This window comes from Duganella alba (assembly GCF_009674495.1).
GTDB classification, from domain to species: domain Bacteria; phylum Pseudomonadota; class Gammaproteobacteria; order Burkholderiales; family Burkholderiaceae_D; genus Rugamonas; species Rugamonas alba.
Window position 1 is genome coordinate 1 of record NZ_WKJN01000021.1, and the last position, 109787, is coordinate 109787.

The window sequence follows — 109787 nt, forward strand, 5'->3', positions numbered from 1 at the left end:
TGCCGAAGCACCGGCGCCGGCCAGGCCGCGGGTGCAGGTCGCCACCGCCGCACCGCGTGCGCGGGCTTGCGTGGGCGTGATCGCGGGCGTGCAGCGCACGCAGGAATGCCTGTGAGCGCGCCATGGACTTTCGCCATCACGCCTGGGCGCTATCGCTGGCCGCCGCGCTTGCGCTGACGCCGGCCGCGCCGCTGCGAGCTGCGGCACCGGCACCGGCGCCAACGTCTGGCGAGGTTGCCGGCCTGCGCTGCACCGGCCAGGCGGCGCAGCCGGGCAGCCTGTCGCTGCAACTGGGGAAGTCCACGCTGGTGCGCATGCCGGAGGCGGTGCAGGCGCGCAGCGTCGGCAATCCCGCCGTGCTGCAGGCCATGCTGGTGGCGCCGGACACGCTGTACGTGGTGGGTGTCGACATCGGCAGCAGCAATATGATCGTGCAGGGCCGCAGCGGCTTGTGCAACGTGATCGAGGTGGTGGTCGGTATCGATCCCAGCGCCTTGCAGCAGGCGCTGGCCGCGCTGCTGCCGGACCAGAAGGAGATCCAGGTCAGCGCCGCCGGCGACACGCTGGTCCTCAGCGGCACCGTCGACGATGCGCCGACCGCCGCGCGCGTGCTGGAGCTGGCCACCGCCTTCGTGCGCCGTCCGGCCCAGGCGCTGGACGGCGCCCGGCGCGAAGACGCCGCAGCGATGCAGAACGCCGGCGCCGTCGCTGCGCAGGCCAGTACCCGCATCGTCAACTTCCTCAACATCGGCGCGCCGCAGCAGGTGATGCTGGAGGTGAAAATCGCCGAAGTCTCCAAGTCGCTGCTGGAAAGCCTGGAAGCGAATGTGGCGCTGAGCTTCGGCGGCGGCAGCTGGGCCGGCGCGCTGAACACCAGCTTTGTCAGCGGTACGCTGAAAGGCCTGCTCAATATCGGCAAGCCTGGCGGCCGCCAGGCCGGCATCGCCGCCGACAAGCAGGATGCGCTGGTGCGCATGCTGGCCGAGCCGACGGTGATGGCGATCAGCGGCCAGGAGGGCAGCTTCCTGGCCGGTGGCCGCATCTTCATCCCGGTCGCGCAGGACAACAACAAGATCACGCTGGAGGAAAAGGAGTTCGGCGTCGGCCTGCGCTTCACGCCCACCGTGCTGGCCGGCGGCCGCATCAACCTGCGCGTGGCGCCGGAAGTATCCGAAATTTCGCGCGAGGGCATCGGCATCTCCGCGTCCGGCATTTCCGGCACCTCGATCCTGCCGCTGTTCACCACGCGCCGCGCCGCCACCACGGTCGAACTGTTCGACGGCCAAAGCTTCGCCATCGGCGGGCTGATTAAAAACAGCGCCACCTCGAATATCCACGGCCTGCCCGTGCTGGGCGAAGTGCCGATCCTGGGCGCGCTGTTCCGCAGCACAGACTTCCAGCAGGACCGCACCGAGCTGCTGTTTGTCGTCACCCCGCACTTGGTGCGCCCGCTGCCGGCCGGCTACCGGCTGCCCACGGACGGCGTGACCTTGCCCAGCCGCGCAGGCCTGTTCCTCGGCGGCCGGCAGGAAGGTCCGCCGCCGGAGCCGGGTACGGAACGCAAATAACCAGGGAACCATCATGCGCCATCTTTTGATCCTGCTGGCGGCAGCCGCGCTGTGCGCCTGTGCCGACACCACGCCGAAATTCGACAGCCGCTTCGGCGTCGACACGCGCCTGACGCTGGCGCAGCAGATCCTGCATCCGGACGCCGGCGCCAACACCGATCCGGTGGACGGAATGGACGGCCGCAGCGCGCGCGCCGCCTACGAGCGCTATCACAAAGCCAGCGGCGAACAGCCGCAGGCGCCCATCATGAGCGGGAGCGCCAAATGAAAGCGCTCATGGTCAGTAAGGATAGCCTGCTGCACGCGGAGATCGCCGCGCAAGGCTCGGCGCGCATGCCTGCGGTGCAGCTGGTGGCGTCGCGCAACGGCCTGCGCGACGCCGTCGAACGCCAGTTGCCGGAGATGCCGGAGCTGGTGGTGCTGGACGCCAGCGACATCGCGGCCGAGGAGGGCGAGCTGGTTGAACGCCTGAGCAAACAGTATCCGGGTGCTTCCTTCATGCTGCTGACGCGCGATCCGCAGCAGGATCTGCTGATACGCGCCATGCGCGCCGGCATGCGCGAGGTGCTGCAACTGCCGCTGGTGCACCGCGCCTTCCACGAGGCCATGGACCGCATCGAAGTGGCGGCGGGCCTGAGTCCCGTCCGCGAAGGCAAGGTGCTGGCCTTCATCTCCTGCAAGGGCGGCAGCGGCGCGACCTTTTTGTCGACCAATTTCGGTTTCGCGCTGGCGGCGCTGGCCGACAAGAAGGTGCTGCTGATCGACCTGCATGGCCAGTTCGGCGACGCCACGCTGTACGTCTCCGACCAGAAGCCGGCGATGACGCTGTCCGATATCTGCGCCCAGATCAGCCGCATGGACGGCGCCTTCCTCGACTCCTGCCTGGTGCACGTGGCCTCCAACTTCGGCGTGCTGGCGGCGGCGGATGATCCTAACCGCACGGTCGACATGAAGCCCGAGCACATGGACAGCATTCTGCGCGTGGCGCGCCAGCATTACGACTTCGTGATCCTCGACGTGGGCCGGCAGATCGACGCCATCTCGCTGCGCGCGCTGGACCAGGCGGACACCATCTACCCGGTGCTGCAACTGGCGCTGCCGGACATCCGCGACGGCCGCCGCCTGCTCGATATTTTCCGCTCGCTCGGCTATCCGAGCGAGCGCACCCGCTTGATCGTCAACCGCTACGAGAAGGGCGGCAAGCTGCGCCTGATGGATCTGGAGCAGGCGCTGGGCGCGGACGTGGTGCACACGGTGCCCAATGATTACCTGTCGGCGACGGACTCGGTCAACCAGGGCATACCGGTGCTGCAACTCTCGCGCAGCAGCGCGGTGGCGCGCAGCCTGGCGGAACTGGTGGAACTGGTGGCGGCGCGCCGCGTCGCCGAGAGCAAGGGCCTGTTCGACCGTATCTTCGGCCGCAACGATGGAGGATGAGATGAGCTTACGCGAACGCCTGTCCAACGCAGACGAGGGCCGCAACAGCGCCAACGGCCCGCCGGGCCTGGCCGCTGCGGCCTACCAGGAGCTGAAGAAGAGCATGCACCAGACCATCCTCGACCGCATCGACCTGGAACGCCTGAAACGCCTGACGCCGGAGCAGTTCAAGCACGAGCTGGCGCTGCTGGTCCAGCGCATCATCGAGGAAGAGCGCATCGTGCTCAATCAGCACGAGCGGCACAATCTGGTGCTCGACATCCAGCACGAGATGCTGGGCTTCGGCCCGCTGGAACCGCTGCTGGCCGATCCCGGCGTGTCGGACATCCTGGTGAATACGGCGGCCAGGGTGTACGTCGAACGCGCCGGCAAGCTGGAACTGACCGAAGTCGCCTTCAACGACAACGCGCACCTGATGAAGATCATCGAGAAGATCGTCTCGCGCGTGGGGCGGCGCGTGGATGAATCCAGTCCGATGGTGGATGCGCGGCTGCCGGACGGTTCGCGCGTCAACGCCATCATCCCGCCGTTGGCGATCGATGGGCCGATCCTGTCGATCCGCCGCTTCGCCGTCAACCCGCTCAGCATCGAGAACCTGCTGGAGTATCGCAGCCTGACGCCGCCGATGGTGCAGGTGCTGCAGGCGCTGGCGCAGGCCAAGATCAACATCCTGGTCTCCGGCGGCACCGGCTCCGGCAAGACCACCTTGCTGAACGTGCTGTCCGGCTTCATTCCCGCGCACGAGCGCATCGTCACCATCGAGGATGCGGCGGAGCTGGCGCTGCGCCAGCCGCACGTGGTGCGGTTGGAGACGCGGCCGCCCAACATCGAGGGCAAGGGCGAGGTGAATCAGCGCTCACTGGTGCGCAATGCGCTGCGCATGCGGCCGGACCGCATCATCCTCGGCGAGGTGCGCGGACCGGAGGCGCTCGACATGCTGCAGGCGATGAACACCGGCCACGAAGGTTCACTCGCCACCATCCACTCCAACACGCCGCGCGACGCCTTGTCGCGGCTGGAGAACATGGTCGGCATGGCCGGCGTGAACCTGACGCCGCGCGCCACGCGCCAGCAGATCTGCTCCGCCGTCACGGTGGTGATGCAGGTGTCGCGCCTGACGGACGGCGCGCGCAAGCTGGTCAGCCTGCAGGAAGTCACCGGCATGGAGGGCGAGGTGATCGCCATGCACGAGATTTTCCGCTTCGAGCAAAAAGGTGTCGATGCGCGCGGCGCGGTGCAGGGCAGCTTCTACGCCACCGGCGTGCGGCCGCGCTTTGCCGACCGTTTGCGCATGTTCGGGGTGGCGGTGCCGGACAGCGTGTTCGATCCCGACAAGATCTACGAGTGACGCCATGGACAGCATCTTCACCGCTTTCGCCGTGCTGCTGTTTGCGGCCGTGATCCTGATGCTGGAGGGCGCCTGGCTGTGGTGGTCCGGTGCGCACGGCCGCGCCGCGCGCCGCATCGCCAAGCGCCTGCGGCTGATGGCCGGCGCCGGCGATGGCGGCATCGAACGTATCGACATACTCAAGCGCCGCAGCTACAGCAGCAATCCGACGCTGGAAAAGCTGCTGCGCCGCGTTGCCAGGCTGGCGTCTCTGGACCGCCTGTTGATGCAGGCCGGCGTGCGCTGGTCGGTGGCGCAGTTCCTCGGCGCAGCGCTGGCGATGGTGATCGCCGGGCTGCTGCTGCCGCGGATGATCGGCATGCCGTTCCTGCCGGCCGCCGGCATGCTGGCGCTGGTCGCCAGCCTGCCATGGCTGCTGTTGTTGCGCATACGCGGCGCGCGCCTGCGCAAGCTGGAAGAACAGTTGCCGGAAGCGGCCGATTTCCTTGCGCGCGCGCTGCGCGCCGGCCACTCCTTCGCCAACGTGATGCAAATGGTCGGCGAAGAGCTGCCCGATCCCATCGCCGCCGAATTCAAGTTCGCCTACGAGGAAATCAACTACGGCGTGCCGATGAACGAAGCCCTGCACAACCTGGCGCTGCGCGTGCCGCTGACCGACCTGCGCTACCTGGTGATCGCGGTGCTGATACAGCGCGAATCGGGCGGCAACCTGGCCGAGGTGTTCGGCAGTATCAGCCGCTTGATCCGTTCGCGCCTGAAGCTGCTGGCGCAGGTGCGCGTGATGTCAGCCGAAGGCCGCATGTCGGCCTGGATACTGGGTCTGCTGCCGCTGGGCGTGACGCTGCTGATGACGCTGTCCAATCCGGCGTATGTGAGCGTGCTGTGGACCGATCCTGTCGGCGTCAAGTTGATGTGGTACGCGTTTGCGGTCGCGATGTTGGGCGTGCTGTGGATGCGCAAGCTGATACGCATCCGCGTGTGAAGGAGAACGGCATGGATGGCGCGCAGATTCTGTTCCTGGCGATTGTGTTTCTGGTGGCTGCCGGCATAGCGGTGGCGGCATTGATGATGTTCTCGCCGATCGCACTGCGCGAGCGCCTGAGCGACGTGGTGGAGCCCACCGAGGCGGCGCCCGATCCGGTGGGCGGCGGCTGGGTGGAGAAGGTGGCGCAAGCGGCGCAACCGTTTTCGCGCCTGTCGCTGCCGGAGCAGGGCTGGGAAAGGTCGCCGCTGCGCGCCCGCTTCATGAATGCCGGCTGGCGCAGCGCTGCGGCGCCGTCGCTGTATTTCGCCGCCAAGACGCTGTTGGCCCTGGGCTTGCCTTCGGCCCTGGCGCTATGCGGCCTGCTGACGCTGGAGTCGGCGCACAAGCTGTTCCTGTACCTGTTGCTGCTGGTGGCGGGTATCGGCTATTACCTGCCGAATGCGGTGCTGTCGCATATGGCGGCAGTGCGCTGCCGTGAGATCTTCGAGAATTTCCCCGATGCGCTGGATCTGCTGACAGTGTGCGTGGAGGCGGGCCTGAGCCTGGAGCGCGCGCTGGCCAAGGTGGCGGGCGAGATTCACATCAAGAGCATGGCGCTGGCGCAGGAGCTGCAACTGGTGCTGATGGAGATGCGCGCCGGCTTCACCAAGGAACGCGCCTTGCGCAACCTGGCCTTGCGCAGCGGCGTGGAGGATGTGGATACGCTGGTGGCGATGCTGATCCAGTCGGAGCGCTTCGGCACCAGCATGGGCGATTCGCTGCGCATCCATTCCGACAACCTGCGCAGCAAGCGCAGCGTGCTGGCCGAGGAAGCCGCCGCCAAGATCGCGCTGAAGCTGCTGTTTCCGCTGATCTTCTGCATTTTTCCGACGCTGATGCTGGTGCTGATCGGGCCCGCAGGCATCCAGGTCTTCCGCATGATACAGGCGCATTAGGAGCTCACGATGAAGAAACTACTTCTCGCGGCGGGCGTTCTGCTGGCGGCATGCAGCGGCGCACGCGTGGAACAGGCGATGGACGATCCGCTCACGCCGCTGGAGCGGGCGTGCCTGCGCGAGCCGCTCGATCCGGCGCCGTGGGAACAACTGGCCGCCGCGCTGTCGGCGGCAGGGCAGCGGGAACGCGCCGCCGCCATGTATCTGCAGGCAGCCTCGCTGCGCCGGCACGATGTGCGGCAGGACTACGCCATCATGAAGCAGGCGCGCGACGCAGCCCTTGCCGATGTGCCGCGCACGCAGGTCAGACGCCTCGGCCCGGCGCTGGTGGAGGTGCAGCGGATCTCGGCCGGCGGCAGCGGGACGCCACCGGCGCCGATGCCGGTGCGGCTTGAGATCAGCAACGGCAACGGCGTCGTCGGCGCCGCCGCGCGGCTGGCGCGCGTGCTGGAGGCGGACGGCGTGAAGACCGTGCGCCTGTCGAACCTGCGGCCGTTCGTGGTGCCGCTCAGCCGCATCGAATATCCACGCGCGCAGCAGGCGACGGCGCAGGCGCTCGGCAAGCGGCTTGGCCTGCCGTTGCAGCAGCGTCGCGCCGCACCGGCCTACGCCGACCTGCGCATCGTGCTTGGCCACGACATCGGCGCGCTGAAATAAAAAAACCGTCCAGGAGGGATCGCCTCCCGGACGGTAAAAAACACACCCATGTGTTTCCTGCTGTGCCGGTGCTCACACCGGCGCATTCCTTACTGCCAGCTCACGCTGCCCATGCCGCGGGCGCTGGCGTTACGACTGGCCGGGTTGCCATACACCTTGGCCGAACCCATGCCGGTTAATTTCAGATTGGCGCTGGTCTTCGCATACACCGTGGCGCTGCCGAGGCCCGTCATGTTGACGTCGATGGCGTCGGCGCGCAGCTGTTCCGCGTCCAGGCTGCCCACGCCGCCAAGGCTGGCGTGCAGTTGTTTGGCCTGGCCGATGATCTCGATCCGTCCAGCGCCGTTCAGTTGCAGCTCGACGTTGTCGCTGCTGCCGCCGTTGACGGTCATGCCGCCCACGCCACCCAGCCGCACGTCGAGATTGCGATACTGTGCGTCGACCTTCACCGAGCCCGCACCTTCCAGTGCCAGGCGCAGACTGTCGCCGTTAAAACCGCTCACTTCGGTGGCGCCCACGCCGCCGGACGTCAACGCGCGCAGTGTCGGCAGCGTCAGTTCGGCGCGCAGTTCGCGCTTGTTGCCAAAGTTAATCGTGTTCATTTTCCTGGTGCCGATGTGCAGCGTGTCACCGCTTTGTTCGACCACCACTTTCCTGATCGCTTCCGGTTCACCGTAGATCGTCAGCCCCGCGACCGGACCTTGCCTGACCTTGATGCTGATCACGCCGTCCAGTTCCACCTTGACGGTGCGCGCATCGACGCTGCGGCTCTCGCTGATGCTGTCGTCGGCCAGGGCGGCGTGTGCGCCGCTGCTCAGTGCCGCCGCCAGCATCGCGGCCTTCAGGTAGGTTTTCATCATGCGCTCCGTCGTGGTTGGCATTACAGGGCTGCTTTTTCTTCGGCGGTCAGGCGCTTGGCGGTGACGGTCACGGTAGGCATCGTGGTCGCTTCCGCTTTGACGGCGATGACTGCCGGCGCCTCGACGGCGGCGGTGGCGAAGGAAGTCGCGCTGGCGATGACGATGGCGGCGACGAAGATGGCTTCCATGTTTTTTGCGATGTTCATTTTGAGCTCCTTGTGGGGGGTTGGTTCGTTGCGTTGAGTGAACTATAGACAAGGGCTAACCGTCCATCCACCGGGATGTGACGAACTGCAAAAAACGGGGGACAGGATGCGTTTTAAGGGTGCGAATCCGCGCCGCACAGCAGGTGTCCGCTGGCGGCGTACACGCCGGACAGCCAGGCGGACACGGTTTTGAAGCGGGCGATGCTGCCGGCGTCGCGATGGCTGAGCAGCCAGATGTCGCGCAGCACCTCGACCTTGGCGCCGATGCGCTGCAGTCCTTCCTGTTGGCCCATGCTGCAGGGCAGCAGCGCCATGCCGACGCCGGCGCGGCAGGCGCGCACCATCGTGCTCAGGCTGTTGACCTTGAGGACTTTGCGCGGCTGCGGACTCATGCCGGCCAGCCATTGCATCTCGGCGGTGCCGGCCAGCGCGTCGTCATAGGCGATCCACGGCTGCGTGCCCCAGCAGGCGCGCGGCGTGTCGGCGAACTTCGGGTGGCCGTAGACGGCAAAGCCGAGTTCGCCCAGTTTGCGCATCACCAGCGCCGCATCCTCGCCGGGCTTGCCCAGGCGCAGGGCGAAGTCGGCTTCGCGGCGGGTGAAGGAGAGATTCTGGTTTTCCGCCTGCAGCGTCAGTTGCAGGTGCGGATGCTGGGCGTGCAGGGCGGGCACGTGTTCCAGCAGCCAGTAGTCGAACAGGAAATCGATGGAGGTGAGGTTGACCGGCCCGGCGGTGGCGTCGGCCTCCTGCGACGAGGCTTGCAGCATGCTCTGGACATTGCCGTACACCGCTTCGCCGTGCTCGACGAAGACCTGGCCGGCGTCGGTCAGCTGGTAGCCGGTGTTGTCGCGGATGAACAGGCGCAGCTTCAGCGCCTTTTCGGCGGCGGCGATGCGGCGGCTGATGGTCGAGGCGTCCACGCCCAGTTGGCGGCCGGTGGCGCTCATGCTGCCGCTGCGGGCGAGCGCGAGGATCAGCGGGATGTCGTTCCAGTCGAAGTCGTTGCTAGTGGGCATATCGGGGGCTGCATTTTTGCAAAGTGGCCTTGCAGTGTTGTCTGTTCCGCAAAGTTTGGGCGAGGGCTAAGATGCATTCCATCGCAGCTGCAGAACGAAACGACTGTAGCACACCACTGGTTATTTATACATCGTCTATAAGGAAGAACATCATGAACACCGCCAACCTGTCCCGTCGCAACGCACTGTTCAACTCCGCTGGCGCTGTCGCCGCCGCCGTGGCCCTGCCGCTGGCCGCCCTGGGCACCGCCGACGCGCAAGCCGCGGTCGCCAAGGGCGGCCCGGTCAGCAAGACCGCCAGCACCATCACCACCCGCGACGGCGTCGAGATCTACTATAAAGACTGGGGCCCGCGTGGCGGCCAACCGGTCGTCCTGAGCCACGGTTGGCCGTTGAGCTCGGACAGCTGGGAATCGGCCGCGTTCTTCCTGGCCAATAACGGCTTCCGCGTCATCACCCACGACCGCCGCGGCCACGGCCGTTCGAGCCAGCCCTGGGACGGCAACGACATGGACCACTACGCCGACGACCTGGCGCAGGTCATCGAAGCGCTGAACCTGAACAACATCATCCTGGCCGGCTTCTCGACCGGCGGCGGCGAAGTGGCGCGCTATGTGGGCCGCTACGGCACCAAGCGCATCGCCAAGCTGGGCCTGATCTCGGCGGTGCCGCCGCTGATGCTGAAAACCGCCGACAACCCAGGCGGCCTGCCGATCGAAGTGTTTGACGGCATCCGCGCCGCCTCGGTCAAGGACCGCGGCCAGCTGTACCTGGATCTGGCGTCGGGCCCGTTCTACAACTACAACCGTGCGGGCGCCAAACCGTCGCAAGGCATCATCCAGGCCTGGTACGCCCAGGGCATGCAGGGCGGCTTCAAAAACACCTACGACTCGATCAAGGCGTTCTCGGAAACCGACTTCCGCGACGACCTGAAAAAGTTCGACAAGCCGACCCTGGTGATCCACGGTGAAGACGACCAGATCGTGCCGATCGACGCCGCCGGCCGCGCCTCGGCCCAGATCGTCAAGCACGCCAAGCTGATCACCTACCCGGGGGCGCCGCACGGCCTGACCGAGACCCACAAGGACAAGTTCCACGCCGACTTCCTGGCCTTCGCCAAGTCGTAATCCCCGCCAAGGCCCCATCCGGGGCCTTTTTTTACATAACCATGCATAGCGATACATTAATTTACGCATTGGTCCTTGTAACTGTTCGTAAAGTGTGGTTTGCAGCGCACAATTTCAAATTGCAAGATGTTTATTTTGCGGCCGCCCGGGCGCGCTGCCGGCGCGCCGTGGCGGCGTCGCCAATCGTTAAGTTAGATTCATATTGCCGGGAGATCGCCGTAAGAAGCTGAAAATTACCTTGTTGTGGTTTTGCAACATTGGCAGTGGCGATGGGCTTGTTGACCGAGGATGTGGAAGAAACCCGCATTGACGCAATTTTCGACGGGTGTTTCCATGATCCCGCTTGAGAAAAATTGCATTTCTCAACAATCACCATTCAAAACAAAAAGCCACTTCAGGGAGCAGTTCATGATGAAAGAAACAGTACTGGCGCGTTCGGTGCGCCAGATGTTTGCAGGCGGTCTCGCCATCGCCACGCTGGGCATGATGGCCCAGGTTCAAGCACAGGAAGCCCAGGCGCCAATCCAGCGCGTGGAGATCACCGGTTCCAGCATCAAGCGCGCAACCGCCGAGACCGCATCGCCGGTGCAGGTGATTTCCCGTGATGACCTGATGAAGTCGGGCAAGGCCACCGTGGCCGACTACCTGCAGACCCTGACCGCTGACGGCGCCGGCTCGCTGCCGACCGGTTTCGGTAACGGTTTCGCCGCTGGTTCGACCGCCATTTCGCTGCGCGGCCTGGGTGCGACCTCGACCCTGGTGCTGCTGAACGGCCGCCGCATGGCGCCATTCGCCCGTGCCGATGACGGCCAGAAGAGCTTCACCGACCTGTCGACCGTGCCGATGCAGATCGTCGAGCGCATCGAGATCCTGAAGGACGGCGCCTCGTCCACCTACGGCGCCGACGCGATCGCCGGCGTGGTCAACATCATCCTGCGCAAGGACTTCACCGGCCTGACCTTCAAGGCCGACACCGGCGCCTCGCGCTACAGCGACGCCCAGCAGCACAAGGCATCGGTCACCTACGGTAAAGGTTCCCTGGACGAAGACAAGTACAACTTCGTGGTCAACGCCGAGTACTTCAAATCCGACCCGCTGATGAACAGCGACCGCAAGGACCGCGCCTACATCGGCAAGGGCGACCTGCGTCCATACGGCTACCCGATCGGCACCCAGTTCGCCTCCGGCTACATCAGCGGCAACAACAACGCCGCCGCCAGCCCGGTCGGCGCGATCCGCAATCCGACCACGCTGGACTACGTGTCGCTGCCAGGCTGCTCCAAGCTGTCGACCGCGTCGCCGCAAGATCCAAAAGGCGGCTGCCTGTGGTATCAGGACCAGTTCCGCTCCATGCAGCCGAACATCGAAGGCGTGAACCTGTACAGCCGCGGCACCTGGCAGATCAACGAGAACACCCAGGCCTACGCGGAAGCCGGCTACTCGCAGCGCAACACCTCGTTCACGCTGACCCCGCCGTCGATCACCCCGACCGTGGCCTTCCCGCCGAACGCGGCCAACCCGACCGGCGTGATCAACTACGGCTCCGGCGCCGGCACCACCATCGTGCTGGCCCCAAGCCATCCGCAGAACCCGTTCGGCGCCGCCGCCCGTGTGCGCTACAGCGCGTTCGACGTCGGCCCAAGCACCCGCGCCGTGGACAACACCTTCACCCGTTTCGTGGTCGGCCTGAAAGGCTCGGCACTGGGCTGGGACTACGACACCGGCTTCACCCACTCCGAGTCCAAGCTGGACCTGGACTACAGCAATATGCTGAACATGTCGGTGGTCAAGGCGGCGCTGGGCGATCCGACCAGCAAGTACTTCCCGTACTACATCGGCGACCAGGCCTACAAAAACCCGGCCTCGCTGTACGCCGCCATGGTGACCCATGCTTATTCGCATTCGACCACCAAGCTGGACATCGTTGACTTCAAGGCCACCCGCTCGCTGATGACCTTGCCAGGCGGCGACCTCGGCCTGGCAGTCGGCGCGGAACACCGTCGTGACAAGCTGTCGAACCCATCGCTGTCTGGCACCGAAAACGGCACCATCAACGCCAGCTACGTGGCGGCCTTCGGCGACACCAAGGTGTCGGCGGTCTACGCCGAATTGCTGGCGCCGGTATTGCAAACCGTCGAGCTGTCGGCTGCCGTGCGTTACGACAAATACGACCACTTCTCGTCGACCACGCCGAAAGCCGGCGTGAAATGGACCCCGGTGAAGAGCTTCGCCCTGCGCGGCACCTACTCGGAAGGCTTCCGTGCGCCAGGCCCTGCGGAAAGCAGCGCCCTGTCGCAATCGACCGGCACCTCGACCGTGCGCGATCCGATCCGCTGCCCGAACGGCACCCCGCTGCCAGGCGCGACCTCGACCGACTGCGCGGCTTCCGTCGCGGCGGTGAAGATCGGCGATCCTAACCTGCGTCCGGAAACCTCGAAAGGCCTGACCCTGGGCCTGGTGTGGGATCCGCTGAACGACCTGTCGCTGTCGCTGGACGGCTGGAAGATCAAACGTTCCGACGAGATCAACCCGCTGCCGTACAACGAAGCAGCAGCGCTGCCGACCGCGATCCGCGCCGACAACAACCTGGTGGGTGCTGACGGCAAAGTCATCCCGAACAGCGGCACGCTGCTGATCACCAAGGCGCCTTACCGCAATTCCAGCTTCACCGAAGTCAAAGGTGTCGACCTGGATGTGAAACAGCGTCTGCGCCTGGGCGACTACGGCCGCGGCAGCGTTGGCCTGACCTGGACCCACGTGGCATCGTGGGTACGCGCCGAGTCCGCCACCGTGCGTTACCAGTTCGCTGGCACCCACGGCAACTGCGACACCTCGAACTGCGCCGGTACGCCGAAAGACAAGATCAGCGTCAACGCATCGTGGGATCCTAGCCAGGCCTGGAACTTCAGCGCCATCGCCAACTACCGTTCGGACATGAAAAACGTCCTGTTCGAAGGCGACCTGTGCGCATCGAAACTGGCCAGCGGTGCTGACGCACCGAACGGTTGCAAAATCGCTTCGTTCACCACGGTTGACCTGTCGACCCGTTGGAACGTGAACAAGCAGTTCCAACTGTTCGCTTCGATCAACAACGTGTTCGACAAGGTTGCCCCGCTGGATCCACTGACCTACGGCGGCATGAGCTACAACCCGATGGATGCGAGCGGCGCAATCGGCCGTTACTTCAAAATCGGCGCCAGCTACAAGTTCTTCTGATAGCTGCACATGCCGGGGTCTGGCCCCGGCATGTGATGGAAAGGGCGGTGAGCGATCACCGCCCTTTTTTTTATTTTAAAAATTGCTTGCTATTGAATAGCGTGCGATATATATTGAGCACATGGACAGCGCAACATTGTCCGGCAAGACCTTAAAACATAGTTCACTACTAAATCGCTAATTACTGAATGGAGTCCATCATGAGCAAAGAAAACCAAGACCAAGCTGTCAGCCTGTCGCGTCGTTCCGCAATGTTCAGTGGCGCCGGCGCCGCAGCCGCCGCTGTCGCCGTGCCGCTGGCCGCGCTGGCTGGCGGCAGCGCGCAAGCTGCTCCAGTGGTGAACGGCAAGGGTGCGGTCGCCAGGACCGCCAGCACCATCACCACCCGCGACGGCGTCGAGATCTACTATAAAGACTGGGGCCCGCGCGGCGGCCAACCGGTCGTCCTGAGCCACGGTTGGCCGTTGAGCTCGGACAGCTGGGAATCGGCAGCGTTCTTCCTGGCCAATAATGGCTTCCGCGTCATCACCCACGACCGCCGCGGCCACGGCCGTTCGAGCCAGCCCTGGGACGGCAACGACATGGACCACTACGCCGACGACCTGGCGCAGGTCATCGAAGCGCTGAACCTGAACAACATCATCCTGGCCGGCTTCTCGACCGGCGGCGGCGAAGTGGCGCGCTATGTGGGCCGTTACGGCACCAAGCGCATCGCCAAGCTGGGCCTGATCTCGGCGGTGCCGCCGCTGATGCTGAAAACGGCCGACAACCCAGGCGGCCTGCCGATCGAAGTGTTTGACGGCATCCGCGCCGCCTCGGTCAAGGACCGCGGCCAGCTGTACCTGGATCTGGCGTCGGGCCCGTTCTACAACTACAACCGTGCGGGCGCCAAACCGTCGCAAGGCATCATCCAGGCCTGGTACGCCCAGGGCATGCAGGGCGGCTTCAAAAACACCTACGACTCGATCAAGGCGTTCTCGGAAACCGACTTCCGCGACGACCTGAAAAAGTTCGACAAGCCGACCCTGGTGATCCACGGTGAAGACGACCAGATCGTGCCGATCGACGCCGCCGGCCGCGCCTCGGCCCAGATCGTCAAGCACGCCAAGCTGATCACCTACCCGGGTGCGCCGCACGGCCTGACCGAGACCCACAAGGACAAGTTCCACGCCGACTTCCTGGCCTTCGCCAAGTCGTAATGCAGTAATAAAAAAAACCCGCTGATTCAGCGGGTTTTTTTTGCCTCAAGCCAGTTGCTTGTGAAGGAAGTCGGTGGTGCGCTGCCACGCCAGTTTGGCGGCGGCCGCATCGTAGCGCGGCGTGGTGTCGTTGTTGAAGCCGTGCTCGACGCCAGGGTAGACGTGGTACTCGTAATGCACGCCGGCCTCTTTCAGGGCTTTCTCGTAGGCCGGCCAGCCGGCGCGGATGCGTTCGTCGTTGCCGGCGTCGTGAATCAGCAGTTGCGCCTTGATGCGCGTCGCATCGTCGGCCTTCGGCTGCGCACCGTAGAACGGCACCGCCGCCAGCAAATCCGGCAGCTGCGTCGCCAGGTAGTTGGCGATGCCGCCGCCGTAGCAGAAGCCCACCACGCCCAGCTTGCCATTACCTTCCGGCAGCTGCTGCAGCCAGCGCGCGGCGGTGACGAAGTCGACGCGGGTCTTCGGCTGGTCCAGCTTGCCGAACAGCTCGCGCGCCTTGTCCTCGTCGCCGGGATACCCGCCCAGCGTAAACAGCGCGTCCGGTGCGAAGGCGATGAAGCCGTCGACCGCCAGGCGGCGCGCGATGTCCTCGATGTGCGGATTCAGGCCGCGATTCTCATGCACCACCAGCACCGTCGGCAGCTTGCCCTTGGCGCCGGCAGGGGAGGCCAGGTAACCGCGCACCTTGCCATTGCCCTGCGGCGACGGCAGCTCGACGTAGCGCGTGACGATGCGCTTGTCTTCCGGCGTGACCAGCGGCGCGGCAAAGCTCGGGCTGAGGGCGCTGAGCAGACCGGCCGCCGTCGTGCCGCCCACCGCGTAACGCGTGGCCGACGACAGGAAATCACGGCGGTTGATGCCGCCGTGGACATACTGGTCAAACAGCTTCAGAACTTCCGGATCAAAATCAGCGGCGGTCTTGCGGGTCATCTGGTGTCTCCGTCAAAAGTAAGGATCAGGGACGTGTAGCCTAGCAGGTCTACTGGAGATCTGCGCGCGGCAAGGTTGTTAAAGCGGCAGAAGATTCCAGAAAAATCTCGTTTTTATTTAAAAAAATAGTCGTACAATCAAAGACTTGTAATGATCGTAAACCGGCAAAAAAAGCGGCAAACATGTACGATTCAGCACATCAATTTGAACTCCCTCTACAGCAATCGGATAGAAGGACAGAGCACACATCCGCGCAATATTGAGAGGGCGCTACAGAATGACTTTTCTCACAGGCCTGATATAGCCCGGTTACAGCGCATCGCGCTCGCACATATCGCAGCGGAAAAAGAACTGGAGGGATTGGATGACGCTGGTTCAGCGTTGCGATCGGTTTTTTTGATTGATGCGCATCGTGCGCTGTATGAAAGACTGGCGCTCGGTGACCGGCTGTCTGATGATGGCGACGTGATTATTCCTGGGCAGATCCGAACCCGGACGGCAAGAAGCGATTCTGCCACTCATTCATGTTTTCGGGCTTGGGCCAGTGACACGCGGGGAGTTTGCGCAGCTGACAGGCCTGGGCGAGCGCAACGTAAGATCGCTGCTGTCGAAGCTGTTGGCGGATGGCCTGCTGGTGAGTGACACGGTTTACGGTCCGGTGCGCATGGGACTTCCCTTGGACGCGCTGGGAATGCTGTTCCCTAACCTCTACCCCGAGGCAAGCCTTCCTCTCGACTAGGCGCAGGATAGAATGATGGGATGTCCAAAACTCCTAAATTCCCAGGCCCACTGACAGCGCGCGGCGCTGTCCTGGCGGTATTGTTATCAGATGCTGACCAAACCGGCGCTGAACCGCTGCAAGGGCGCACCTCACTTGCAGCCATCGTCAAGACATTGAAGCGCAAATACCATTGGCCAATCGAGTCCAGCAGCTTCCCCTCCAATTCCGGCGACGGGCGAGCGACCTGGGCTACGGTGTATAGCCTGCCGCCTGCAACGGTGACCAAAGCCTTGAACAATGGCGGGCGTGAGTGGCTGGAACGCCGAGTGGCGAAGGCCTGACTTCATGTAGTAACGCGCGGAAGAGGCGGTCGAAATAAGGCCCATGAAAAAAGGGTTACAAGCGTGAGCATGTAACCCTTCATTTTTCCTGCTTACTTCTGGTGCCGACTGCCGGTTTCGAACTGGCCACCTGATGATTACAAATTAGCAAAGAAGATCATATGTCTTTGATTATTAAGCGAATTGTACCGTAATTTAGCTAAAGTAAATGTACTTTAGTATCAGTAACTTAGCGTAATTTCACGAAGTCGACAAGAACTGGTTGATGTACTGAATTTGTACCTGCTGGCCGGCGGGAAGAGCGGAGCAACATGCACGGGTAGGTGGGTTAAGAGTTTGCCACTGAAACCATGTACGTAGGGAAAGTGAGGTAAAGTAAGCTCGGGTCACTGTCCATCTTAGCACGCGGTTGGAGATAAGATTCGTAAGTCTGCGTGCTCGACTAGGTTAGTCTAAGACGGTGTCGTCGTCCTTGCTGGATGCTCTTAGCACCGAACACATAGACCCTAGAGCAGGATTGGCCGATTGTAAAACAGTGTCATTATTGCAATTTTCTTGAGAACCCCCGAGTGCTTTGGGGCCATTTTCCGCTTGTGGACAAGCGAGAAAACATGAGACAATGGTGACTATGATACCCATTTTAACCACTAACGCGGGACAGCTTTTTCAAGCAGACTGCCTAAAAGTACTAGCGGAAGTTGAATCTTCGACCGTCGACCTCGCTTTCGCAGACCCGCCATTCAATCTCGGAAAAGAGTACACATCCAAGATCAATGATGCTTTAGCCGAAGAGCACTATCTCGCTTGGTGTGAGTCGTGGCTTGATGAAATGGTTCGCGTCTTGAAGCCTGGTGGAACGCTTATGCTTTGGAACTTGCCAAAGTGGAACATACCGCTGGGCGAATTTCTCCGGAAGCGTCTAACGTTTCGCAATTGGATTTCGGTGGATATTAAGTACAGCCTTCCAATCTCCGGCCGCCTATACCCGTCGCACTATTCTCTCTTATACTACGTCAAAGGGCCGAAACCAGCAATTTTCCATCCGGACCGATTGCCGATAGCTTGTTGCCGTCACTGCGGCGGTGAGCTTAAAGACTATGGCGGATATAAAAACAAGATGAATCCGGCCGGAGTCAACATCAGCGATGTGTGGACCGATATCCCGCCAGTTCGACACGCCAAATACAAAAAACGCGACGCGAATGCCTTGTCGTTGAAATTAATGGACCGGATCATTAGCATGACTACTGATCCGGGCTCGCTTGTGCTCGACCCTTTTGGCGGCTCAGGAACAACTTATGTAGCGGCCGAACTTGCAGGGCGGCGCTGGGTCGGCAGTGAATTGGAATGTTCGTCAATCATCGAACGTTTCGATGCATTGGGAGACGATCGTGAGCATCTCGATGAAATCTGGTCGCAAAAGAATAAGCTATTTACTGATGCCGATCTAAAACGTCGTGCGAAATCGGGCAAGCCGCTGTCACTAGATTACAGAATTGACGATCGTGTAGAAATTGAACAAGATAGCTGCAACTGCAAGCCCTCTACTAAGGGGCCAGCGCAGCATGCATTGTGAACTAGGAGCTTTCCTTTTTAGGTTTAGGATTCGGCGCATTCCTCTTAGTTTTCCCTTCCCCCGCACGACCATCTTTTCCAACCTTTAAATAAGGAAAAGTTTGGTCGTCAGTCAGTTCGTCATGCTCTACAACTGCAATTGCAAGCAGCCCATGCTCCACAGTCTCGCCCATGCGCTTCCACATTTCAAGATATGGCGAAAGCTCTCCGATGTTTCCAATTCGGTCGGTGAGGTGCTCGTAAAGATTTCTGCTTGGAAGTATCAGCACACCAACCTGAATCTTGTTCGCCGCCAGCACGATTGATAGCTTGTTCAAGCTCCGGTGCGAAGATGAAATATTTCCTGTTTCCCATTCGATAGCCACACGCAAGCCACCTTCGGTCGTCGTGACGAAGTCAAAAGCACCAAAGGATGAGGTAATGGGCTCAGCATATGGCTCCAGTGATGGATAGAGCTGGAGTTCAGGTTTTTCCTGAAGATTCTGGAGATCGACCTCACCTTCAGCCTTCCATCCTTCTTTCTGAACAATATGCTCAAGAAACCGGTTTCGTAGGAAGCCCACGCCATTTCGATTCCATTGCTTCGATTCTGGCACATATGTTTTTCGGCGCAAAACGAGTCGGCCGGATCCTGTTGGCGAGTCAATGCTTTCAATTGAACGCACGAACGCCTGATGAATGCTCTCCCAATCCTGGTTTGAAACGATGTTGCCTTGGTCAAAAATCACTAGAGTACGGAGCCATTTCATTGTGGCAACTCCAGAATTCCTACGGTGAGCTCCGCGACTTCGCAGTCGAGGGCAGTGCAGATCTGACATAGGACCGTAAACGTCAGATTCCGCTCGCCCCGTTCAACGCTCCCAATATATGAACGGTCGATCTGGGCGGTGCTTGCAAGGTCCTCTTGAGTCCATCCCAGAGTTTTGCGCTTCTCCCGGATGCGTGTCCCAAGCTTCTTGAGTAGGTCATTTTCCATCCCGACATGCTCACAAAATACGGACTATGAGTCCACGGACTAGAATGCTCATTTTGCATTTATGGACAGGAACCGTCTTAGCCCAAAAAAAAGTAGAGAAAAAATTGCTAAAATGTAACTTAAGCAATTTAAACTAATATGATTCGCGACTTCAAAAAAGACCGTAATTGCACGCAACTTGCTACAATTTACTTACCGAAGAACAACTGGTGCCGTAGTCATTTGCGTTCTAAAGCAGATTTACACTAAATCAATAACTACAACGAAAATTCCAAAAATGTCAATCGCCAACTCTGTAAAAAAGCCCCCCAACGCAAAATCTGCCAGTACTAAATCCCCAGCAGCAAAAACTATCGGCAAGGCGGCCCCGAAATCAGCCAAACCAAGTGCAAAACAGAAAGCACGTTCGACGCCGAAATTAACTAATATTTTTGTAGGTGCCGGATTCACTCACATCCCATCTGACAACATCCACTTTTACCTTGAGCAGAGGCAAGGTGAGATTGATCATATTTTTGCATGGGAAAATGTGATTGTATTGTGTGAAGAAACAGCCGGCAAAGAAGTTACAAAGCATTGCACTAACAAAATATTCTTCCATAAGTTGATTGCTCAAGATTGGCCAAAGTTTTTTGAAACGTATCGTAAACACAATCCTCAACTCGACGCTTACATTGGGACGAATTACACAGCACAAGAACTTGAAGTGCGCCACATTTACTATTCTGAGGAATATGATTTGGATGAGGGAGTGGCGCAGAATTCTGCACCATTTTCAATTTTGAGTCGTGCTAATGCCGCTTATTTCGACGCCTTAGTTAAGACGATTGCGAAATCCGCAAAATTTGAAATCCTTAAGTACCTAGGAATTACTTTGAATCGCGTTGGGCAGTCCCGTATCTCCGGTGGTGGCGTGACCTTGCAAAGTTTTCCTGGTTTTGCGCTGCCAGCGGCGCATACAAACTACCCCAAAGACTTTGCCATTGTATCCTTCTACGCTGACCCAATGGCCCTAATTCAGCGTGCATACATCCTCCGTCGAGACGGTTGGGAAAGTCCGGATTTGTCATATCAGCGTTTTGTGCGAGCGGAAAAGCTTTCGGAGATGAGAGATTACCTTGCGAACAATGGAAAGGTGTTCATAAACAATCTAATAGTCACCTTGCCATCGAAAGCTCTTATGCGAGAAACTAGCGGCCAACTCGTTGACCCTAAGACCCTTTCGCAAAGAACGCATGTGGAGCTGGAATTGCCGCTTGAACTGGGCACTGTAGGGGTCGTCGACGGACAGCATAGAATCTTGGCGTATTTTGAAGGCAGTGGGCCAGTCGAGGATAAAATTTCACCGCTACGTAAGAGACAGAATTTGCTTGTGACTGGAATTATTTTCCCAATGGACTATACGGCCGAAATGCGGGTCAAGTTTGAGGCTGAACTTTTTCTTTCGATCAACGACACTCAAACTGGAGTACATACCCAGTTACGGCAAGATCTTGAAACGATCATCAAGCCGGATACTCCGTTAGCTATCGGCCGCTCAGTAATTAACAGGTTGTCGCGCGACGGGTCCTTGGATGGGATGCTACAAGTCTCACAATTTGATCCCCCTGAAAAAATTGCAACCGGGTCGCTTGGTCCGTATGTGCTGAAACCTCTACTTCGAAAAGGCAGCCTGTTCTACAAGACTTGGGACCCTGCGGGGACTCAAGATCTTTCTGATTCTGCACAAAGGCAGAAATACGTTGACTACTCTGTTACCGAAATCAAGCGATTACTGGCGGGGTGCAAGCAAAACTTACAACATCGTTGGAACCCGGTTGCTCAAGGGGGAATTCTTTCCACAACGATAGTGGGCGGGCTGTTGCTATTACTGGAACGCTTAACAGTGGCAGGCGTGCCGCTTTCCCAAATGGATTATCCCAAACTGCTCGTGCCTCTCCAAACATTCGACTTCACACCTTACAAAAGCAGCGGTTGGAAGCAATTGTCAAAAGACATCATGAAATCACTTACGCTCTAGCGTATTCGTAGCGCATGGGATCGCAAAATTCATCAATTTAAATACGTAACGTGGATGGACTCACGATCTCCGTGCAATGCCTTCCGCTTACGCAACCAACAATGGCGAGGGCAGCCATAATCTTCGGTGGCGATGCACCAACCAAAGGTCTGCAGGCGCGGCACTGTCTCCAGGTGCGGTACTGTAAGCAATCGTTGAAGATCGATCTGGTTTGGCTAGATTTTAATTTAATCTTTGCAGCCGAGTATTTCCTCAATCGCTTCAGTATATTTCTCTACGGAGTCTTCATTAAGTACAAGTTCGATATTCTTCATTCCGCTCATGTTTGCAATTCCCCATGCAAATTCCTTCAGATCTTTCTTTATAAATTCTGTGTAGCTCAAGCCGAACCTTCCAGTCGCATGTTTTTGCCTTTGAAAGCGATAATTTGTATCGGAAAAAATGAATATCGACCTGACATCCCATTCAGAGTTCTCAATAGTCTCAATTTCTTCCATTCGTCTAGCACCACAAACTACTACCTTCGATTGATCCTGTATTGATACGAGCATATCACGTGCGATGGCATCCTCATTTCCTCCAATCCAAACTTCCTTTTCCATAAAATCCTGCATATTGCCACGGAAATTAGGTTGCTGATCAAGTCTTTTCCATGCAAAAGAACTCATCTCTGCATGAACGTACCCATGTCGATTAGCAAGATGTTGCCCAATCGTAGATTTCCCTGCATTTGTTGGGCCAACTATAAGAATCATTTCCCGTTTTTTTACAAGACTTGAATGAAGCTTTCCAGTAATTAAATCGTATTCAGCTTTTTCTATTGGAGCGACGGCCGTATATGGAGTTTGAGTAGACAGATTGTGCTGTTTGCAAATCGCTGCAACACTGTCTATTAATGGTCGTGCAAATGCAAGAGGAGTAAATGCAATGCTTTTATCATTCATTAGTGAACAAAATGAGTAAGTAAAAATCCCACTATCAAGCTGCTGCAATTCTTTCGCGGTTTGTTTGGGGCTACACGCGAAAAAAGTTACGACTCCGGATCTTCTTGCCAATTCTGCTGTTCTTTCACCGAAGATATCTGCAACCGAACGATCAACCTGTTGCCTACAAGCGTCCACGATGAGAACCAAATCCTTTACCCCGCTCTTTACTAATTCCGCGATTACCTCATCAGTACTGATCGCCGTATTGAGATTGGAAATATCTGTATCTGTACACGCCAAGTAATCCTTTCCCTCTTGAGAAAAACCATGGCCTGCAAAGAAAAAAATCAAACCATCGCAATTTTTACTTGCTTCAGAAGTCGATTTAATTAAATATCTAACGTCATCTATGGAGGCAGGTTGCGCCTCATCGTTATGCTCGTAAGAATTTATTTGCGTTCTGTTGCCAAATGCCTGCACAATTTTCTTGGAATCACTTGCACAAAATCCTAAGGATTGCAAATTATTGTATTTATTAATTCCGATAGAAATTATTCCGATGTCACGAGTCTTCATAAGTTCTCTTTGATTAAGAAGTAATAATAAAATGAAATGGGTCTGCGTAGAAATTTTCTACAATATATTTTATGAAATCCGGCCTATCAGTTAAACAATATAGAGTCGGCCCCATACTTGAAAGACATAAAGTGATATCAGGAACACATTTTTCCCAGTAGCTTCGGAATTCCTTTGTGACGCTACTTTGAAGATCCCATTCAATTTTTTTTAACCCAATACGTTGAAGAGATCGAAGAGGAGCTTGAATATTAACTATATCTTTCTCAAGAAGAGCAGGCAGAATACCGCCACCTACAATTGCGAGTGCCTCTATTGCTTCGTTTTCGGGTAGGGGGCAATTGTTGGTAAAAACGGATTGCTCAGAAATGCCGGATATACCTCTATCGGTAAACCTAAAGTGACAGATGGAAAATTCGCCTATACTTATGTTAGATATTAGCTTTGGAGCTTTTGCTATTGATGTTGACGAGGGAGAAAAGGTGGATTTTTGATTGGGATATTGCCTACCCGCATCCCATAAGAAACCACGTTTTGACCCAGCCCATATCCCTAAGCCGGACGTACCTCCGCGCTTGACTATCGCGGCTATTTCTGGTGGATGTAAATTTAAATTAAAGAGCTCACTTATTGCATTACCAACACCCATTAATAGGGATGTCTTTGAACCAAGTCCTGAATGAATAGGGATTTCTCCAGATATCGAAACCCCTATTTGTAATTTAAACTGGATTTCAAAGATTGCGACAGTTTCAAGTAACCGTGGTACTAATTCGCTATCTAAATGCGACAAGTTCATGCAACTTTTGTCGGCTGAAATTGTAATATCCCAATATGGTCTGTCAACTACAAATCCGATGCTCCCATCAATGCGATTTAAATAACCACTTTCGTTTAAAAGAGCGGTATGAATTCTCGCAGGAGCTCGGATAGAAAAATATTGATCTTTATTCATTTGATCAAATAATAATCCATGTTATCAGGAAAAAATGATGGACATGACCAACCATCCATCCGAAGGTGCGCTTTGCACGACTCATTGGGTTAAGCCATCTCATTGTTGAGTGATATCGTTAGAAGAAACCTTGGGCGGAAAGAAATCACGGACGTCAGCATGCAATTTTGACTTGCGCTCCATTATTGCGTTGTAAGCATCATGAAGAGGCTGAAGTCCATACATTGGCCGATGTTTTGTGTTCCAGTTTGGCTCTAAACAGAGCCAATTGTCAGCGTCTAAGTTGTGATAAATTCTGCAGGTGAAGGGGCGGCTTTTATAGACTGAACATGTTCCATCCGTGTCGAGAAGGTTGCATGGTGTCTCCATCGAAAACGAGTCGATGGGCCTGGGACCGTTGCTTCTAACCTTTCGCAAGCCCCTGCCGGTATGCCGGGCTATAAACTCAGCTTCAATATCACAGATCGGAACGCTGATATGGCAGCAATGTGAACACCCTTTGCGGCATGCCGCGTGCTTTCCAACCACTTCTTGAACCTCATCTGTGAGTTTATAAAGCATGCCTATTAGTTCGTCTGTAGATGCCTTATTTCTTGGCACAGACTGGGAAAAATTTTTGATACGGCGAACCAAATCCGATGGAAAAGAATCAATTATGCGTTTTTGATTTTCTCGCCCAATTATAATTATTCGCTGTTCTGAGCGCGGTGGCTTTCCCATCCAAACACGAATGTTTTTTACAAATTTTTGGATGATTGTCATTTTTACTCCCTAGCAGAAACGGCTTAAATTATGGAGCTTATGTTATAAATACCGGCGTAAGCCTATCCTGCACTAGTCTCAACAGCCGTCAATTTCTTGGAAATACCAAGGTTTTCACGCACAGAATCCTTGGTAATACCAAGACCTCCCAGCACGGCGTTAACGGTATGTTCCCAGAACAAATAGGCTCGTGGATTGCACAATCCAACGAGTTTGTCGAACTTGGGGCCGCGCCTCGCGGCCCGTTGGCCAGCAGGGCTGAGGCTTCAACTGTTGGCCCAGGTCGCGGCTTGCATGCCCGCTACTTTGTTTCGAGCTGCAAGCGCGCCCTGCGCGCCTCCTAATCTTTCCTGCGTAGTCGTTAGAACTGAACTGGCTCATTCGCGCAGGGTGCGACGGCGTGGCTACTTCCATCCTGCAATGCGTTTTGAATAGCTGCGCACCCTCGCGGCAACTAAGTCCGCAGGGCGGACGGCAGCTATGGTGAAGTTGGTTTGCCCGACGCGCGGGAATTTGCGAAGTCCAGCGCATACCTCAACATGTCGTCCAGGCCGACTTTTCCATCGATGTACATTTGTTGGTTTGCAAGGTCATCGGCGTCAGGCTCAAATCCCTCAAGGGCAAAGCTGGTCCTCATCCGCGAGACGTGTTGACGGCGCGAGTGCTGAGTTTGCGTGGGATAGCGGGGCGAGGTAGTCATGATTTCATCCGAATTTTCATAAAAGGGCGTTGCTCAATGCTCCCGATCTTCCAGGAGTAGGTTCCGACAAGTCCTAACAACGATGGCGCAGATGTGGCATTGTGCGACAAGACCTCCGCGTTCTTCGGGACCGTTATATCAAGCGTGCCATCGAGTTTGATGCCGAGCTGAGCCAGTTGCTTCTTTCCTTTTTCGTCCAGCTCGCCGGATGCGATGGTGATCACACCATCCTTCCCAGTCCGCACAGTGAAAATACTCAAAACGTCGAGGGCCTGCCCGCTTTTCCGTTTGCTTTCCAGTGCAAGGTCATAGCGGCCGTTACCCTTGTAGGTCGCGCGCCGAACATCGGGATTGCGCTTCAGTGCTGCAACTTCGCGTTCGAGGGATTCATCGTCCTTCGCAGTTAGCTTTCCTGCTTTTGCGAGCTGCATTGCCGCCATCGCATGAACGGCGGTGCCAGCGTACGTGAAGGAATAGCTGCCGTCCGGCTGGAATTCCGCTTTGGCGTTGAATCGCTCGGGAATAAGGCAACCTGTGAGCAGCATGGACACAGCGGCAAATGCAACGACCAATCGACGGCTCATCAAATATCCATTTTTAAAGAGTTGATATGGAGTTTAGCGCAATCAAGCGGAATCTTGCCAAGAGAAAATCATTTACTTTCTTCCAAGCTGATCCAGTGTTGCGCGCCGATATGCTGGGACTGGACGTTTTGGGCCATCAGCATTCCCACCATTGCTATTGCCTGTTGCGTTCTGGCCGCTGATTTCACCCCCTCCAGGCGCAGGCGCTGGACTGCTGTCCTGGCCGCCACCGCCTCGTCGTCCGGCCGCCAGCATGGCCGCCGCCCATCCGGTTGGGCTCGATACTGCGGAGCCGCCTGCAATTCCGGAGGCGATGCCTGGCATTTGCCAAGTGACCACGATGAGAGTAATCGACAGAAGTGCGAACCCGAACGCGTCGGAAAATGAATTTGACGAATCGTCCGCAGTTATCATTTGTGAAACGAAGCTCCCGGCGATTCTCATACTGAAGGTGGTCACCGCTGCCATGAAGACGGTCAGCAGAAGATAGTTGAGCACTTTGCCGAGCCACGCATCAAAAAATTTCTTCGTGGCCGGGAAAGCCAGCAACGAAATGAATAGCGGACCAAACGCCAATACGAACGTGAGGGCGACCTTGGCGAGGATTCCCCAAATTCCAATGAGGGCCATCAGCGCAAGATTGCTGACCATAATCACGATCCCTGCAATTAAGTCTAGCCAGCCGCCAATTGGCATCAGGGTCATTCCGTGCCCCAGGACGGTCATCGCGTACTCGCCACCTTGGGCATCCATTTGATCCAGAGCGATTGCAAGTGAAGTTGCACCGCTTGGCGACGCTGCCTGAACGAGCAGGCCAGTTGTCGCGTTGACGGTATCAACGGCCCATTCCTGGTACGCGGCGGCCGTAAGGGCAATGCTGAAGATCATGGAATGCTTCGCGAGATTCCAAGCTAGCTTGGGTAGCGAGGCATCTGCCTCGCCGCGCATAACGGCAAGCCCGAACAAGGTATAGTGAATCGAGAGGCCGGTGACAACGAGCGGCGCAAGGGTGGCGGCCAGGCTGGACGAGACGGACGTAACGTACGTTGACAGGGCGCTGTCAATCGACGCTGTCAAGAACGCAAAGACGCCGCTCATTGATGCCTCCTGGCGGGCGAATATAGTGTAGGCCCACGTCGCTTCGTCGTTTGCGATCTGGTTTCTGTCAAGGCGTCAAATCGAAGCCATGCCAATGCGTAGATGCAGAAAGGCAGGCATGCCAAGAGATTTTCGTCCCGAGCGGCCAGTCCGGCGTATTGGCGTGCGAGAATCATGACGGAGGTCGCGAACGAGACTAACATGAGGGCGCGTGTCCATGTGAAATTGCCCCCATGCTTATGCCGAACAACAGCGTTACAGCGCGCCTTGAGCGCCGCTCTGCGCTCGGTCAGATTCGGAATGGTGAGACGCTGGTGGTGGCGAAGCTGGACCGCCTGGGCCGCGACGCGCAGGACGTGGGCGCCACTGTCAAGCTGCTGGCCAGCCGCAAGATTGCCGTCATCGTACTGCAACTGGGCAAACTGGACCTGACCTCGCCGGCCGGCAAGATGATGCTGACCATGCTCGCTGCCGTGGCTGAGATGGAGCGTGATTTGCTGGTGGAGCGTACGCAAGCTGGTCTGGCTCGGGCCAAGAACGAGGGGAAGACGCTGGGGCGTCCCTCGAAAACCACCGCAGAGCAAAGGGTCGACATCATCGCCAAGTATGCTGCCGGCGAGAGTGTCAGCGCGTTGGCGCGGACCTATCAGGTATCGCGAGCCAATATTCTGAACGTTGTACGTCCAACTTGAATTTCGGCAGTCAAGGATTTGCTGCGCGAACTATCTGTTCTTGATGATGAGAAATGTCATTTGATGCGACCGCACAGGCCACAAGCGCCTCGGTGATATCGGCTGGCAGGTTCCCCAACTGCTTTACATCACCTGCGAAATGCAGAGCGATAAGGCTCGCGTCCGAGAACTCGTAATATTCATCGAGACACACCCAGGTGGCTTTGGGCAATAAGCAGCAATTTTGCACCAAGTGGAAATTGGGGAAGCGGTCTAAAGGTTGGCAACCGTAAGATGAACTAAACCGCCAGCTTCGGGAGGTTGTTTTCACCACAACAGTTACCTCAGCATGCGAGCCAAGGACTATTATTATTTTGTTTCCGACCTCACCGTCATGAAAGCGGAAATTCTGATGTTGGAGAACAGTCCCTGGTGTCATTACTTAGTGAGCGCAATTCGATAAGACTTCATCGCGCTCACGCACGACATGGCGTAACTCTTCCTGTTCCTGGGTTCGTAGAGCCAGGTCGAAAGGTATCTCATGTTGCTTCAGGCCCAGCTCATTGTAGATTTTGTGCCACGGCTGGTTTTCCAGGTGAGTGGCCTCAATCATGTCATCAGCCTTCGTCTTGTAAAAGTCGGCAGCTAAACGTTCCATCAACCGAAGTTCGCGTTTGGAAAAATGCGATGGGTCGAAGTCGACGAGAGGAGTAACCGTAAGCATGGCGTTGGTCCCTTTGACATCTTTGGAGCCAAAACGAATCTTCGCAGCCATGTCCTCGGCTGGCTCGCTGACCTCGTTATGTAGTGCTACTGGCACCGGACCCATCGGCCAAGCGCTATAGCTCATCCCAGTAACGGAACGGCCGGTCTCTTTGAAATGCTCAAAGTCTAAAAAATAGAGCAGCTTCCAAAGTTTTATTTTCCCGAGATAGCTCGTGTTCTTCGCGAAGAAAATAATCGCGTTGAGAAGCTTCTCGCGTTCGTGACTAATTAACATAGATTGGCACAGGGTTAGCGCTGCTGCACTAGATGTAGACCGTGGGATACAGGTTACATCATAAAAAGAGAAGTTGGCAAAAATATTACTAATTTCTGCCGAGAATGAGACAGTGTTCCTACACAGCCATCATATCTTTAATTTTCAAATCGCGTAGCGCGGGAAAAACCTACATGGTGCCTACACGAGACTTCGAAACAAAAAGCGCAGCCTAGGTAGGCTGCGCTAAGTGCTTGATTTTACTGGTGCCGACTGCCGGTTTCGAACTGGCCACCTGATGATTACAAATCAACTGCTCTACCAAATGAGCTAAGTCGGCGTAACTTTTACGCTGCGGATTATACGCTATTTAATACGCGTAAGGGTGGGGCGGCCGCCCTTTTTGGGGGGCTCGTTGTCGTCGTCCGGCGTGCCTGGGGCCTCGGTTTTGGCCTCGGATGCGGCGCTCGGCACGGCCGACAGCACCGGCGCGGCCGGAACGTCTTCCACCGCGTCCGGCGCCGGCGCGGCGGCCTGGCCCACTTGCGGTTCGAACGCCATGCCCTGGCCGTTTTCGTTGGCGTAGATCGCCATCACGTTGTTGACCGGGATGTAGATTTCACGCGAGACGCCGCCGAAGCGGGCGTGGAAACGGATGCTGTCGTTGTCCATCTTTAGGCCCGAGGTGGCGCCGAAGCTGATGTTGAGCACGATTTCGCCCTTCTTCACGTATTCCATCGGCACGGTGGTGCCGGCGTCGACTTTGACCGCGAGGTAGGGGGTGTAGCCGCTGTCCGTGCACCATTCATAGATGGCGCGCAGCAGGTAGGGCTTGGTTGAGATTTCAGACATGGGATTCCAGACTGCGGTAAAACACGGCGCGCCGCCGGCTGTCGCCGGCAAACGCGCCGCAGTACTTCAGACAAACGGCCTGCGTCCGATCAACGGCGCATGACCTTTTCCGACGGCGTCAGCGCTTCGATGTAGGCCGGGCGCGAGAAGATGCGCTCGGCGTATTTCATCAGCGGTGCGGCGGTCTTCGACAGTTCGATGCCGTAGTGATCCAGACGCCACAGCAGCGGCGCAACGGCCACGTCCAGCATCGAGAACTCGTCGCCCAGCATGTACTTGTTCTTCAGGAACAGCGGCGCCAGCGTGGTCAGACGGTCGCGGATTTCCGCGCGCGCCTTGTCGTGGCTCTTGTCGTTGCCCTTGGCGCGCTCGCTTTCCAGCGTGTGCACGTGGACGAACAGTTCTTTTTCGAAGTTGAACAGCATCAGGCGCGCGCGCGCGCGCATCAGCGGATCGGCCGGCATCAGTTGCGGATGCGGGAAGCGCTCGTCGATGTACTCGTTGATGATGTTCGATTCGTACAGGATCAGTTCACGCTCGACCAGGATCGGCACCTGACCATACGGATTCATGGTCGAGATGTCTTCCGGCTTGTTGAACAAGTCGACATCGCGCACTTCAAAGTCCATGCCTTTTTCAAACAGGACCAGGCGGCAGCGTTGCGAAAATGGGCAGGTCGTACCCGAGTAGAGAACCATCATGTGTGTAGTTCCTTAGAAGAACAAAAGGGGGTGGGCCGCGAACGGATCACCCCGGATCGATCGCCCGCCAAACGCGGGCTTCGCAAAACAAGCGCCGGCCAGCCGGCGCTCTCGTCTATTTCACTTCTTTCCAGAACGACGCATTCAAGCGCCATGCCAGGAAGGCGAACACGGCCATAAACAGCACGACCGCAGCGCCCAGTTTCTTGCGGGTCTGCGCAGCAGGCTCCGCCATCCACTCCATGTAGCCGACCAGGTCGGCCACGGCGGTGTCAAATTCCAACTTCGGCAGTTTACCCGGAGTGACCTGCTCAAATCCAGCAAACTCGTGAATCATTTTGCCGTGTTCGTGCGGATCGGGCACTTCCTTCATCACGACTTTCTGAATACCTTGCAATTCCCACAACACGTGCGGCATCGCCACATTGTTGACCACCAGGTTGTTCCAGCCGGTGGGGCGGGTATCGTCCTTGTAGAACGTCCGCAGGTACGTGTACAGATAGTCGCTGCCGCTGCCGGCGCCAGACGCTTTCGCGCGCTGGATCACCGACAGGTCCGGCGGCACCACGCCGAACCAGGCTTTGGCGTCGGCCGGCTTCATGGTGGTGGTCATCATTTCGCCGACCTTGTCGCCGGTAAACAGCAAATTGGCCTTGATCTGCTCCTCGCTCAAGCCCAGGTCTTTCAGGCGGTTGTAGCGCATGGAGGACGCATTATGACAGTTCAGGCAGTAATTTACGAACAATTTGGCGCCGTTCTGCAGTGCCGCCAGGTTATTCGAGCGGTCCGGCGCCTTGTCGAGCGCCACGCCGCCTTCGTTGGCCAGGGCCAGGCCCGGCAATAATGCCAGGATGGCAATCAATCGTTTCGGGAAGTTCATGTGTTGTCCTTTATATACTTTAGCGCTCAGTGAGCGTGGAAGACCACGCGGTCCGGAACCTTCTTGAACGTGCCCATGGCGCTCCACCATGGCATGAACAGGAAGAAACTAAAGTACAGCAGGGTGCACACTTGCGAAACGAGGGTGCGGCCGTCGGTCGGCGGCAGGGTGCCGAGGTAGCCCAGGGTCAGGAACGACAGGAAGAACACGGCGTACACATACTTGTGCCAGCTCGGGCGGTAGCGGATCGACTTGACCGGCGACTTGTCCAGCCATGGCAGGAAGGCCAGGATCACCACCGAGCCGCCGAAGAACACCACGCCCCAGAATTTCGCGTCGAGCACCTGCGGCAGCATGCCGACGATGGCCAGCAGCGCGATCACGGCGATGACGATCTTGGTGGTGCGCGCCAGGCGCGACTTGAGCCAGACGAACACCACGTAGGCGGCCACGAAGAACATCAGCACCCACATGAAGTCGGCGGTGGTGGCGCGCAGCACCGAGTAGAACGCGGTGAAGTACCAGGTCGGCGCGATGTGCAGCGGGGTCTTCAGCGAATCGCCCGGCAGGAAGTTGTTGTACTCCAGGAAGTAGCCGCCCATTTCCGGCGCGAAGAACACCACCGCGCTGAAGATCAGCAGGAACACCGACACGCCGAACAGGTCGTGCACCGTGTAGTACGGATGCGACGGGATCGAATCGACCGGGTGGCCGTCGGCGCCCAGGTTTTCCTTGACCTCGATGCCGTCCGGATTGCTGGAGCCGACTTCGTGCAGCGCGATCAGGTGCGCCGCCACCAGGCCCAGCAGCACCAGCGGGATGGCGATCACGTGGAAGGCGAAGAAGCGGTTCAGGGTGGCGTCGGACACCACGTAGTCGCCGCGGATCCACAGCGACAGGTCGGGGCCGATGAACGGGATGGCGCCGAACAGGTTGACGATCACCTGCGCGCCCCAGTACGACATCTGGCCCCATGGCAGCAGGTAGCCGAAGAAGGCCTCGGCCATCAGGCACAGGAAGATGGCGAAGCCGAACAGCCAGATCAGCTCACGGGGCTTGCGGTAGGAGCCGTACAGCAGGCCGCGCGTCATGTGCAGGTAGATGATGATGAAGAACGACGAGGCGCCGGTCGAGTGCATGTAACGCACCAGCCAGCCCCACGGCACTTCGCGCATGATGTATTCGACCGAGCCGAAGGCCAGGCCGGCGTCCGGCTTGTAGTGCATGGTCAGGAAGATGCCGGTGACGATCTGCAGCACCAGCACCAGCATCGCCAGCGAGCCGAAGATGTACCAGAAGTTGAAGTTTTTCGGGGCGTAGTACTTGCCCCACTGGTCGTTCCACAGCTTGGTCAGCGGGAAGCGGTCGTCGACCCAGCCCAGTGCTTTTTGTGCGGCCGGCGCATCGGCCGGGAATTTGGTTTCTTTAAACGCCCCCATCTTATGCCTCGCCTTTCTCGTCTTTACCGATGACCAGCTTGGTGTCGCTCAAAAACATATAGCGCGGAACCTGCAGATTGTCCGGCGCCGGCTTGTTCTTAAATACACGGCCAGCCATGTCGAAAGTCGAGCCATGGCAAGGACAAAGGAAGCCACCCTCCCAGTCGTCCGGCAGCGACGGCTGCGGACCGGGGGTGAACTTGGACGAGGGCGAGCAGCCCAGGTGGGTACAGATGCCGACCGCGACCATGAGCTCGGGCTTGCGCGAGCGCCATTCGTTGCGGGCGTATTCAGGGGTGAATTCGTCGGGGTTGCGCTTGGACTCGGCGTCGGCGACTTTGCCGTCGGTCTTTTTCAGCGACGCCACCATTTCCGGCGTGCGCTTGATGATCCAGACCGGCTTGCCGCGCCATTCGACGGTTTTCATTTCGCCGGGATTGAGAGTGGAAATATCCACTTCGACCGGTGCGCCGGCGGCTTTCGCGCGCTCCGACGGCTGGAAGGTGCTTACCAATGCTCCGGCGGTGGCCAGACCTACAACCCCGCCTGCCGCGCCGGTCGCGACCAGCAATCCGCGACGGCCCGAATCGACCTGCTTTTCGTTACTCATACAAACCCCAATCAGTCAAAGTGCGAACAAAATCTCGAGAACTGTGTACAAACCTGAAGCTGAAAACTGGATAGCACGAAACCTCGCAACCTTACAGGAGAAGGTATGCGTGATGCAACTCTTTACACCAACGTTGCTCGGTTCCCAAGTTTGGCCAGGTTTACACCGTTCCCGGTGCGATGATAGGGGCTCGGGGTGTGAGCGGAAATTGATGTAGGTCAATTTATATCGTAATTCGGGTTGCAAATGCGTAAACAGCAAGCGTGTTTGGAATCCAATTGAAAAAATAGTATGATCCAAGCGCAGTTTTGTTCACAATTGACCACACAGCGAGGATATCAACATGTCAATGATGCAGGAATTTAAAGAATTCGCGATGAAGGGCAATGTGGTCGATCTGGCGGTCGGCGTGATCATCGGCGGCGCCTTCGGCAAGATCGTCGATTCGCTGGTGGCCGACATCATCATGCCGCCGATCGGCAAGCTGTTCGGTGGTCTGGACTTCGCCAACTACTACATCCCGCTGAACGGCCAGGCCGCCTCCCTGAGCCTGGCGGAAGCCAAGAAACTGGGCGCCGTGTTCGCCTACGGGAATTTTGCTACTATCCTGCTGAACTTTATCATCCTGGCGTTCGTGATCTTCCAGATGGTGCGCATCATGAACAAGGCGCGCAACCTGGGCATCAAGCGCGACGAGGCCGCCGCGGCGGCCGTACCGCCGCCGCCACCGCCGGAAGATATCGTGCTGCTGCGCGAAATTCGCGACTCCCTGAAAAAATAATAAAGGACTGCCGTCCCCCGGGCGGCAAGCTGGACTGCGATGCGACGACTCTGGTTATTGTTTGCGCAAACGGTGACCGTCGTATTGGCACTGTATTTCGTCTACACGGCGGTGGGCCGCGAGCGCCCGGCGCCGGTGCGCGTGCAGCAGATGGGCAACACCGACCATCCGGCCGCGATGCTGGAGGCCGGGCCGTCCAGGCCGCCGGCGTCGGCGGCCGGCTCGTACCGGGCGGCGGCGGCGCGCGCCATGCCGGCGGTGGTCAACATCATCACCAGCAAGGCGCCCAAGCGCGGCAAGCATCCGCTGCTGCGCGACCCCTTCTTCAAGAAATTCTTCGACAACCGCGAGCGCGACGACGACGATGACGAGTCCAGCCTCGGCTCGGGCGTGATCGTATCCGGCCAGGGCTACATCCTGACCAACAACCACGTGGTCGAGGGCGCCGATGAAATCGAGGTGGTGCTGGCCGACGGCCGCAGGGCCGCCGCCAAGCTGGTCGGCACCGATCCGGAGACCGACCTGGCGGTCGTCAAGATCACGCTGGACAAGCTGCCGGTGATCGTTCTGGGGCAGGCCGAGCAGGCGCAGGTGGGCGACGTGGTGCTGGCCATCGGCAACCCCTTCGGCGTCGGCCAGACGGTCACCATGGGCATCATCTCTGCGCTGGGACGCAACAACCTGCACATCAACCATTTCGAGAACTTCATCCAGACCGACGCCGCGATCAACTTCGGCAACTCGGGCGGCGCGCTGGTCGACGCCGGCGGCAACCTGCTGGGCATCAACTCGGCGATTTATTCGCAGACCGGCGGTTCGGTCGGCATCGGCTTCGCGATTCCCGTGTCGACCGCCAAGTCGGTGATGGAAGCGATCATCAAGTCCGGCCACGTGGTGCGCGGCTGGATCGGCGTCGAGAGTCAGGAAATCACGCCTGAGCTGGCGGCCAGCTTCGGCCTGCAGCGCCAGAGCGGCGCCATCATCGCCGGCGTGGTGCGCAACGGCCCGGCCGACAAGGGCGGCATCAAGCCGGGCGACATCCTGCTGTCGGTGGACGGCAAGCCGGTGGCCGACACCAACAGCATGCTCAATCTCATCGCCCAACTCGTTCCTGGCGGAAAAGCTAAAATGACGGTCCTGCGGAAAAACAAAGAAACCACGCTGGACATCACGGTCGGCAAGCGGCCGCCCAACGCCAAATAAGGAATGAAATGCATCTGCGTGACCTGACCCAATACCTGCGCGAACTGGCGGACAACAACAACCGTCCCTGGTTCATCATGAACAAGCCGCGCTACGACATCCTGCGCGAAGAATTCCTGCAAGTGGTGACCGACATGATTGCCGAGCTGGGCAAGTTCGACCCGCAGGTCAAGTTCAGCAATCCGAAGAAGGCCATGTTCCGCATCAACCGCGACGTGCGCTTTGCGCATGACAAGAGCCCGTACAAGACGCGCTTTTCGGCCGCGGTGGCGCCGAACGACATGCGCCGTCCGAGCAAGGCGGGCGGGCCGACCTACTACATGCAGATCGACGGCAGCGGCAAGATGCTGTTCGGCGCCGGCGAATACATGCCGCCGCCGCACCGCCTGAAAGCGCTGCGCCAGCACATGGTCGACGACGCGGCCGGCTTCCGCAAGGTGTTGAAGAACAAGAAGCTGGTGGCGACGTTTGGCGACATCCAGAACGAAGGCAAGCTGATGCGACCGCCCAAGGGGTTTGACCCGGAGCATGAGCACATCGAGTACATCAAGCTGAAGAGTTTCTTCATCTGGACCGAGATCGCGCTGCCGCTGAACAAGCCGGAGCTGCTGGTGCCGACCCTGGCGGCCGGGCTGAAGGATGCTTATCCGCTGGTGCAGTGGATGCGCGGGGCGAAGGAGGAATTGGTCGAGGAGTAACCCCTCAAGCTCGAGGGGGTCTGACCCCGTGCGGGGTCAGACCCCATATTCGAGGTCGTGGCCGAACGCGGACGTCTCACGGGGTAGGGAAAAGCGCTTAGCCCCGCTTTATTCGTCCTTGGGATCGCGGGAAAGCAGGCGGGCGACCATGGTCTGGGGTTGGTCGCCATCGAACAGCACGCCAGCGACGGCATTGGTGATCGGCATTTCCACCCCGAGCCTGGCCGCCAGTTCGCGTACCGCCTTGGCGCACGGCACGCCTTCCGCCACGTGGCCCAGCTCCTGCACAATCACATCCAGCGCCTTGCCCTGCGCCAGCCCAAGGCCGACGCGGCGGTTGCGCGACAGATCGCCGGTGCAGGTCAGAATCAGATCGCCCATGCCGGTCAGGCCCATGAAGGTCTCGTTCTTGCCACCCAGCGCCACGCCCAGCCGCGTGATTTCCGCCAGCCCGCGCGTGATCAGCGCCGCGCGCGCGTTCAGGCCCAGGCCCAAACCATCGGCCGCGCCGGTGGCGATGGCCAGCACGTTCTTGACCGCGCCGCCCACTTCCACGCCGACCAGGTCTTCGCTCGAATACACGCGCATATTGCCGCCGTGCGCGGTTTCCACCACGCAGGCGCGCAGCGACGCCGACTCCGACGCGATGGTCAGCGCGCACGGCAGGCCCTTGGCCACTTCCTGCGCAAACGACGGGCCCGACAGCGCACCGCCGGCCACGGCGTCGCCCAGCACTTCGCGGACGATCTGGTGCGGCAGCAGGCCGGTGTCGTATTCAAAGCCCTTGCACAGCCACACCACGTTGGGAATCTGGCGGCCCTTCAGCGACTGCAGCAGCGGCCGCAGACCGGCCACCGGGCAGGCGGCGATCAGCAAACTGCCAGGTTCGGCCACATGAGCCAGCGCGGCGTCGAAACCGGCCGCCACCTGCAGCCGTTCAGGGAAGGTGTAGCCGGGCAGGTAGGGATTCTCGCGGGCCGCGCCCATGGCCTGCAGCGCGGCGGCGTTGCGGCCCCACAGCAGCACGTCGTGACGCTGTGCCAGCGCCATGGCCACGGCGGTGCCCCAGGCGCCTGCGCCGAGCACGCTCACCTTGCGGGCCGCGCCCGCATGTTTGCTAGTGTTTTCTTGCATGGGATCTCATTCGGCGCGTGGGAAGCGCCGCTACGGCAATTATATGCCCCAGACTTCGGATTGTTTGACGTATCCGACCAGGCCGTCGCGATGACGCACCTTGATCCAGCCGCCGGCCGCCGTTTCCGACAGTTCCAGCAGCACGCCCTTGTCGGCGGTGAACACCGCAGCGGCGGCGTCGTCCGGCGTGGCGCGGACTTTCAGGTTGGCCGTGCGCACGATGACGTTGCGCTTCGGACTCAGGCCCTTGGCCTCGGTCCAGGCCAGTTCGCCGTTGACATCACGGACCTTGAGCCATTCGCCATACGCCAGCACCACTTCCAGCGGTGCGCCGCGCGGCACGACGAACAGTTTTCCGCCCTTGGTGGACGGCGCGTCGTACAGGATGACGGGCGCGGCGCCGACCGTTTTGAAGTCGTAGGCCTGGCTGCCGGCAGCGGCCAGCATCATGGTCAGCGCAGCGATCAAACGGGGAAATGTCATGGCTTGCCTTGAGAGGGTGAAACTCCGCCGGACGAGCGCCCGGCGGCGGTATTGCTGAGTAATGCTTGCAGCTTAGTGGGTCGCGTCAGCGCTTGGGGCAGCAGCGGCTGCTTCAGCGATGGCTTGTTGACGCTGCTGGTAGAACACTTCGAAGTTGATCTCAGCCAGGTGCACTGGTGGGAAACCGGCACGGGTGATGGTGTCGGCGATGTTGGCGCGCAGGTATGGGTACACGATGTTCGGGCAACCGATGCCCAGCAGCGGGTCCAGCTGGTCGGCTGGAATGTTGCGTGCCTCGAAGATACCAGCTTGCTTGCCTTCCACCAGGAACGCGACTTTGTCTTTGACTTTGGCGGTCACGGTGATGGTCACGGTCGATTCGAAGATGCCGTCAGCCAGCGGCTCGGCGCCAACGTCCAGTGCGACTTCGATGGTCGGGGCTTCCTGTTCCAGGAAGATGCCTGGCGAATTCGGTTGTTCCAGCGACAGGTCTTTCAGGTAGACGCGTTGGATTTGGAATACTGGTTGCAGATTTTCTTCAGACATGGAACGCTTTCGTTGTAGTGAAAACGAGCGGCTTCATTCACGCAAGCCGCTCTGGATAATGTTTGCTTGCTATGGCTAAACACAGCTCAAATCAAACGCGAAGGCAATTGTATCAAAACCATTATGGTTTCAACGGATTTCCGGCCGCCGTTTGTCGTATTTGGGGTCTGTTAGCCATTCAACAAGGGTGACAAACCGCCAGCTTGATCCAGCGCATACAAATCGTCGAAACCGCCGACATGGGTGTCGCCGATATAGATTTGCGGCACGGTGCGGCGGCCGGTCTTTTGCATCATCGTCATGCGTTGCTCCGGGTCCAGATCGACGCGGATTTTCTTCAGGCCGGTCACGCCCTTGGCTTCCAGCAGCCGTTCGGCGCGGGTGCAGTAGGGGCAGACGGCGGTGGTGTACATAATCACTTCGGCAGTCATCTTGACCTCCTGTTTATTTGGCCAGTGGCAGGCCGGCTTTTTGCCATGCGGCAATGCCACCATCCAGGTTCACGACATCGGCAAAGCCAGCTTTGCCCAGTTTAGCAGCGGCGGCCGAAGCACGCGCGCCACTCTTGCAGACGACGATCACGCTGCGGCTCTTGAACTTGTCCAGTTCGCCGATGCGCTTGTCGAGGTCGGCCAGCGGGATATTCTTGGCGTCCGGCAAGTGTCCTTCGGCGAATTCCTTGGGATCGCGTACATCCACAATGGTGGTTTTGCCGCGATTTATCAACATCGTCACGTCTTGCGGGGTGCTGCGTTTGCCGCGCTGGGTCAGGGCCGGCCACAGCAGGCCGCCCGCCGAAACCAGCACCACGGCGATGAGGAAAATATTGTCAATGAAGAATTTCACAGGATTCCAATGGTTGAACTTAATCTGCGCATTATAAAATAGAAGCCGTTACAGTACTCATTGCACCGGTTTTCCAACTTTTCCTGAAAAGATAGTCCACATGTACAAAATCGTTTTCATGCGCCATGGCGAATCCACCTGGAACCTGTCGAACCGCTTCACCGGCTGGACCGACGTCGACCTGACCGAGAAAGGCATCAATGAAGCCAAGCAGGCCGGCAAGCTGCTCAAGGACGGCGGCTTCACCTTCGACCTGGCCTATACCTCGGTGCTGAAGCGCGCCGTGCGCACGCTGTGGCTGGCGCTGGACGAGATGGACATGATGTACCTGCCGATCAAGAACGACTGGCGCCTCAACGAGCGCCACTACGGCGCCCTGCAGGGCCTGGACAAGGGCGAAACCGCCGCCAAGTACGGCGACGAGCAGGTGCTGGTCTGGCGCCGCAGCTACGACACGCCGCCGCCGGCGCTGGAAGCCAGCGACGACCGCGCCTCGTTCAACGACCCGCGCTACGCCGGCCTGGCGAAAGCGCAGATCCCGCTGACCGAATGCCTGAAGGACACCGTGGCCCGCGTGGTGCCGGTGTGGGACGAGGAAATCGCCCCGGCCATCAAGGCCGGCAAGAAAATCATCATCTCGGCCCACGGCAACAGCCTGCGCGCGCTGATCAAGATGCTCGACGGCATCAGCGACAGCGACATCGTCGGCCTCAACATCCCGAACGGCACGCCGCTGGTCTACGAGCTGGACGAGAACCTGAAACCGATCCGTCACTACTACCTGGGTGACGCCGACGCCATCGCCGCCGCGCAAGCCGCCGTGGCCAACCAGGGTAAGGCCAAGTAATTTGTCTTCTTCGTTCCGCCACACCGCAGCCTTGCTGCTGATGTTGTCGCTCGGGGCCAACGCGGCCCCGTTCGGCAAGACAACCGAGCGCAGCAAGCAGAAAGCGGTGGCCGAGGCCGAGCGCGCCGGCTTGCAGCAGAAGCTGTCCACCCTCAAGAAGGACATCAGCAAGACCGAAAGCGCCAAGGACGACGCGGCCGATACGCTGGCCGAGTCGGAAAAGGCGATTTCGGACGCCAACCGCGCGCTGCGCGACCTGCAGCAGGAGCAGGGCGACACCAACGTCAAGCTGCAGCAGCTGTCGGCCGAGCACGAGCGGCTGGCGGCCACGGTGGCCCAGCAGAAGCAGCAGCTGGCCAAGCTGCTGCGCGAGCAGTACGTGGCGGGCAACGAAGACCGCATCAAGCTGCTGCTGTCCGGCGACAACCCGAACCGCATCAACCGCGACCTGCAAATGCTGTCCTATGTGTCGCAGGCGCAGGCGCGGCTGCTGGAAGCGCTGCGCGCCAACCTGAAGGCCGTCGAGGTCAACCAGGAGGAGGCGCAGAACGCCAAGGACGAGCTGGAAGAAATCGCCCAGGAACAATTGCAGCAGAAAGCCAGGCTGGAGCAGGAAAAAGGCCGCCGCGCGGCCCTGCTGGCCAGCCTGTCGAACAAACTGGTGTCGCAGCGCAAGGAAGCGGGCAACCTGGAGCGCGACGAGCAGCGCATGGCCGGCCTGGTCGACAAGCTGAACAAGCTGATCGCCGAGCAGGCCGCCGCCGCGGCCGCCGAGAAGAAACGCCTGGAGCAGGTGGCCGCCGCCAAAGCCGCCGCCAAGGCCAAGGCGGAGGCCGACGCCCGCGCGCTGGCCAGGGCCAAGGCCGCCGAGGCCGAACGCCAGCGCCTGGCCAGGGCCAACACCACCAAGTCCGGCACCATCAAGCCGGCCGCGCCGAATCCGGCCGACGCCATCGATGCCGACGAGCCGCCGAAAGTGGCGGCCGTCAAGCCAGCGCCGGCGCCGGAACCGGTGAACGAAACCCCGGCCAGGGCGGCCGACATCGCGCTGGCGCCCGCCGCGCCGGCCGGCGCCTTCGCCAGCCTGAAAGGCCAGCTGCGTTCGCCGATGGCGGGCAAGGTCGCCGCCAAGTTCGGTTCGCGCCGCGGCGACGGCCCGAGCTGGAAGGGCGTGTTCATCCGCGCCACCGAAGGCACCGACGTGCACGCGGTGGCCGCCGGCCGGGTGGTGTTTGCCGACTGGCTGCGCGGCTTCGGCAACCTGATCATCGTCGATCACGGCGGCCAGTACATGAGCATTTATGGCAATAACCAGTCGCTGCTGAAACGCATCGGCGACGTGGTCAAGGCCGGCGATCCGATTGCCAGCGCAGGTAACAGCGGCGGCAACGAGGAATCGGGGCTATACTTTGAACTTCGCCATCAGGGCGCAGCATTCGATCCGGCTGGCTGGGTCAAGTTTTAAGGTTCGCGGAAACTATGGGCAACAAAGTCAAGAGCATCGGCCTGATCGGCCTCGGTATGGTGGCTGGTGTTGCCGCCTCCTTCCAGTTTTCCGCCATTGCGCAAAAAGCCGTCGGCACGCCGCTGCCGCTGGAAGAGCTGCGCCAGTTGTCCGATGTGTTCGGCCTGATCAAGACCGACTACGTCGAAACCGTCGACGACAAGAAGCTGCTGACGGAAGCCATTTCCGGCATGGTGTCGTCGCTCGATCCGCATTCGGTCTACCTGGATAAAAAAGCCTTCCGCGAAATGCGCGAGACGGTGGCCGGCAAATTCGTCGGCATCGGCGTTGAAGTGGGCCTGGAAGACGGCTACATCCGCGTCGTCTCGCCGATCGAGGACACGCCGGCGTTCAAGGCCGGCATCAAGGCCGGCGACCTGATCACCCGCATCGACGGCACCCTGATCAAGGGCATGTCGCTGGACGAGTCGGTCAAGAAGATGCGCGGCGAGCCGCACTCCAAGGTCAGCGTCACCATCAGCCGCAAGGACGAGGACAAGCCGCTGATCTTCAACGTCACGCGCGAGGAAATCCGCGTGCAGAGCGTCAAGGCCAAGATCATCGAGCCGGGCTACGCGTGGGTGCGCATCTCGCAATTCCAGGAACCGACCGTCGACGACATGGCCAGGAAGATCACCGCCCTGTACCAGCAGGACCCGCACATCAAAGGCCTGGTGCTGGACCTGCGCAACGATCCGGGCGGCGTGGTGCCGGGCGCCATCGGCGTCTCGGCCGCCTTCCTGCCCAAGGATGCGGTGATCGTCTCGACCAACGGCCAGCTGCTGAGTTCCAAGGAAACCTTCTACGGCCGCCAGGAATTCTATGCGCCGCGCGCCAAGAACGACCCGCTGGCCAAGCTGCCGGCCGGCCTGAAAGACGTGCCGATGGTGGTGCTGGTGAACGCCGGTTCCGCCTCGGCCTCGGAAATCGTCGCCGGCGCGCTGCAGGACTACAAGCGCGCCACCATCATCGGCACGCAGACCTTCGGCAAGGGCTCGGTGCAGACGCTGCGCCAGCTGACCGCCGATACCGCCGTCAAGCTGACCACCGCCCGCTACTACACGCCGAAGAACCGCGCCATCCAGGCGCGCGGCATCACGCCCGACCTGCTGGTCGACGAAAGCGCCGACGGCGATGGCATGAACCGCCTGCGCATCCGCGAAGCCGACCTGCAAAAACACCTCGGCAACGACAAGGACCCGGAAGAGACCAACAAGCGGGACGTGCTGGAAGACGAACAACGCCTGGCCGCGCTGGCGAAGAAAACCAAGCCGGTGGAATTCGGCTCCAGGGACGACTTCCAGCTGGCGCAGGCGCTGAACCATTTCAAGGGCCTGCCGGTCCAACTGTCGAAGGCGGACGCCAAGCCGGTCAGCGACGTCGGCGAAACCCAGTCCGATTCGCAGCCCAAGGAACAGCCGCTGCCGAAGGCGCCCGTCACCAAGTAACCGCTGGCGCCCACGCCGCCGCACAGAGAGATGAACGACTCACAACTGCTGCGCTACTCGCGCCACATCCTGCTCGACGAAATCGGCATCGAGGGCCAGCAACGGCTGCTCGACGCGCAGGCGCTGGTGATCGGCGCCGGCGGCCTCGGTTCGCCGGCCGCGATGTACCTGGCGTCGGCCGGCGTCGGCCACATCACGCTGGTCGACGACGACACGGTCGACCTGACCAACCTGCAGCGCCAGATCGCCCACACCACGGAACGCGTCGGCCAGGGCAAGGCCGCGTCGGCGCGCCAGACGCTGTTGCAGATCAATCCCGAAATCACCGTCACCGCGCTGAATGAACGCGTGGACGACGCGCGCCTGGCCGCGCTGGTGGCCGCCGCCGACGTGGTGCTGGACTGCACCGACAACTTCGCCACCCGCCACGCCGTCAACCGCGCCTGCGTGGCGGCGCGCAAGCCGCTGGTGTCCGGCGCCGTGATCCGCTTCGACGGCCAGATCAGCGTGTTCGATCCGCGCGGCGGCGAGCAGCCCTGCTATTCCTGCCTGTTCCCGCAGGACCAGAAGTTTGAGGATGTGGCCTGTTCCACCATGGGCGTGTTCGCGCCGCTGGTGGGCGTGGTCGGCGCCATGCAGGCGGCCGAGGCGCTCAAGCTGCTGATGGGCGTCGGCGCGTCGCTGGCCGGGCGCCTGATGATGCTCGACGGCCTGCACATGGAATGGACCAGCATCGGCGTCGCCCGCCATGGCGATTGCCCGGTCTGCGCCGCCAACAACCCGCCACCCGGAGCTTGACCTTGCTGATGAAACGCCTCGCCGTCCTGCCGCTCGCACTGGCCGCCGCCTTCGGCGCGCAGGCCGCCAGCACTACTCGCTACCTGATCATCGCGGAAAACCAGAAGCAGATCGGCGAGCAGGTGGTCGAGCGCCTGGACGACGGCCTGACCAGGGTGCGTTTCGCCTACAAGGACAACGGTCGTGGCCCGGATCTGACCGAGCAGTTCCGCCTGGGCGCCGACGGCGTCATGACGGAATATGCGGTCAAGGGCAATTCCACCTTCGGCGCCGTGGTCGACGAACGCTTCAGCCGCCAGGGCGACCAGGCCGAGTGGGCCTCCACCTCGGAGCAGGGGCAAAAAACCGTCAGCGGCCCGGCCGTCTACCTGCCGCTGAATGGCTCGTTTGAAGTGGAATCGATCGCCATCGCCGCGCTGGCGCACACCCCGGACGCCAAGCTGGCGCTGCTGCCCTCCGGTACGCTGTCGCAGCGTGAGCTGGACCAGGTGGAAGTCACCAGCGCCAACGGCCAGAAACAAACCGTGCGCCTGCTGGCGCAGACCGGCGTCGGCCTGTCGCCCTCGTTCTACTGGGCGACCTCCGGCGCGCAACCGCGCCTGTTCGGCGTGATCATGCCCGGCTTCGCCAACATGCTGGAAGAGGGCTGGCAGGCCGCCGCGCCGACGCTGGCCGCGCGCCAGAAAACCGCCGAGAACCAGATGCTGGCCGATGTCGCCGCCAGACTGCAGCATCCGCTGACCGGCCTGACGGTGGTGCGCAACGCCCGCATCTTCGACAGCGACCGCGCCACCGTCGGCCGGCCGTCCGACATCTACGTGCTGCGCGGCCGCATCACCGCCGTGCTGCCGGCCGGCGCGCCGGTGCGCGAGGCCGACAACACCATCGACGCCGCCGGCCGCATCGTGCTGCCTGGCCTGTTCGACCTGCACGCCCACGTCGACCGCTGGTCCGGCGCGCTGGACATGTCCACCGGCGTCACCAGCGTGCGCGACATGGGCAACGACAACGCCCAGCTGCAGGCCATGCTGGACGAAACCGCCGCCGGCAAGCTGCTGGCGCCGCAGGTGGTGCCGGCCGGCTTCCTCGAAGGCGAAAGCCCGTACAGCGCCAACAACGGCTTCGTCATCAAGGATCTGAAGGGCGCCAAGGAGGCCGTCGACTGGTACGCGGAACGCGGCTACCCGCAGCTGAAGATCTATAACTCCTTCCCGAAAGCCATCCTGAAGGAGACGGTGGCCTATGCGCACAGCCGCGGCATGCGCGTCTCCGGCCACATTCCGGTCGGCCTGCGCGCGCAGGAGGCGCTGGACGCCGGCTACGACGAAATCCAGCACATCAACCAGGTGCTGCTGAATTTCCTGGTCAAGCCGGACACCGAAACGCGCGACCTGAACCGCTTCGTGCTGCCGGCCGAAAAAGTGGCGGACCTGGACTTCAACTCCAGGCCGGTGAAGGACTTCGTGGCCTACCTGGCCAGGAAGCAGATTTCGATCGATCCGACCATGGCCACCTTCGCCTTCCTCAAGCAGCGCGACGGCGACATGAACGAACCATACGCCTCGGTGGCCGCGCACATGCCGCCGGACGTGGCGCGCGGCTTCAAGGTCGGCACCATGAAGATCGACGGCGACGCGCAGCTTAAGCGCTACGAGAAGTCCTACGCCAAGATGGTGCGGTTCGTCGGCATCATGTACAAGGCCGGCGTGCCGATCGTGGCCGGCACCGACGACATCGCTGGTTTTACGCTGCACTCCGAGCTGGCGCTGCTGGTCAAGGCCGGCCTGACGCCGGCGCAGGCGCTGCAGGTGGCCACCCGCAACGGCGCGCGCTACACCCGCACCAGCAACGAGCGCGGCAGCATCGCCCCCGGCAAGCTGGCCGATATCGTGCTGGTCGACGGCGATCCGACCCAAAACATCGAGGACGTGCGCAAGGTGGCGGCGGTGATCACGCGCGGCTTCCTGATCTACCCGCAGGAAATCGACGCCACGCTGGGCATCGCGCCGTTCGTCGGCGCGGCGCCGCAAGTGGTCAAAAGCACCACGCCGCTGGCGGCCGTCTACGGCGGCGGCAACGACGGCGCCCGCGCCCGCATCGAAGCCAGCGCCCGCAAGCGGGATTGAGTAAGACCTTGTAAAGAAACTGTCATATTAAGATTGATTTAAGCGCCAAAGCGGATAAATCGCTGCCAAATGTCGCCATGGCCCGGATTCCGCCTTATACTCTGCACTCATTTTTATCTGTTATCAAATTATGAAAAAGCTGAACCTTCGCCGCCGCATGCAACGCGGTTTTACGCTGATTGAAATCATGGTGGTCGTGGTGATCATGGGCGTGCTGGCCGCGCTGGTGGTGCCCAAGCTGCTGAACCGCGCCGGCGAGTCGAAAGTCGCCGCCGCCAAGGTCGATATCGCGACCATCATGCAGGCGCTCAAGCTGTACAAGCTGGATAACCAGCGCTACCCGACCACCGAACAGGGCCTGCAGGCGCTGCTCGAAAAACCGACGGCCGGTCCGGCGGCCAACGGCTGGAAAGCCGGCGGCTACGTCGAGAAAATGCCGAAAGACCCGTGGGGCAACCAGTACCAGTACCTGTCGCCCGGCATCAAGGGCGAGATCGATGTGTTCTCCTACGGCGCCGACGGCCAGCCGGGCGGCACCGGCGACGACGCCGACATCGGTTCCTGGGAAAACTGAGCACTGAAGGGACACGGTATCATGCGCACCGGCCAGCGTGGCTTCACGCTGATCGAACTGCTGGTGGTGATGGTCATCCTGGGCATCACGCTGGGGCTGGTGTCGCTTAACGCCATGCCGGGCCAGAAGCAGGCCATGCAGCAGGACGCCAAGCGCATCGCGCTGCTGCTGCAACTGGCGCGCGACGAGGCCATCGTGCGCAACCGCCAGATCGCCTTCGAGGCGGGCGGCGACAGTTACCGTTTCGTCATCCGCAACGACAACAAGCAATGGGAGCCGGTGGTGCAGGACGACCTGCTGCGCGAACGCGAATTCAAGCAGGCGCCGGTCACCCTGATGCTGGACCCGCCGCCGGCGCTGCCGGAAGCCACGCTGCGCATCGTCTTCGGCCGCGAGCCGGTCGACAAACCCTTTGTGCTGACCATGGCCGCCAGCGACGGCACCAGCGTCGCCATCCGCGCCGACGGCATCGGCCATTTCACGGTGGACTGACATGCGCCGCTCATCGTCCCGAGGTTTCACCATGCTGGAAGTGCTGGTCGCGCTGATGATCGTCGCCACCGCGCTGATCGCGTCGCTGCGCGCGGTCGGCAGCCTGACCGGCAACAGCGACAGCCTGCGCGCCAACATGATGGCCACCTGGTCGGCCGAGAACCGGCTGGTGCAGATGCGCCTGTCGCACGTATTCCCGCCGATCGGCAAGACCACCTACGAATGCCCGCAGGGCGACCTGCAGCTGATGTGCGAGGAAGAAGTCATCGCCAGCCCGAATCCGCGCTTCCGCCGGGTCGAGGTCAGCGTGTACGAGATCAGCCATCCGGAGCGCCGCATCATCAAGCTGGTCCAACTGGTGCTCAATTCATGACCGCCTCTCGCATGACCTCCCGCGCGCCCGGCTTCACGCTGATCGAACTGCTGCTGGCCATCTCCATCCTGGCCGTGATCGCGGTGCTGGGCTGGCGCGGCCTCGACAGCATCATCCGTTCGCGCGCCACGCTGACCGCCGACATGGAGCAGACGCGCGGCATGCAGCTGGCCTTCGCGCAGCTGCAGAGCGACTGCGAAAACCTGGCCATCGGCGCGCTGGTGCACAACCGCGCCTTCATCCAGGCCGAGGACGGCCGCATCACGCTGGTGCGCATGGTGATGGCGGAGAACCAGCCGACGCAATTGCAGGTGGTGTCCTACCGCGTCAACGCCGACGGCGTGCTGACGCGGCGCGAATCGGCCTACACGCGCGAGCTGACGCAGCTGGACAGCCTGTGGCAGGCGGCGCTCAGCGATACCGATCCCGCCGCCGCCGTGGCGCTGCAGGCCAGCGTGCAGGGCATGAGCATGCGCTTCTGGGTGCCCGGTGCCGGGACGATTCCCACCGCCGCCAACGCGGGCGGCTGGCAGGCGGCGGCCGGCGTGACCACCGCCGGCATCACCGGCCTGCCGACCGGCATGGAAGTGTCGCTGACGCTGCAAGGGCGCCAGGTCCCGATGGTGAAGTCCTTCCTGCTGGGGGCCCTGTGAAGATCCGGCGCCAACGCGGGGTGGCCGTGGTCACGGCGCTGCTGCTGACAACGCTGGCGGTGACCATCGTCGCCAGCCTGTTCTGGCAGCAGCAGGTGCAGGTGCGCTCGATGGAGAACCAGCGCCTGCAACTGCAAACGCGCTGGATCTTGCGCGGCGCGCTGGACCTGAGCCGCCTGATCCTGAACCAGGACGTGATCGACTCGCCCCTGTTCACGCAGCTGAACGGCGTGTGGGCCACGCCGCTGGAGGAAACGCGGCTGGACGATTATGTCGAGCGCGAGCGTCTGCAAGGTGAAAATTTCAACGCCACGCTGTCCGGCCGCATGACGGATGCGCAGGCGCGCTACAATCTTGCCAACCTGGCGGATAACGGCAAGGTGAATGCCGAGCAGGTCGCGGTGTTCCAGCGCTTGTTGAGCAACCTGCGGCTGGACTCGGGGCTGGCGCAGGGCGTGGCCGAGCTGGTGTTGAAATCCCAAAGCCTATCGGCCGCGCAGCAAGCCGGCGGCGGCCCGGGCGGCGGCACCGGCAGCGCCGGCGGCGCTACCGGCAGCGGCGGAACAACCGGCACTACCGGCACCGGCGGCACGACGGGCACGACCGCCACCACCGGCACCGCCAGCGGTGGCGGCAGCGAACCGCTGGGACTGGTGCGGGCCGAGGATCTGTTGGCGGTGAGCGGTTTCTCGCCGCCGGCCATCGACCAGTTGCGCGACTATGTGATCGTGCTGCCGGTCCGCGCGACGGCGGTCAATGTGAACACCGCGCCGGCCGAGCTGCTGTCGGCGCTGGTGCAGGGCCTGTCGCTGTCGGATGCGCAGGCGATGGTCAATACGCGCAAGACGGTGTATTACCGCCTGGTGACCGATTTTACGAGCGTGTCGCAATTGGCCGGCAAGCGGCCGGTGGTGCCGTATGACGTGCGCAGCGATTTCTTCCTGGCCTACAGCCGGGTAAAGCTGGACCGCGCTTCGCTTGAAACGCAGTCCCTGCTGCGGCGGCCGGGCAGGATGGCCGCCACCTCGGTGGAATGGATACGGGAATACTAAAGAACAGCGATGAACGAAAGCGAGATCCTTTGACTACACTATTTATCCGCTATCCGGCCAAGGCCAGCGTCGACAGCGGCGCGGCGCAGACCTGCCCGTTCGCGCTGGTGGGCGATGGCGGCAATCTGCTGCAGCAGGGCGTTTCCCCGCTGGGCAACCTGGCGGACATGGTGGCGTCCGCGCGCCGCGTGACGCTGCTGCTGGCCGCCGCCGACACCACGCTGCTGCGCGTGAAAGCGCCGCCGCTGTCGGCCAGCCGTCTGAAAGCGGCGCTGCCGGCGCTGGTGGAAGAACAGGTGCTGGGCGATCCGAACGATTGCGTGCTGGCCGCCACCGCCGCCGATGACGAAGGTCTGCGCACCGTCGCCGTGGTGCAGCGCGCCTGGCTGGAAGTGTTGGTCAAGGCGCTGCTGGCGCAGGGCGCGCAGGCGGTGTCGGTGGTGCCGTCGCAACTGTGCCTGCCGTTCCAGCCGGGCGCCGTGTCGGCCGCGCTGGTGGCCGGCGACGCCGGTTACGACCTGATGATGCGCCAGTCGCAGTTCGAAGGCCTGGGCATGACCCTGCCGGCGCAACCGCAGGCCGCGCTGCAAACGCTGCGCGCGCTGGCCGGCGAGCAGCCGGTGACGCTGTACCTGCCGGCGGCGCAGAAGGCGCAGTTCGCGTCGCTGGCCGCCGCAATTCCCCATTTGACGCTGGAAGAGGACCATTGGGCGCACTGGGTGGCGGGCGCGCGCGGCGCGGGGCTGGACCTGGCGCCTGCGCTCGGCAACAACGGCGCTTCGGCGCGTGCGTGGCAGCGCTGGCGCTGGCCGGTGCGCATCGCCGTGGTGGCGCTGCTGATCAATGTGGTCGGCGTGAATATCGAGTGGCTGCGCCTGCGCGGCGAAGCCAAGGTGGTGGGCCAGTCGATGGTGCAGACCTTCAAGTCGGTCTATCCGAAAGAACCGCTGGTGGCGGCGCCAATGGATCAGATGACGCGCAATATCCGCCTGGCGAAAGCCAACAGCGGCGAAGCCGGCGGCGATGAATTCGTCACCCTCAGCGCGGCCTTCGGCGAAGCGCTGAACGTCCTGCCGCGCAAGGACGTCATCGCCACGCTGGAATACAAGGAGCATGCCTTGCTGGTCAAGGTCAAACCGAATACCGTGGACGCGGCGGCGATGCAGCAGCTGCGCGCCGCGCTGGCCGGCCGCAAGCTCGATCTGCTGGAGCCGACGCCGGGCGCCTGGAAGATCCAGCCGCTGACCGCAGGAGGAAAAACATGAGCAAGCCGAATCCATGGACCACGCTGCGCGCGCGCGCCGACGCCTTCTGGCTGGCGCGCACCGAGCAGGAACGCAAGCTGCTGCGCATCGGCGGCATCGTCGTCGGCCTGGGGCTGTTCTACAGCATCGCCATCGATCCCGCCATGAGCGGCGCCGACAGGCTGCACAAGGAACTGCCGCAGCTGCACCAGCAGGCCGCCGAGATGCAGGGCATGGCGCGCGAGGCGCAGGCGCTGCAAGGCCAGAACACCATCGCGCCGACGCCGATGACCCGCGATAACCTGAACGCCGGCCTTGCCGCGCGCGGCCTCAATCCGCAGTCGCTCAACGTCACCGGCGAATACGCCAAGCTGCAGTTCACCGGCGCGCAGTATGCCGGCATCGTCGACTGGCTGAATGCGATCCGCACCGAAAGCCGCATCAACGTGGTGGACGCCAGCTTCACCGCGCAGGACACGGCGGGCGTGGTCAACGGCACGCTGACGCTGCGCCAGGGAGCCCGATGAAACGCGCCGTGCTATGGTTGCTGACCATCGCGCTGACGGTGGTCATCACACTGCTGGTATTCTTTCCGGCGGCGTGGCTCGGTTCCATCGTCGAACAGCGCACCGGCGGCCGTTTGACGCTGGGGGATGCGCAAGGTACGCTGTGGCGCGGTTCGGCCTTTGTCGGCGGCGCGGCGGGCAACAACGGCCCGGTCACGCCGCTGCTGCCGGGGCGCTTCAGCTGGAAGATTTCGCCGCTGTCGCTGATCGGCATGGTCGACCTGCAATTGGATAATCCGGAGGCGCTGGCGCAGGCGGTGACGTTCCGCGGCAGCTGGTCGCGCTGGCAACTGAGTCCGTCGGCGCTGCTGCTGCCGGCCGAAGGGCTGTCCGGCCTGGGCGCGCCATTGAATACGCTGGCGCCGAGCGGCACCATGCGCCTGTCGTGGACCGGGCTGGAGCTGGCGCTGGAAAACCGCCAGGCCAGCGTCGAGGGCCGCACCACGCTGGAGATGAGCGACATGGCCTCGCGCCTGTCGTCGATCCGGCCGCTGGGCAGCTACGCGCTGGCGCTGGACTGGCACGGCCAGCAGGCGCAGTTGGCGCTCAGCTCCGTCAAGGGGCCGCTGTTGTTGAGTGGCCGGGGCAGTTTGAACAACGGCCGCCTGCAGTTTTCCGGGCAGGCCGAGGCAGCACAAGGAAACGAAGAAGCACTGGCCAATCTGTTGAATTTGCTGGGCCAGCGCAAGCCAGGTAGTGACCGTAACGTCATCGCATTAGAGTTCCACTAAGATAAAGTCCGACTATGAAAAATCAGTCCATGAGCAAATCCCGTCTTCCTGCGCTGCGCCGCCTGAGCGCAGGTGCGATGCTGTGCTGTGCGATCAGCGCCGCGCCCACCGCGGCCATGCTGCTGTTGCCATTGCAGGCGCAAGCCGTCGCGGACGACGCTGCGCTGAACTTTGTCGGCGCCGATATCGAATCGGTGATCAAGGCGGTCGGCCACTACACCAACATCACCTTCGTCATCGATCCGCGCGTCAAAGGCACGCTGACGGTGGTGTCGGAAAAACCGGTGACCAAGTCGCAGGCCTTCAGCCTGCTGACCTCCGCGCTGCGCCTGCAAGGCTATGCGGTGGTCAGCGGCGACGGCTTCGCCAAGGTGGTGCCGGAAGCGGACGCCAAGCTGCAGGCCAGCCCGACGCAGGTCGGTGCGGCGCAGGCCACGGCCAAGGGCGACCAGATCGTCAGCCAGATCTTCCACCTGAATTACGAGTCGGCCGCCAACGTGGTGACGGTGCTGCGTCCCCTGATCTCGCCGAACAATACCGTCAACGCCAATCCGGGCAACAACAGCGTGGTGGTGACCGACTACGCCGACAACGTCAAGCGCCTGGCCAAGATCGTCGCCGCGCTGGACGCGCCGGCCGTCACCGACCTCGATGTGATCCCGGTGCGCTACGCCATCGCCAGCGACCTGGCGGCGATGATGAACAAGCTGATGGACGGTGCCGCCGCCGGCGCCGGCGGCGGCGATACCAGCAAGGTGTCGGTGCTGGCCGATCCGCGCACCAACTCCCTGATCCTGCGCGCGCCGTCGCTGGCGCGCGCCAACCTGGCCAAGTCGCTGATCGCCAAGCTCGATCAGCCGACCCAGGAACTGGGCAATGTGCACGTGGTCTACCTGAAGAACGCGGAGGCGACCAAGCTGGCGCAGACGCTGCGCTCGGTGGTGTCCGGCGACTCCTCGCAGACCAACAGCGGCAATAGCGGCAGCGGCGCCAATGCGCAAAACAGCGGCAACGCGAACAATAATTTCAGCAATACGTCGAGCAGCTCGAGCACCAGCGGTTCCGGCACCGGCAGTTCCGGCCCTACCAATCCGCTGCTGACCGGGAACAACAACCAGCAGCAGAACAGCGGCGGCGGCAGCGCCGGCTACATCCAGGCCGACGCCACCACCAACACCCTGATCATCACCGCGCCGGAATCGGTGTACCGCAACCTGCGCGCCGTGATCGACCAGCTGGACGTGCGCCGCGCGCAGGTCTATATCGAATCGCTGATCGTCGAGGTCACGTCCGACAAGGCCTCCGAGTTCGGCGTGCAGTGGGTCGGCGCGACCGGCAATTCGAACAGCACGACGCGGGTCGGCGTGCTGCAATCGTTCACCACCGGCGGCACCAACAACAACCTGACCTCGATCTACGCCGGCGGCGGCACCGTCCTGCCGAGCAACGGCGTGTCCTTCGGCCTGTTCAACAAGACCGGCCTGGGGCTGCTGGCGCACGCGCTGGAATCGGACGCCAACGCCAACATCCTGTCGACGCCGAACATGATCACGCTGGACAACGAGCTGGCCACCATCCGCGTCGGCCAGAACGTGCCGATCCTGACCGGCCAGTTCACCACCACCTCCGGCACCAACAGCAATCCGTTCCAGACCATCGACCGCAAGGACGTGGGCCTGACGCTGAAAGTGCGGCCGCAGATTTCCGAAGGCGGCACCATCAAGCTGGCGATCTACCACGAGACGTCGAGCGTGGATAAATCGACGCTGACCGCCGCTTCCGGCATCACGCTGAACAACCGCGTGATCGAGAACAACGTGATCGCCGACGACGGCCAGATCATCGTGCTCGGAGGCCTGATCGAGGACACCGAAGGCGACGGCACCGACAAGGTGCCGGGCCTGGGCAGCCTGCCGGTGATCGGCAACCTGTTCAAGTACCAGAGCCGTACCCGCAAGAAGACCAACCTGATGGTGTTCCTGCGCCCTGTGGTCATCCGCAGCAAGGAGCAGAGCATCAGTCTGGCCACCGACCGCTACGACTACATGCGCGGCCAGCAGGAGAACATCCAGCCGCCGGAAGGCGCGCTGGTGAAGGATCTGGGCCAGGCGGTGCTGCCGGCGCTGCAGAACGGTGCGCCGGTCGGCGGTGGCGGCATTGCCGCGCCGGTGCCGCCTGCGCCGCTGCCTTCGCGCCTGCCGGGCGGCGCTTCGAATATTCAGCCAGTACCTCAACCGGTGCCGCAACAGTAATATGAGCAATCTTCTCCCTTACGCCTTCGCCCGCGATTTCGTGGTGCTGGCCCGGCACAGCGACGATGCCGAGAACACCGTCGACGTGCTGGTGTGCGGCGCCACCGCGCCGGCCGCCATCGCCGAGGTGTCGCGCCGTTTCGGCCGCATCCAGTTGAAGAACATGACGCGCGCCGACCTGGAAACCGCGATCGCCGCGGCCTACGCCAGCTCGGGCGGCAACGCCTCGATGGTGGCGGAGGAATTCGACGCCGACCTCGATCTGACCAAGCTGCTGCAGGACGTGCCGGCCATCGAAGACCTGCTGGAATCGTCCGACGACGCGCCGGTGATCCGCATGATCAACGCGCTGCTGACGCAGGCGCTGCGCGACGGCGCCTCCGACATCCACATCGAGCCGTTCGAACAGACCTCGGTGGTGCGCTTCCGCGTCGACGGCACGCTGCGCGACATCGTCCGTCCGCGCAAGGCGATCCACGGTTCGCTGATCTCGCGTATCAAGATCATGGCGCAACTGGACATCGCCGAGAAACGCCTGCCGCAGGACGGCCGTATCACGCTGCGCATCGGCGGCAAGCCGGTGGACGTGCGCGTCTCGACGCTGCCGACCGGCCACGGCGAACGCGCCGTACTGCGTCTGCTGGACAAGGAAGCCAACCGCCTCGACCTGAACCACCTGGGCATGAGCGACACCATGCTGCCGAAGTTCGACGCGCTGATCAACCAGCCGCACGGCATCGTGCTGGTGACCGGTCCCACCGGCTCCGGCAAGACCACCACGCTGTACGCCGCGCTGGCGCTGCTCAACGCCTCCACCACCAACATCATGACGGTGGAAGACCCGATCGAGTACGACCTGGCCGGCGTCGGCCAGACCCAGGTCAACACGCGCATCGACATGACCTTCGCCAAGGCGCTGCGCGCGATCCTGCGCCAGGACCCGGACGTGATCATGATCGGCGAGATCCGCGACCTGGAAACCGCGCAGATCGCGGTGCAGGCATCGCTGACCGGTCACCTGGTGCTGGCCACGCTGCACACCAACGACGCCGCCGCCGCCGTCACGCGACTGCTGGACATGGGCATCGAGCCGTTCCTGCTGTCGTCCACCCTGCTGGGCGTGCTGGCGCAGCGCCTGGTGCGCAAGCTGTGCCCGAGCTGCAAGACCTTCGACGGCGCGCTGTGGCACGCGGTCGGCTGCGAGCATTGCGGCCACACGGGCTACCAGGGCCGGGTGGGAGTCTACGAGTTTTTGGAGACCACGGAGCAGATCCGCGCGCAGATCCACAACCGCGCCTCGGAGGCGGAAGTCAAGGCCGCCGCCGTGGCCGACGGCATGCAAACCATGCGCGAAGACGGCGAGCGTTGGCTGGCCTCCGGCATCACCACGCAAGCCGAAATGCTGCGCGTGACCAAGGACTAGGCGACCGACCATGCCCGCATTTCGTTATGAAGCCGTCGATGCCGGCGGCGCCACCAAAAAAGGCGTCCTCAATTCGGACAGCGCCCGTTCCGCGCGCGCCGAACTGCGCACGCAAGGACTGGTGCCGCTCAAGGTCGACGCCATCTCCGCCCAAGTGGACGCTTCCGGCGTGGCCAGGAGCCGCGGCTTCGGCGAGCGTCTCAGTTCGACCGAACTGGCGCTGTTCACGCGCCAGCTGGCCAGTTTGCTGGAAGCGGGCCTGCCGCTGGAGCAGGCCTTCACCGCCTTGCTGGAGCAGGCCGAACGCCCGTACCTGCGCGACCTGATCGCCTCCGTGCGCTCGGAAGTGATCGGCGGCGATTCGCTGTCGGCCGTGCTGGGCCGCCATCCGCGCGACTTCGCCGAGATCTACCGCGCGCTGGTGGCGTCCGGCGAGCAGATCGGCCAGCTGTCGCGCGTGCTGTCGCGCCTTGCCGACTACATCGAGCGCCGCAACGCGCTGGTGCAGAAGGTAAGGCTGGCGTTCACCTATCCGGCCATCGTGACGGTGGTGGCGTTCTCCATCGTGATCTTCCTGCTGACCTATGTGGTGCCGCAGATTGTCTCGGTGTTCGCCAACACCAAGCAGAAGCTGCCGTTCCTGACCATCGTCATGCTGGCGGTGTCGGACTTCGTGCGCCACTACGGCATCGTGGTGGCCATCGCGCTGGTCGGCGCGTGGACCATGTGGCGCCGCGCGCTGCAAAATCCCGCGCTGAAGCGGCGCTGGCACACCTGGCTGCTGACGGCGCCGCTGTACGGCAAGTTCGAGCGCAGCCTGAACACGGCGCGCTTCGCCAGCACGCTGGCGATCACCACCGGTTCCGGGGTGCCGATCCTGCGCGCGCTGGAGACCAGCCGCGATACGCTCAACAACGTCGCCATGCAGGAGCTGGTGGAAGAGGCCAGCGACGGCGTGCGCGAAGGCGTGAGCCTGGCGCGCGCGCTGTCGGCGCAGAAGCACTTCCCGCCGATGCTGATCCACATGATACGCGCCGGCGAAATCACCGGCGAGCTGCCGGCCATGCTGGACCGCGCCGCCGCCGCGCAGGAGGCCGACCTGGAACGCCGCACGCTCACCATCGCGGGCCTGCTGGAACCGGCGCTGATCCTGGCCATGGGCGTGGTGGTGCTGCTGATCGTGCTGGCGGTGCTGATGCCTATTATCGAAATCAATCAGCTGGTACGCTGATCGTCAGGAATACAACAAGGACACCATGAAGCGTTTGCCCTTAATCGTTACCGTTCTCGCCGTGGTGCTGCTGTCCGCATCGCTGGCTTACTGGGGACTGCAGTTATTCAAGCCGCAGCAGCGCGCGATCGCCGCGCCGCCGCCGGCGCCGCCGATCGGCGTCAACCTCGACGCGGCCAAGGGCCTGTTCGGCGGCCAGGTGATGGTGGCCGCGGTCAGCAACTACCAGCTCAAGGGAGTGGTGGCGGCGCGCGGTGAAGACAGCGCCGCCATCATCTCGGTCGACAACAAGCCGGCCGTGGCGCTGGCCGTCGGCAAGGAAGTGCTGCCGGGGGTGATCGTCAAGGAGGTGCACGCCAAGCATGTGATCCTGTCCGAGGGCGGCGTCAATAAACGCCTGGACCTGCCGAGCGACGCCGGCGTGTCCAGCGGTCCGGCCACCATGCCGGGCCAGCCGATACCGGCGCAGCCGGTGCAACCGGCGCCGGCCATGCCGCAGCCGACCACGGTGCAGTCGCCGCCGCAGAACGGCCAGCAGCGGCCCATCGCCCCGATGGGCATTCCGCCCATCCCCACCAACGATCGTCAGTAGGTCGAGCCCATGGCTTCTCTTCGTACACTGGCCGCAGCTTTATGCTGCGGCTTTTTCTTGTCTGCGGCGCTGGCGGCGCCTGCGCCGCAGCAGCCCAACGCCACCTCGGTGGCGCCGGATGCCGCCATCAAGCCGCGTCCCAAGATCGCGCTGGTGCTGTCGGGCGGCGGTGCGCGCGGCTTTGCCCACATCGGCGTGCTGCGCGCCTTGCAGGAGCTGCGCATTCCGGTCGACTTCGTGGTGGGCACCAGCATGGGCAGCGTGGTGGGTGGTGCTTACGCGGCCGGCAGCTCGGTCGACCAGCTGGAGCAGCTGGTGCGCCGCACCGACTGGAATGCTGTGGTGGCGGACCGTCCGCCGCGCGATGAGCTGATCTATCGCCGCCGCGAGGAAGACCTGCTGCTGCCGTCGCGGATCGAGTTCGGCCTGCATTCGGACGGCGTGTCCTTGCCGCCTGCCGCCGCCGGCAACGAGGCGCTGGAACTGGCGCTGACCAGCGTGCTGCCGGCCGGCGCGCGCGACAAGCCGGCCAACCTGCTGCAATTGCCGTTCCGCTCCGTGGCGTCGGACCTGGTGACCGGCGAACTGGTGGAACTGAGCGACGCGCCGCTGTTCCTGGCGATGCGCGCCTCGCTGGCGGTGCCGGGCGTGTTCGCGCCGGTGCGCGTCAACCAGCGCCTGCTGGTCGACGGTGGCCTGGTGCGCAACCTGCCGGTGGACGTGGCGCGCGAGATGGGCGCCGACATCATTATCGCCGTCAACGTCGGCACGCCGCTGGCGCCGGAGAAGGAACTGGTCAGCGCGGTCAGCGTGGCGCAGCAGATGCTGCAGATCCTGACCGAGCAGAATGTCCAGCGTTCGCTGAAGGAGCTGCGTCCCAACGACGTGCTGGTGCAGCCGGACCTGGGCGGCATCGGTTTCCTCGACTTCGGCCGTTACGACCGCGCGATGAAGGAAGGCGAGGCGGCGGTGCGCGCCATGAGCGACAAGCTGGTGAAACTGGCCTTGCCGGAAGCGCAGTATGCGGCGTATGAGGTCAAGCGTTTGTCGGCGCCGATCGCCATCGACCAGCCGGTGCGGCTGACCAAGCTGGAAGTGGCGCCGAGTGGCCGCATCAATCCCAAGGAGCTGGAAACGCAGTCCGGCCTGAAGCTCGGCCAGATGGTGACCGCCGAGCAGGCGACGGCGGCCGGCAACCAGCTGTTCGGGCGCGGCGACCTGGCGCGCGTGGAAACCGAAGTGCGCGACGACGACAGCGGCCGCAGCGTGCTGATCAAACCGACCGAGGCGGAATGGGCGCACAGCCGCCTGCGCGTGGGCCTGGAACTGAACAGCGATTTCAGCGAAAACAACGCGTTCGAGATCAAGGCCATGCACGTGCTGTCGTCGCTGAACGACTGGGGCGCCGAGCTGCGCACCGTGGCGCGGGTCGGCACGGCGCGCGTGCTGGGCACGCAGTTCTGGCAGCCGCTGGGCGCCGGCTCGCAGTGGTATCTGGCGCCGTCGCTGGAATACGGTTCGGGCGCCACCGATGTGTTCAATTCCACCGGTTTCCGCCAGTCGCGCTACGCCTACGACTACAGCGCCGCGACCATGTCCTTCGGCCGCCAGCTGGGCCGCTGGGGCGATCTGCGCTACACGGTCGAGCGCCAGGTCAGCAACAAGCACATGGCGATACCGGAAGACCTGACCAGGCAGCGCGAATTCCAGACCGTGCAGGCCTTGAGCTTCAACGTCGACACGCTGGACACGATCGCCTTCCCGACGCGCGGCACCTTATTCAGCCTGGATTGGCAGCGCGCGCTGCACAAGGCCGGCGCCATCGTGCCGGTGCCGGCCAAGCAGGAGGTGAAGGGCATGGAGGCATTCCACGTCGGCCGCTGGGCGGGCCACTTGTACGCCGAATGGGCGCGCAGCCAGGGTGGTGCGACGGATAACAATCTGGGCGGCTTCCTGCGTCTGTCCGGCACCACGCCGGAGTCGGTGGTGGGCAGCCGCACGGTGCTGGGCCGGATGGTGATGGCGCGCAGCATCGGCTCGATGCCGGCCGCGCTGGGCGGCGACGTGCGGCTCGGCTTCTCGCTGGAAGCCGGCGGCGCCTACAGTCCGGCCGATCCGCTGCACTGGGGTAAATTGAAGAATGCGGCCAGCGGCTTTATCGCCGTCGACACGCGCTTCGGTCCCCTGTACTTCGGCGCCGGCACCACCAAGGGCGGCAACAGCAGCGCCTATCTGTTCCTCGGTCCTATCTGGTGATTTTCCAGCGACGCGACGGATAGTCTATGGTGATGGTCTGGTCGGCAAAGCCGGCCAGGCCGATGACGCCGGCCAGCGGCACACCGATATCCACGCCGGCCTTGCAGTGACCAAGGACGCCGGTGTCCAGCGTGTATTGGCTGACGCGTATCGGTGTTGTCAGGCGGCTGGTTTCGCAGAGGATCTCGTGGCCCAGACTGGGCGCGCGCAGCGGCTGGCTGTCCGCGCCGCGCAGCGCTTCGTACAGCGACTGCTGCAGTGGCGTGAACGTGAACAGCGCCGCGCCGGTGTCGAATAGCGCATCCTGCGGCGGCTGGTCCGGCAGCGTGACCGGCACGACGATATGGCCGCCGTCCCATCCTTCGTGGTGCACGTACTTGAATGGCGCGGCGGCGCTGTCGTCGCGCAGTGCGGCTTGCTCGACGTAGGCAAAGCGCGCGTTTTTCAAATCGATCGTCAGCGTGCCGTGCTCGAAGAATGCGTTGCCCACCGTGCCTGCGCGCTCGCCGGCATGCACCGGCTGCGGCAGCAAGGCGCGTACCGTGTGCGATGCGACTTCGATGCTCACTTCGCGGCCGGGCGCGTCGGCGGTGGGATGGGAAGCGGGGATGAATCGTCCATTGGCGCCGGTGTCCAGTTGCACGAAGCTGTCCACGCCATCGATTTTCGCGGGCAGCAAAATCGCGGCGTGCTTGAACGTGCCGAAGCTGATCCAGCGGAAGTTGGTCCACTCCGTAGCGCCGGCCGCCGGCGCGGCAAGCAGCAGGGCGACGAGCAGTTTCTTCATGGTTGCCGCATGGCGTTCGAGATCTGCTGGAGCGAAATGTCGTAGCGGTACGGGATGTTGAGGTGGCCGTCGTCGAATTCTTCGTGGACGTGGCGGATGCCTTGCTGTTGCAGCTTTTCGCAGAAGATGCGCGCGCCGAATTGCAGGTTGAATTCGTCGCGGCGGCCGGCGTCCACGAACAGCAGCGTGAGCGAGCGCAGCGCTTCGGCGTGACGCTCGACCAGATGCACCGGATCCCATTCCAGCCAGCGCTGCCACACGGCTTCGATGATCTCGCCAGTGTCCACATCGAACGGCAGGTCGAAGCCGTAGGGCGAATCCGGATTGGGCGAGTAGCAGCTGGCCATGGCGATGGTGTTGAGCATCGTGCTGTACGCCGCATCGCGCGGGCGGATGGTGCGCAGGTCGCGCAGGAAAGCGGCAAGGCCGCCTTCGCGCCGATGCAGCTCGCGCACGCAGGCGATGAAGGCAGGCTTGTAGCACAGCTCAAAATACATATCGCCGCTGTGCGACGCCGCCAGGCCGAACACGTCCGGATGACGCATCGCCAGCATGACAGCGCCGTAGCCGCCGGAGCTTTTGCCGGCCACCGCGCGGTATGCGCGCTGCGCCCTGGTGCGGTAGCTGCGGTCGATGAAGGGCACCACTTCCTGCAGCAGGTGATCCTCATAGCGGCCGGTGGCGGTGGAGTTGATGTACTGGCTGCCGCCATAGCGCGTCAGGCAGTCCGGCATGACCAGTATCATCGGCTGCACAGCGCCACTGGCGATCAAACGGTCCATGCGCTGCGCGATGTTCTCGTCCCACGGTGATTCGTTCATCAGCATGGTGCCACGGCTGTTGAAGCCGACCAGCACATACACCACCGGATAACGCCGCGCGCCATCTTCCTCATAGCCCGGCGGCAGATACACGCCGATCGTGCGGCGCACCGGATCGCCCAGCGCATTGCCGGCCAAAACAGCGCTGTCGATGTCGGCGGTGACGAACATTTACTTGGCCACGACCTTGCGCAGGATTTCGTACAGCGCAAGCAGCAGCGCCACGACAGGGAAGGCGTCCACCACCACCGGCGGAATGGCGCCGATGTGGATCACGCGTTCCAGCAGCGTGTAGACGGTCAGGAAGATGAAGGCCGCGGCCAGCACCCATTGTTTTTGTACGGTGAAGACGCCGGAGCACGTGACGGTGCCGGCCAGACTGATAAGCGTTGCGATTTTCATGCGTTTATTTGGTAGGTGCTGTACGGCGCAGCGCGGTGAACGCTGCGAATTCCCAGGAGCGGAATCCTACCAGTAATGTAAAACCATCGCGTTCCGTTGACGCCAGACGGCGGTCGCCCTGGTGCAGGCGCGCCAGTTCGCCGGCCATCTGCTGGATGCGGCCCACCAGCTCCTGCGCGCTCGGCAGCGACAGCCGCGCCGGCAGGCACAGCAGCGTTTCGCCGGCGCCGTCAAAACTGCCGCCGAAATAATCGTCCACCACGTGTTCGCGGAAGAACTGCTGCACCGGGCCGTCCGGCAGCCAGCGGAAGGCGTTGGAGACGCGCAGGCGGTAGCGGTTCAGCGGCTTCAGTTCGATCAGGCCCAGGCGGTCCAGCTCGGCCAGCAGCACGATGCATTCGGGTTCGGTCAGGTCGTAGGTTTCCAGCACCTGCTCCAGGGTCCAGTGGCCCAGGCAGCAGATCGCCATCAGCAGCAGGTTGGGATTGGCCAGCAACGATTTTTCCTGCGTCAGCGTGAGGCGGTCGGCTTGCGGCGTGGCGTCGGCCGCGCCGCGCAGCACGTCCTCCATCGGAATGCTGGCGGCCTTGCAGATCTGCGCCAGCCGCGACAGTGACATGTCCTGCTGCCCGAACATGCGCTTGACGCTCGATTCGCTCATCGAAATCCGCTCGGCCAGCATTTTGTAGGTGACGCCGGCGGTCCGCATCTGGGTCCGCAGCACTTGCAACAGCAATTCCGGTGAACTCATATTTCTGCCTTACAAAAATAACAAGGTATCGTAACACGATACCCAGCGGTGTGAAAACCTGCGCTTGGAATAATCCATTGGTACATTGCCCTGCCGCGTAGCACACTGCAAGACGTCGCCCCTCGTAGAAGGGGCTGCATCAGGACTCACCTCAAAGTAAGGGAAATCATGGTTTCTACATTGAAACTCTCATGTGGCTTGCTGCTGCTGGCCGCCTTCAGCGCCGGCGCGCAGGAAAGCTCGCCGTATTACGTCGGCGCCGATGTCGGCTTCAGCAGCAAATACAAGGACCTGCGCTGCTGGACCGATAAGGACTGCGACTCGCATGGCGACTTCAGCGGACGCCTGTATGGCGGCTACACGCTGGGCAGCAACCAGCTGTTTGGCTTGCGTAATACGAATTCGCTGGAACTCAGCGCCTTTGGCTTTGGCCATGCGCGCAGCGTGATCCAGGCCGCCGATGACTTTTATCTGAACGGCAAAAGCAAGGTTTACGGCGGCTCGCTGAACTATGTGTCGGGACTGGAACTCACGCAAGGCCTGTCGTTGCAGAGCAAGGTCGGCCTGAGCCTGGCGCGCAGCAGCGTGCAGTACGCCACCATGACCGGCTTCGACAACTACGGCGCCAGCGGCAGCGTGCGGCACAACCGCGTCGGCGTGAATTACGGCCTGGGCCTGTCGTATGCGCTGGACAAAAACTGGTCGCTGCATGGCGACTGGCTGCACGTACCGGTCAAGCTGGGCGCCGGTGACAAGACCAGCGTCAACATGTATTCCGTGGGTGTAGGCTATGGTTTCTAACTTCGTGGAGGATGGGATGAAAACACTTGTTGCAGGACTGATCGCGTTGGGCGTCATGGGCTGCGCCAGCGCCGCCGATGATCAACCATGGTATGTCGGCGCCGATGCCGGCCTGGGCGGCAATTACCGGCAGGACGGCGGCAACGGTCGGGTCTACGTCGGCTATCAGCTGGGCACCGCGCAGCTGTTCGGCATGGAGTTCGTCAATGCGGCCGAGGCGCAGCTCTACAAGCTGAACTTCCGTGCCGATGTGGGGCGGGGCGGCTATACCGTCCGCCGCGAAGTGCGGGTGGATGGCAGCGCCCTGGCCTGGGCGCCGACGCTGAAGGTGAGCGACCGGGTCGCGGTGGCGGGACGCGTGGGTGTGGCCTACAACCACGCCAACGTGCGCGAGCAGGGCAGCGAATATGCCAGCACGTATACCAAGGTGGCGCCGCTGGCCAGCCTCGGCGCGTCCTATGCGCTGAGCGACAACGTCAGGCTGCGGGCGGATGTGGGCTACACGCAGGTCAAGATCGGCTCCAAGGAAAACGTCGATCACGCGATGCTGTCGACCGGCGTGTCGGTCGGCTTCTGACGATAACCCGAGAGCGGGCGCCACCACCGGCGCCCGCTGACGGTTTAATTAAAGCACATAGCGCGACAGGTCTTCGTTGACCGCCAGCGCATCCAGGCGCGCGTTCACATAGGCGGCATCGACCACGATGGTTTTGCCGCTGTCTTCGCTGGCCGTGAAGGACAGTTCTTCCAGCAGTTTTTCCATCACCGTGTACAGCCGGCGGGCGCCGATGTTTTCGGTGCGCTCATTGACCGAGTAGGCAATCTCCGCCAGGCGGGTGATGCCTTCCTGCGCGAACTCCAGCCTGACGTCTTCGGTCGCCAGCAGGGCCTCGTACTGCTTGGTCAGGCAGGCGTCGGTCGCGGTCAGGATGCGTTCGAAGTCGGCGATCGACAGCGACTCCAGTTCCACGCGGATCGGGAAGCGCCCCTGCAACTCGGGAATCAGGTCCGACGGCTTGGCCAGGTGGAACGCGCCCGAGGCGATGAACAGGATGTGGTCGGTCTTGATCATGCCGTACTTGGTGTTGACGGTCGTGCCCTCCACCAGCGGCAGCAGGTCGCGCTGCACGCCGGCGCGCGAGACATCGGCGCCGCCCACTTCCGAACGCGAGGCGATCTTGTCGATCTCGTCGAGGAACACGATGCCGTTCTGCTCGACGTTCTGGATGGCCTTCTGCTTCATCTCGTCTTCGTTGATGAGCTTGGCGGCTTCCTCGTCGATCAGGAACTTCATCGCTTCGGCGATCTTGACCTTGCGCGCCTTCTTGCGCTGCGCGCCGATGCCGGAGAACATCGACTTGATCTGCTCGGTCATTTCCTCCATGCCCGGCGGCGCCATGATTTCCATCTGCGGGCCGTTCTCGGCCAGCTCGATTTCGATTTCCTTGTCGTTCAGCTCGCCTTCGCGCAGGCGCTTGCGGAAGGTCTGACGCGTGGTGTCGTCCTTCGGCGCCTCGGCGCCCGACGGCGTGAAGCCGAAGTCGCGCGCCGGCGGCAGCAGGATGTCGAGCACGCGGTCTTCGGCGGCGTCTTCGGCGCGGGTGCGCACCTTGGCCATCTCGGACTGGCGGGTCTGCTTGACGCCGATGTCGATCAGGTCGCGGATGATGGTGTCGACGTCGCGGCCGACATAGCCCACTTCGGTGAACTTGGTGGCTTCGATCTTGATGAAGGGGGCGTCGGCCAGCTTGGCCAGGCGGCGCGCGATCTCGGTCTTGCCGACGCCGGTCGGGCCGATCATCAGGATATTTTTCGGCGTGATTTCATGGCGCAGCGGTTCTTCCACCTGCTGACGGCGCCAGCGGTTGCGCAGCGCGATGGCGACCGCCTTCTTGGCCTTGCCCTGGCCAACCACGTGTTTGTCGAGTTCGCCGACGATTTCCTGTGGAGTCATGTTCATGCTGGATCCAGTGTTTCGATGATGTGGTTCAGATTGGTGTAGATGCACAGCTCACCGGCGATGGTCAGTGACTTTTTGACGACTTCCGCCGGCGACAGTTCCGTGTTCTCGACCAGCGCCTTGGCGGCCGACTGGGCGTAGGTGCCGCCGGAGCCGATGGCGCCGACGCCGTCTTCCGGTTCCAGCACGTCGCCGTTGCCGGTGATGACCAGCGTCGATTCGCTGTCGGCCACCAGCAGCATGGCTTCCAGGCGGCGCAGCACGCGGTCGGTGCGCCAGTCCTTGGCCAGTTCGACCGAGGCGCGCAACAGATTGCCCTGGTGTTTTTCCAGCTTGCCTTCAAAGCGGTCAAGCAGGGTGAAGGCGTCGGCGGTGCCGCCGGCGAAGCCGACCAGGACTTTGCCCTGGTAGACCTTGCGCACTTTGCGGGCCGTGCCCTTCATGACGATATTGCCCAGCGTAACCTGGCCGTCGCCGCCCAGCGCTACTTCCTTGCCGCGGCGCACGCACAGGATGGTGGTGCCGTGAAATTGTTCCATAGTTACCTCAAAGTAATGATGCAGACTGCGTCAAGACTGAAAAGTGGGGCTGGAAAACGAAATTGCAAGTTAGTACTTGTGGGGATAAATTCTTGCCAAAGAAGCATAACCCAGCAGGCGCAGCAGCGCGGTGACCAGGTGGTTGACGTCACGGAAGGCGATCTTGCGGCCCGGCTCGGCGTCGGCCAGCGCCTGCAGCACGCCGTGCAGCTGGATCGCGCTCGGGTAGTCGATGCGCGTCAGGCGCGAGCAGTCGAACACCAGCGCCGGATACTGTTCAGCATACTGCCGGATGCCGGGCAGTAAAGGCCCAAGTTGATGTTCTATGATCGGCGGCAACATAAACCGGTCGGGCGAGGCCGGCACGTGTTGCGCCGGCGCCATCGCCACCTTGTGCGGCGGCGTGAACGACGGCGGCGACACCTCGAAGGTCACGCAGTAGTCCATGGCCGCGTGTTCGAATTCCTTTTCGCGGTTTTGCAGTTGCAGCAGTTCCAGCAGCAGCAGCCACGGCGCTTCGCCGTCGTCGCGGCGGCCGACCGCGATGCCGTCGCGCAGCCGCGCCGCCAGCGCCGGCGCGCCGACCAGGATCAGCTCGCGCTGGCCGGCCTGCAACTGGCGCAGCGTGGCCAGCAGCAACGTGCAGCCTTCGGCGTCCACCGCCGTCACCCGGCTGAATTCGAGCCGCAGCACCGGGCTGGCATCGGCCTGCTGGCGCAGGCGCTCCAGCTGCGCGGCGATGTGCGCGTCCAGCACGCCGGACAGCGCGGCGGTCGGCGTCAGGCCGGCCCAGCCCGGCGAGGCGGCGGCCAGCTGGGCTGGCGCCTGCCACGACGGCGGCGAGGTTTCAAAGGTGCTGGCGTAGTCGATCGACAGGTTGTCGAAGGCGTCGTGCTGGCCGCTGGCCTGGTACAGGTCGAACAGCATCCACCAGGCGCTGCGGTCGCTGTTGTGACCGCTGGTGGCGGCCACCGCCTCGGTCAGCATCTGCTGCGCCACGGCGGCCTGGCCGTTGGCGTACAGGATGGCGATCTCCTCGATCACCGGCGCGCTGTCGTCGGCGGCCGCCAGCGGCAATTCTTCGCTCAATAACAGGGTGGTGGGGAAGTCGTCCAGCACCTCATCAGCGCCGGCGATGGCGGCGGGGCGGGCCGGGCGCTGGCTGCCCCAGGCCGGTTCCGGCAGGTTGAAGATGTCGGCTTCCATCGCCGACTCGATGGCGTCGATCTTCATGGCGGTGGCGCGGGCGATCTCGCGCTGGCGCGCTTGCTGGTGCTGGCGTTCCAGTTCGCTGTTTGCGGCCAGCCGTGCCTGCTCGTCGTCGGTCAGCGGCGGCAGCGTGTCGGCTTTCTTGAAGAGAGAGAACAATCCCATCGCCATAGTGTAGCCGGAAGCGTGGCGTTTGCCGCACGATGTATCAAACGGGAAATGAAAATTTACGTAAAAAAAGCACGCGGTGTCAGGCGCGTGCTTTTTGTCGGGCGTGGACGGGATTAATCGCCGTACAGCTTCTGCTTCAGTTCGCGGCGTTGCTGGGCTTCCAGCGACAGCGTCGCGGTCGGACGGGCGATCAGGCGTGGAATGCCGATCGGTTCGCCGGTTTCTTCGCACCAGCCATAGTCGTTGGCGTCGATCGCCGCGATCGATTGCTGGACTTTCTTCAGCAGCTTGCGCTCGCGGTCGCGGGTGCGCAGTTCCAGCGCGTGTTCTTCTTCGATGGTGGCGCGGTCGGCCGGATCCGGCACCAGCACGGTTTCGCGCAGGTGTTCGGTGGTTTCGCCGGCGTTTTTCAGCAGCTCTTTTTCCAGCTGTTGCAGCTTGGCCTTGAAGAAAGCCATTTGCGCTGGGTTCATATAGTCCTTGTCATCCATCTTCAGAATTTCTTCTTCGGTCAGGATGCGCTCGGCGGCGGCGGGGGTCGATTTATTAGTTTTGGTCATAACTTCGCTTACCTTCGATACGACAGAGTTTTCAATCAAATTAATCAGCCCGAATTTTGTGGCTATTTAGCCATCCCCACAAAACCGGGATAGTTTATACCAGACATTGTTCTAAACCGCTAATAAAGATGTCTTTGGGCAGATTTTTACCTATAAATACCATTTTGCTGCCGCGAACGTCGTTTTCTCCCCATTTCGCGCCCAGGTCGCTGCCCATAATCTGGTGCACGCCCTGGAATACTACCTTGCGGTCGGCGTCCTGCATGAACAATACGCCTTTGTAGCGCAGCATGCGAGGACCGTAGACATTCACCAGGCCGCCGAGGAATTCGTCCAGCTTGGCAGTATCGAACGGACGGTTGCTCTTGAACACGAAGGCGGCGATGTCGTCGGTGTGGTGGCTGTGGTGGTGGTCGTGGTGATCATGATCGTGGCCATGGTGGTCGTGGCCGCAGTGTTCGTCGTGGACGTGGCCGTCTTCGTGGGTCTGCTCGGTCAGCAGGAAGTCCGGGTCCAGTTCCAGCTTGTCGTTCAGGTTGAAGCCTTTCAGGTCCATCACCTCGGCGATCGGCGCGCGGCCGAAGTCGGACTTGCTGATCGGCGCGCGCGGGTTGATGCGCGACAGGCGGGCGGTCAGCGCGGCCAGCTGTTCCTCGGTCACCAGGTCGGTCTTGGACAGCAGGATCTTGTCGGCGAAACCGACCTGGCGCTGGGCTTCCTCGTGCTGGTCCAGCTGGTCCATGGCATGGCGGGCGTCCACCACGGTGACCACGGCGTCGAGCATGTAGTTAGCGCCCACTTCCTCGTCAACGAAGAAGGTCTGCGCCACCGGGCCGGGATTGGCCAGGCCGGTGGTCTCGATGACCACGCGGTCGAACTGGATTTCGCCGGCTTCGCGCTTCTGCGCCAGGCTGCCGAGGGCGACGATCAGGTCGCCGCGCACGGTGCAGCAGATGCAGCCGTTGTTCATTTCCACGATCTGTTCGCCGGTGTCCTGCACCAGGATTTCGTTGTCGATGTTTTCCTGGCCGAATTCATTCTCGATGACGGCGATGCGCATGCCGTGCTCTTCCTGCAGGATGCGGTTGAGCAGCGTGGTTTTGCCGGCGCCGAGGAAGCCGGTCAGGATGGTGGTGGGAATCATGGCCATGGGTAGGTATCGTTTCAAAATGCGTTAATGCAATCGGCTGATTATGCCGGAATTTTTCGGGCGCTTGCAATTCGTCCAATTGAGCAATATCAGCACCGAGGTTCGGTAGCCCACCTTTACTTCACTTTGGCGCGCGGATGGGCTTTGTCGTAGACCTCGGCCAGGTGCTGGAAATCGAGCGCCGTGTAGACCTGGGTCGAGCTGATGCTGCTGTGGCCCAGCATTTCCTGCACCGCCCGCAGGTCGCCCGACGATTGCAGCACGTGCGAGGCGAAGGAATGGCGCAGCATGTGCGGATGCACGTGCACCGGCGCGCCGTTGGCCACGCCGTGGGCTTGCAGCCGCTGCTGGATCACGCGCGGCGTGACGCGGCTGCCGCGCGTGCTGAGGAACAGGGCGTCGCCGCCGTCGGCCGGCGCCGGCCGCACCGCCAGCCAGGCTTGCAGCGCGTCCATGGCGGCCGCGCCGACCGGCACCACGCGCCGCTTGTTGCCCTTGCCGGTGACGATCACCTCGCGGTTGCCGAGCTCCACCCAGCCGAGGCTGCTCTTGCCGGGCGTGACGTCCAGCCCGGCCAGTTCGGACACCCGCAGCCCGCTGGAATACAGCAGTTCGAACATGGCGCGGTTGCACAGCTCGATCGGTTCGGGCGCGGCGCCGGCCACCGGCCGCGACGGCGCCACCAGCTGCACGGCGTCGTCCACCGACAGCGCGCGCGGCAAGGTCTTGGCCTGTTTCGGCGCGCGCACGCCCTGCACCGGGTTGGCCGCCAGCGGCGTGTGTTCGCCGAGCCAGTTGAAAAAGCCGCGCCAGCTGGACAGCTTGCGGGCGATGGAACGGGGATCGAGTTGCTGCGCGTGCAGCCTGGCGGTCAGGCGGCGCACAGCGTGCTGGTCCAGCGCGGTCCAGTCCTGCTCGCCGGACAGCGCGGCCAGTTCCTGCAGATCGCGGGCGTAGGCGGCGGTGGTGTGCGGCGACAGCTGGCGCACGCCGCGCAGATGGGCGAGATAGGCGTCGATCCAGGCCAGCTTGCTGTCCGGCGCGGCGCCCATGATCTCAGGCTTCAGGCCAGCAGCCAGGCCAGCGCGGTGCTGGAGGTTTCGCCGATGTGGATCAGGAAATCGGTGGCCATCAGCGAGGTGAAGCGGTTGGCGTCCTGCGAACCCATGATCAGCAGGCCGAAGGCTTGCTTGTCGCCCGGCTTGCGCAGCGGGATGATGACGGTCGACACCACGGCGCTCGGGTCGTCCAGCCAGCGCACCGCCTCGAAGTCCTTGTTGGCGCCGCAGTACGGGGCCAGCAGGCTGTTGGCGAAGATGCGCGCGTCTTCCGACACGCCCTTGACGAACCATTCGTCGGCGTAGTCCGGGGCGGCGCCCCAGATCCGCAGCGTAACCTGCGGCACCTCGAAACTGTTTTTCAGGCCGCTGGCGACCGAGTGCGGCATCGAGCCGACATCTTCCGATTGCAGCAGCACCTGGGTCCAGCGGTGGAACTTGTTGGCGATGGCTTCGTTTTCCGACGCCAGGCGCATCAGGTTGCTCATGCGCAGTTCCAGCGTTTTGTATTTGTCGCGCAACACTTCCATCTGGCGTTCCTGCAGCGAGACGGCGCGGCCGGTCAGCGGACTGGCCAGTTTGATTTCACCCAGCAAGTCGGCGTGTTCTTCGAAGAATTGCGGGTGGTCGGTCAGGTACTGCGCGACGAGGGTGGAATCCAGTGGGGCGGTCATTGAGGTACTTTGTATGCGAGGTTGGTGTGCAATTCTAAACGAAAAAAAACGGACATGGTGACCCATGCCCGTCATTCCCCAACTCACGCTGGCAGTTTCTGTCGACTGCTCAGGCTTAGAAGTTGTGGTGGATACCGACGCTGTAGAAATTGAAGGTGGTGGTGGCGGTCGCTTTGCGGCGGGTGCCGTCCACGTACACATAGGTGCGCGGCGAGAAGTTGTAGTCGTAGCCCAGCGAGAATTGCTTGGTCTTGGCGATGGTCGCCACGTTGAGCACGTTGTCGGGCGTCTTGCGGCCGATACCGGCGCGTATCATGCCCGGGCCGATGTTGTAGTTGGCGCCGATCATCCAGGCCTTGGTGATCGGATTGATCGGCGCGCTGAAGTCCTGGTCCTGGCGCTGGTAGGTGGCCATCAGCTTGAGGTCGTTGATCGGCTTGTACGAGGCGCCGACCGACCACAGCTTGGTGGCCACGGCGTTGCGCTCGTAGGCGCCGTAGGCGGCAAACGGGCCCTGGGTGGCGGTGGCGCTGACCGAGTAAGGGTACTTGGCCGCCATGCTGTTGGCCGGGAACTGCGGCGCGGCGGCGGTGCCGCGGCCGATGATGATCGGGTTGTTGTTGGCCTCGCGGCTGGCCACGGTGACGTTCAGCTGGAAGATGTTGGCGATCACCGGCGTGTTGTAGAACACGGCGTTGGAGAAGCGGTTCAGCGAGTTGCCGGCCACGCTCATCGGATCGCTGGTGTAACCGGCCACCTGCAGGTCGGTCTGGTAGCCGGCCACGGCAGGCATGCCGGACCAGGGCTCGAAGGCGGTGCTGGTTTCCTGGAAGGCGGTCAGGCCGCGCCCCAGGCGCAGCGTGCCGAAGTCGCCCTGCAGGCCGACCCGGCTCTGGCCCTGGAACAGCGGACGCACGGTGTTTTCGATGACGCCGGTGTCCGGCTCGTAGCGGATTTCCAGTTGGAACAGCGCCTTCAGGCCGCTGCCCAGGTCTTCGACGCCGCGGAAGCCCAGCTTGTTGTTGTCGCGCTTGCCGACGGCGGTGATGTCGGTGTCGGTGCGGCGCGACACCCCGGCGTCCAGGGTGCCGTAAATGCTGACCGACGACTGCGCGTATGCGCCAGAGAAAACGCCCGTGAGTGCCAGAGCCACCAAAGTTTTCTTCATTTTTATTCCTTTTATAAGTGTATTTCTCATCCCCACCGCTGCCTGACCGGTTGCTAGAACCTTAATAGGTCGCTGGCGCGACGGCGCTGGAATGGTCGAGTGGAACGGCTTGTTTTGGTCGAAAGCCGCAGAACCAGGGCTTATTGTTGTATTTTCGAAACGTTTATCCGCCGTGTTATCGGGGCCGTCCGGGGCCTTGTTTGCTTTCGTCCGGGCATCAAAACAGCTCTAGCGTACAGGCGGGGGTGGGGGGCGTCGCTTGTGGCAGATCAATCCGGGCGCGCATATTGTTTAGCGTGTGGCGCGGATGGCACGCTACACTAGGATACAAATGGCGCCGCAGACCGCACAGCGGCGCCCCCCGCTTCGATGACTTGCACGCAGAGATAATGGCCAATCGAGAAGAGTTAGGGATCATCAGGGGCGCCCGCGCCGGAGACGCGGATTGCCAACTGGCGCTGGGCAAGCTGTACCTGTTCGGTGGCGCCAGCCTGCCGCGTAATGTGCCGACCGCGCTGCACTGGCTGGAGCGCGCCGCGCGCCAGGAGCGCGACGAGGCGTGGCGCCTGATCGGCAGCCATATTCCCGTTGAAGTGGCCCGCCACTGCGCCCCCGACGTGCTGCGCTGGTATCAGCGCGCCTGCGACGAGGGCATCGCGGCGGCCGGGCAGGTGCTGGCCGAGCTGGCGCGGCCGCCCGCGCCGGCGCCCTTGTGCCAGCACAGCGTGGCGCCGCCGCCATCACGCCCGTCCACGTTGCAGCGTTCGCCGTCATCGCCGTTGCATGGCGACCACGCGCTGACCGCGCAACAGCAGGCGCAGCTGGACCAGTTGTGGCAGCAAAGCCACGCGGCGTTTCTGCAACAGGCGCGTCCCTTGCTGCGGCCGCTGCTGGCCGCCGCGCCGGCCGACGCCGAAGCGGCGCGCATGGCCGACTGGCAGCCGGCGCCGCAACTGCTGGCATTGCTGGCGCGCTGCGCCGAACTGCTGGCGCCGGCCGACAGCGACGCCGCATTGCAGCAGTGCCGCGAACTGGCGGCCTACGGCGGCGAGCGCAACGCCCAGCTGGCGCTGGGCCTGTGGTTTGCGCGCATGGATGGCGAAGGCAAGCGCCAGAGCCAGGGCATTGCCGCCGTCAACTTCAAGCGCGCCATCCGCTGGCTGACGCTGGCCGGCGAGCAGGGGCTGGCGGAAGCGTGGTTCGCGCTGTCGCGCATCTATCTGAAACCGGAATTTTCGCAGCGCTGCGTGGCCGAGGCGCAAGGCTATCTGGAGCGGGCGGCCGAGATGGGCCATTGCGGCGCGCAGCTGGAGTGCGGCATCTACGCCTGGCGCAACCGCCGCACCGACGCGCACAGCGACGTGCGCGCCGCCTACTGGCTGCAGAAGGCCGCCGCGCAGGGCTGCCCGGGAGCGGAAGCCGCGCTGGAGCGGGTGGCGTGCGTGGCCAAGGAAGCGGACTGGATCACCAGCATCGTCACCTGCCTGACGCGGGAACTGCTGGAAAGCCAGCCTTTGCTGGCGGCGCGGCTGGAGCTGGCCGCGCTGTTCGGCCTGAGCCGGGCGGAAGCGTTATTGCTGGATGTGAAGGCTGCCGACCAGGGCCATTGCCTGGTGGTGGATATCCGTGCCAGCTATGGCCGCAGCAAGCGCCGCCTGGTGCTGCTGCGCACGGCGCGCGAGCGGCAGGCGCTGGACCGCATCGTGCGCCTGTTTGAAGCCATCGACAGCGGACCGGACGGCTGGGAAGGCAACTACCGCCAGCGCCTGTACCGGCTCAAGACCTGGCTGCCGGCGGGCGTGGCGGACGAGTTGCTGGCCGCTGCCTGAAGCACGGCTTAAATCTCGATTTCACCTTCGAACACCGTCACCGCGGGGCCGGTCAGCCAGACCGGCTGGCCTTCGCCCTCCCAGCTGATCGACAGCTGGCCGCCGCGCGCGTCGATGCGCACCGGGCTGTCCAGCAGGCCGCGGCGGATGCCGGCCACCGCCGCCGCGCAGGCGCCGGTGCCGCAGGCCAGCGTTTCGCCGACGCCGCGCTCGAACACGCGCAGCCTGACGTGCTGGCGGTCGATGATCTGCATGAATCCCGCGTTGACGCGGTTCGGGAAACGCACGTGGTGCTCGATCAGCGGGCCGGTCAGCTCCACCGGCGCGGCGTCGACATCATCGACCACCTGCACCGCGTGCGGATTGCCCATCGACACCGCCGAAATCAGCACGCTTTCACGGGCGCCGCCCAGTTCCAGCACCAGCGGCCACAGCGTGTCGCGGCCTTGCGGCTCGCCCTGCAGGCCGTCGGCGTCGAACGGCACGCGGCCCGGTTCCAGGATCGGCGCGCCCATGTCGACGGTGATGCTGCCGTCCGCCTCCAGGCGCGGCGCGATGACGCCGGCCTTGGTCTGCACGGTGATGCTGCGCTGGTCGGTCAGGCCCTTCTCCGAGACGAACTTGACGAAGGCGCGCGAGCCGTTGCCGCACTGCTCGACCTCGCCGCCGTCGGCGTTGAAGATGCGGTAGCGGAAATCGCAGCCGGCCTCGGTCGGCTTTTCCACCAGCAGGATCTGGTCGGCGCCGACGCCGAAGCGGCGGTCGCCCAGCAGCTTCCACTGCGCTGGCGTGAAGTCGATGTGCTGGTTGACGCCGTCGATGACGACGAAGTCATTGCCGGCGCCGTGCATTTTGGTGAATTTGAGTTTCATGGGCGGTTTATTTTTTGCTGTACAGCGAAGGCTCGCCGTTCGGGCGGGTCTTGAAACGTTTGTGGGTCCAGAAATATTCGGCCGGGGCTTCGCGCACGCGCTCCTCGATGAACTGGTTCATGCGGCGGGTGGCGGCCACCATGTCGTCGCCCGGGTAATTGTCCCACACCGGGTAGAATTTCACACGCCATCCCTGGTAATTCGGCAGGAAGGTGGCGATCACCGGCATCACCTGCGCGCCGGTGGTGGCGGCGATGCGGGCGGTGGCGGTCAGCGTGGCCGCCTCGACGCCGAAGAAGGGCACGAACTCGGCATCCTTTTCGCCGAAATCCATGTCCGGCAGCATGAAGTAGGGCAGCTTGTCGCGCAGCGCGCGCAGGATGGGCTTGATGCCATCCTGGCGCGTGAACAGCTTGACCGGCTTGAAGCGGGCGCGGCCGGCGCGCAGCACCTGGTCGAAGGCGGCGTTCTTCTGCGTCACGTACATCGACGAGGCGCTCGCTTCCATGGCGATCGAGGCGCCGGCCACGTCCAGGCAGACAAAGTGCGGACACAGCAGGATGGTCGGCTTGTCCGTCATCTCGGCGACGGGAATCACGCCGTTCGGGTCGATCCGGATCAGGCGTTTCAGGCGCGCTTCCGGCGCCCACCACAGCACCGCGCGTTCCCACACGCTGCGCGAGTAGGCCTGGAAGTGGCGGTGGGCGATGTCCACCCGTTCGGCTTCCGTCAGCTCCGGCAGGCACAGGCGCAGATTGGTCAGCGCGATGTGACGGCGCGAGCGCAGCGTCGCAAACAACAAGGTGCCGATGGCGTCGCCGAAGCGGCCCAGCAGCGGCAATGGCAGCCAGTGCAGCAGCCACATCAATCCCAACGTCAGTTTCATGCGTGTTCTCCCGCCACCGGTGCGGCTATGCCGTGCGGCACCTTGTAGCGGTTATAGCTCCAGTAATATTGCGACGGATTGCGGGCGATCAGGCGCTCCATGGCGCTGTTGATCGCTTGCGCCTGGGCGGCGTTGTCGCCGTCCAGCGTGCCGTCAAAGGGCACGAAGCGTACCACATAGCCGCGTCCGCCCGACAGCCGCTCGGCGTAGGTGATGATGACGGTGGCGTCGCCCAGCAGGGCCAGCTTGGCCGGCAAGGTCATCGAATAGGCATCGCGGCCGAAGAACTTGGCCCACACGCCTTCGCCTTCCTGCGGCACCTGGTCGGGCAGCACGCCGACCGGCTGGCCCTTCTTGAGGAACTTGGCCAGCATGCGCACGCCGGACATGGTGGCCGGCGCCAGCAGCAGGTTCTTGCGCGCGCGGGCGCCTTCGATCAGCGGCTTGAGCGCGGCTTTTTTCGGCGGCCGGTACATCACCATCAGTTCGGTGCGCAGGGCGATTTCCTGGGCGACGATTTCAAAGCAGCCCAGGTGTGGCGTCATGAACACAATGCCGCGGCCGGCGTCCAGCTCGGTCTGCACCAGTTCCCAGTTTTCCAGGGTGGCGTGGCGCGACACGCGGGCCGGATCGGCGCACCAGATGAAGGGCAGCTCGAACATGCTTTTGCCGGCTTCGGCCACGGCGGCCGACAGGTACTGGCTGTAGCCGGCCTGCGCCATGTTGTCGCGCATGCGGCGGCGGTAGGACGGCGAGGCCCAGTACACCAGCCAGCCCAGCGCGGCGCCGGCCGCGTGCAGGAAGGACAGGGGGAAAATCGAGAGAAAACGGAAGATGGGAACCAGCATGAGAAAATTCTGCCCTGTGTTAGAAGCAAGCTTTTTTAAAAAAGCGTAAAATACCACGTTAAGTAGTAACCGCTGAGTTAATGACAACTTGCGATGCGGGATATAAATATCGCTAAAGCGTCGCAAGCCGTGTTGGTATGCGACCGTTTCTCAAACCATATCAGGAGCTTGCGATGTCTAATGATTATCTTTTCACCTCGGAATCCGTTTCGGAAGGTCACCCAGACAAGGTTGCTGACCAGATTTCCGACGCCATCCTTGACGCGATTCTGGCCCAGGACCCAAAAGCCCGTGTAGCAGCCGAAACGCTGTGCAACACCGGCCTGGTCGTGCTGGCAGGTGAAATCACCACCCACGCCAATGTCGACTACATCGGTGTCGCCCGCGAAACCATCAAACGCATCGGCTACGACAACACCGACTACGGCATCGACTACCGCGGCTGCGCCGTGCTGGTGGCTTACGACAAGCAATCGCCGGACATCGCCCAGGGCGTGGACGAAGGCGCCGGCCTCGATCTGGACCAGGGCGCTGGCGACCAGGGCCTGATGTTCGGCTACGCCTGCGATGAAACCGCCGAGCTGATGCCCGCCGCGATCCACTACGCGCACCGCCTGGTCGAGCGCCAGTCGCAGCTGCGCAAGGACGGCCGCCTGCCATGGCTGCGTCCGGATGCCAAGTCGCAAGTCACGCTGCGTTACGTCAACGGCCGTCCGGTCGCGGTGGACACCGTGGTGCTGTCGACCCAGCATGCGCCGGAAATGCTGCACAAGCAAATTGAAGAAGCGGTGATCGAAGAGATCATCAAGCCGGTGCTGCCGAAAGAGTGGCTGCAAGACACCAAATACCTGGTCAACCCGACCGGCCGTTTCGTCATCGGCGGCCCGCAGGGCGACTGCGGCCTGACCGGCCGCAAGATCATCGTCGACACCTACGGCGGCGCATCGCCGCACGGCGGCGGCGCGTTCTCGGGCAAGGATCCGTCGAAGGTGGACCGTTCGGCGGCCTACGCGGCGCGTTATGTGGCCAAGAACGTGGTGGCGGCTGGTCTGGCGCGCCAGTGCCAGGTGCAGGTGTCGTACGCCATCGGCGTGGCGCGTCCGATCAACATCACCGTGTACACCGAAGGCACCGGCGTGATCCCGGACGACAAGATCGCCCAGCTGGTGATGGAGCACTTCGACCTGCGTCCGAAAGGCATCGTGCAGATGCTGGACCTGCTGCGTCCGATCTACGCCAAGACCGCCGCCTACGGCCACTTCGGCCGCGAAGAGCCGGAATTCAGCTGGGAGCGCACCGACAAGGCCGCCATCCTGCGCGACGCAGCCGGCCTGAAGTAATCGCCCCGCATGAAGCCAAGCGCCCCGGACTCCGGGGCGTTTTTATTTGGGCCGCGCAGGCGGCGGCGGCGGCGGTTTGGGCGGCAAATATCGACGGTGGAAATCGTCATCCATGATGGTTCCTTCTCAGCGTTATGCGATGGTTATTGATTTGTTGAGCTTGTCTTGCACATTGACGCGTATTTTTTCCGTCAATAGCAGGTCGTGCTGCAATTTGCTGTATTCGCTGCCGTATTTGTCGCGCAAGCCCAGTAATTTCTTCTCAAATTCGGTAATGGAAAATGAGGGATTGACCTTCATGCGAACAACCAGGCTTTCAACATTGACGGCTAACAACGTCAAACCGGTGGCGGCAGTTGCATGGCGGTTGACCTTTTCCGCGACCGATAATTGTCTGGATACGATAGCCAGCAATGCGCTGGCAGACGTAAATACAGGCCATAGAAAAGTATAGTCGCTGTTTTTCCAGAATACGAGGCCGGCCAGCGCACCACCGCCGGACGAGACGGCGACCGCAATCTTGGTGATGCTGTCCAGCCAGGTCCAGCGCGCCAGCAATGCTCTTTCTATCCCAGCGGTATAGCGGACGTTGTACAGCAAGTCATGCGCCTCGTCCCAGATGGCGTCGCGTGGATCGGTCTCCATGATGCGCTCATGTGCAAAAAATCCACTATAGGATGACGCCGGCGCCAGGCCTCTGCGCCAGCGCAAACGGCAGGATTGTTGTCGCCTTCCGGGCTTAACGATGCTAAAATGCACGTTCCGAGGAGCGCTGCGACGAACTAGCTTTCGCCAGGCTCGGAGATCCAAACCGCGCTCACGTTACTTTTTTCAACACATGAAAGGAGGGCGTGATGAACGCCGTACTCAAAACCGCTCAAGACTACCTGGTCGCCGACATCTCCCTGGCGCCATGGGGCAACAAAGAAATCAAGATCGCCGAAACCGAAATGCCTGGCCTGATGGCGATCCGCGAGGAATTCGCCGCCGCCCAGCCGCTCAAAGGCGCACGCATCACCGGTTCGCTGCACATGACCATCCAGACCGCCGTGCTGATCCAGACGCTGGAAGCGCTGGGCGCCGACGTCCGCTGGGCGTCGTGCAACATCTACTCGACCCAGGACCACGCCGCCGCCGCCATCGCCGCCGCCGGCACCCCGGTGTTCGCCATCAAGGGCGAAACCCTGGACGAATACTGGGACTACACCCACCGCATCTTCGAGTGGCCAGCCGACGCCTCGGGCAACCCGGTCTACTCGAACATGATCCTGGACGACGGCGGCGACGCCACCCTGCTGCTGCACCTGGGCGCCCGCGCTGAAAAAGACATCTCGGTGCTGGCCGCGCCTGGCTCGGAAGAAGAAATCTGCCTGTTCAACGCCATCAAGGCCCACCTGGCGATCGACCCGGCCTGGTACTCCAAGCGTCTGCCGCACATCCTGGGCGTGACCGAAGAGACCACCACCGGCGTGCACCGCCTGTACCAGATGCACAAGGAAGGCAAGCTGGCCTTCCCGGCCATCAACGTCAACGACTCCGTCACCAAGTCGAAATTCGACAACCTGTACGGCTGCCGCGAATCGCTGGTCGACGGCATCAAGCGCGCCACCGACGTGATGATCGCCGGCAAGGTCGCCGTCATCGCCGGTTACGGTGACGTCGGCAAGGGCTCGGCCCAGGCCATGCGCGCGCTGTCGGCGCAAGTGTGGGTGACCGAGATCGATCCGATCTGCGCACTGCAGGCCGCGATGGAAGGCTACCGCGTCGTGACCATGGACTACGCTGCCGAACACGGCGACATCTTCGTCACCTGCACCGGCAACTACCACATCCTGACCGAAGCGCACATGCTCAAGATGAAGGATCAGGCCATCGTCTGCAACATCGGCCACTTCGACAACGAGATCGACGTCGCCGCGCTGAAGAAATACACTTGGGAAAACATCAAGCCGCAGGTCGATCACGTGATCTTCCCATCGGGCAAGCGCATCATCCTGCTGGCCGAAGGCCGCCTGGTGAACCTGGGTTGCGGCACGGGTCACCCGTCGTACGTGATGTCGTCGTCGTTCGCCAACCAGACCATCGCCCAGATCGAGCTGTACGCCAACACCGCCAAGTACCCGGTCGGCGTGTACGTGCTGCCGAAGCATCTGGACGAAAAAGTGGCGCGCCTGCAGTTGAAAAAACTGAACGCGCAGCTGACCGTGCTGACCCAGGAGCAGGCCGACTACATCGGCGTGACGCAGGAAGGTCCGTACAAGCCAGATCACTACCGTTATTAATCGTTAAGGGCGGGGCCGCTGGCCCCGCTTTTTTTGCAGCGAGAACTTCTTATGCGTTTGGTCCTTACCTGGTTAATCAATGCAGTTGCCTTGCTGGCAGTGCCTTACCTGATGCATTCCGTCGATGTCACAAGCATAGGCGCAGCCCTCGTCGCGGCTCTTGTACTGGGCCTGGTCAATACGCTGATACGACCTGTGCTGCTGTTGCTGACGTTGCCCGTGACCTTGTTGTCGCTGGGCCTGTTCATCTTCATCGTCAACGGCTTCATGTTCTGGCTGGTGGCGCAATGGGTGGATGGTTTCCACGTTGACAGCTTCCTGTCCGCCGTCGGTGGCGCCGTGTTGTACAGCATTATTTCCTGGGCTCTGTCTACCTTACTTTTGAAGAACTCAGATGGATAATCCGAATTTCAGTATCGAATTTTTTCCGCCGAAAACGGCGGAAGGCGCGGAAAAGCTGCGCGTCACGCGCGCCAAGCTGTCCGAGCTGAAGCCTAAATATTTCTCCGTGACCTTCGGCGCTGGCGGCAGCACGCAGCGCGGCACGCTGGACACGGTGGTCGAGATCCTGGCCGCCGGCGAGCAGGCCGCGCCGCACCTGTCCTGCGTGGGCGGCACGCGCGAGTCGATCCGCGAGATCCTCAGCGAGTTCAAGTCGCACGGCATCAAGCGCATTGTGGCGCTGCGCGGCGATCTGCCGAGCGGCTATGGCGCGGCGGGCGAGTTCCGCTATGCGAACGAGCTGGTGGAGTTCATCCGCCAGGAGACGGGCGACTGGTTCCACATCGAAGTGGCGGCGTATCCGGAAGTGCACCCGCAGGCCAAGTCGCCGCAGGATGACTTGCTGGCGTTCGAGCGCAAGATCAAGGCCGGTGCGAATGCGGCGATCACGCAGTATTTTTATAATGCGGATGCGTATTTCCAGTTTGTCGAGCAGACCCGCAAGCTGGGGATTGATGTGCCGATCGTGGCGGGCATCATGCCGATTACGAATTACACGCAGCTGATGCGTTTTTCGGACATGTGCGGCGCCGAGATTCCGCGTTGGGTGCGGTTGAAGCTGGCCAGTTTTGGCGATGATTCGGTGTCGATCAAGGCCTTTGGGCTGGATGTGGTGACGGCGTTGTGCGAACGGTTGCTGCAGGGTGGGGCGCCGGGGTTGCACTTCTATAGCATGAACCAGGCGGCGGCGACGACAGCGTTGTGGCAACGCTTGGTCTAACCCCCGAACCTACCCCTGTCGCTCCTTCACAACTTGAGTGAGCCAACCCGCAAACCGGAGACGTGGGGTCTGACCCAGGGGCAGGTCAGGGGCTTCGCCCCGCCGGCCCAGTGGGCCGGCCCCCTGCTGGCCGCAGTGCGGGTTGAAGGCCGCTGATTTCGGTGAGCACGCAGTCCAGCGCCACATCGTGTGCGTCCGCGGCGAAAGCGATTTGCAAGCTGCTGTATGCGATGCCGAGTGCGCGCGGCCGGGGTTGCCGCGCCAACGTGCGATCATAGAATCCGCCGCCATATCCCAGCCGGTAGCCCTCCGGGTTAAATCCCAGACAAGGCACCAGCAACGCCGGCGGATACGCCGCCTGCAGCCGCAAATCAGCCGGCACCGCCACCCCCATGGCATCCTTGACCATGGCCTCGCCAATCCGCCACTCCGCGAACTCCAGCGCCGCATCCTTCCGCACCACCACCGGCAGCAGCAACCGCGCACCCAGACGCTCCAGCTCCGCATACGCCGCATGCAAATCCGGCTCGTCGCGCAACGGCCAATACACACCCAGCGCCGGCGGCCGCGCCGCCTTCCACCACGCCACCACCTGTTCGCCAATCGCCCGGTCCCAGGCCGCGCGCGCGGTGCCGTCAAGAGCGCGCCGCGCGGTCAGGAGCTGCCTGCGCAAATCCGCCTTCTGTACTGGTGAGACGGACGCGCTGCGTGGTATTCTAGGGTCGCTGGTCATATTTGGTTCAAGACTTTAGAGAGTTTCACAGTGATTTCTGCTTCGAAATGGATTGCCGGCGCCTTGGTCGTTGCCTTCACCACGTTTGCCCACGCCGACGACATCAGCGCAGACAGCCGCAGGGACGACGATTCCTTCCTGCTGCTGCGCGACGCTGTACGCCAGGACGACGCCAGCAAAGTGGATTTCTACGCCGCCCGCCTGACCAGCTATTCCATTCCGTCCTACGTCGATTATTATCGGCTGAAATCCCGCCTGAAGGATGTCACCGCGCCGGAAATCCGCGATTTTTTCCAGCGCTACCAAGGCCAGGCCATCGTCGACCGCCTGCGTAACGACTGGCTGCTGGAACTGGGCCGCAAGCGCGACTGGGCCACCTTTGACGAACAGTATCCGCTGTTCGTGCTGAACGACGACACCCAGGTCAAATGCTACGCGCTGATCTCGCGCGCGCTCAAGGGCCAGAAGGTCGCCGACGAAGCGCGCGCCTTGCTGACCGCGCCCAGCGTCTACGGCCAGCCGTGCGCCGATTTGATCGCCACCCTGTACCAGAACGGCCAGTTCACCACCGACGACCTGTATGCGCAATTGCGCCTCTCGGGCGAGCACAATGCCACCGGCCAGGCGCGCCGCATCGTCGCGCTGCTGGACGGCCCGGAAAAGAAAGCCGTGCAGGCGGTGGACCTGCCGACGCTGGCCGTCGCCAAGGGTATCGGCGCCGGCAAGGTCGAACACCAGATCTACATCGTCGCCATCGGCCGCCTGGCCAAGACCAGCACCAAGCTGGCGGTGCTGGCGTTGAACAAGGCTTCGCCGAAAATGACGCCGCAGGAACAGCAGCAGGGCTGGGCCGCGATCGCGCTGCAATCGTCGTACACGCTGGCGCCGGAAACCACCGACTACTGGAAGCGCGCCAACGGCGCCCCGCTGTCGATCGACCAGATTCAGTGGAAGACCCGCATCGCGCTGCGCAACGGCGACTGGCGCCAGGTGGAAAACAATATCCGCGCCATGCCGGCATCGCTGCGCAGCGAACAGACCTGGGTCTACTGGCTGGCCCGCGCGCTGATGGCGCGTGACGGCGTCACCAGCCAGCCCACCGGCGAAGCGCTGCAACTGTTCCGCAGCATCTCGGACCAGTCCAACTACTACGGCCAGCTGGCGCTGGAGGAATCCGGCAAGCTGATTACGATTCCTGCAGCCGGCGCGCCGATCACGCCGGCGGAAATCGCGCCGATCGCGGCCAACCCCAACTTCCAGCGCGCGCTGAAGTTCTTCAACATGCGCCTGCGTTTCGAAGGCACGCGTGAATGGAACTGGGGCCTGCGCGGCCTGAGCGAACGCGAACACCTGGCCGCCGCCGAATACGCACGCCAGAACAATATCCTCGACCGCATGGTCAATACCTCGGAGCGCACGCGCATCCAGGTCGACTACACGCAGCGCTTCCCGTCGCCGCACAACGATGTCATGCATCCGGCCACGCAGACGCTGGGCCTCGACAAGGCCTGGGTATATGGCCTGATCCGGCAAGAGTCGCGCTTCATCATGGATGCGCAGTCGCACGTTGGCGCTTCGGGCCTGATGCAGGTGATGCCATCCACCGGCCGCTGGGTGGCCAAGAAGATCGGCCTGACCGATTTCGCGCAGGAGATGCTGAGCGACGTCCGCTACAACATCATGCTGGGCACGAACTACCTGAACATGGTGCTGGGGAATATGGACGGCAACGAGGTGCTGGCCACCGCCGCCTACAACGCCGGGCCGGGCCGCCTGCGCACCTGGCGCGCCACGCTGACCAAGCCGATGGACAGCACCGTCTTCATCGAGTCGATTCCATATGTCGAGACGCGCACTTACGTCAAGAACGTGATGTCGAATTCCACCTACTACGCGGCGCTGTTTGAAGGGCGGCCGCAGTCGCTGAAGGCGCGCCTGGGCACCGTCGCACCGAAAGGCTACACAGAAGCGGAAGAGCAGGAAACCAGCTTCGTTCCGCGCTGATTGTTCACCATACAGGACGTACCACCATGCAGACTACCAAACTTGATCCCAGCCTGACGCAAACCCTGGAAGCGGCGCGTTCGCCTGGCCTGACGCTGGTCATCGGGAATAAAAATTATTCATCGTGGTCGATGCGGCCGTGGGTGGCGATGGTCGCCTTCGGCATTCCGTTCCAGGAAGTGCGCGTGCTGCTGGACCGCGAAGACACCGCCAACCGCATTTGCAGCTACTCGGCCTCCGGCCGCGTGCCGGTGCTGCTGGCCGGCGACGAGATGACCATCTGGGACAGCATGGCCATCTGCGAATATCTGGCCGAGCAGTTCCCCGAGCTGCATCTGTGGCCGCAGGACGTGGCGGCGCGCGCCATCGCGCGCTCGGTATGCGCCGAGATGCACGCCGGCTTCAGCGACCTGCGCAACTCGATGTCGATGAATATCCGCGGCAGCTATCCTGGCAAGGGCCGCACGCCGGGCACCCAGGCCGATATCGGCCGTATCAGCGAAATCTGGGAAGAGTGCCTGTCGCGCTTCGGCCATCACCAGTTCCTGTTCGGCGAGTTCTCGCTGGCCGACGCCTTCTACGCGCCGGTGGTGCTGCGCTTCCGCACCTATGGCGTAACGCTGGCGCCGGCGCTGGACGCCTACTGCCAGCGCGTGCTGGCCCATCCTGCGGTGGCGCGCTGGGTCAGCGAGGCGCTGGCCGAAACCGAAACGGCGCCCAAGCACGACGCCGACATGCCGGATTGAGATGATGCGTACTTATGTTGTCGGCGGCGCGGTGCGCGACGCGCTGCTTGGTTTGCCGGTCAAGGACCATGACCACGTAGTGGTCGGCGCCACGCCGGATGAAATGATCGCCAAGGGCTTCCGTCCGGTGGGCAAGGACTTCCCGGTGTTCCTGCATCCGAAAACGCAGGAGGAATACGCGCTGGCGCGCACCGAGCGCAAAACCGCGCCGGGCTACAAGGGTTTTGTGTTCCACACCTCGGCCGACGTCACGCTGGAAGAAGATCTGGTGCGGCGCGACCTGACCATCAACGCCATCGCCCGCGCCGACGACGGCACGCTGACCGATCCGTATGGCGGCCAGCGCGATATCGAACAGCGCGTCTTCCGCCATGTGTCAGATGCCTTCGCTGAAGATCCGGTACGCATCCTGCGCCTGGCGCGGTTCGCCGCGCGCTTCAGCGACTTTACCGTGGCGTCGGAAACCAATGCGCTGATGAAGCAGATGGTGGCACAGGGCGAAGTCGATGCGCTGGTGCCGGAACGCGTGTGGCAGGAACTGTCGCGCGGGCTGATGGAAGCCAAGCCGTCGCGCATGCTGGAAGTGCTGCGCGACTGTGGCGCGCTGGCGCGCATCCTGCCGGAGGTGGATGTGCTGTTCGGCGTGCCGCAGCCGGAGAAATGGCATCCCGAAATCGACACCGGCGTCCACGTGCTGCAAGTGATCGACTGCTCGGCCAGGTTGGAACGCGAACTGCCGGTGCGTTTCGCCTGCATGATGCACGACCTGGGCAAGGGCGTGACGCCGTCCGACAAATGGCCCTCGCACCACGGCCACGAAGACCTGGGCGTCAAGCTGGTGGAGAATGTATGCAAACGCCTGCGCGTACCGACCGAGTGCCGCGACCTGGCGGTGATGACGGCGCGCGAGCATGGCAACGTGGGACGTGGCTTGCAACTGCGCGCCAACACCATCGTCAAGCTGCTGGAGCGCTGCGACGCTTTCCGCAAGCCGGTGCGCTTCGTGCAGATGCTGCAAGCGACCGAGTGCGATGCGCGCGGCCGCATCGGCCCAAGCGGCAGTTATGCCGATGCGCCGTTCCCGCAGATGGCGGTTCTGGAAACCGCGTTGGCGGCGGCGCGCGGGGTCAATGCCGGCGAGATCGCACAAGCCTGCGCCGGGCAGCCGCAGCGCATTCCCGAGCGCGTCCACGCGGCACGCGTTTCCGCCGTCAAGCTGGCGCTCAAGCTGGTCGATGACGATCAGTCGCCTGAATGAATTCCTCCGACCTGTTCCAGAATCCGCTGCGCCGTTGGGGTAAGCACCGCAACGGCAAGCGGCCGACGGTACTGGTCAAGGAACTGCGCGAGCGCGACCGCCGCCGCATGCTGCGGCATTTCCTGGAGCTGGAGGACAGTGATCGCCTGCTGCGCTTCGGCTCCGTGCTGCCGGATGAACAGGTCACCAACTACGTCAACGGTATCGCTTTCTCGCGCGACATGGTGTTCGGCGTCTACAACCGGGTATTCAAGCTGGTCGCCGTCGGCCACCTGGCGTTTGCGCCGCGCGACGAATCGAGCACGGTCACCGACAAGGAACGGGTGGCGGAGTTCGGCGTCTCGGTCAGCCGCTCGGCGCGCGGCCTGGGCGTCGGCTCGCGGCTGTTCGAGCGCGCCGCCATCCACTGCCGCAACAACGACGTGGACACGCTGTATATGCACTGCCTGTCGTCCAACAAGACCATGATGCACATCGCGAAAAAAGCCGGCATGGAAATCCATCGCGATTATGGTGAAGCCGACGCCTATCTCAAATTGCTGCCGGCCGATCCCACCAGCATGCTGCAGGAGGCCCTGCACGAACAGTTCGCGGTGCTGGACTACACCTACAAAGCCAACAAGCGCATCGCCGTCAAATGGCTGGGGCGCCTCATTGGCCGAAAATAACCCGGCCGAAAATAATTTAAGCATTCTTAGAACCTTCGCCACATTGGCCGGAATACACGGCCAGACTAGATGTGCAAGCAAAGGTTCTACATTCCGTGTGGTCGATCCCTGAGTTCTATGGACGGCAGCTCCTGCTGCTGCTCGTGCTGTCCCCCGTGCTGGAGGAGGTGGTGGTGCGCGCGGGCTTGCAGGAGTGGCTGATGCGGCGCGCGCCGCAGGCGGTGGCGCCGCCGGTGCTGGTGTCGGCGGCGACCTTCGGCCTGCTGCACCTGCGCTCCGGCTGGCCGCATTCGCTGGCGGTGACCATACCGGGGCTGGCGCTGGCGCTGCTGTACCAGCGTACCCGCAGCTGGCGCTGGTGCGCCGTCGCCCATAGTGCCATGAACGCGTTTGCCATCTCAGTCTGCGGTCTATAACTTCAACTGGAGAGTGGCATGAATCGATTGATAGCGCGGGTGGCGTCGGCCGCCCTGCTGTTTGGCCTGGCATGGCAAGGAGCGCATGCAGCGGACGCCTTGAACGGCAAGAGCCTGTACCTGAATGGCCCGGTGAGCGGGGGCGCGACCTGCGCTTCCTGTCACGGCCCAACGCCGGCCAATAACGTCAACGGCATCCTGGCTGCGGCCAACCAGCCGTCGGTCATCTCCAACGCCTTCGCCGCCAACCTGGGCGGTATGGGCAGCCTGTTCAGCGGCAAATTCTCGGCGGCGGAAATCGCCGACCTGGCGGCCTTCATCGGTAATCCGAGTGTGACGGCAGCGCCGGCGGCATCGCTGGCGCCGACCACGCTGACCTTCAGCGGCGCCAACATCGGCCAGGTCAGCGCGCCGTTGTCGGCCACGCTGACCAACACCGGCAACGCCGCGCTGAACATCGGCACCATCGGCATCGGCGGTGCGGCGGCGGCAGATTTCGCGCTGGGCAGCGGCAGCTGCGCCAACGGCGCGTCCATCGCGGCCGGCGCCAATTGCACCGTGCAGGCGACCTTCAAACCCACGGCGGCCGGCGCGCGCGCGGCCACGCTGACCATCACCCACAACGCCACCGGCGGCAGCAGCGTCGTGACGCTGAACGGCACCGGCAACGCGACGCCGCAGGCGACCATCGCGCTGTCGGCGGCCAGCGTCGATTTCGGCAAGCTGCTGACCGGTACGGCGTCGGCGGTGTCGACCATCACCGTCACCAACAGTGGCCAGGCGGCGCTTAACTTCACCGGCATCACGCTGGGCGGCGCCAACGCCGGCATCATCACGCGCGGCGGCAGCTGCGCTGTCGGCACTGCGGTGGCGGCGGGCGGCAACTGCACGGTGACCCTGCAGGCAACGCCAACCAGCGCCGGCGCCATTGTCGCCAGCCTGACATTCGCATCGAACGCCTCCAACGGTGGCGGTACGGCCACGGTCAACCTGACCGGCACCGCCGCAGCACCGGCGCCTGCTTTGAGCGCCACGCCTTCCGCCGTGGCCTTCGGCTCGCAAACCATCGGCGCGGCCGCTGTCTCGCAGGCGATCACGCTGGCGAATACCGGCAACGTGGTGCTGAACATTGGCAGCGTTGGCGTGACCGGTTCGCCAGCGGTCACCCTGAGCAACAGTAACTGCGGCACGACGCTGGCGGTCGGCGCCAATTGCGTCGCCACCGTGAGCTTTGCGCCGACCGTGGAAGGCGCGGTCACCGCCACGCTGGCAGTGGCATCGAATGCGCCAGCGCTGCAAGTGGGTATTACCGGCACCGGCACCACGCAAGCGACGGCCAAGCCGATGCTGTCGGAAACCGGTCCGATCGCCTTCGCTGATACGCAGGTCGGCAGCAGCGCCGCCGAACACACGACGACGCTGGGTAACACCGGCAACGCCGCGTTGAAGATCTCGACGTTGACGCTGGGCGGCAGCCAGCCGGGCGACTTCGTTGTCGGCGGCACCTGCGCGGCCGGCGCTTCGGTCAGTTCCGGCGCCACCTGCACCATCACCACCGCCTTCAAGCCGACGGCGGCCGGCGCCCGCAGCGCGGACCTGATGCTGGTGACCGACAGCGGCGCCCAGTTCCATCTGGCGCTGAACGGTAATGGCGTGGCTGTGGTGGTCACCGCACCATCGCTGACGATCAATCCACAGAGCTTCGACTACGGTTCGGTGACGATCGGCGCTGCCGCAGCCACCCGCCGCTTCACGCTGACCAATAGCGGCGCCGCAGCGGTGACGCTGTCGGCGGCCACCTTCAGTGGTCCATTCGCTGTCGTGGCGGACAGCACCGGCTGCGCCGCGTTCCCGGTGACCCTGCAAGCCGGCGCGTCGTGCGACCTGGTGATCGGCTACGCACCCACCAATGCGGGCGCCAGCAACGGCACCGCGACCATCCAGGCCAGCAACGGCGGCCCGAGCTGGAATATCGCGCTGAGCGGCCAGGGTGTGACCGCGATGCCGAACGCAGCGCCATCCAACCATGGCGGCGGCGGTTGCTCCGCTTCGCAGGACGTGACCGATCCTACGCTGGCAGCGCTGCTGGTGCTGTCGCTGTTCGTCATCGTATGGCGTCGTCGTAAAGGAGACGTGAAATGAAATGGAAGATGCTGATGCTTGCCGCCGCGCTGGCGGCATCCTCTGCCCAGGCGCTGGAGAAAGGCGCTCCGGCGCCGCAGTTCGACCTGCCGGGCGTGGACGGCGCAATCAAGCTGGCCAAGCTGCAGGGGAAAGTGGTGTACGTCGATTTCTGGGCCTCATGGTGCGGACCATGCCGCCAGTCCTTCCCGTGGATGAACGAGATGCAGGCCAAGTATGGCGCCAAGGGCCTGCAGATCGTTGGCGTCAACGTCGACGCCAAGAGCGATGATGCGCGCCAGTTCCTGACCGCGACGCCGGCGCGCTTCGCCATCGCCTTCGATCCGCAGGGCGCCACGCCGCGCAACTACGGCATCAAGGGCATGCCGAGCAGCGTGCTGATAGGGCCGGACGGCAAGGTGCTGCTGGAGCATTCCGGTTTCCGCGAGGCCGATCGCGCCGAACTGGAAAGCAAAATCCAGTCCGCGCTGGGAGCCGTCAAATGAAGGCCGCACTGTCTGTGATGCTGTTGGCTGCACTGAGCGGCTGCGCCTCGCTCGGCAATGTGCAGCCATGGGAGAAGGGTACGCTTGCGCGCAGTGAGATGACCTTCAAGGACAGCACTTTGTTCAACCGCTACGACGACCATATCTACACCAGCCGCGAAGCCTCGTCCGGCGGCGCCGGTGTGGGCGGCGGCGGTTGCGGCTGCAATTGAAAGCGACGTTATGACGATCAATAAAGAAAGCGGCGTCGCCGCAGCATCCATCCTGACGGCGGCGCTGATGCTGCCGGGCGTGCAGGCGCACGCCGAAGCGCCGCCGACCAATGGCGTCATCAGCGTCGGCTACCTGGATTACCGCGACAGCCAGTCGGGCTTCGACCGCATCAACGTGCATGCGCCATCGATTTCCATCATGGCGCCGGTGGCGGGCGTGTGGAGCGTCAGCGGTTCGCTGGTGAAGGATGATGTCTCCGGCGCTTCGCCGCGCTATCACACGGCGGTGTCGGGCGCGTCGCGCATGAGCGATGACCGCAAGGCCGGCGATGCCTCGCTGACCCGCTACCTGGAACGCGGCAGCGTGACGGTGGGCGCGGCGTATTCGACCGAGCACGATTATGTGTCGCGCGCGTTGTCGCTACAGGGCACGTATGAAAGCGAGGACCGCAACACCACGTGGAGCGCCGGCATCGGTCATTCCGACGACCGCATCGATCCGGTGAACCACATCGTGGTCAATGAGCGCAAGCGCAGCACCAACTTCCTGCTTGGCGTGACGCAGGTGCTGACGGTGAACGACGTGGCGCAGCTGACGCTGGGCTACGACAACGGCAGCGGTTACTTCTCCGATCCGTACAAGTCATTCGACAACCGTCCGCGCAGCCGTTCGGAGACCACGCTGCTGGCGCGCTGGAACCACCATATCGCGGCTACCGGCGGCACCAGCCGGCTGTCGTATCGCTACTACCACGACAGCTTTGGCGTGCGCGGTCACACGCTGGCCGGCGAGTATGTTCAGCCGCTCTCCGACGGCTGGAGCGTGACGCCGGAAGTGCGGCTGTACACGCAGAGCGCGGCCAGTTTCTACTACGACCCGGTGTACGACAGCCGTTTGGGGGCGCCGTTCCCGCCGGGCTACAACGGCACCGGTTATATGTCGGCGGACCAGCGCCTGTCGGGCTTTGGTGCGGTGACGCTAGGCCTCAAGGCCAGCAAGCAGATCGACAAGCTGTGGTCGGTGGACGCCAAAGTCTCCGCCTACCAGCAGCGCGGCAGCTGGCGCCTGTTCCATGACGGCAGTCCTGGGCTGGATACCTTCCGCGCGCAGACGCTGCAGATCGCCATCAACCGCCAATGGTAGACGCCATCCACCGCTTGCCGTTCGACGCCATGGGCAGCCGTTGCGAGATACGGCTGGCGGCGGCGGACGTCGACAGCGCGCAGCGCCTGATGCGCCGCGCGGTGGAGGAGGTGCGGCGCATTGAGCATAAGTACTCGCGCTATCGGCCGGACAGCATCGTCTCGCTGATCAACGCGGCGGCTGGCGGCAGGGCGGTGGCGATCGATCATGAGACGGCAGGCTTGTTCAGTTATGCCAACACGCTGTTCGGCGCCAGCGATGGCTTGTTCGACATCACCTCCGGCGTGCTGCGGCGGGCCTGGGATTTTCGCCAGCCGCGCGTGCCGTCGGCGGCGGTGCTGGCGCCTTTGCTGGCGGTTGTGGGCTGGCGGCAGGTGGCGCTTGGTGCGGCGGAGGTATATCTGCCGAAGGCTGGCATGGAGATCGATTTCGGCGGCTTTGGCAAGGAGTATGCGGCCGACCGCGCGGCGACGCTGCTGGCGGATGCCGGCGTGCGCCACGGCTATGTGAACCTGGGCGGCGACATGCGTTTCATCGGGCCGCGCATGGATGGCAGACCGTGGCAGATCGGCATTCAAGACCCGCGCGAAGCGGAGGGCGTGCTGGCCACGATCCCCATCAGCGAAGGCGCGCTGGCCACCAGCGGCGACTACGAGCGGTTCTTCGAACTGGATGGGCAGCGTTATTGCCACATTCTCGATCCGCGCGATGGCATGCCGGTGCGCTACTGGCGTTCGGTGAGCGTGCTGGCGCCGGTGGCGATTGCGGCCGGCAGTTGTTCGACTATCGCAATGCTCAAGCAGCGCGACGGGCTGGATTTTTTAAATGCGTCCGACATGGCTTATCTGGCGGTCGATGACGAAGGACAGATGTTGTATAGGGATCTGACATGAGCATGCAAAAATGGTTGAAGGCCTTGCTGGCGATGGTGATGCTGTTCTGCGCCTGGGCGCGGGCGGGCGATTTTCTGGAGCCGGAGCAGGCGTTCCAGTTGCAGGGCGAGCTGGTGGACGCGCATACGGTGCGCCTGACCTGGGTGATCGCACCGGAATACCACTTGTACCGCGACCGCCTGAGCTTCAACGGCGGGGTTGGCGCGCCGGCGCTGCCGGCTGGTCTGCGCAAGTTCGACACCAACTTTAACAAGGAGATGGAGACCTACCAGAACAAGCTGGTGGTGGATCTGCCGATGACGGCCACTGCGCCGTTCACGCTGCAGGTGGGCTATCAGGGATGTGCGGATGCGGGCTTGTGCTATTCGCCGGCGTCGCAGAGTTATCGCGTTGATCCGGCCGTGCCGGGCAAGTTGACGCCGGCCGATCCGGCCACCACACCGGCCGCGACGCCGAATGCTGCTGCAACGATAACGGCAACGCCGACGTCCGCAAATTCCGCCACACCGGCAGCCGCGCCGGAAGACGACAGTTCGCTGGCCCAGCGTACGCTGCAGAGCGGCAGCGCGTGGCGCATCGGCCTGGCCTTCCTGGCCTTCGGCCTGCTGCTGTCGTTCACGCCGTGCGTGCTGCCGATGGTGCCTATCCTGTCCTCGATCATCGTCGGCGAGGGCGCCGTGTCGCGCAGCCGTGGCCTGACGCTGGCGCTGGCGTATTCGCTCGGCATGGCGCTGGTCTATACCTCGCTGGGCGTGGCTGCCGGCCTGGCTGGCGAAGGCCTCGCCGGCGCACTGCAAAAACCGTGGGTGCTGCTGACCTTCGGCGCGCTGCTGGTCGGTCTGGCGCTGTCGATGTTCGACGTCTACCAGTTGCAGCTGCCGAGCGGCCTGCAAAGCCGCCTGAGTGAAACCAGCAGCGGCATGAGCGGCGGCCGTTTCGCCGGCGTGTTCGTGATGGGCGCCCTGTCGGCGCTGATCGTCGGCCCGTGCGTGGCGGGACCGCTGGCCGGCGCGCTGCTGTACATCAGCCAGACGCGCAATGTCTGGACCGGCGGCTGGGCGCTGTTCTCGATGGCGGCCGGCATGAGCGTGCCGCTGCTGCTGACCGGCGTATCGGCCGGCAGCCTGCTGCCGCGCGCCGGCGCCTGGATGAACGGCGTGAAGAAAGTCTTCGGCCTGTTGCTGATCGCGGTGGCCATCTGGATGGTGTCGCCGGTGTTCCCGGTCACGGTCGACATGGCGCTGTGGGGCATCTTCGCCCTGCTGTGCGCTGTCTTCCTGCACGTGTTCGAGCCGCTGCAAAAGGGTGCCGAGCTGCGCGCCTACGTCGGCAAGACGCTGGGCCTGGCCTTCCTGCTGGCCGGCCTGTTCGAACTGACCGGCGCCGCGAGCGCCGGCCGCGATGTGTTGCAGCCACTGGGTCACCTGAGCATCGCCCGCGCCGACAAGCCGGCGGCGGGCGAGGGGGGCGATGTGCGCTTCAGCCGCATCAAGACGGCGGCCGAACTGGATCAGGTGCTGGCGGCCAGCAGCACGCCGGTGATGCTGGACTTCTACGCCGACTGGTGCGTGTCCTGCAAGGAGATGGAGCGCTTCACTTTCTCGAAGCCGGAAGTGGCGGGCAAGCTGAAACAGGTGAAGCTGATCCAGGTTGACGTCACCGCCAACAACGCCGACGACAAGGAGCTGATGAAGCGTTTCGGCCTGTTCGGCCCACCGGGCATCATCCTGTTCAAGGCCGGCAAGGAAATTCCGGACAGCCGCGTGATCGGCTTCCTGGCCGCAGAGCCGTTCGTTCAGCATCTGGCGCGGCATATCGATTCCTGAATCGCAGGTAGAATACGCGGTATGAAACCGCTCGTATTCCTCATGCTGTGCGCCGCCGCGGCGCCTCTCTACGCCCAGGACGACGCTGTCCTGCCCTACCGTCCATCGGTTTCCAGCCCGGCGCAGTTGCCGGTGCCGGGGCAGCTGGAATTGGAGACCGGCTTCCTGAACACCAGGTCCAGCGACAGCCGGCGTGGCAGCCTGCCCTACACCTTCAAGCTGGCGTTCAATGAACAGTGGGGCGTGCTGGTGGGCGGCGAAGGCTACGTCTCGGAGCATGACGACGGCAGCCCGCGCCAGCGCGGCATCGGCGACACCACCTTTGTGTTGAAACGCGCCTTCCTGATTGACGACGCCACCGCGCTGGGCCTGGAGCTGGGCGCCAAGGCGCCGACGGCGAAGGACACCATCGGCAGCGGCAAGAGCGATTACAGCATCAACGGCATTCTCAGCCGCGACTTCGGCGACGTCCACATGGACGCCAACCTGAACGCCACGAGGCTGGGCGCCTACGACGCCGGCACCAGCCGCACGCAGAGCGGCTGGTCGGCGTCGTTCTCCGTGCCGGTGGCGGAAAAATGGAGCGCGACCGGCGAGCTGTCCGGCACCCACCGCGAGAACACGCTGAACACCGCGCAGCTGCTGGTGGCCGCCGCCTATAGTCCGAACAAGCGGCTGGTGTTCGACTTCGGCGTGGCGCATGGCATGACGTCCGCCTCGCAGGATTGGTCGCTGTTCGGCGGCGTCACGCTGCCGCTGGCGAAGCTCTGGTGATCAGACCAGCGGCAGCGCCGTGGTGTCCTTGATGCGCTGAAGCGCGAACGACGACTTCACGTCCAGCACCGCCGGGTGGCGCAGCAGCGTCGCCATCATGAAGCGCGAGAAGTGGTCCATGTCCTCCACGTGCACGCGCAGCAGGTAATCCATCTCGCCGGTCATCGCGTAGCAGGCCACCACTTCCGGCCACTGCGCCACCGATTCGGCGAAGTCGGCGCGCGGCGACGGCGGCGCGTTGACGGCGCCCAGCGCGCGCGCATTGCTGTGCGCCGCCGCGTCGCTGTGCTTTTCCAGCCGCACGTTCACATACGCCAGCAGGCCGAGGCCGATCTTGTCCGGGTCCAGCAGCGCCACGTACTGGCGGATCACGCCGGCTTCTTCCAGGCGCTTGATGCGGCGCAGGCAGGGCGAGGGCGACAGCGCCACCAGCTCGGCCACGTCCTGGTTCGACAGGCGGCCATCGGATTGCAATATGGACAGAATCTTACGGTCGGTTTTGTCCAGCGCGATTTTGGTCATAAATACCTCATAAATTCGGAATTAAGGCAATATTATTGCTCAAACTGGCGGGGCGTGGGAACTGTTTGCAATTTAATGCCGTGAAAGCGGATCTATACTGTGCGCTATTCGAATAAGGAGACACGCATGCAATTCCAGCCATGGGACAACCCGATGGGCACCGACGGTTTTGAGTTCGTCGAGTACGCCGCACCCGATCCGAAAGCCCTCGGCGCGCTGTTTGAGAGCATGGGCTTCACCGCCATCGCCCGCCACCGCCACAAGGACGTCACCCTGTACCGTCAGGGCGAGATCAACTTCATCATCAACGCCGAGAAGGATTCGTTTGCGCAGCGCTTCGCGCGCCAGCACGGTCCGTCCGTGTGCGCGATCGGCATCCGCGTGCAGGATGCGGCGTTTGCCTACAAGTCCATGCTGGAAAAGGGCGCCTGGGGCTTCGACAACAAGACCGGCCCGATGGAGCTGAACATCCCGGCGATCAAGGGCGTGGGCGATTCGCTGATCTACCTGGTCGACCGCTGGCGCGGCAAGAACGCCGACGCCAAGGGCGCCATCGGCGACATCAGCATCTATGACGTGGACTTCGTCGCCATCCCCGGCGCGCAAGCCAATCCGGTCGGCCATGGCCTGACCTATATCGACCACCTGACCAACAACGTCCACCGCGGCCGCATGAAGGAATGGGCGGACTTCTACGAGAAGATGTTCAACTTCCGCGAAGTGCGCTACTTCGACATCGAGGGCAAGCTGACCGGCCTGAAGTCGAAGGCCATGACGTCCCCGTGCGGCAAGGTGCGCATTCCGATCAATGAATCGTCCGACGACAAATCGCAGATCGCCGAGTACCTGGACGAGTACCACGGCGAAGGCATCCAGCACATCGCGCTGGGCACCGACGATATCTATACCTCGATCGAAGGCATGAAGCACGCCGGCATCGCCTTCCAGGACACCATCGAGACGTATTACGAACTGGTGAACCGCCGCCTGCCAAGCCACGGCGAGCGCCTGGAAGACCTGCGCCGCCTGCGCATCCTGATCGACGGCCAGAGCAACGACACCGAGCGCGAACTGCTGCTGCAAATCTTCACGCAGAACGTGATCGGCCCGATCTTCTTCGAGATCATCCAGCGCAAGGGCGACCAGGGCTTTGGCGAAGGCAACTTCCGCGCGCTGTTCGAATCGATTGAGCTGGATCAGATCAAGCGCGGTGTCCTGCAGGACCCAAGCAAGGCCACCGCATAAGGTGTAGAGTAAGACCAAAGCCGGTAGCAAAGCACATAGACAGAGCACCGGCGCGAACGCGGCAGAGCCTACCCGGCACTGCCGCGCAGATTCGAGAATATTGGAGACAAGACAATGAATGCACCTCAAAAGGGTTTGCAATTGGAGCCGGCCGACATCACGCTGGACGATAAATGGACCCTGGAGCGCGGCCGTGCCTTCATGACCGGCACGCAGGCGCTGATCCGCCTGCCGATGATGCAGCGCGAGCGCGATCTGAACGCCGGCCTGAACACCGCCGGCTACATCACCGGCTACCGCGGTTCGCCGGTCACCAGCGTCGACATGACGGCGGTGAAGGCCAAGAAATACCTCGACGCACATCACGTCAAATTCCATCCAGGGATGAACGAAGACCTCGCGGCGACCGCCGTCTGGGGCACGCAGCAGACCAATCTTTTCAAGGACGCCAAATACGACGGCGTCTTCTCCATGTGGTACGGCAAAGGCCCCGGCGTCGACCGTTGCGGCGACGTGTTCAAGCACGCCAACAACGCCGGCTCCGCCAAGCACGGCGGCGTGCTGGTACTGGCCGGCGATGACCACGCGGCCAAGTCCTCGTCCACCGCGCACCAGTCGGACCACATCCTGAACGCCTGCGGCATTCCGGTGCTGTATCCATCCTCGGTGCAGGAGTACATCGACTACGGCCTGCATGCGTGGGCCATGAGCCGCTACACCGGCCTGTGGGTGTCGATGAAGTGCGTGACCGACATCATCGAATCCGGCGCCGTGGTGGACTTCGATCCGGACCGCGTGCAGATCGAGCTGCCGACCGACTTCGAGCTGCCTGAAGGCGGTTTGAATATCCGCTGGCCGGACACCGTGCTGGACATGGAAGTCCGCATGAACAGCTACAAGTGGTACGCCGCGCTGGCCTACTGCCGCGCGAATAAGCTCAACAAGATCATCTGGGATTCGCCGAAGCCGAAGATCGGCATCATCACCGCCGGCAAATCCTACCTGGACACGCGCCAGGCGCTGGCCGACCTGGGCATCGACGAGCAGGCCGCCGCCGACATCGGCATCCGCCTGTACAAGATCGGCATGACCTGGCCGCTGGAAGCGGACGGCGTGCACGAATTCGCCAAGGGCCTGGACGAAATCCTGGTGGTGGAAGAGAAGCGCCAGATCCTTGAATACGCGCTGAAGGAAGAGCTGTACAACCTGCCGGACGGCGAACGTCCGCGCGTGGTCGGCAAGTTCGACGACACCGGCGAATGGAGCAACAAGGGCAAGACCGGCCACGGCGACTGGCTGCTGCCGGCCACCTATGAACTGAATCCGGCGCAGATCGCGCGCGCCATCGCCTCGCGCATCGCGCACTACTGCGACGGCCATCCGGTCGCCAAGCGCGTGCAGGAACGCGTGGCGTATCTGGAAGCGAAAGAGCTGGCGCTGAAGACGCTGCCGACCAAATCCAATCCGCAGACCGACCGCACGCCGTACTTCTGCTCCGGCTGTCCGCACAATTCCTCGACCAAGGTGCCGGAAGGTTCGCGCGCGCTGGCCGGCATCGGCTGCCACTACATGGTGCTGTGGATGGACCGCGAGACCTCGACCTTCACCCACATGGGCGCGGAAGGCGTGACGTGGGTCGGGCAGGCGCCGTTCACCAACGAGAAGCACGTGTTCACCAACCTTGGCGACGGCACCTACTTCCACTCGGGGATACTGGCGATCCGCGCGGCGGTGGCGGCCAAGGTCAACATCACCTACAAGATCCTGTTCAACGACGCGGTGGCGATGACCGGCGGCCAGCAGTTCGACGGCCCGCTCGATCCGGGCATGATCTCGCGCCAGATCGCGGCCGAAGGCGTGACGCCGATTATCGTCGTCACCGACGAGCCGGAAAAATATCCATCGGATTACAACTGGGCGCCTGGCGTCACCGTGCGCCACCGCAGCGAATTGATGGACGTGCAGCGCGAACTGCGCGACAAGCCGGGCGTGTCGGCCATGATCTACGACCAGACCTGTGCGTCCGAGAAGCGCCGCCGCCGGAAACGCAACGAATACCCTGATCCAGCCAAGCGCGCCGTCATCAACGAAGCGGTGTGCGAAGGCTGCGGCGACTGCTCGGTGCAGTCCAACTGCCTGTCGGTGGAGCCGCTGGAAACGGACCTGGGCCGCAAGCGCCAGATCAATCAATCGTCGTGCAACAAGGACTTCTCCTGCACCACCGGTTTCTGCCCGAGCTTTGTGACGGTGGAAGGCGGCGCGCTGAAGAAGCCGAAGAAAGCCGCTGTCGGTGAAGGCCCGCAGGCCGTGCTGCCGATGCCGACGCTGCCATCGACCGAGACGCCGTTCGGCATCCTGATCACCGGCATCGGCGGCACCGGCGTGGTGACGGTCGGCCAGATCCTCGCCATGGCCGCCCACGTCGAGAACAAGGGCGCCATCGTGCTGGACATGAGCGGCCTGGCGCAGAAGGGCGGTCCGGTGATGTCGCACGTGCGCCTGGCGGACAAGCAAGGCGATCTGCACTCGACCCGCGTCGGCACCGGCAGCGCCGATCTGGTGATCGGCTGCGATCTGATCGTCACCGCCTCGCGCGACGCGCTGTCGCGCATGGGCGAAGGCCGCACGCATGCGATGATCAATTCGACCGGTTCCTCGACCGCCGCTTTCGTCAAGAATCCGGACTGGCAGTTCCCGGACGCCGGCTCGCGCGGTGAAATCATCCGCGCCTGCGGCAACGACAATGTGGACTTCGTCGACGCCGGCCAGATCGCCACCGCGTTGATGGGCGACTCCATCGCCACCAATATGTTCATGCTGGGCTACGCCTTCCAGAAAGGCTTCGTGCCGCTGAGCGAAGCGTCGCTGATCAAGGCGATTGAGCTGAACGGCGTGTCGGTGGCCTTCAACAAGGCCGCCTTCAACTGGGGCCGCACCGCCGCGCACGATCTGGCGTCGGTGACCAAGCTGACCACGCCGGCCAAGGTGATCGAGTTCAAACGCATCCAGACGCTGGACGACATCGTTGCCAAGCGCGTGGAGCTGCTGACCGCGTATCAGGATGCGAATTATGCGAAACAGTATAAATCGTTTGTTGACCAGGTCCGCGCGGAAGAGGCCAAGCTGGGCAAGAGCACCCGCCTGACCGAAGCGGTAGCGCGCTACTACTACAAGCTGATGGCCTACAAGGATGAATACGAAGTCGCCCGCCTGTACACCGACGGCGCCTTCCAGCAGAAGGTCGCCGGCATGTTCGAAGGCGACATCAAGCTGAAATTCCATCTGGCGCCGCCGCTGATGGCCAAGCACGACGCGCAGGGCCACCTGATCAAGAAGGAATATGGCCCGTGGATGATGAAGGCGTTCGGCGTGCTGGCCAAGTTCAAGGGCCTGCGCGGCACGGCGCTGGACGTCTTCGGCTACACGGCGGAGCGCAAATCGGAGCGCGCGCTGATCGGCGAGTACCGCGACACCGTGACCGGCCTGCTGCCAAGGCTGACGGCTGACAACCTGACCCAGGCAGTCGCCATCGCCAGCATTCCGGAAGACATCCGCGGCTACGGCCACGTGAAGGAACGCCACCTGCTGGCGGCCAAGCAGAAGGAAGCCAGCCTGCTGGCCTCTTTCGGCAAGCCGGCGCCGGCTGCCGTGCCTTTGCCGACGGACAGCCATAGCCACGCGGCTTAAAATTTTTTTCGTTTCACCAAAGGCGCCCGAGGGCGCCTTTTTTAATCCACGAAACAACTTTATTTAAAAAACTGCATAAGCATGTAACAAATCATTCGTTCAGTAATCGTTCTGCGTTTGATAAGGTGTCGACCTTTTCAGTCCTGAATTATTTACAATGCAAACAAAATGTAACTTGAAGCCGTTGGCGGCTGGCGCTATCGCGCTGCTAGCCGGCGTTGCCGGCCATACCGTGGCGCAGGCGCAGGAAGCGGTGGCCAACACGCCGCCGGCGGTCGTCATCACCGGCTCGCGCATTCCGCGCGCCGGCACCGAAGGACCGTCGGCGGTCACCGTCATCACCGCTGCCGACATCGAGAAACAGGGCTACCGCAATGTGTTCGATGCGCTGAGCAACCAGACGCAGAACAGCGGTTTCACCCAGGGCGCCGACTACGGCAACACCTTCACGCCGTCGGCCAACGCCATCAGCCTGCGCGGCCTGGGACCGAACCATACGCTGGTGCTGCTCAACGGCCGCCGCATGGCCGATTTTCCGATCGCCTATGACGGCACGGTCAACTTCACCAACCTGGCCAATATTCCATCCAGCGTGGTGGACCGCGTCGAGATCCTGAGCGGCGGCGCTTCCGCTGTCTATGGCTCGGACGCGATTGCGGGCGTGGTCAACATCATCCTGAAAAAGCAGTTCGAAGGCCTGGACGTCAACGTGAAAGCCGGCAGCTCGTCGCGCGGCGGCGCCGGCGACAAGCGCCTGCAGGTCACCGGCGGCAAGACCTTCGACAAGCTCAATACCCTGTTCAGCGTGGAGCTGACGGAACGCGATCCGCTGTGGAGCGCCGACCGCGATTTCATGGCCAGCAAAACCGGCGTGGCGCCGACCTCGGTCCTGTCGCGCAAGAACGTCAGCACCGGCAAGTACGTCGACCTGGGCGACACCTGCGCCTCGCTCGGCGATCTGTTCGGCGGCAGCACGGTCAGCTATGCCAGCAAGACCGGCAGCTACTGCGCCAGCCCGAAAGTCGGCCCGACCTACTGGACCACGCAAACCAAGAACAGCAGCCAGAATATCTTCGGCAGCGCCAACTACGAGCTGTCGCCGAGCACCACGCTGTACGCGGAAGCGCTGTTCGGCCAGAACCGCAGCACGCAGAACACGCGCGGCCCGTCGTGGACGTCGCGCTCGCTGACCGACAGCTATTTCTGGAACCAGAACACCAATGCCTACGAGGCTTGGAGCCGCTACATTGCGCCGGAAGAGATGGGCGGCGTGGAGCGCTATAACCGCACCTGGGACGACCAGGCCAGCTCGCTGTCGTTCGGCGTCAAGGGCGCGATCCCCGGCACCACCTGGAATTACGAAGCGGGCTACACGGCGTCGCTGTACAAGAGCCAGGACCATCGTCCGCGCGCGCTGGCCAATATCGACAGCTTCTTCCTGGGCCCGCAGCTGGGCGTGAATGGGGATGGCGCGGCGATCTATGCGCCCGATCCGGCGCGCCTGACCCGGCGCCTGACGCCGGCGGAATTCGACAGCATCACCGGCACCTCGAACAGCGACGACAAGTCGTGGACCAACACCGTGAGCCTGACCGCCAACGGCGAGCTGTTCAACCTGCCGGCCGGTCCGCTCAAGGTGGCGACGGTGGCCGAATTCGGCAAGCAGGGCTTCTCCAACGTGCCGGACGCGCGCATCAATGAAGGCTACTTCAACGTCGCCACCGGTTCCGACGTCACCGCCGGCACCCGCAAGCGCTATGCGCTGGGCGGCGAGGCCAGCATCCCGGTGATCAAGTCGGTGGACGCGACCCTGGCCGGCCGTTATGACCGCTACAGCTTCGCCGGCCGCAACGACGGCAAGTTCACCTACGCCGGCGGCATCGAATGGCGTCCGGTGCAGCAGCTACTGGTGCGCGGCAATTACGCCACCAGCTTCCGCGCGCCGGATATGAATTACATCTACAAGGCGCGCGGCACCGGCTATTACTCGTCCACCACCGACTACTACCGCTGCGCCAAGGCCGGCCAGGCGATCGCCGACTGCGAGTTCGCCAACGTCTCGCCGGGCGCCGACTATGTGCAGAGCGGTAGCAAGGATCTGCGTTCGGAGAAGGGCCGGTCGACCGGGCTGGGAATCGTGTGGTCGCCGAGCGCGGACTTCGATGTCTCGGTCGACTACTGGAACATCAAGATCAGCGATCTGGTCACCAACCTCAGCGACGATACGCTGCTGCGCGACGAAGCGGCCTGCCGCATCGCCGGCGACCTGACGTCGCCGACCTGCGCCGACGCCATCGCGCGCGTGATCCGCTTCCCGGACAATGCGCTGAACCGTCCGGGGGAGATCAAGCAGATCCTGGTCAATCCGATCAACGCGGCGTCCACCAGCGTGGATGGCATCGACGTCGCCGGCAAGTATGCCTTCCGCACCAGGGACTATGGCAACTTCATCACCAAGGTCAACTACTCGAAGACGCTCAACAAGCATTCGCGCCAGTTCGCCGGCGATCCGCTGAAGGACGATCTGGACGACCTGACCAACTACGACTGGCGCGACAAGCTCAATGCCAGCCTCACCTGGAACAGCGGCAAATGGTCGAACACCCTGTTCTTCCAGCGCTACGGCAAGGTGCCCAACGCCGCCGGCGACGCCTTCCTGACGCCGACCACGCTGGTGAATGCCAGCGTGGTGTATCGCTTGAATGCACGCGCCACCTTGTCGGTGGCGGTGAATAACCTGTTCAACCAGGTCAAGGCGGACAACAGCGCGGGCTGGCCTTACTACCCGGTGGGTAATTACAGCCCGGTCGGCCGTCAAGGCTGGGTAGAGCTGAATTACCACTTCGGCGGTTAGGAGATCGGCTCAAAAAGACCGCAGCTTCGTTGCGGCGCCTCGCTGCGATCATGTTGAGCCAATCTCCAATTACACTGCCGTTTTACGCTGCTGGCTGGCGTGGCCGATGTATTCGGTCACCCAGTACAGCAGGGCGATGCCGTTGAAGGCGGCGCCGGTCAGCAGCGCGGCGGTCCAGCCGTGGGTGGCGAACATCCAGCCACCCAGCGCCGAACCGAGGGCGCCGCCGGCAAAGAACAGCGCGAAGTACACGCCGTTCAGGCGGCTGCGCACTTCCGCACCCAGCGAGAAGATGGCGCGCTGGCCCAGCACCAGGTTGGCCGCCACACCCATATCCAGCACGATCGATGCGATCACCAGCACCGCCAGCGCCACGTTGCGCGAACCTGGAATCAGCAGCGGCAACGCAAACCCAATCACACCCAACAGCAGCGCCGCGGCGGTCGCCATCAGCGTGTGACCTTTGTCCGCCAGCTTGCCGGCGATCGGCGAGGCAATCGCACCGGCCATGCCGACCAGCGCAAAGATCGCGATGCCGGTCTGCGACAGGTGGAACTGCGGGCCCGACAACATCAGCGGCGCCACGGTCCAGAACAGGCTGAACGAACCGAACAGGCCGGCGTGATAGGCGGCGCGGCGGCGCAGCACTGGCGTGTTCAGGAACAGATGCCACAACGAACCGAGCAGCTTAGGATAGGTGATGGTGGCGACCGGCGCACGCACCGGCAGTTTGGCGCGCAGCACAAAGGCCACGATCAGCACCATGACGGCAGCGCCGCCGAACACCACGTGCCAGCTGGTGGCGTCGGCGATCAGGCTGGCCGCAGGACGCGACAGCATGATGCCCAGCAGCAGGCCGCTGACCACTTTACCGACCGTGACGCCGCGCGTCGATTCCTTCGACAGGTGGGCGGCGAACGGCACGATGATCTGCGCCGCCACCGAACCGAGGCCGATGCCCAGCGCGGCGGTCAGGAACATCCAGGCGCTGCTGCTGATCGCGGCCAGCACCAGCATCGCCGACGTGAACAGCAGGCCGGTGAAGATCAGGCGGCGGTTTTCCAGCAGGTCGCCCAGCGGCACGATGAACAGCAGGCCGATACAGTAGCCGATCTGCGTCAGGGTGACGATCAGGCCGGCCGCTTCCGGCGACAGGCCGGTCGAGGCGCTGATCGGACCGACCAGGGTTTGCGCGTAATAGAGACTGGCCACGATCAGGCCGGTGGCGGTAGCCAGCAGCGAGACCATGCCGGGGCTGATATCTTGTTCTTTGTTCATGATGTAACTCCAGTGGGAGATTTCGATAGGTCAATTCTAGGCAAAACCTGACCAAAGATAATTAGGGCATAATAGCTCCACACCTTTCACAAAATGTGAACAATGGACAGACTCAAAGCCATGCAGACGTTTGTGCGCATCGTCGAGGCCAACAGCTACACCAAGGCGGCCGAGACGATGGACCTGCCGCGCGCCGCGCTCACCGCCACCATCAAGAAGCTGGAAGCCTTCCTCGGCACCCAGCTGCTGCAGCGGACCACGCGCCGGTTGTCGCTGACGCCGGACGGCGCCGACTACTTCCGCAAGTGCCTGGAAATCCTGCAGGCGGTGGAGGATGCGGAGAGCACCTACCGCGGCCAGGGCGCCCGTCCGCCGCGCGGCAAGCTGCGGGTCGAGCTGCCCGGCACGTTCGGCCGCAATGTGGTGGTGCCGCACATCGCCACGTTCTGCGAGCGCTATCCGGACATCGACCTGGTGATCAGCCTCAGCGACCGCGTGCGCGACCTGATCGAAGAGGGCGCGGACTGCGCGCTGCGCATCGGCGCCTTGCAGGATTCGGCGATGATCGGCCGGCCGCTCGGCAGCATGGGGTTTGTCACCTGTGCCGCGCCGGCCTATTTACAGCGGCATGGCGTGCCGCAGGCGTGGACCGACCTGCGCGATCACCGCTGCGTGTCGCACTTTTCCGGCCGCACCGGCCGCCCGTTCGACTGGGACTTCGTGGTCGACGGCAGCGTGGTGACCACCGAGGTGCGCAGCGCCATCGCGGTCAACGATGCCGAGGCCAGCGTCAGCTGCGTGTTGCAGGGCATGGGACTGGCGCAGGTGGCGCGCTACCAGGTGCGCGAGCATCTCACCAGCGGCGCGCTGGTCGAGGTGCTGGCGGCCACGCCGCCGACGCCGATGCCGGTGTCGCTGCTGTATCCGCAGGGCCGCATGTCGTCGCCGCGCCTGCGCGTGTTTGCCGAATGGGTGGCGGCGCTGGTGCGCCAGGACGCCGATTTGCAGTCATAATGTGCGGATGAGATTTCTAACTGTTTTGTCTTGCGCCGCTGCGGCGGCGGTATTGAGCGCCTGCGGCGGCGGTTCGTCCGACAGCGCGAGTGTCCCTGTCACGCCGCCGGTGACGCCCCCCGTGGTGACGCCGCCGGTTGAACCGCCGGTGGTCACGCCGCCCGTCGTGACGCCGCCGGTCGTCACACCGCCGGTGGTGACGCCGCCGGTGTCGCCGGACTGGGAGGCGCTGTCCAACCACTGCGAGCATCCGACCGGGACGCAGGTCCAGGGTACGCTGAACGATGAACTGCGCTGGATCAACTCCTATTTCGACCTGGTGTATCTCTGGTACGCCGAGCTGCCCAAGCTGAATATGGCGGACTACAAGACGCCGGTCGACTACTTCGCCATGTTCAAGACCTCCGCCATCACCTCCAGCGGCCGTCCCAAGGACCAGTTCCACTTCACCTATCCCACCGAGGTGTGGGAAGCCATCAGCAACTCCGGCGTGGAGCTGGGCTATGGCCTGACCTGGTCGCACACCGCCAGCGGCGTGCTGCCGCGCGTGTGGATGGTGGCGATGGTGGAGCCGGGATCGCCGGCCGACCTGGCCGGCCTGCGTCGCGGCGACACGCTGCTGTCGGTGAACGGCGTCGACATGCAGGACAGGACTGCGCAGGGCGTGGCCGCGATCAACGCCGGCCTGGCGCCGGCGAAGGCCGGCGACAGCCACCAGTTTGTGCTGACGCGCGGCGGCGTCCCGCTGCCGGTGACGCTGACCGCCGCCAACCTGGCGATGACGCCGGTGCAGAACTACCAGTTGCTGGCCTCGAACAGCGGCGTCGTCGGCTATCTGCAATTCCACGACCACAATGCGGTGGCGGAGAGCCAGCTGGCCGCCGCCTTCAGCCGTTTCAAGAGCGCCGGCGTGTCGGACCTGGTGCTGGACATGCGCTACAACGGCGGCGGCTATGTGGTGCTGGCCGCCGAACTGGCGTACATGATCGCCGGCCCGGACGCCACCAAGGGCAAGGTGTTCGAACAGCTGCACCGCAACGACAAGCGGCCGTTGCCGAATCCGCAGCTGTTTGCCGCCACCGCCGCCGGCCTGTCGCAGGAGCTGATGAAGTACGGCACGGCGCTGCCTTCCCTGGGCCTGAAACATGTGACGATACTGACCACGCCCGGCACCTGCTCGGCCAGCGAATCGGTGATCAACGGCCTGCGCGGCGTCGACATCGACGTGACGCTGATCGGCGGCGAAACCTGCGGCAAGCCGTATGCCTTCAAGCCGGTGCCCAACTGCGGCACCACCTATTTCGCCATCGAGATGGAAGGCACCAACAACAAGGGCTTCGGCGATTACGCCAACGGCTTTGCGCCGACCTGCAAGGTGGACGACGACCTGACGCATGAAATGGGCGACCCGGCGGAAAGCATGCTGGCGACGGCGTTGAGCTACCGCGCCCATGGCGTTTGCCCGGCCACGCCGATGGGCAACCGCAGCCTGCATGGCGCGCCGGCCGGCAGTCCGCTGCAGGTGGAGCGGCCGCCGGGTAAACAAATTGCGATACGCTCGCCCCAGGCACTATAATTTTTATCGCATCCGGCGCCGCTACAGGCGCTGGTCGATCAACCCTAGCTGGAAGCCTCTCATGATTCGTTCCGCCATACTGCTCGCCTTCGCCGCCACCTCCACCCTTGCCGCCGCCGCGCCAGCCAGCGCGCCGCTGACCACCGTTTCCGAACGCTCCGGCTTCCAGAGCACCGGCCGCTATGACGAAGTGATCGCGCTGTGCGCGCAGTTCCAGAAGGCGTATCCGAAGCAGGTGCGCTGCTTTGAATTCGGCCGCACGCCGGAAGGCCGGCCGATGCTGGCGCTGGCCGTCACCCGCACCGGCGCGCTGAGCGCCGAGCAGGCGAAGAAGAAGGGCGTGCCGGTCATGCTGATCCAGGGCGGCATCCACGCCGGCGAGATCGACGGCAAGGACGCCGGCTTCCTGGCGCTGCGCGAAGCGCTGGAAAACAAGGCGGCGCCCGGCGCGCTGGACAAGCAGGTGCTGCTGTTCGTCCCGGTGTTCAACGTCGACGGCCATGAACGCTTCGGCAAGAACAACCGTCCCAACCAGCGCGGTCCGGTGGAAATGGGCTGGCGCGTCACGGCGCAGAACTACAACCTGAACCGCGACTACGTGAAGGCCGACGCGCCGGAAATGCAGGCCATGCTGGCGCTGGTGAACGCCTGGGACCCGCTGGCCTACGTCGACCTGCACGTGACCGACGGCGCCAAGTTCCAGCCCGACGTGTCGATCCAGGTCGAGCCGGTGCACGGCGGCGACGAGGCGCTGAAAGTGGCCGGCGCCGCGCTGCAGAACAATGTGATGGCGGACCTGAAGGCCCAGGGTTCCGATCCGAAGCCGTACTACATTTCGTTCGACAAGGAAGACGATCCGATGTCCGGCTTTGTCGACAGCATGTCGACGCCGCGCTTCTCGACCGGTTACTTCCCGATGCGTAACCGCTTCGCCATGCTGGTGGAAACCCACTCGTGGAAGGACTATCCGACCCGCGTGCGCATCACCCACAACACCATCGTCTCGCTGCTGGCGCAGGTGGCGCAGCATGGCCAGGAGTGGCAGAAGCTGGTCAAGGAGGCCGATGCGCGCGCGCTGACGCTGGGCGGCGGCGAGTTCCCGCTCAGCTACCGCACCACCTTCAACAGCAAGATGATCCAGTTCCCCGGCTACGAATACACGCGCGAGCATTCGGAAGTGTCGGGCGGCCTGTGGACGCGCTACGACGAGAGCAAGCCGCAGATGTGGACCGTGCCGCTGCGCGACGAAGTGGTGCCCGACCTGAAGGTGACGGCGCCGCTGGGCGGCTACATCGTGCCGCTGTCGCAGGCCGCGTGGGTGGCCGCCAAGCTGAAACAGCACGGCATCGAGTTCAAGGTGCTCAAGGACGACCAGATGTCGGCCGAGGTGGAGACCTTCCGCGCCACCAAGACCACCTTCGGCAAGGCGTCGTTCGAAGGCCACCAGTCGCTGGCGGTGGAAGGCGACTGGGCGCGCGAGCGCCGTCCGGTGAGCAAGGGCGCGCTGTTCGTGCCGATCGCGCAGCCGAAGGCGCGGCTGGTGATGACCATGCTGGAACCGCGCGGCGCCGACGGCCTGCTGGCCTGGGGCGAGTTCAACAACTTCTTCGAGCGCAAGGAGTACATGGAGGAGTATGTGGCGGAGGAGGTGGCGCGCGATCAGCTGGAGGCCGATCCGGCGCTGCGCGAGGCGTTCCAGAAGAAGCTCGACACCGATGCGGAGTTCAACAAGAGCCCTGCCAAGCGGCTGGAATTCTTCGCCAAGCGCCATGCCTCGTGGGATGAGCGCTACAACCTGTATCCGGTGCTGCGCACGGCGCAGAAGTACTAAGAAAAATGGGCCTCATTGCGAGGCCCATTTTTTACAGGGTCGGCGTGCCGCCCTGGCTTTCCGCGGTTTGCTGCTGCAGCTGCTGCTTGATCATGTCAGCGATCTTGGCGGTGACCATGGCCTGCTGTTCCGGCGTCATGGCGTCGAACGCCTCTTTGGTGATGCCGAGCTTTTTCATCATCGCCTGCGTCATGCGTTCGGCCGGCGACATCTTGACGTACTTCTCCAGTTCCGCCGCCGCATCCGACTGCCTGACTTCGGCGTGCTTGAGCAACGCGCCGAAATCGCCGCCGCCGCCGTTCTTCTTCGGCGAAAGATTCGCCAGCATCGCCTCGCTCAGTGCCTTGGTCTCGATCTTCAAACTCATGTTTTCTCCCTTGTTGTGAGGTGGTTGCCGATCTTATAGCAGGGGGACGATGGAAGTGGCTAATCTTCGCGTTGCAGCGAGATGACGCCGGGCACCGTGGCCGGCGTGGAGCAGGGCTCTTCGTCGAAGGCGATGTCGCCCAGCGGGTTGGCGACGCCGTCGGCCTTGATGTCCTTGAAGCCGAACAGGTCGCGGTCCATCAGGTGCGACGGCACCACGGTCGACAGCGACGAGAAGATGTTTTCCACGCGGCCCGGGAATTTCTTTTCCCAGTCGCGCATCATGGCCTTGATCTGCTTGCGCTGCAGGTTTTCCTGCGAGCCGCACAGGTCGCACGGGATGATCGGGAAGCCTTTGACTTCGGCGTAGCGCTCGGTGTCTTCTTCCTTCACGTAGGCCAGCGGGCGGATCACCATGTGCTTGCCGTCGTCCGACACCAGCTTGGCCGGCATGCCCTTGATTTTCCCGCCGAAGAACATGTTCAGGAAGAAGGTCTCGAGGATGTCGTCGCGGTGGTGGCCCAGCGCGATCTTGTTGCAGCCCAGTTCATCGGCCACGCGGTACAGGATGCCGCGGCGCAGGCGCGAGCACAGCGAGCAGGTGGTCTTGCCTTCCGGGATCAGGCGCTTGACGATGCTGTAGGTGTCCTGGTTTTCGATGTGGTACGGCACGCCCAGCTTGTCCAGGTAGGCCGGCAGGATGTCGGCCGGGAAGTTCGGCTGCTTCTGGTCCAGGTTGACGGCGACGAGCTCGAAGTTGATCGGCGCACGCTCGCGCAAGGTCATCAGGATGTCCAGCAACGCATACGAGTCCTTGCCGCCGGACAGGCAGACCATCACCTTGTCGCCGTCCTCGATCATGTTGAAGTCGCCGATGGCCTGGCCGACCAGGCGGCACAGCCGCTTGTGCAGCTTGTTGTTCTCGTGGGCGATTTTTTCGGCGGATTTGACGCTCACGCCGGCGTTGTCGATGACTGCGTTCATGCTGCTTCCTTGATTTTGAATACTTCCACGCCGACGCCTTCGCAGTCGGGATACACGTCCGGCTTCATGGTCGAGACGCGCGCGGCGCGCACGCTCGGGTGTTCCAGCATCGCGCGGACGATGTCGTCGCACAGCGTTTCCTGCAGCTGCACGTGGCCGCGCGCCATGCGCCTGGCGATGGTGTCGCGCATGAAGTCGTAGTCCACCACTTCCTCCAGCTGGTCGTGCGCCGGCGACGACAGCGCCAGCGGGATATACAGGTCGACGTTGATCAGCAGACGCTGCTCGCCTTTTTTCTCGAACTCGTAGACGCCGATGTTGATCATGACTTCGTAGTTGCGCAGGAACAGGCGGCGGCAGTCGTTCAGTTGCGGGTGGATCAGGGCGGACAGCATGGGAGGAACCTTCTTTCGGATTAAATTATTTCGTCAAAAACATCACGTCGCGCGGCAGCGGCAGCAGATGCTGGCCGCCGTCGACCAGCAGCGTGGTGCCGGTCAGGGCGCGCGCCGACGCGGCGTAGACCACGCTGTCGGCGATGTCTTCTGGTGTGCTGGAACGGCCCAGCGGCGTTTGCTGGTGCGCGTTGGCGAAACCGGCTTCGGTCTGGTCGCCGGACACCATGGTGATGCCCGGCGCGATGCCGACCACCCGCAGTGTCGGCGCCAGCTGCTGCGCCAGCATGGTGGTGGCGGTGTGCAGCGCAGCCTTGGACAGGGTGTACGACAAAAAATCAGGATTGAGATTGTACAGCTTCTGGTCCAGCAGATTGATGACGCAGGCCTGGGCGCCGGCCGGCGTGGCGGCGTGCAGCGCCTGCGCCAGCAGGATGGGCGCGGCGACGTTGGCGCGCATGTGGGCGTCGAGTTTATCGGAGCTGAAGTCGGCCGCGCTGTCGTAGTCGAACAGCGAGGCATTGTTGACCACGCAGTGCACGGCGCCCAGCGCGGCGACGGCGCGCGGCAACAATGCGCGCACGGCCGCTTCGTCGGCCAGCTCGCATTGCAGCGTGACGGCGCGCCGGCCCAACGCCGTGATCTCGGCGGCGACGGCGCGCGCCTCGGCCTCGGAGGCGCGGTAATGCACCGCCACGTCC

Annotated in this window: 108 protein-coding genes, 1 tRNA gene and 1 riboswitch; of the genes, 61 read left to right on the forward strand and 48 right to left on the reverse strand. The window is 62.8% G+C overall.

The annotated features are described in order from the left end of the window. Positions 1–122 precede the first annotated feature (122 nt). The 7 genes from GJ695_RS19350 to GJ695_RS19380 are packed head-to-tail and all read left to right on the forward strand — an operon-like array spanning position 123 to position 6930. Positions 123–1568 (forward strand): type II and III secretion system protein family protein, encoded by a 1446-nt coding sequence (locus GJ695_RS19350; RefSeq protein WP_154367583.1) that lies wholly within the window; start codon positions 123–125, stop codon positions 1566–1568. Between the two features lie 13 nt (positions 1569–1581). Continuing rightward, positions 1582–1836 carry a hypothetical protein gene (locus GJ695_RS19355; protein ID WP_154367585.1) on the forward strand — a complete coding sequence of 85 codons (255 nt, stop codon included), beginning with the start codon at positions 1582–1584 and terminating at the stop codon, positions 1834–1836. After that, positions 1833–3005, forward strand: a complete 1173-nt coding sequence (locus GJ695_RS19360; RefSeq protein ID WP_154367587.1) for a CpaE/TadZ family protein — start codon at positions 1833–1835, stop codon at positions 3003–3005. The genes GJ695_RS19355 and GJ695_RS19360 overlap by 4 nt, the downstream gene beginning before the upstream one ends. A gap of 1 nt (position 3006) precedes the next feature. Next, positions 3007–4353: a TadA family conjugal transfer-associated ATPase gene (locus GJ695_RS19365; protein WP_154367588.1), complete on the forward strand. Its 1347-nt coding sequence runs from the start codon at positions 3007–3009 to the stop codon at positions 4351–4353. 4 nt (positions 4354–4357) lie between these two features. Beyond that, entirely contained in the window at positions 4358–5335 is a 978-nt protein-coding gene (locus GJ695_RS19370) for a type II secretion system F family protein (RefSeq protein ID WP_154367590.1), read from the forward strand. An 11-nt stretch (positions 5336–5346) separates the two neighbouring features. Continuing rightward, positions 5347–6273: a type II secretion system F family protein gene (locus tag GJ695_RS19375; protein ID WP_154367591.1), complete on the forward strand. Its 927-nt coding sequence runs from the start codon at positions 5347–5349 to the stop codon at positions 6271–6273. Positions 6274–6282: 9 nt separating this feature from the next. Continuing rightward, on the forward strand, positions 6283–6930 hold the full coding sequence (locus tag GJ695_RS19380) for a LytR C-terminal domain-containing protein (RefSeq protein ID WP_154367593.1): 648 nt from the start codon (positions 6283–6285) through the stop codon (positions 6928–6930). Positions 6931–7019: 89 nt separating this feature from the next. On the opposite strand, the gene GJ695_RS19385 is transcribed toward GJ695_RS19380, so the two are convergent. From GJ695_RS19385 to GJ695_RS19395, 3 genes are all read right to left on the reverse strand, one after another. After that, positions 7020–7811, reverse strand: coding sequence for a head GIN domain-containing protein (locus tag GJ695_RS19385; RefSeq protein ID WP_229260291.1), 792 nt, complete (start codon positions 7809–7811; stop codon positions 7020–7022). Beyond that, positions 7811–7996, reverse strand: coding sequence for a hypothetical protein (locus GJ695_RS19390; RefSeq protein ID WP_154367595.1), 186 nt, complete (start codon positions 7994–7996; stop codon positions 7811–7813). The genes GJ695_RS19385 and GJ695_RS19390 overlap by 1 nt, the downstream gene beginning before the upstream one ends. A gap of 113 nt (positions 7997–8109) precedes the next feature. Continuing rightward, a complete protein-coding gene (locus GJ695_RS19395; protein ID WP_154367596.1) occupies positions 8110–9012 on the reverse strand; it encodes a LysR family transcriptional regulator in 903 nt (300 codons plus the stop codon). A gap of 152 nt (positions 9013–9164) precedes the next feature. On the opposite strand from GJ695_RS19395, the gene GJ695_RS19400 reads away from it, so the two are divergent. Continuing rightward, on the forward strand, positions 9165–10139 hold the full coding sequence (locus tag GJ695_RS19400) for an alpha/beta fold hydrolase (RefSeq protein WP_154367599.1): 975 nt from the start codon (positions 9165–9167) through the stop codon (positions 10137–10139). A gap of 130 nt (positions 10140–10269) precedes the next feature. Here GJ695_RS19400 and GJ695_RS19405 read toward each other — a convergent pair whose 3' ends face one another. Beyond that, entirely contained in the window at positions 10270–10515 is a 246-nt protein-coding gene (locus tag GJ695_RS19405) for a hypothetical protein (RefSeq protein ID WP_154367601.1), read from the reverse strand. Positions 10516–10547: 32 nt separating this feature from the next. Between GJ695_RS19405 and GJ695_RS19410 the strand changes: the two genes are divergently transcribed. Together GJ695_RS19410 and GJ695_RS19415 are read left to right on the forward strand one after the other, a co-directional pair. Next, a complete protein-coding gene (locus tag GJ695_RS19410; protein WP_229260290.1) occupies positions 10548–13355 on the forward strand; it encodes a TonB-dependent receptor in 2808 nt (935 codons plus the stop codon). Between the two features lie 200 nt (positions 13356–13555). Next, positions 13556–14554 carry an alpha/beta fold hydrolase gene (locus GJ695_RS19415; RefSeq protein ID WP_154367603.1) on the forward strand — a complete coding sequence of 333 codons (999 nt, stop codon included), beginning with the start codon at positions 13556–13558 and terminating at the stop codon, positions 14552–14554. A 45-nt stretch (positions 14555–14599) separates the two neighbouring features. On the opposite strand, the gene GJ695_RS19420 is transcribed toward GJ695_RS19415, so the two are convergent. Continuing rightward, positions 14600–15484 (reverse strand): dienelactone hydrolase family protein, encoded by an 885-nt coding sequence (locus GJ695_RS19420; RefSeq protein ID WP_154367605.1) that lies wholly within the window; start codon positions 15482–15484, stop codon positions 14600–14602. A gap of 204 nt (positions 15485–15688) precedes the next feature. Here GJ695_RS19420 and GJ695_RS29665 point away from each other — a divergent pair, with 204 nt between their 5' ends. From GJ695_RS29665 to GJ695_RS19430, 3 genes are all read left to right on the forward strand, one after another. Continuing rightward, a complete protein-coding gene (locus tag GJ695_RS29665; RefSeq protein WP_154387869.1) occupies positions 15689–16126 on the forward strand; it encodes a Fic family protein in 438 nt (145 codons plus the stop codon). Between the two features lie 117 nt (positions 16127–16243). Beyond that, entirely contained in the window at positions 16244–16546 is a 303-nt protein-coding gene (locus tag GJ695_RS19425; protein ID WP_154367606.1) for a hypothetical protein, read from the forward strand. A gap of 628 nt (positions 16547–17174) precedes the next feature. Continuing rightward, positions 17175–18122 carry a DNA-methyltransferase gene (locus tag GJ695_RS19430; protein WP_208023353.1) on the forward strand — a complete coding sequence of 316 codons (948 nt, stop codon included), beginning with the start codon at positions 17175–17177 and terminating at the stop codon, positions 18120–18122. A 1-nt stretch (position 18123) separates the two neighbouring features. Here GJ695_RS19430 and GJ695_RS19435 read toward each other — a convergent pair whose 3' ends face one another. After that, a complete protein-coding gene (locus GJ695_RS19435) occupies positions 18124–18870 on the reverse strand; it encodes a BglII/BstYI family type II restriction endonuclease (RefSeq protein ID WP_166455015.1) in 747 nt (248 codons plus the stop codon). After that, positions 18867–19097, reverse strand: a complete 231-nt coding sequence (locus tag GJ695_RS19440; RefSeq protein ID WP_154367612.1) for a helix-turn-helix domain-containing protein — start codon at positions 19095–19097, stop codon at positions 18867–18869. Before GJ695_RS19440 ends, GJ695_RS19435 begins: the two co-directional genes overlap by 4 nt. Positions 19098–19374: 277 nt before the next feature. Here GJ695_RS19440 and GJ695_RS19445 point away from each other — a divergent pair, with 277 nt between their 5' ends. After that, positions 19375–21117: a ParB N-terminal domain-containing protein gene (locus tag GJ695_RS19445; RefSeq protein WP_154367614.1), complete on the forward strand. Its 1743-nt coding sequence runs from the start codon at positions 19375–19377 to the stop codon at positions 21115–21117. Between the two features lie 227 nt (positions 21118–21344). On the opposite strand, the gene GJ695_RS19450 is transcribed toward GJ695_RS19445, so the two are convergent. From GJ695_RS19450 to GJ695_RS19470, 6 genes are all read right to left on the reverse strand, one after another. After that, a complete protein-coding gene (locus GJ695_RS19450) occupies positions 21345–22619 on the reverse strand; it encodes a caspase family protein (RefSeq protein ID WP_154367616.1) in 1275 nt (424 codons plus the stop codon). 13 nt (positions 22620–22632) lie between these two features. After that, entirely contained in the window at positions 22633–23574 is a 942-nt protein-coding gene (locus GJ695_RS19455; protein ID WP_154367618.1) for a beta-ribofuranosylaminobenzene 5'-phosphate synthase family protein, read from the reverse strand. 99 nt (positions 23575–23673) lie between these two features. Continuing rightward, positions 23674–24336, reverse strand: a complete 663-nt coding sequence (locus GJ695_RS19460; protein ID WP_154367620.1) for a YkgJ family cysteine cluster protein — start codon at positions 24334–24336, stop codon at positions 23674–23676. A gap of 478 nt (positions 24337–24814) precedes the next feature. After that, entirely contained in the window at positions 24815–25036 is a 222-nt protein-coding gene (locus GJ695_RS30660) for an antitoxin VbhA family protein (protein WP_166455014.1), read from the reverse strand. Then, complete coding sequence (locus GJ695_RS19465) at positions 25033–25620, reverse strand: hypothetical protein (protein ID WP_154367622.1); 588 nt, start codon at positions 25618–25620, stop codon at positions 25033–25035. The genes GJ695_RS30660 and GJ695_RS19465 overlap by 4 nt, the downstream gene beginning before the upstream one ends. 72 nt (positions 25621–25692) lie before the next feature. Continuing rightward, a complete protein-coding gene (locus GJ695_RS19470) occupies positions 25693–26718 on the reverse strand; it encodes a TrbL/VirB6 family protein (RefSeq protein ID WP_154367623.1) in 1026 nt (341 codons plus the stop codon). Between the two features lie 233 nt (positions 26719–26951). Between GJ695_RS19470 and GJ695_RS19475 the strand changes: the two genes are divergently transcribed. Beyond that, entirely contained in the window at positions 26952–27410 is a 459-nt protein-coding gene (locus GJ695_RS19475; RefSeq protein WP_229260289.1) for a recombinase family protein, read from the forward strand. A 421-nt stretch (positions 27411–27831) separates the two neighbouring features. On the opposite strand, the gene GJ695_RS19480 is transcribed toward GJ695_RS19475, so the two are convergent. From GJ695_RS19480 to petA, 7 genes are all read right to left on the reverse strand, one after another. Then, the gene (locus tag GJ695_RS19480) at positions 27832–28389 is read right to left on the reverse strand and encodes a Panacea domain-containing protein (protein ID WP_154367625.1); all 558 of its coding nucleotides are present in this window, start codon (positions 28387–28389) and stop codon (positions 27832–27834) included. Positions 28390–28632: 243 nt separating this feature from the next. Continuing rightward, a tRNA-Thr gene (locus GJ695_RS19485) sits at positions 28633–28708 on the reverse strand. A gap of 26 nt (positions 28709–28734) precedes the next feature. Further along, complete coding sequence (locus tag GJ695_RS19490) at positions 28735–29220, reverse strand: ClpXP protease specificity-enhancing factor (protein ID WP_154367627.1); 486 nt, start codon at positions 29218–29220, stop codon at positions 28735–28737. 89 nt (positions 29221–29309) lie between these two features. After that, entirely contained in the window at positions 29310–29921 is a 612-nt protein-coding gene (locus GJ695_RS19495) for a glutathione S-transferase N-terminal domain-containing protein (RefSeq protein ID WP_072788101.1), read from the reverse strand. Between the two features lie 115 nt (positions 29922–30036). Further along, positions 30037–30801, reverse strand: coding sequence for a cytochrome c1 (locus GJ695_RS19500; RefSeq protein WP_154367629.1), 765 nt, complete (start codon positions 30799–30801; stop codon positions 30037–30039). A 26-nt stretch (positions 30802–30827) separates the two neighbouring features. Continuing rightward, positions 30828–32240: a cytochrome b gene (locus tag GJ695_RS19505; RefSeq protein WP_154367631.1), complete on the reverse strand. Its 1413-nt coding sequence runs from the start codon at positions 32238–32240 to the stop codon at positions 30828–30830. A 1-nt stretch (position 32241) separates the two neighbouring features. Then, positions 32242–32850, reverse strand: a complete 609-nt coding sequence (gene petA / locus GJ695_RS19510; protein ID WP_154359644.1) for a ubiquinol-cytochrome c reductase iron-sulfur subunit — start codon at positions 32848–32850, stop codon at positions 32242–32244. Positions 32851–33193: 343 nt separating this feature from the next. Here petA and mscL point away from each other — a divergent pair, with 343 nt between their 5' ends. Genes mscL through GJ695_RS19525 form a run of 3 tightly spaced genes read left to right on the forward strand, consistent with a single transcriptional unit; the run spans position 33194 to position 35532 of the window. After that, positions 33194–33631: a large conductance mechanosensitive channel protein MscL gene (mscL, locus tag GJ695_RS19515; protein ID WP_154359645.1), complete on the forward strand. Its 438-nt coding sequence runs from the start codon at positions 33194–33196 to the stop codon at positions 33629–33631. 39 nt (positions 33632–33670) lie between these two features. Next, a complete protein-coding gene (locus GJ695_RS19520) occupies positions 33671–34834 on the forward strand; it encodes a S1C family serine protease (RefSeq protein WP_154359646.1) in 1164 nt (387 codons plus the stop codon). A gap of 8 nt (positions 34835–34842) precedes the next feature. Next, positions 34843–35532 (forward strand): DUF2461 domain-containing protein, encoded by a 690-nt coding sequence (locus GJ695_RS19525; protein WP_154367633.1) that lies wholly within the window; start codon positions 34843–34845, stop codon positions 35530–35532. Between the two features lie 108 nt (positions 35533–35640). Here the strand turns inward: GJ695_RS19525 and GJ695_RS19530 are convergent, their stop codons facing one another. The 5 genes from GJ695_RS19530 to GJ695_RS19550 form a co-directional block, all read right to left on the reverse strand. Continuing rightward, positions 35641–36666 carry an NAD(P)H-dependent glycerol-3-phosphate dehydrogenase gene (locus GJ695_RS19530; RefSeq protein WP_154367635.1) on the reverse strand — a complete coding sequence of 342 codons (1026 nt, stop codon included), beginning with the start codon at positions 36664–36666 and terminating at the stop codon, positions 35641–35643. A gap of 39 nt (positions 36667–36705) precedes the next feature. Next, positions 36706–37149: an SH3 domain-containing protein gene (locus tag GJ695_RS19535; protein ID WP_154367637.1), complete on the reverse strand. Its 444-nt coding sequence runs from the start codon at positions 37147–37149 to the stop codon at positions 36706–36708. Positions 37150–37221: 72 nt separating this feature from the next. Further along, positions 37222–37695: a protein-export chaperone SecB gene (secB, locus tag GJ695_RS19540; protein WP_154359650.1), complete on the reverse strand. Its 474-nt coding sequence runs from the start codon at positions 37693–37695 to the stop codon at positions 37222–37224. A gap of 170 nt (positions 37696–37865) precedes the next feature. After that, a complete protein-coding gene (gene grxC, locus GJ695_RS19545) occupies positions 37866–38126 on the reverse strand; it encodes a glutaredoxin 3 (protein ID WP_154359651.1) in 261 nt (86 codons plus the stop codon). A 13-nt stretch (positions 38127–38139) separates the two neighbouring features. Further along, positions 38140–38541, reverse strand: coding sequence for a rhodanese-like domain-containing protein (locus GJ695_RS19550; protein WP_166455013.1), 402 nt, complete (start codon positions 38539–38541; stop codon positions 38140–38142). Between the two features lie 100 nt (positions 38542–38641). Between GJ695_RS19550 and gpmA the strand changes: the two genes are divergently transcribed. The 18 genes from gpmA (at position 38642) to GJ695_RS19640 (ending at position 58703) form a co-directional block, all read left to right on the forward strand. Then, positions 38642–39388 (forward strand): 2,3-diphosphoglycerate-dependent phosphoglycerate mutase, encoded by a 747-nt coding sequence (gene gpmA / locus GJ695_RS19555; RefSeq protein ID WP_154367639.1) that lies wholly within the window; start codon positions 38642–38644, stop codon positions 39386–39388. A gap of 40 nt (positions 39389–39428) precedes the next feature. Further along, positions 39429–40853 (forward strand): murein hydrolase activator EnvC family protein, encoded by a 1425-nt coding sequence (locus GJ695_RS19560; protein ID WP_154367751.1) that lies wholly within the window; start codon positions 39429–39431, stop codon positions 40851–40853. A 14-nt stretch (positions 40854–40867) separates the two neighbouring features. After that, positions 40868–42340 carry a S41 family peptidase gene (locus GJ695_RS19565; protein WP_154367642.1) on the forward strand — a complete coding sequence of 491 codons (1473 nt, stop codon included), beginning with the start codon at positions 40868–40870 and terminating at the stop codon, positions 42338–42340. A 30-nt stretch (positions 42341–42370) separates the two neighbouring features. Beyond that, complete coding sequence (locus tag GJ695_RS19570; RefSeq protein WP_154367644.1) at positions 42371–43138, forward strand: HesA/MoeB/ThiF family protein; 768 nt, start codon at positions 42371–42373, stop codon at positions 43136–43138. An 8-nt stretch (positions 43139–43146) separates the two neighbouring features. Next, positions 43147–45264, forward strand: coding sequence for an amidohydrolase family protein (locus GJ695_RS19575; RefSeq protein WP_154367646.1), 2118 nt, complete (start codon positions 43147–43149; stop codon positions 45262–45264). Positions 45265–45394: 130 nt separating this feature from the next. Next, the gene (gene gspG / locus GJ695_RS19580) at positions 45395–45838 is read left to right on the forward strand and encodes a type II secretion system major pseudopilin GspG (RefSeq protein ID WP_154367647.1); all 444 of its coding nucleotides are present in this window, start codon (positions 45395–45397) and stop codon (positions 45836–45838) included. A 21-nt stretch (positions 45839–45859) separates the two neighbouring features. Further along, positions 45860–46330: a type II secretion system minor pseudopilin GspH gene (gene gspH / locus GJ695_RS19585; RefSeq protein ID WP_154367649.1), complete on the forward strand. Its 471-nt coding sequence runs from the start codon at positions 45860–45862 to the stop codon at positions 46328–46330. A gap of 1 nt (position 46331) precedes the next feature. After that, complete coding sequence (gene gspI / locus GJ695_RS19590) at positions 46332–46703, forward strand: type II secretion system minor pseudopilin GspI (protein WP_154367651.1); 372 nt, start codon at positions 46332–46334, stop codon at positions 46701–46703. Beyond that, positions 46700–47356 (forward strand): PulJ/GspJ family protein, encoded by a 657-nt coding sequence (locus GJ695_RS19595; protein WP_154367653.1) that lies wholly within the window; start codon positions 46700–46702, stop codon positions 47354–47356. Before gspI ends, GJ695_RS19595 begins: the two co-directional genes overlap by 4 nt. After that, a complete protein-coding gene (gene gspK / locus GJ695_RS19600; RefSeq protein ID WP_166455012.1) occupies positions 47353–48408 on the forward strand; it encodes a type II secretion system minor pseudopilin GspK in 1056 nt (351 codons plus the stop codon). Before GJ695_RS19595 ends, gspK begins: the two co-directional genes overlap by 4 nt. Before the next feature lie 29 nt (positions 48409–48437). Beyond that, complete coding sequence (gene gspL / locus GJ695_RS19605) at positions 48438–49673, forward strand: type II secretion system protein GspL (protein WP_154367655.1); 1236 nt, start codon at positions 48438–48440, stop codon at positions 49671–49673. Then, positions 49670–50179: a type II secretion system protein M gene (locus GJ695_RS19610; protein ID WP_154367656.1), complete on the forward strand. Its 510-nt coding sequence runs from the start codon at positions 49670–49672 to the stop codon at positions 50177–50179. Before gspL ends, GJ695_RS19610 begins: the two co-directional genes overlap by 4 nt. Continuing rightward, positions 50176–50949, forward strand: a complete 774-nt coding sequence (gspN, locus tag GJ695_RS19615) for a type II secretion system protein N (RefSeq protein ID WP_154367658.1) — start codon at positions 50176–50178, stop codon at positions 50947–50949. Before GJ695_RS19610 ends, gspN begins: the two co-directional genes overlap by 4 nt. 14 nt (positions 50950–50963) lie before the next feature. Continuing rightward, the gene (gene gspD, locus GJ695_RS19620) at positions 50964–53201 is read left to right on the forward strand and encodes a type II secretion system secretin GspD (RefSeq protein ID WP_154367660.1); all 2238 of its coding nucleotides are present in this window, start codon (positions 50964–50966) and stop codon (positions 53199–53201) included. A 1-nt stretch (position 53202) separates the two neighbouring features. Then, positions 53203–54624 (forward strand): type II secretion system ATPase GspE, encoded by a 1422-nt coding sequence (gspE, locus tag GJ695_RS19625; protein ID WP_154367662.1) that lies wholly within the window; start codon positions 53203–53205, stop codon positions 54622–54624. A gap of 10 nt (positions 54625–54634) precedes the next feature. Further along, positions 54635–55855 (forward strand): type II secretion system inner membrane protein GspF, encoded by a 1221-nt coding sequence (gspF, locus tag GJ695_RS19630; RefSeq protein WP_154367664.1) that lies wholly within the window; start codon positions 54635–54637, stop codon positions 55853–55855. Between the two features lie 25 nt (positions 55856–55880). Beyond that, on the forward strand, positions 55881–56447 hold the full coding sequence (locus tag GJ695_RS19635; RefSeq protein WP_154367666.1) for a type II secretion system protein N: 567 nt from the start codon (positions 55881–55883) through the stop codon (positions 56445–56447). A gap of 9 nt (positions 56448–56456) precedes the next feature. After that, the gene (locus GJ695_RS19640) at positions 56457–58703 is read left to right on the forward strand and encodes a patatin-like phospholipase family protein (RefSeq protein WP_154367668.1); all 2247 of its coding nucleotides are present in this window, start codon (positions 56457–56459) and stop codon (positions 58701–58703) included. Here the strand turns inward: GJ695_RS19640 and GJ695_RS19645 are convergent. Genes GJ695_RS19645 through GJ695_RS19660 form a run of 4 tightly spaced genes read right to left on the reverse strand, consistent with a single transcriptional unit; the run spans position 58693 to position 61464 of the window. Next, entirely contained in the window at positions 58693–59490 is a 798-nt protein-coding gene (locus GJ695_RS19645; RefSeq protein WP_154367670.1) for a hypothetical protein, read from the reverse strand. The two genes, GJ695_RS19640 and GJ695_RS19645, sit on opposite strands and share 11 nt — an antisense overlap. Further along, positions 59487–60482, reverse strand: a complete 996-nt coding sequence (locus GJ695_RS19650; protein WP_154367672.1) for an alpha/beta hydrolase — start codon at positions 60480–60482, stop codon at positions 59487–59489. The genes GJ695_RS19645 and GJ695_RS19650 overlap by 4 nt, the downstream gene beginning before the upstream one ends. Further along, positions 60483–60713, reverse strand: a complete 231-nt coding sequence (locus GJ695_RS19655) for a hypothetical protein (protein WP_154367673.1) — start codon at positions 60711–60713, stop codon at positions 60483–60485. Between the two features lie 4 nt (positions 60714–60717). Next, positions 60718–61464, reverse strand: coding sequence for a helix-turn-helix domain-containing protein (locus GJ695_RS19660; RefSeq protein WP_154367676.1), 747 nt, complete (start codon positions 61462–61464; stop codon positions 60718–60720). Positions 61465–61632: 168 nt separating this feature from the next. Between GJ695_RS19660 and GJ695_RS19665 the strand changes: the two genes are divergently transcribed. Together GJ695_RS19665 and GJ695_RS19670 are read left to right on the forward strand one after the other, a co-directional pair. Next, a complete protein-coding gene (locus tag GJ695_RS19665; protein WP_154367678.1) occupies positions 61633–62265 on the forward strand; it encodes an outer membrane beta-barrel protein in 633 nt (210 codons plus the stop codon). Positions 62266–62281: 16 nt separating this feature from the next. Continuing rightward, the gene (locus GJ695_RS19670; protein WP_166455011.1) at positions 62282–62842 is read left to right on the forward strand and encodes an outer membrane beta-barrel protein; all 561 of its coding nucleotides are present in this window, start codon (positions 62282–62284) and stop codon (positions 62840–62842) included. A 48-nt stretch (positions 62843–62890) separates the two neighbouring features. Here GJ695_RS19670 and hslU read toward each other — a convergent pair whose 3' ends face one another. The 8 genes from hslU to GJ695_RS19710 all read right to left on the reverse strand — a co-directional run bounded on the left by hslU (position 62891) and on the right by GJ695_RS19710 (position 70754). Next, entirely contained in the window at positions 62891–64225 is a 1335-nt protein-coding gene (gene hslU / locus GJ695_RS19675) for an ATP-dependent protease ATPase subunit HslU (protein ID WP_154367682.1), read from the reverse strand. Further along, positions 64222–64764, reverse strand: a complete 543-nt coding sequence (hslV, locus tag GJ695_RS19680) for an ATP-dependent protease subunit HslV (protein ID WP_090189186.1) — start codon at positions 64762–64764, stop codon at positions 64222–64224. Before hslV ends, hslU begins: the two co-directional genes overlap by 4 nt. Positions 64765–64833: 69 nt before the next feature. Continuing rightward, entirely contained in the window at positions 64834–66138 is a 1305-nt protein-coding gene (locus GJ695_RS19685; RefSeq protein WP_154367756.1) for an STAS domain-containing protein, read from the reverse strand. A 119-nt stretch (positions 66139–66257) separates the two neighbouring features. Beyond that, complete coding sequence (dksA, locus tag GJ695_RS19690; protein ID WP_110846272.1) at positions 66258–66704, reverse strand: RNA polymerase-binding protein DksA; 447 nt, start codon at positions 66702–66704, stop codon at positions 66258–66260. 94 nt (positions 66705–66798) lie between these two features. Further along, positions 66799–67854, reverse strand: coding sequence for a CobW family GTP-binding protein (locus tag GJ695_RS19695; protein ID WP_154367684.1), 1056 nt, complete (start codon positions 67852–67854; stop codon positions 66799–66801). A 116-nt stretch (positions 67855–67970) separates the two neighbouring features. Next, positions 67971–68906, reverse strand: coding sequence for a tyrosine recombinase XerC (gene xerC / locus GJ695_RS19700; protein WP_154367686.1), 936 nt, complete (start codon positions 68904–68906; stop codon positions 67971–67973). Between the two features lie 11 nt (positions 68907–68917). Then, complete coding sequence (locus tag GJ695_RS19705) at positions 68918–69586, reverse strand: DUF484 family protein (protein ID WP_154367688.1); 669 nt, start codon at positions 69584–69586, stop codon at positions 68918–68920. A 115-nt stretch (positions 69587–69701) separates the two neighbouring features. Further along, positions 69702–70754 carry a porin gene (locus tag GJ695_RS19710; RefSeq protein ID WP_154367690.1) on the reverse strand — a complete coding sequence of 351 codons (1053 nt, stop codon included), beginning with the start codon at positions 70752–70754 and terminating at the stop codon, positions 69702–69704. A 389-nt stretch (positions 70755–71143) separates the two neighbouring features. On the opposite strand from GJ695_RS19710, the gene GJ695_RS19715 reads away from it, so the two are divergent. Continuing rightward, positions 71144–72583 (forward strand): tetratricopeptide repeat protein, encoded by a 1440-nt coding sequence (locus GJ695_RS19715; RefSeq protein WP_154367692.1) that lies wholly within the window; start codon positions 71144–71146, stop codon positions 72581–72583. Between the two features lie 8 nt (positions 72584–72591). On the opposite strand, the gene dapF is transcribed toward GJ695_RS19715, so the two are convergent. From dapF to GJ695_RS19730, 3 genes are read right to left on the reverse strand one after another with little or no spacing between them, the layout of a single operon-like run. Next, positions 72592–73455, reverse strand: coding sequence for a diaminopimelate epimerase (gene dapF, locus GJ695_RS19720; RefSeq protein WP_154367694.1), 864 nt, complete (start codon positions 73453–73455; stop codon positions 72592–72594). A 7-nt stretch (positions 73456–73462) separates the two neighbouring features. Beyond that, positions 73463–74341 (reverse strand): LpxL/LpxP family acyltransferase, encoded by an 879-nt coding sequence (locus GJ695_RS19725; RefSeq protein ID WP_154367696.1) that lies wholly within the window; start codon positions 74339–74341, stop codon positions 73463–73465. Beyond that, complete coding sequence (locus tag GJ695_RS19730) at positions 74338–75189, reverse strand: lysophospholipid acyltransferase family protein (RefSeq protein WP_154367698.1); 852 nt, start codon at positions 75187–75189, stop codon at positions 74338–74340. Before GJ695_RS19730 ends, GJ695_RS19725 begins: the two co-directional genes overlap by 4 nt. 173 nt (positions 75190–75362) lie before the next feature. Between GJ695_RS19730 and metK the strand changes: the two genes are divergently transcribed. Beyond that, positions 75363–76529, forward strand: a complete 1167-nt coding sequence (gene metK, locus GJ695_RS19735; RefSeq protein WP_154359681.1) for a methionine adenosyltransferase — start codon at positions 75363–75365, stop codon at positions 76527–76529. A 132-nt stretch (positions 76530–76661) separates the two neighbouring features. Here the strand turns inward: metK and GJ695_RS19740 are convergent, their stop codons facing one another. Further along, positions 76662–77174, reverse strand: a complete 513-nt coding sequence (locus tag GJ695_RS19740) for a hypothetical protein (protein ID WP_154367700.1) — start codon at positions 77172–77174, stop codon at positions 76662–76664. Between the two features lie 113 nt (positions 77175–77287). Beyond that, positions 77288–77355: riboswitch (S-adenosyl-L-homocysteine riboswitch) on the forward strand. Positions 77356–77383: 28 nt separating this feature from the next. On the opposite strand from GJ695_RS19740, the gene ahcY reads away from it, so the two are divergent. The 3 genes from ahcY to metF are packed head-to-tail and all read left to right on the forward strand — an operon-like array spanning position 77384 to position 80033. Then, positions 77384–78811, forward strand: a complete 1428-nt coding sequence (gene ahcY / locus GJ695_RS19745; RefSeq protein ID WP_154367702.1) for an adenosylhomocysteinase — start codon at positions 77384–77386, stop codon at positions 78809–78811. 51 nt (positions 78812–78862) lie between these two features. Beyond that, the gene (locus GJ695_RS19750; protein WP_154367704.1) at positions 78863–79213 is read left to right on the forward strand and encodes a phage holin family protein; all 351 of its coding nucleotides are present in this window, start codon (positions 78863–78865) and stop codon (positions 79211–79213) included. Next, the gene (gene metF / locus GJ695_RS19755; protein ID WP_154367707.1) at positions 79206–80033 is read left to right on the forward strand and encodes a methylenetetrahydrofolate reductase [NAD(P)H]; all 828 of its coding nucleotides are present in this window, start codon (positions 79206–79208) and stop codon (positions 80031–80033) included. Before GJ695_RS19750 ends, metF begins: the two co-directional genes overlap by 8 nt. Positions 80034–80118: 85 nt before the next feature. Here the strand turns inward: metF and GJ695_RS19760 are convergent, their stop codons facing one another. After that, the gene (locus GJ695_RS19760; RefSeq protein ID WP_154367709.1) at positions 80119–80766 is read right to left on the reverse strand and encodes a 5-formyltetrahydrofolate cyclo-ligase; all 648 of its coding nucleotides are present in this window, start codon (positions 80764–80766) and stop codon (positions 80119–80121) included. Positions 80767–80796: 30 nt separating this feature from the next. On the opposite strand from GJ695_RS19760, the gene GJ695_RS19765 reads away from it, so the two are divergent. From GJ695_RS19765 to GJ695_RS19820, 12 genes are all read left to right on the forward strand, one after another. After that, the gene (locus tag GJ695_RS19765; RefSeq protein WP_166455010.1) at positions 80797–82770 is read left to right on the forward strand and encodes a lytic transglycosylase domain-containing protein; all 1974 of its coding nucleotides are present in this window, start codon (positions 80797–80799) and stop codon (positions 82768–82770) included. A 26-nt stretch (positions 82771–82796) separates the two neighbouring features. Next, a complete protein-coding gene (locus tag GJ695_RS19770) occupies positions 82797–83516 on the forward strand; it encodes a glutathione S-transferase family protein (protein ID WP_154367711.1) in 720 nt (239 codons plus the stop codon). A 4-nt stretch (positions 83517–83520) separates the two neighbouring features. Further along, a complete protein-coding gene (locus GJ695_RS19775) occupies positions 83521–84774 on the forward strand; it encodes a multifunctional CCA addition/repair protein (protein WP_154367760.1) in 1254 nt (417 codons plus the stop codon). Next, positions 84771–85442, forward strand: a complete 672-nt coding sequence (locus GJ695_RS19780; RefSeq protein ID WP_154367713.1) for a GNAT family N-acetyltransferase — start codon at positions 84771–84773, stop codon at positions 85440–85442. Before GJ695_RS19775 ends, GJ695_RS19780 begins: the two co-directional genes overlap by 4 nt. A 95-nt stretch (positions 85443–85537) precedes the next feature. Continuing rightward, on the forward strand, positions 85538–85858 hold the full coding sequence (mrtJ, locus tag GJ695_RS19785; protein WP_371866580.1) for a JDVT-CTERM system glutamic-type intramembrane protease MrtJ: 321 nt from the start codon (positions 85538–85540) through the stop codon (positions 85856–85858). Between the two features lie 18 nt (positions 85859–85876). Next, a complete protein-coding gene (locus tag GJ695_RS19790; protein WP_154367715.1) occupies positions 85877–88000 on the forward strand; it encodes a choice-of-anchor D domain-containing protein in 2124 nt (707 codons plus the stop codon). Further along, positions 87997–88485 (forward strand): TlpA family protein disulfide reductase, encoded by a 489-nt coding sequence (locus tag GJ695_RS19795; protein WP_166455009.1) that lies wholly within the window; start codon positions 87997–87999, stop codon positions 88483–88485. Before GJ695_RS19790 ends, GJ695_RS19795 begins: the two co-directional genes overlap by 4 nt. Continuing rightward, positions 88482–88697 (forward strand): DUF4266 domain-containing protein, encoded by a 216-nt coding sequence (locus GJ695_RS19800; protein WP_154367717.1) that lies wholly within the window; start codon positions 88482–88484, stop codon positions 88695–88697. The genes GJ695_RS19795 and GJ695_RS19800 overlap by 4 nt, the downstream gene beginning before the upstream one ends. 10 nt (positions 88698–88707) lie before the next feature. Continuing rightward, positions 88708–89841: a DUF3570 domain-containing protein gene (locus tag GJ695_RS19805; protein WP_154367719.1), complete on the forward strand. Its 1134-nt coding sequence runs from the start codon at positions 88708–88710 to the stop codon at positions 89839–89841. Then, the gene (locus tag GJ695_RS19810; protein WP_154367721.1) at positions 89835–90734 is read left to right on the forward strand and encodes an FAD:protein FMN transferase; all 900 of its coding nucleotides are present in this window, start codon (positions 89835–89837) and stop codon (positions 90732–90734) included. The genes GJ695_RS19805 and GJ695_RS19810 overlap by 7 nt, the downstream gene beginning before the upstream one ends. Continuing rightward, positions 90731–92560 carry a protein-disulfide reductase DsbD gene (dsbD, locus tag GJ695_RS19815; RefSeq protein WP_166455008.1) on the forward strand — a complete coding sequence of 610 codons (1830 nt, stop codon included), beginning with the start codon at positions 90731–90733 and terminating at the stop codon, positions 92558–92560. Before GJ695_RS19810 ends, dsbD begins: the two co-directional genes overlap by 4 nt. A 21-nt stretch (positions 92561–92581) precedes the next feature. After that, positions 92582–93334: a transporter gene (locus tag GJ695_RS19820; RefSeq protein WP_229260288.1), complete on the forward strand. Its 753-nt coding sequence runs from the start codon at positions 92582–92584 to the stop codon at positions 93332–93334. Here the strand turns inward: GJ695_RS19820 and GJ695_RS19825 are convergent, their stop codons facing one another. Then, positions 93335–93856 carry an Lrp/AsnC family transcriptional regulator gene (locus GJ695_RS19825; RefSeq protein WP_154359693.1) on the reverse strand — a complete coding sequence of 174 codons (522 nt, stop codon included), beginning with the start codon at positions 93854–93856 and terminating at the stop codon, positions 93335–93337. 126 nt (positions 93857–93982) lie between these two features. Between GJ695_RS19825 and hppD the strand changes: the two genes are divergently transcribed. The 3 genes from hppD (at position 93983) to GJ695_RS19840 (ending at position 101642) form a co-directional block, all read left to right on the forward strand. Further along, positions 93983–95101 carry a 4-hydroxyphenylpyruvate dioxygenase gene (hppD, locus tag GJ695_RS19830; protein WP_154367722.1) on the forward strand — a complete coding sequence of 373 codons (1119 nt, stop codon included), beginning with the start codon at positions 93983–93985 and terminating at the stop codon, positions 95099–95101. Positions 95102–95215: 114 nt separating this feature from the next. Continuing rightward, positions 95216–98788 carry an indolepyruvate ferredoxin oxidoreductase family protein gene (locus GJ695_RS19835; RefSeq protein ID WP_154367724.1) on the forward strand — a complete coding sequence of 1191 codons (3573 nt, stop codon included), beginning with the start codon at positions 95216–95218 and terminating at the stop codon, positions 98786–98788. A gap of 184 nt (positions 98789–98972) precedes the next feature. Then, positions 98973–101642: a TonB-dependent receptor plug domain-containing protein gene (locus GJ695_RS19840; RefSeq protein ID WP_229260287.1), complete on the forward strand. Its 2670-nt coding sequence runs from the start codon at positions 98973–98975 to the stop codon at positions 101640–101642. Between the two features lie 69 nt (positions 101643–101711). Here the strand turns inward: GJ695_RS19840 and GJ695_RS19845 are convergent, their stop codons facing one another. After that, positions 101712–102920: an MFS transporter gene (locus GJ695_RS19845; protein ID WP_154367728.1), complete on the reverse strand. Its 1209-nt coding sequence runs from the start codon at positions 102918–102920 to the stop codon at positions 101712–101714. A gap of 102 nt (positions 102921–103022) precedes the next feature. Here GJ695_RS19845 and GJ695_RS19850 point away from each other — a divergent pair, with 102 nt between their 5' ends. From GJ695_RS19850 to GJ695_RS19865, 3 genes are all read left to right on the forward strand, one after another. After that, on the forward strand, positions 103023–103934 hold the full coding sequence (locus GJ695_RS19850; protein WP_154367730.1) for a LysR family transcriptional regulator: 912 nt from the start codon (positions 103023–103025) through the stop codon (positions 103932–103934). 25 nt (positions 103935–103959) lie between these two features. Next, the gene (locus tag GJ695_RS19860) at positions 103960–105510 is read left to right on the forward strand and encodes a S41 family peptidase (RefSeq protein WP_208023352.1); all 1551 of its coding nucleotides are present in this window, start codon (positions 103960–103962) and stop codon (positions 105508–105510) included. Between the two features lie 61 nt (positions 105511–105571). Beyond that, entirely contained in the window at positions 105572–107341 is a 1770-nt protein-coding gene (locus GJ695_RS19865; RefSeq protein ID WP_154367737.1) for a M14 family metallopeptidase, read from the forward strand. Positions 107342–107372: 31 nt separating this feature from the next. Here the strand turns inward: GJ695_RS19865 and GJ695_RS19870 are convergent, their stop codons facing one another. From GJ695_RS19870 to GJ695_RS19885, 4 genes are all read right to left on the reverse strand, one after another. Beyond that, the gene (locus tag GJ695_RS19870; protein ID WP_154367739.1) at positions 107373–107708 is read right to left on the reverse strand and encodes a hypothetical protein; all 336 of its coding nucleotides are present in this window, start codon (positions 107706–107708) and stop codon (positions 107373–107375) included. Positions 107709–107767: 59 nt separating this feature from the next. Further along, positions 107768–108691: a tRNA 2-thiocytidine(32) synthetase TtcA gene (gene ttcA, locus GJ695_RS19875; RefSeq protein ID WP_154367741.1), complete on the reverse strand. Its 924-nt coding sequence runs from the start codon at positions 108689–108691 to the stop codon at positions 107768–107770. Then, the gene (locus tag GJ695_RS19880) at positions 108688–109086 is read right to left on the reverse strand and encodes a dihydroneopterin aldolase (protein WP_154359704.1); all 399 of its coding nucleotides are present in this window, start codon (positions 109084–109086) and stop codon (positions 108688–108690) included. Before GJ695_RS19880 ends, ttcA begins: the two co-directional genes overlap by 4 nt. Before the next feature lie 25 nt (positions 109087–109111). Then, positions 109112–109787: SDR family oxidoreductase (locus GJ695_RS19885; RefSeq protein WP_154367744.1), on the reverse strand; the 676-nt coding region annotated here is incomplete at its 5' end.

Excerpts from the sequence above, each read along its gene's own strand:
- gspD (WP_154367660.1), top strand. The coding sequence starts at position 50,964 with ATGAAAAATCAGTCCATGAGCAAATCCCGTCTTCCTGCGCTGCGCCGC.
- mscL (WP_154359645.1), top strand. The coding sequence starts at position 33,194 with ATGTCAATGATGCAGGAATTTAAAGAATTCGCGATGAAGGGCAATGTG.
- gspI (WP_154367651.1), top strand. The coding sequence starts at position 46,332 with ATGCGCCGCTCATCGTCCCGAGGTTTCACCATGCTGGAAGTGCTGGTC.
- GJ695_RS19610 (WP_154367656.1), top strand. The coding sequence starts at position 49,670 with ATGAGCAAGCCGAATCCATGGACCACGCTGCGCGCGCGCGCCGACGCC.
- GJ695_RS19420 (WP_154367605.1), bottom strand. The coding sequence starts at position 15,484 with ATGACCCGCAAGACCGCCGCTGATTTTGATCCGGAAGTTCTGAAGCTG.
- GJ695_RS19525 (WP_154367633.1), top strand. The coding sequence starts at position 34,843 with ATGCATCTGCGTGACCTGACCCAATACCTGCGCGAACTGGCGGACAAC.
- GJ695_RS19805 (WP_154367719.1), top strand. The coding sequence starts at position 88,708 with ATGACGATCAATAAAGAAAGCGGCGTCGCCGCAGCATCCATCCTGACG.
- GJ695_RS19820 (WP_229260288.1), top strand. The coding sequence starts at position 92,582 with ATGAAACCGCTCGTATTCCTCATGCTGTGCGCCGCCGCGGCGCCTCTC.
- GJ695_RS19810 (WP_154367721.1), top strand. The coding sequence starts at position 89,835 with ATGGTAGACGCCATCCACCGCTTGCCGTTCGACGCCATGGGCAGCCGT.
- GJ695_RS19865 (WP_154367737.1), top strand. The coding sequence starts at position 105,572 with ATGATTCGTTCCGCCATACTGCTCGCCTTCGCCGCCACCTCCACCCTT.
- GJ695_RS19505 (WP_154367631.1), bottom strand. The coding sequence starts at position 32,240 with ATGGGGGCGTTTAAAGAAACCAAATTCCCGGCCGATGCGCCGGCCGCA.
- GJ695_RS19495 (WP_072788101.1), bottom strand. The coding sequence starts at position 29,921 with ATGATGGTTCTCTACTCGGGTACGACCTGCCCATTTTCGCAACGCTGC.
- dsbD (WP_166455008.1), top strand. The coding sequence starts at position 90,731 with ATGAGCATGCAAAAATGGTTGAAGGCCTTGCTGGCGATGGTGATGCTG.
- GJ695_RS19760 (WP_154367709.1), bottom strand. The coding sequence starts at position 80,766 with ATGACCAGCGACCCTAGAATACCACGCAGCGCGTCCGTCTCACCAGTA.
- GJ695_RS19370 (WP_154367590.1), top strand. The coding sequence starts at position 4,358 with ATGGACAGCATCTTCACCGCTTTCGCCGTGCTGCTGTTTGCGGCCGTG.
- GJ695_RS19695 (WP_154367684.1), bottom strand. The coding sequence starts at position 67,854 with ATGGCCATGATTCCCACCACCATCCTGACCGGCTTCCTCGGCGCCGGC.
- GJ695_RS19395 (WP_154367596.1), bottom strand. The coding sequence starts at position 9,012 with ATGCCCACTAGCAACGACTTCGACTGGAACGACATCCCGCTGATCCTC.
- GJ695_RS19650 (WP_154367672.1), bottom strand. The coding sequence starts at position 60,482 with ATGTTCGTCACCGCCGACATCGACAGCGCTGTTTTGGCCGGCAATGCG.
- hslV (WP_090189186.1), bottom strand. The coding sequence starts at position 64,764 with ATGGAACAATTTCACGGCACCACCATCCTGTGCGTGCGCCGCGGCAAG.
- grxC (WP_154359651.1), bottom strand. The coding sequence starts at position 38,126 with ATGACTGCCGAAGTGATTATGTACACCACCGCCGTCTGCCCCTACTGC.
- GJ695_RS19360 (WP_154367587.1), top strand. The coding sequence starts at position 1,833 with ATGAAAGCGCTCATGGTCAGTAAGGATAGCCTGCTGCACGCGGAGATC.
- hppD (WP_154367722.1), top strand. The coding sequence starts at position 93,983 with ATGCAATTCCAGCCATGGGACAACCCGATGGGCACCGACGGTTTTGAG.
- GJ695_RS19415 (WP_154367603.1), top strand. The coding sequence starts at position 13,556 with ATGAGCAAAGAAAACCAAGACCAAGCTGTCAGCCTGTCGCGTCGTTCC.
- GJ695_RS19710 (WP_154367690.1), bottom strand. The coding sequence starts at position 70,754 with ATGAAGAAAACTTTGGTGGCTCTGGCACTCACGGGCGTTTTCTCTGGC.
- GJ695_RS19535 (WP_154367637.1), bottom strand. The coding sequence starts at position 37,149 with ATGACATTTCCCCGTTTGATCGCTGCGCTGACCATGATGCTGGCCGCT.
- GJ695_RS19405 (WP_154367601.1), bottom strand. The coding sequence starts at position 10,515 with ATGGTGATTGTTGAGAAATGCAATTTTTCTCAAGCGGGATCATGGAAA.
- GJ695_RS19715 (WP_154367692.1), top strand. The coding sequence starts at position 71,144 with ATGGCCAATCGAGAAGAGTTAGGGATCATCAGGGGCGCCCGCGCCGGA.
- GJ695_RS30660 (WP_166455014.1), bottom strand. The coding sequence starts at position 25,036 with ATGACTACCTCGCCCCGCTATCCCACGCAAACTCAGCACTCGCGCCGT.
- GJ695_RS19750 (WP_154367704.1), top strand. The coding sequence starts at position 78,863 with ATGCGTTTGGTCCTTACCTGGTTAATCAATGCAGTTGCCTTGCTGGCA.
- GJ695_RS19635 (WP_154367666.1), top strand. The coding sequence starts at position 55,881 with ATGAAGCGTTTGCCCTTAATCGTTACCGTTCTCGCCGTGGTGCTGCTG.
- gspG (WP_154367647.1), top strand. The coding sequence starts at position 45,395 with ATGAAAAAGCTGAACCTTCGCCGCCGCATGCAACGCGGTTTTACGCTG.
- GJ695_RS19660 (WP_154367676.1), bottom strand. The coding sequence starts at position 61,464 with ATGAGTTCACCGGAATTGCTGTTGCAAGTGCTGCGGACCCAGATGCGG.
- GJ695_RS19725 (WP_154367696.1), bottom strand. The coding sequence starts at position 74,341 with ATGAAACTGACGTTGGGATTGATGTGGCTGCTGCACTGGCTGCCATTG.
- GJ695_RS19565 (WP_154367642.1), top strand. The coding sequence starts at position 40,868 with ATGGGCAACAAAGTCAAGAGCATCGGCCTGATCGGCCTCGGTATGGTG.
- GJ695_RS19575 (WP_154367646.1), top strand. The coding sequence starts at position 43,147 with ATGAAACGCCTCGCCGTCCTGCCGCTCGCACTGGCCGCCGCCTTCGGC.
- GJ695_RS19475 (WP_229260289.1), top strand. The coding sequence starts at position 26,952 with ATGCTTATGCCGAACAACAGCGTTACAGCGCGCCTTGAGCGCCGCTCT.
- hslU (WP_154367682.1), bottom strand. The coding sequence starts at position 64,225 with ATGAACATGACTCCACAGGAAATCGTCGGCGAACTCGACAAACACGTG.
- GJ695_RS19500 (WP_154367629.1), bottom strand. The coding sequence starts at position 30,801 with ATGAACTTCCCGAAACGATTGATTGCCATCCTGGCATTATTGCCGGGC.
- GJ695_RS19775 (WP_154367760.1), top strand. The coding sequence starts at position 83,521 with ATGCGTACTTATGTTGTCGGCGGCGCGGTGCGCGACGCGCTGCTTGGT.
- GJ695_RS19365 (WP_154367588.1), top strand. The coding sequence starts at position 3,007 with ATGAGCTTACGCGAACGCCTGTCCAACGCAGACGAGGGCCGCAACAGC.
- GJ695_RS19560 (WP_154367751.1), top strand. The coding sequence starts at position 39,429 with ATGTTGTCGCTCGGGGCCAACGCGGCCCCGTTCGGCAAGACAACCGAG.
- GJ695_RS19790 (WP_154367715.1), top strand. The coding sequence starts at position 85,877 with ATGAATCGATTGATAGCGCGGGTGGCGTCGGCCGCCCTGCTGTTTGGC.
- GJ695_RS19430 (WP_208023353.1), top strand. The coding sequence starts at position 17,175 with ATGATACCCATTTTAACCACTAACGCGGGACAGCTTTTTCAAGCAGAC.
- GJ695_RS19645 (WP_154367670.1), bottom strand. The coding sequence starts at position 59,490 with ATGAAGAAACTGCTCGTCGCCCTGCTGCTTGCCGCGCCGGCGGCCGGC.
- GJ695_RS19670 (WP_166455011.1), top strand. The coding sequence starts at position 62,282 with ATGAAAACACTTGTTGCAGGACTGATCGCGTTGGGCGTCATGGGCTGC.
- GJ695_RS19520 (WP_154359646.1), top strand. The coding sequence starts at position 33,671 with ATGCGACGACTCTGGTTATTGTTTGCGCAAACGGTGACCGTCGTATTG.
- GJ695_RS19685 (WP_154367756.1), bottom strand. The coding sequence starts at position 66,138 with ATGGGATTGTTCTCTCTCTTCAAGAAAGCCGACACGCTGCCGCCGCTG.
- GJ695_RS19800 (WP_154367717.1), top strand. The coding sequence starts at position 88,482 with ATGAAGGCCGCACTGTCTGTGATGCTGTTGGCTGCACTGAGCGGCTGC.
- GJ695_RS19835 (WP_154367724.1), top strand. The coding sequence starts at position 95,216 with ATGAATGCACCTCAAAAGGGTTTGCAATTGGAGCCGGCCGACATCACG.
- GJ695_RS19740 (WP_154367700.1), bottom strand. The coding sequence starts at position 77,174 with ATGGAGACCGATCCACGCGACGCCATCTGGGACGAGGCGCATGACTTG.
- GJ695_RS19460 (WP_154367620.1), bottom strand. The coding sequence starts at position 24,336 with ATGACAATCATCCAAAAATTTGTAAAAAACATTCGTGTTTGGATGGGA.
- GJ695_RS19350 (WP_154367583.1), top strand. The coding sequence starts at position 123 with ATGGACTTTCGCCATCACGCCTGGGCGCTATCGCTGGCCGCCGCGCTT.
- GJ695_RS19380 (WP_154367593.1), top strand. The coding sequence starts at position 6,283 with ATGAAGAAACTACTTCTCGCGGCGGGCGTTCTGCTGGCGGCATGCAGC.
- GJ695_RS19450 (WP_154367616.1), bottom strand. The coding sequence starts at position 22,619 with ATGAAGACTCGTGACATCGGAATAATTTCTATCGGAATTAATAAATAC.
- GJ695_RS19470 (WP_154367623.1), bottom strand. The coding sequence starts at position 26,718 with ATGAGCGGCGTCTTTGCGTTCTTGACAGCGTCGATTGACAGCGCCCTG.
- GJ695_RS19465 (WP_154367622.1), bottom strand. The coding sequence starts at position 25,620 with ATGAGCCGTCGATTGGTCGTTGCATTTGCCGCTGTGTCCATGCTGCTC.
- gspN (WP_154367658.1), top strand. The coding sequence starts at position 50,176 with ATGAAACGCGCCGTGCTATGGTTGCTGACCATCGCGCTGACGGTGGTC.
- GJ695_RS19410 (WP_229260290.1), top strand. The coding sequence starts at position 10,548 with ATGATGAAAGAAACAGTACTGGCGCGTTCGGTGCGCCAGATGTTTGCA.
- dksA (WP_110846272.1), bottom strand. The coding sequence starts at position 66,704 with ATGACCAAAACTAATAAATCGACCCCCGCCGCCGCCGAGCGCATCCTG.
- GJ695_RS19795 (WP_166455009.1), top strand. The coding sequence starts at position 87,997 with ATGAAATGGAAGATGCTGATGCTTGCCGCCGCGCTGGCGGCATCCTCT.
- ttcA (WP_154367741.1), bottom strand. The coding sequence starts at position 108,691 with ATGAACGCAGTCATCGACAACGCCGGCGTGAGCGTCAAATCCGCCGAA.
- GJ695_RS19825 (WP_154359693.1), bottom strand. The coding sequence starts at position 93,856 with ATGACCAAAATCGCGCTGGACAAAACCGACCGTAAGATTCTGTCCATA.
- GJ695_RS19705 (WP_154367688.1), bottom strand. The coding sequence starts at position 69,586 with ATGACCGCCCCACTGGATTCCACCCTCGTCGCGCAGTACCTGACCGAC.
- secB (WP_154359650.1), bottom strand. The coding sequence starts at position 37,695 with ATGTCTGAAGAAAATCTGCAACCAGTATTCCAAATCCAACGCGTCTAC.
- GJ695_RS19440 (WP_154367612.1), bottom strand. The coding sequence starts at position 19,097 with ATGGAAAATGACCTACTCAAGAAGCTTGGGACACGCATCCGGGAGAAG.
- gpmA (WP_154367639.1), top strand. The coding sequence starts at position 38,642 with ATGTACAAAATCGTTTTCATGCGCCATGGCGAATCCACCTGGAACCTG.
- GJ695_RS19435 (WP_166455015.1), bottom strand. The coding sequence starts at position 18,870 with ATGAAATGGCTCCGTACTCTAGTGATTTTTGACCAAGGCAACATCGTT.
- GJ695_RS19375 (WP_154367591.1), top strand. The coding sequence starts at position 5,347 with ATGGATGGCGCGCAGATTCTGTTCCTGGCGATTGTGTTTCTGGTGGCT.
- gspE (WP_154367662.1), top strand. The coding sequence starts at position 53,203 with ATGAGCAATCTTCTCCCTTACGCCTTCGCCCGCGATTTCGTGGTGCTG.
- xerC (WP_154367686.1), bottom strand. The coding sequence starts at position 68,906 with ATGGGCGCCGCGCCGGACAGCAAGCTGGCCTGGATCGACGCCTATCTC.
- GJ695_RS19770 (WP_154367711.1), top strand. The coding sequence starts at position 82,797 with ATGCAGACTACCAAACTTGATCCCAGCCTGACGCAAACCCTGGAAGCG.
- GJ695_RS19445 (WP_154367614.1), top strand. The coding sequence starts at position 19,375 with ATGTCAATCGCCAACTCTGTAAAAAAGCCCCCCAACGCAAAATCTGCC.
- gspH (WP_154367649.1), top strand. The coding sequence starts at position 45,860 with ATGCGCACCGGCCAGCGTGGCTTCACGCTGATCGAACTGCTGGTGGTG.
- GJ695_RS19390 (WP_154367595.1), bottom strand. The coding sequence starts at position 7,996 with ATGAACATCGCAAAAAACATGGAAGCCATCTTCGTCGCCGCCATCGTC.
- GJ695_RS19400 (WP_154367599.1), top strand. The coding sequence starts at position 9,165 with ATGAACACCGCCAACCTGTCCCGTCGCAACGCACTGTTCAACTCCGCT.
- petA (WP_154359644.1), bottom strand. The coding sequence starts at position 32,850 with ATGAGTAACGAAAAGCAGGTCGATTCGGGCCGTCGCGGATTGCTGGTC.
- gspF (WP_154367664.1), top strand. The coding sequence starts at position 54,635 with ATGCCCGCATTTCGTTATGAAGCCGTCGATGCCGGCGGCGCCACCAAA.
- GJ695_RS19780 (WP_154367713.1), top strand. The coding sequence starts at position 84,771 with ATGAATTCCTCCGACCTGTTCCAGAATCCGCTGCGCCGTTGGGGTAAG.
- GJ695_RS19850 (WP_154367730.1), top strand. The coding sequence starts at position 103,023 with ATGGACAGACTCAAAGCCATGCAGACGTTTGTGCGCATCGTCGAGGCC.
- GJ695_RS19425 (WP_154367606.1), top strand. The coding sequence starts at position 16,244 with ATGTCCAAAACTCCTAAATTCCCAGGCCCACTGACAGCGCGCGGCGCT.
- GJ695_RS19385 (WP_229260291.1), bottom strand. The coding sequence starts at position 7,811 with ATGCCAACCACGACGGAGCGCATGATGAAAACCTACCTGAAGGCCGCG.
- GJ695_RS19490 (WP_154367627.1), bottom strand. The coding sequence starts at position 29,220 with ATGTCTGAAATCTCAACCAAGCCCTACCTGCTGCGCGCCATCTATGAA.
- GJ695_RS19640 (WP_154367668.1), top strand. The coding sequence starts at position 56,457 with ATGGCTTCTCTTCGTACACTGGCCGCAGCTTTATGCTGCGGCTTTTTC.
- GJ695_RS19665 (WP_154367678.1), top strand. The coding sequence starts at position 61,633 with ATGGTTTCTACATTGAAACTCTCATGTGGCTTGCTGCTGCTGGCCGCC.
- metK (WP_154359681.1), top strand. The coding sequence starts at position 75,363 with ATGTCTAATGATTATCTTTTCACCTCGGAATCCGTTTCGGAAGGTCAC.
- GJ695_RS19845 (WP_154367728.1), bottom strand. The coding sequence starts at position 102,920 with ATGAACAAAGAACAAGATATCAGCCCCGGCATGGTCTCGCTGCTGGCT.
- GJ695_RS19730 (WP_154367698.1), bottom strand. The coding sequence starts at position 75,189 with ATGCTGGTTCCCATCTTCCGTTTTCTCTCGATTTTCCCCCTGTCCTTC.
- GJ695_RS19480 (WP_154367625.1), bottom strand. The coding sequence starts at position 28,389 with ATGTTAATTAGTCACGAACGCGAGAAGCTTCTCAACGCGATTATTTTC.
- GJ695_RS19595 (WP_154367653.1), top strand. The coding sequence starts at position 46,700 with ATGACCGCCTCTCGCATGACCTCCCGCGCGCCCGGCTTCACGCTGATC.
- GJ695_RS19870 (WP_154367739.1), bottom strand. The coding sequence starts at position 107,708 with ATGAGTTTGAAGATCGAGACCAAGGCACTGAGCGAGGCGATGCTGGCG.
- GJ695_RS19880 (WP_154359704.1), bottom strand. The coding sequence starts at position 109,086 with ATGCTGTCCGCCCTGATCCACCCGCAACTGAACGACTGCCGCCGCCTG.
- GJ695_RS19655 (WP_154367673.1), bottom strand. The coding sequence starts at position 60,713 with ATGAAAATCGCAACGCTTATCAGTCTGGCCGGCACCGTCACGTGCTCC.
- metF (WP_154367707.1), top strand. The coding sequence starts at position 79,206 with ATGGATAATCCGAATTTCAGTATCGAATTTTTTCCGCCGAAAACGGCG.
- ahcY (WP_154367702.1), top strand. The coding sequence starts at position 77,384 with ATGAACGCCGTACTCAAAACCGCTCAAGACTACCTGGTCGCCGACATC.
- GJ695_RS19570 (WP_154367644.1), top strand. The coding sequence starts at position 42,371 with ATGAACGACTCACAACTGCTGCGCTACTCGCGCCACATCCTGCTCGAC.
- GJ695_RS19455 (WP_154367618.1), bottom strand. The coding sequence starts at position 23,574 with ATGAATAAAGATCAATATTTTTCTATCCGAGCTCCTGCGAGAATTCAT.
- GJ695_RS19530 (WP_154367635.1), bottom strand. The coding sequence starts at position 36,666 with ATGCAAGAAAACACTAGCAAACATGCGGGCGCGGCCCGCAAGGTGAGC.
- dapF (WP_154367694.1), bottom strand. The coding sequence starts at position 73,455 with ATGAAACTCAAATTCACCAAAATGCACGGCGCCGGCAATGACTTCGTC.
- GJ695_RS19355 (WP_154367585.1), top strand. The coding sequence starts at position 1,582 with ATGCGCCATCTTTTGATCCTGCTGGCGGCAGCCGCGCTGTGCGCCTGT.